Source organism: Pseudoflavonifractor sp. BSD2780061688st1 E11 (genome assembly GCF_005844125.1).
GTDB lineage: Bacteria > Bacillota > Clostridia > Lachnospirales > Lachnospiraceae > Sellimonas > Sellimonas catena.
This window is the reverse complement of record NZ_SPHM01000003.1, coordinates 57,672-165,345: the sequence shown is the minus strand read 5'-3', so window position 1 is coordinate 165,345 and position 107,674 is coordinate 57,672. Positions and strand designations below refer to the sequence as shown.

Sequence of the window (107,674 nt, the reverse complement as noted above, 5' to 3'; positions counted from 1 at the left end):
GTTTTTTTTGATTATACATCAGAACAGCTGTGATTACCAGAATATTTAGTTAAATATCATCAAGTCAGCACACTAGTAAAGTATAGTAAAGATATAATCAAGTTTCAGCATCAATTGCTATTCAGAGGAAAGAATTTCTACATTTATTTCTTATGTATCATTTGAATAATAGCATCTTGTATAATTACATTAACGGTTAACCGGAAAATAAGCAGGAGGTAAGAGGAATATGGAAAACAGAGAATTTGTGACACAATGGGTAATTGATGCGGTAAAGAATGAATATCCGGAAGATATAGCACTGGTTGTTTCTCATACGACACTAAGAATAGATGATCAGGTAAAGGCAGTCAGCTATTTTGTCCCGATTACAGAAAGAGGATATCGTTTTGGGCGTACCTTTATTCTGGAAGGGGTAGGGTTTGATATCTGGGGAATTGACTGGGCGAGATTGGAAAAATTTGCTGAGTTGGAAGAATATAATATAACTTGTCTTGCAGATGGAGAAATTCTGTATGCCAGAACAGAAGAAGATGCTGAACGTTTTAGACAATTAAAAAGACGTCAGGCAGAAAATCTTTCAAATCCGGAGAAAATGAGGCAGTGTGCTTTGAGTTCTTATGAAAAAGCAAAGAATATTTTTGCGGAAATGATGTTTGCTGCGATAAGCGATGCGAAAATGTGCGCAGGTTATGTATTGGATTATCTGGCTCAGGCGATAGCTTTTTCTAATCATCAATATTTTAGAAAATCTCAGACCGATCAGATCGAAGAACTTACCGATATGAAAAAAGTCCCAAAGAGATTTCTTGAGTTATATCGTAATGTAATTGATGAGTCTGATGTGGAAGTTCAAAGAAAGTTGTGCCATGAGGCAGTGTGCGTTGTACGGGAGTTTCTGGAAAAGGAAAGTACTGTCGATAAAGATAGTTTAAATTACAATACGGACTTTCAGATGCTGGCTGACTGGTATGCGGAATTATCCTATACATGGCTGCGTATTCGATATTATTCCAGAAGGAATGATCCGGTTAAGACCTATATGTGGGGAATTTTGCTTCAGCAAGAGTTGAACATTGTATGTGATGATTTTGGAATAAAGAGAATGGGGCTTATGGAACATTATAATGTGAATCGATTAAATGAATTTGCTGACTATGCAGATCATCTGGAAGAGAAAATGCGAACTATTATTACAGAAGGGGGAGGAAAAATACACGAGTATAAGAGCATGGAGGAATTTCTTCATGAGATATAGAAATGCTCGGGATATTATTCCGGATCATTTACTTGAAGAACTGCAAAAATATGTGTCGGGAGAAACAGTGTATATTCCCCGTTCGCAGGAAAAGAAAAGATGGGGAGCGGTATCAGGGGCCCGTACCTATTATCAGGAACGGAATGAAAGAATCCGGGATAAATTTCATAATGGAGATAGTATAGATTCGCTTGCGGATGAATTTAAATTATCTACCGATTCCATCAGAAAAATCGTATACAAAAGATGTGATGATCATTCCGGGGTATAAAGGGGAAAAGAGACATTAAATCAGTGGATTATAAAACAGACGTAGGAGATACAGTAGTATGGCCACGTCTGTTTTTTTACATTGATTTTACGTTGGATTTACGCAAGAGAAGCACAGTTTTACATGAATTTAATGTAGATTTGACACGGATTACAGGGGCAATATGTTATTCTTTTTTTGTTGTAAAGTTTATATACTCAAACAGAAACTATAAATTGATTTTTCAGGAAAAGGGGTATATGATGAAAAGAGAAAAGCGCAGTAGAAAACAGATAAAAAACGATATGGTGGTTCGTTATTATTGCATGGAGACAAAAGTGGATGGGAATGCGAAGAAGGTATTTCACAGCGTTCCATACAGGAACTGCCGATAAGGAAAAGTGTACTGCAGAAAAGGAATGAAGGAGCGTATAGAATATATGGGAAGCGAATATATGAATCGAGAGCTTTCGTGGCTGAAATTTAATGAAAGGGTACTGGAAGAGGCGGAGGATAAGTCCGTACCGCTCTGTGAGCGTTTCACTTTCGTATCGATTTATCAGACGAATCTGGACGAGTTTTTTATGGTCCGGGTTGGTTCCCTGTACGACCAGACGCTGCTGCCTCAGGATATCAGGGACAATAAGACACAGATGTCTTCACAGGAGCAGATTGACGCGATACTTGAAGAGGTCAGAAAGCTGAATAAAAGGAAAGAAAAGGTATATCAGAAGCTGATTGAAAAAGTTGCAAAGGAAGGCGTTCGTCTGTACCGCATGGATCAGATTGAAGATGAGAAGAAGATGGAAAGATTCTTCCAGTCGGAGATTCTTCCGCTGATTTCCCCGACCGTGGTCGGCAGGAGACAGCCGTTCCCGTTTTTGAAAAATAATGAAATTTATGCGGTTGTTTCTCTGACGACAAAGAGCAGCAAGAAGGTCCGTCTTGGAATTGTACCGTGTGCAAGCAATATTTTCCAGAGGATGATTGAGATTCCGGGAGAAAAGGGATCTTATGTTCTTGGTGAAGATCTGATTCTTCACTTTGTATCCAAGGTATTTCCGGGATACAAGATTCAGGGTAAAGCGCTGATCCGTGTGACGAGAAATGCCGATATTGATGCGGATGCACTTTATGATGAGGATCTGGACTACCGGGAATTTATGGCGGATCTGATGAAGCAGAGAAGAAAGCTTGCTCCGATCCGGCTTGAGATGTCCGGAGATCTGGATATCGGAAGCATGCTGATGCTGGATAATTATCTGGGACTGGAGGAGAAGTATGTGTTCCATTCCGAAGTCCCGCTGGATTTCTCTTTTGTATTCCAGATTCAGGATATGCTGAGAAAAAATGAAAGTCTGTTTTACGAAAAACGTACTCCGCAGAAGTCGCTGATGTTTCAGGATGGAAGAAGCATTATTGAGCAGATTAAAGAGGGAGATAAGCTCCTTTCTTATCCATATGAGTCAATCAGGCCGTTTTTGCGTCTCCTGACCGAGGCTGCGGAGGATGAGAACGTGGTTTCCATCAAGATGACACTGTACCGTCTTGCAAAGCAGAGTAAGGTGATTGAGGCGCTCATTGAGGCTGCGGAGAATGGAAAGGAAGTCGTCGTGCTTGTGGAACTCCGCGCCCGCTTTGATGAGGAAAATAATATCGAGTGGTCCCGCCGTCTGGAGAATGCTGGATGCCAGGTTATTTACGGCCTGGACGGCTATAAGGTACATTCCAAGCTTTGCCTGATCACAAGAAAGACAGATAAGCAGTTTGAGTGCATTACACAGATCGGAACCGGAAACTATAATGAAAAGACGTCCAGACTGTATACAGACCTTTCCCTGATGACGGCAAATACCGATATCGGTATTGAGGCGGCAAAGGTATTCCGCGCCCTTGCAAAAGGGGAAGTGGTGGAAGACATGCAGCATCTGCTTGTGGCGCCGCACTGTCTGCAGAACCGGGTACTGGATATGATGGACGAGGAGATCGAACACGCAAAGAAGGGGGAACCGGCATACATCGGCATCAAGATGAACTCCCTGACAGACAAGAAGATCATCGACAAGCTGATTGAGGCTTCCTGCGCGGGCGTGAAGATCGAGATGATTATCCGTGGAATCTGCTGTCTGGTGGCAGGAGTGAAAGGAAAGACCGAGAACATTCGTATTATCAGCATTGTAGGACGTTTCCTGGAACATTCCCGGATTTATATGTTCGGTACGAAGGAACGGAGAAAATATTACATAGCATCTGCGGACTTTATGACAAGAAATACAGTCAAACGTGTGGAAGTCGCATCTCCGGTTTATGATCCGGCCATTCAGGAAAAGCTGGAATACATTTTTGACACGATGAATCGTGACAATCAGAAAGCGCGTGAGATGCATGAGGACGGTATGTACTATAGAGTGCATAATGACGAAGAGCCTTTGAATTCTCAGGAACGTCTGTACGAAGATGCATACAATAGATAGCAGTGTATGGAAGCTGTACGGACAGAGTCCGGAAAAGCCGGTGAAGCGTTTCTTTCTTCTTGACATGGACGGAAAAATTATGGATAATTTTATCGAAATGACAGGATGAGAAAGGAAGGGAGAGGCGTGATGCTGACAGAAGAGCTTCTGAAGGATGCCCTGCAATATGGGAAAGCATTTACCAAACTGGGCATGACAGCGCAGTATATTCCGCAGCTGCGGGATGTGAATAAATATTATCTTGGGGTCTGTACAATGGATCTGGACGGCAATGTGCTGGAAGCGGGAGATACGAGAATTCCGTTTACGATCCAGAGTATTTCCAAGCTGGTATCGCTGATTCTTGCGATCCGGGACTGTGGAGCGGATCATCTTTTCCATGAGAAGGTTGGTGTGGAGCCGACCGGAGACCCGTTCAATTCCATTGTAAAGCTGGAGACAAAGACCCGCCCGTTTAATCCGTTTATTAATGCGGGAGCCATTACTGTGGCAAGCTGTATCAAGGGAAAGGATGCAGATGAGAAATTTGAGCGTTTTCTGGAGTTTACGAGGAAACTCTGCAACAACGAGGAAATCAGCCTGAATCAGGCCGTTTACGAATCTGAGAGGGAGACTGGAGACCGGAACCGGGCTCTGGCGTATTATCTGAAGGCATCCGGGATTCTGGAAGGTGATGTGGAGGAGTGTCTGGACTTTTATTTCCGGATGTGCTCGGTCAATGTGACCGCTCACGATATTGCGTACATGAGTCTGGTGCTTGCCAATCATGGTGTGGATCCGCTGGATCAGGAAGAGCTGATCGAGCCGCAGTATGCGAAGGCGATCCGCGCGCTGATGCTGACATGCGGGATGTATGACGGATCCGGTGAGTTTGCCATGACAGTCGGATTTCCGGCAAAGAGTGGTGTCGGTGGAGGAATTGCAGTTCCTCTTGTAGACCGGATGGGAATCGGCGTATTCGGCCCTGCCCTGGATGAAAAGGGAAACAGTGCCGGGGGCATTAAGATCCTGGAATACTTGTCCAACAAGATGGGGATCTCGCTGTTTTAGACAATCGAAGAAGTGAAAGAAAGAATGAGAGCGTGATGTGTGAAAAGCATGACGCTCTTTTTGTGTAAAACGCACAAAGATTCGCAAAACATGTAATAAGTAATAGAAAAAATGAAAATATGATATAATTAAAACAATAGAAAGACTATTTTCTTTTGAAGGGAGGGAAAAGTATGAGGAGCAAAAGGAAATGGAGACTGATCTGGGCTCTCATGTTAATGATGGCAGTTCTTCTGGCTGGATGTCAGTCTGAGGATAAGACGACGAAAGAGAAAGAGCCGGATCCAAAGAAGACCGAAGTAAAGGAAGAGGAAGTCAGCGCGGAAGCAAAAGCAGTGATTGAGGCCATGATGACAGGCCCAAATGCAGATCTTCTGTTCATGCCGTCCGCAGTGGGAGAAGGAGTAGACACTACACAGGCGCAGGAGAATGCGGGAGAAACAGCAGGAGAGAATGCCTCCGTCATGGAGAACTGGGAAGATAAGATCGGAGACTATTTTACAGAAAACGGCATGCAGGATTTTCTTACTTCAGGCCCGGCTATGAAATTCCTTCTGATGGCAGAAGAAGAGGGAACGGAGCTTCAAGTAAAGGAGATAACGCTGGAAGACAGAAGTGAATATACAGAGACTGTCCATGTCCGGTATATGCAAGGCGGCAGAGAGGAAGAAGCGGGATTTACATTTACCCGCGATTCAGACGGGAAAATCACTCAGGTGACGGAAGATGAAAAGTTGGCGGCAACGCAGATGCGGATTTATGAACCAAGAGAAATCAGCCGGGAAGACTTTCTTTCTGCCTATGCAAAGCAGGAGAGTGTTCCTGTGGAAGAAGCACCGGCTGAGGTAGAAAACCAGCGTAAGTTTTTACTGGCATACTACGGAATAAAGGCAGAAGACTGTAATATTGTATACGAAGAACGGACGAAAGATAAGAATGTCGGGGACGACCTGATTCTGACAGCTACGATTTACACAGAAATGCTGGTGGATAAAGAGAGCGGAGAGTATGTATCGTATGGTGTGCCGGCATCCACAGAAACACAGCTTCGAGGTGATATTGAAATATTAAGAGGAGAAGATAATTTGACATCATCGGCATGGATGATACAAAATGGGGCAGTTGAAGTTAATGTCAATGATACTGTATATTTCCAGACAGATGCAGCAAGAGAATTTACGAAGAAGGATATAGAAAAGACAGCAGAGAACAGTTATCGGTACACCATTAACGATACAATTGTATTCACCTATCCTTTATAATTAAGAAATAAAAAACGGGGATGCATGAAGCATCCCCGAAAATTTTTGTAATTAGATGGTATCACCACGTTTGATATAACCAGGGTTCTCAGGTGTTCCAATCAGATTGGAAACGTGGCGGATACTGGAATTTTTGTCTACGACATAATTTTCTACCGTAATATCCTTACCGATGGATGCGCCAGGAAGGATCACGCTGTTTCTTACAACGGCGCCTTTCTTCACTACGCAGCCACGTCCGATTACGGAATTCTCAACGGTTCCTTCGATCAGACAGCCGTTTGAAACAACAGAATTTTTCACAGAAGCTGTCTCGAAGTACTGTGTCGGGCAGGAATCGTTTGTTCTTGTATAAATCGGCCAGTTCTTTTCAAAGAGATTCTGTGCCGCTTTGAAATCGATCAGATTGATATTTGCATTGTAGTAACTCTTGAAGTCTGTAATAGAAGCAAAAAATCCATGATGGGAAACTCCGCGTACATCCAGTTCGCCGCACTCAAAATTAACGATCTGAGACAAGGTGTAAATGGAGGAGAGCCTTTTCGCTTTTGCAATCAGTTCAAGGAAAAGCTCTTTCTTCATAACATAGGTATCCATGAAGATGTTGCGGTTTTTTGCGTTTCCGTTGTTCGGCTCGATAGAGAGCACACCTTTTTGTTTGTTCAGATTCAGAATATCGCATTTTAAAAACTCGTCTTTTGCGGTATCTACTGTGTGATAGAGCAATGTAATATCGGCTCCGGAATCAATGTGATTCTGAAGCAGAGTGTCGAAATTCTGGGAATAAACCATGTAGCTTGGCGCAAGGATCACATATGGATACGGAGCGTTTTCGATACATTCCAGATTTTCACGATATGCTGCGATATCTGTGTTGTAAACATCATTTTCACCGTTGTATTCAGAGAACAGTGTGAGAAGTTTTCCTCTCTTGGAGTTCAGGTTGTAGTGACGGCCTGTTCCAAGATGTTCTACCAGTGAACGAGGTTTTCTTCTGATATATACATGAATGTGGTCAATTCCGCTGTTTGTCATGTTTGAAATCGGAAAATCAATGACGCGGTATCTTCCAAGGAAGGAGAATGCTCCGATCGGACGGTATACAGTCATTCCGTCAACCCCGATATGATTTCCGGCAAAATTTACAATTCCAAATGCTCTGCTCATATTATTCAGCCCCCTTTACGTTTTTCGCCACTAATTCGATGTGTTCGCTGTCAGCACTTCCGACAACAGCATCTTTTCCGATTTTAACACCGTCTGCTACAAGAGAGCGGACAACAGTCGCACCTTCTGCGACTTCTGCATCCGGCATGAGAACACTGTCGATCACTTTGGCACCGGCACCGATACGTGCACCTGTAAACAGAACAGAGTTTTTAACTGTTCCGTCGATTATACAACCCTGTGTAATGAATGCACGCTGAATATCTGCATCAGGACCTACATAATGAGGGAGAGTGGTTGCGTCTTCGGTATAGATCTTCCAGGAAGAATCGTTCAGATCAAGTTCATTGTGAGCGTCAAGAAGATCCATATTTGCTTCCCAAAGAGAATCGATAGTTCCGACATCTTTCCAGTAGCCCTTGAATTTATAAGCGTACAGACGCTTCTCGTCAGCAAGAAGCTGAGGAATAATATCCTTTCCGAAATCGTGGTTGGAATCCGGATCTTTCGCATCGGCGATCAGCATTTTGCGTAGAAGCTTCCAGTTAAAGATATAGATTCCCATGGAAGCAAGCGTGCTCTTCGGATGCTCCGGTTTCTCTTCAAATTCGTAGATACGTCCGGTCTCGTCTGTATTCATGATACCGAAACGGCTGGCTTCTTTTAATGGAACTTCGATTACGGCGATGGTCGCGTCGGCATTGCATTCTTTGTGGTAAGCCAGCATCTTTGCATAGTTCATCTTGTAGATGTGGTCTCCGGAAAGGATCAGGAGATACTCCGGAGAAAAAGAGTCGATAAAATCGATGTTCTGTGAAATCGCATCAGCGGTTCCCCTGTAAACATCCAGGTTCGCATCAGCTTTTTCACGAGGCGGCAGTACATAAACACCGCTGTTTTTTGCATCAAGTCCCCAGCGACGACCTGCTGCAACGTAGCTGTTCAGAAGAATGGATTCGTACTGAGTTAAAACTCCTACAGTATCAATGCCGCTGTTTGCACAGTTGCTTAAAGGGAAATCGATGATACGGTATTTTCCACCGTATGAAACGGCAGGTTTTGCTACTTTTGTGGTAAGCTCATGCAGACGGGTACCTCTCCCACCAGCTAAAATCATTGCTAACATACTGTTTTGCTTCATTGTGAGTCCTCCCTTTTCTTTTGCTCTGCAACTATTATACAATTTTATTGGAATTCTTTCCATAATTTTGTGCAAATAAATGGAAAAAATATAAAAGAGTTATGAAAAAATACTGTCCAAAAGGCTGTCCACTCCGATTGTTTGTGCAGGTTTCCTTGTGGAAGGAAAATAGAGGAGATATAATGACTATGAATGGACTTCGAGAGTTTTACTGGAAAGCAGAAAATGAGGAGGCAGAAAACCGTGAGAAAAAGAAAATTATGGGCAAGGAGAGCGGGGGCTCTTCTGACGGCGGCAGCAATTACCGCATCGTTGTGCGTTCCAAATGTTCTGGCAGAAGAACCGCAGCAGACTGCACAGGAACAGACCACACAGAGCACAGAGACGCAGACGGCGGAAGTGCAGAGCACGGAGACACAGCCGGAAGCTGAGACAGGCACAGAGACAAAACCGGAAGCAGACCCGGTTGCGGAGACAAAACCGGAGGCCGAGCCAGGCACTAAGGCACAGCCGGAAGAAATGCAGAACACGGAGACGCAGACGGACAGTGAAAAAGCACAGCAGACAAAGGAAAGTGCGGAAGTACAGAAAGAAGAAGCTGAGGCAGAGCCGGAGACTGCGGAAAAAGAAACAGAAGCGGATGCGGCAAAAGCGGCAGCAGCTGCTGATGAGACAACAGAGACGACAGAGGAAGCAAGAGACGGACAGTACGACACGACAAAACCGGTGATTGAGAAAGTTGAGTTTCCGCAGCAGGGACAGACACTGACGACGAAAGATACGTTGAAGTTTTATGTATATGCGTATGATGCGGACAGCGAAATCGAAGAAGTAGAAATTCGTCTTGGAATGTCTTATAGTTGGTATTACATGACGGTTACCTATGATGAATCCAAAGGATGTTATGTAGGAGAATACCCATTGTCCGATGTTTATACGGATAAGATCACAATAGAAGAAATTACTGTAACAGATACAAGTAATAACTATGTAAAGGGAGAATTGAAGAAGGACGGAACAGGGGAATATCTTTACTGGGTCAACTTTGATAAAGAAGAAAATCTGGATTATACCGTTACGGACTTCCGGTTTGAACAGCAGGGAAAGACGTTGAAAAACGGGGATAGCCGGGAGATTTCTTTCAAAACGGATCCGGCCGCGGCGGAAGATTTCAGCGAAATTGATGTTTATTTCAGCAATGAAGAGACACAAATGGGAGATGCTGTCTATGCAACTTACGAAGGCAATGGTGTATGGACTGGAAATACAACTGCGTGGACATATGGAGACGGCGGAAAATGGATTTTGAGCCAGATTCAGGGAGTCAAGACCGGAGGAGTAGTTGATCTCCAGATGGATGGCAAGGAGAATTTCTGGTATGAGACAGAAGGAGATCAGGATGTTTCCGAAGATACACAGAGCCCTGAGATTACATCGATTGACATTGATGTAAATGGGAAAAATTTATCTGTAGGAGATACAGTGACTGTGACTGTCAAGGTAAGGGATAATGGAGAACTCAATAAAGATTACGGAGAAGCATACTTTCGGGCTGCAGCTGATATTGCAGAACCGTCAAGGACAGAGTTCTTCGAGTATGACGAAGAGCAGGATGCCTTTGTGACAACTTTTGAAATCTGGGACAGTATGTATCCATGTGAATGGTATCTGCAAAATCTGGAATTTCGGGATATGGCCGGAAATTCAACAAATATTTACAGCTCATTTCCGGAGTTCTCATCAGAGTACCCATATTACTTTAATGTGGTAAATGAAAATACATTTGTCAACGAAACGTATGATACTAAAATTGAGTTAAATGTACTGGATGAAGATGGCGAGTGGGTTGTCTACGATAACATCGAAGTACAGGATGTAGAGCGCCGGGCAACATATAAAGAAGCCGGAATCAATCTCCCGACAGAGATTACGGAGAAGTACCCGGGACTGACATTTACAGGCTGGGCGATGCCTTCCGGAAGACAGATTGATGAAAATACAATGGTCATGCCGGAGGTAGAATATACGTATTTATATGCAACCTATGACAAACTGCCGGTACATGCATATTTTAATTATATCAATACCGATCAGGAACTTGTGACACTGGAGGATATCATTCTGCTTGAACCAGGTGCTACATACGATGATCTTAGGGCTTACATTGAAAAGATTCCGGAGCCGGAAGATGGATATCAGGGAATCGATTTTCAGTCCTGGACATTGTATGGGGACATTGAAGGAAATATTGGTCCATCCGCAAATCACTCCATATATGCAGAATATGATAAAAATGCAATGAGGCTGGACTATTCCTATCTCAGCAGTGAAAACGAATGGAAGCATGCTTCTCAGTTTTTCTACTATGATGACGGCGCAACCTATCAGGATATGATAAATTATGCGGAAGATTATCGGCCGGAAGATATGTCTGAGGAAGTAGAGTTTGTTAAATGGAACATTGAGTTGTATGATGAAAACCCGGAAGATGAGATCAAAGATAACGGTTCAGGTGTTCCAAGTACGTCAGTATCTCCGGAATATAAGGATCAGTATGTTGTTCTGGTAAGAAATATTCATTATGGACCAGACGGACGTCAGCTGGCAGATTCAGAACCGATTGTTGTTGACAAGGGAACAAAGGTCGGAGAAGTTTATGATATCATAGATAAGATGGATAAAGAACATTATAAAGGCCTGAAGTTTAAAGAATGGCAGTATGAAAATGGCTGGAATAATGAAGATGAAGTCACATATAACGGAATGATGTTTATCAGGAGAGCAGAATATTCCAACAGCCTGGTTCGTTTCATGATCCATAGTGATGTGGATGAAATCACAGGCTTTGGACCATATATGACAGAACCAGAATGTGATTACATTTATTGCATCGTTGCAGAAGCTGGAGAGACTGTCACGTTGCCAACTGAGTTTGAAGGGTATGACGAGATTGAATGGAGTTACTGGCCGGAAGATGGAAAAGTAACGGTTGCAGCCAATGATGTGTATACATACTACGGCGAGGGTATCAGAAACACCACTGATCCAGAAGAACCAACAGATCCATCCGACCCGGAAAAACCAGTGGATCCGGAAGAGCCGACTGATCCGGAAAAACCAGTAGATCCGGAAGAGCCATCTAATCCGGAAGAGCCTTCCAAACCGGAGAAACCGTCGAATCCGGGTACAGAAATTCCGGCAGATACCGTGGATTCTGTTGTGCAGGAAATTGAAGGAACTTCCGCTGGTTCAACAGTACAGGTAGATATGAAAGACGCAACTGTTCTTTCCAAGGAAATTCTGGAAGCGGCAAAAGGCAAAAATGTGAATATTCAGCTCAACATGGGATCCTACACATGGACCATCAACGGAAAAGACATTAAAGCTTCTGATCTGAAAGACATTGACATGAAGGTAACCATGAATACCAACGCAATTCCAAGCAGTGTCGTAAAGAAACTTGCAGGGGACAATCCGACCATGCAGCTTTCGCTGGCGCATGAGGGAGACTTCGGATTCCAGGCAAAACTGACACTCAATGTAGGAAGCCAGTATGCAGGAAAATTCGGAAATCTTTATTACTATGACAGTGATGGAAAACTGGTATACATCAACAGTGGAAAAGTAGCAGAAAGCGGAAATGTATCTCTGACATTCAGTCATGCATCCGACTATGTGGTTGTGCTGGCTGATCAGCAGTACATCGGCAATGGTGACGGACAGACCGGAGCATCCAATACCTCCGGAAATGAAGGAACCACTCAGAAACAGTCAGGAGCAGACGTTGTCAAAACAGGAGACAGCGCTCCGACTGTAACACTTCTGATTGTGATGGGAGCAGCTGTTGTAGTTATTGCAGGTGCGGTGATCGTGAAAAAAAGAGGATCTGCAAAATAATATAGGGTAAATTGAAAAAACCGCCGCAAGGAGAAGGACCCCCAATCCTGCGGCGGTCTTTTACGGTTTGAAATAACAAATCGAGCAGGACAACGCATAAAATAAAAGAAAAACCGATAAAGTGTCATATAGCCATGTGAACAGGGAGAAAGAAAAATGGAATTACACTTGCTTGAGCTTTTGTCGGAATACGGATATTTCGGAATGTTCCTGCTGATTATGATCGAAAATATTTTTCCACCGATTCCGTCCGAAGCAGTGCTGTCGTTTGGCGGATTTCTGACGGAACATACAGAACTGAATCTACAGGGGATGCTCATCGCAGCGACGGCAGGATCACTGACAGGGGCGGTGATTCTGTACTGGGCAGGGAGAATTATACCACTGAACCGGCTGGATCATGTTCTGTCAAACAGATGGATCAGGAAAGCAGGCTTCAAAGAAGGAGACATCAAAAAGACACTAAAATGGTTTGACAGGCATGAAAACAAAGCAGTCCTCCTTGGAAGATGCGTACCTGTCATACGAAGCCTCATCTCCATACCGGCAGGCATGACCAGAATGCCCTTTGCTCAATTTCTGTGCTACACAGCCATCGGAAGCGGAATCTGGAATCTGCTTCTTCTCGGTCTCGGGAAAAAGGCCGGAAGCTCCTGGTACAAAATCACACAGATCTTTGATCAATATCAGGCAGCTATCATCACACTGATTGCGGCTGCAGCCATCTACTTTATTGCATCCAAATTAAGCACAACAAAGAAAAAAGACTGATTTTTTTCATTGGGGACAGGTTCCGGTGCATCGGAACACGTCCCCAATGTTACGTTCCCGATATTGACATTGGTGAATGATGAGCATACAATAGTTGTATATACAAGTATTTGGAGGTGTGGGATGTGCTGAGGAGAATTTTTTCTTATATGGGGAAGTATAAGAAGTATGCTCTGCTGGCGATTTTGTGCGTGACGGCGGAATCGTTGTTTGAACTCATTGTGCCGCTGATTATGGCGGACCTGATTGATGTCGGTGTGGTGAACGGGGACAGGCATTATATTTATATGAAGGGGGGTCAGATGGTTATCTGCGCGTTGCTTGCATTGTTTCTGGGGATCGGAAGTTCGCGGTTTTCGGCTCTTGCCGGCCAGGGGCTTGGAGCGGAGCTGAGGAAAGCGGAATATGAGAGTCTTCAGGGATTTTCGTTTGCGAATATTGATCATTTCAGGGTGTCGTCGATCGTGACGAGGCTGACAAGTGATGTGACCAATATCCAGAATTCGGTATCTACGGGACTTCGGCCTTTCTGCCGTGGGCCTGTAATGCTTGTAGCTGCAACGGCGGTCGCATTTTCCATCAATGGGAAGCTTGCACTTGTGTTTCTTGTAGCGCTTCCGATTCTGGCGGTGCTTCTGTTTTCTATTGTGAGTCATGTTCAGCCGTTGTATACGAAGATGCAGACGGCTATTGATCTGGTAAACCGGATTATTCAGGAGAACCTGACGGCGATTCGGGTGGTGAAAGCGTACGTCAAAGGGGAATACGAGACGGAGAAGTTTGATGAGGTAAACAGGAATCTGAAAACCCAGTCGGAAAAAGCGTTCCGTCTGGCGGCGCTGAATATGCCGGCCATGCAGATTGTGATGTACGGCACGATTCTGAGCCTCATCTGGTTTGGTGGCAGGATGATTCAGGTCGGCGGAATGCAGGTCGGGGAGCTGACAGGTTTTCTAAGCTATGTTATGCAGATTTTGAATTCTCTGATGATGATTTCCAATGTGTTTCTGATGATGACCCGTTCCATGGCATCGGGAAGCCGTATTCTGGAGATCATTGATGAAAAAGTGGATATTACCGACCGGGAAGCGGAAGACCACGAGGTAGAGCGCGGCGAGGTTGAGTTTGACCATGTTTACTTTCAATATAGAAAGGACGCACCGGAATATATTCTGTCGGATGTGTCTTTGAAAATCCCGGCAGGCAGTACGTTTGGAATTATCGGTCAGACCGGTTCAGCGAAATCAACGCTGATTCAGCTGATTCCTCGTCTTTATGATGCGACAAAAGGGGAGGTCCGGATCGATGGAATTCCGGTGAAAAAATACAAGGTGGAGCATCTGCGTGACGCAATTGCCGTGGTGCTTCAGAAGAATACGCTTTTTTCCGGCACCTTGATAGAAAACCTGCGGTGGGGCAAGGAAGATGCCACGATGGAAGAGATTGAACAGGCCTGCCGTATTGCCTGTGCGGATGAGTTTATCGACCGGCTTGCAGACGGTTATGAGACGGAAATGGGGCAGGGCGGTGTCAATGTGTCAGGCGGACAGAAGCAGCGGCTTTGTATCGCACGGGCGATTCTGAAGCGGCCGAAAGTACTGATACTGGATGATTCAACGAGTGCTGTGGACACGGCAACCGAGGCGAAAATCCGGACGATGTTAAAAGAGGAACTTCCGGAGATGACGAAGATCATCATCGCCCAGAGGATTTCCTCTGTGCGTCATGCAGACCAGATCCTGATTCTGGATGACGGGAAGGTGTCGGATATCGGTACCCACGAAGAACTTCTGGAAAGAAATGAAATCTATCAGGAAATTTATGAATCTCAAAAGGAAGGAGCGGAGCTTTAATGGCAAGATATCTGGGATATAAAAGACCAAAAGATCTGAAGCGGACAATGGGGCATCTGATGCACTATCTTGGCGGACACAAGTGGATGTTCCTTCTGGTGGCGGTGCTTGTGCTGATCAGTACCGGAGCCAATATTCTGGGGACGTATCTGCTGAAACCGGTTATCAATGAATTTATTCTTCCGGGGGATGTGAAAGGACTTCTGGCGGCGGTAGCGGGTATGGCCGTCCTTTACCTGTGCGGTGTGACGGCAACATTTGGCTACAACCAGCTGATGGTCATCACGGCACAGAAGGTCATCAAGGAAATCCGGCAGGATCTTTTTGCCCACGTGCAGAAGCTTCCACTGAAATATTATGATGCCCATACTCACGGAGAGCTGATGAGCCGGTTCACCAATGACGTAGACACAGTGCAGGAGGCGATGAACAGCAGCTTCGCCATGCTGATTCAGAGTTTCCTTATGCTGGCGGGAACGATTACCATGATGCTGGTATTAAGTGTACGGCTGACGCTGATTGTCGTGGTTTTTCTGCTTTTGATGGCTGCCTTTATCAAGTTTAACGGCAGCAGAAGCCGGAAATACTTTACAAGGCAGCAGGAGGAGATCGGAAAGATCAATGGATTTGTAGAAGAGATGGCGGCGGGCCAGAAAGTGGAGAAAGTGTTCAACCACGAGAAGGCTGATTTCAAGAAGTTCTGTGAGATGAATGAAAATCTCCGGAGGGAATCGACGAATGCCCTGACTTTTGCCGGAATGATGGTGCCGACAATTGTAAGCCTTTCCTTCGTGAATTATGCGGTTTCGGCCTGTGTGGGCGGGCTCTTTGCCCTGTCCGGACTATTGGATATCGGCAGCCTTTCTTCCTATCTCGTCTATGTGCGCCAGAGCGCCATGCCGATGAACCAGTTTACACAGCAGGTGAATTTCCTGCTGGCGGCCCTTTCCGGTGCGGAGCGGATTTTCCAGATGATGGAGGAAGAACCGGAGATTGATGAAGGAACCATCACCCTCTGCAATGTAAGAAGAGAAGGGGATGTTCTGGTGGAATGTGAAGAGAAGACGGGAGAATACGCATGGCGGGAAGAGAAGGAAGATCAGGTGGTGCTCACACCGCTGAAAGGCGATGTGCGTTTTGACAATGTCGTATTTTCCTATGTGCCGAATAAACGGATTCTGAATGGAATTTCGCTCTATGCAAAACCGGGACAGAAGATTGCCTTTGTGGGATCGACCGGAGCGGGAAAGACGACGATTGTCAATCTGATCAACCGGTTTTATGAGATCGAGAGCGGAATGATCACGTATGACGGGATTGACATCCGCAAGATCCGGAAAGATGACCTGCGAAGATCTCTTGCAATGGTCATTCAGGATACCCACCTGTTTACTGGAACGATCGCAGACAATATCAGGTATGGAGATCAGGAAATCACGGATGAGGAAGTCCGGGACGCGGCAAGGATCGCCAATGCGGATTCTTTTATCCGGAAGCTCCCGAAAGGATATGACACGATGCTTTACGGGGACGGCAGCAACCTTTCCCAGGGCCAGAGGCAGCTCCTTTCCATTGCGCGTGCAGCGGCCGTCAAGCCGCCGGTTCTTGTACTGGATGAGGCAACCAGTTCCATCGATACGAGAACCGAGCGTCTGATTGAAAAGGGAATGGATGCCATCATGGAAGGGCGGACCGTGTTCGTCATCGCCCACCGCCTTTCTACGGTACGCAATTCCAAGGCGATTATGGTACTGGAAAAAGGAGAGATCATTGAGCGGGGAAATCACGAGGAACTTCTGGAACAGAAAGGCCGTTATTATCAGCTTTATACAGGACAGTTTGAACTGGAGTAGATGGAAAATGGAAAAAAGTAAGATCAGAGAACTATGGTTTCAGATAAATGCTGCCAGGAGGGCAGCGCTTCGGCCGTATTTTCAGGAAATCGGCCTGAAAGTAGGGCAGGGACAGCCAAGAATTTTGAATTCTCTCAGAAAATATGGTACTATGACACAAAGAGAACTTGCAGACCGGTGTTTTGTGGATGTCACGACGATTTCCAGAACGGTGGACCGGCTTGTAAAAGCGGGGCTTCTGAGAAAGGAGATCGATCCGTCCTGCCGCAGATCCTGTCTGATCAGTCTGACCGAAGAGGGCAGGGAAAAGGCGGAGCAGGTGAAGGAGATTTTTGAAAAAGGGGATGAGATCTGGTGGGAAGCGTTTGACGAGGAAGAGCTGGAAACTTTTTACCGTCAGCTTCAGAAGATGGAAGAAAGTCTGAAAGGAGAACAGACAAAATGAAAACGCTTTATACAAGATGGGGAAAAGACCTGGATACGGAGCATGTCCTTTCAGAGTATCCAAGACCTCTGATGCGCCGAAAAAGCTATATTAACCTGAACGGATACTGGGATTACCGGATCTGCCGGGAATCCGGGAAGCGTCCGCCTGCCTCCTTCGAAGGAAAGATTCTTGTCCCGTTTTCGCCGGAGAGTGTTCTGTCCGGTGTGAAGCGGAGACTCCGCCCGGAGGAAACACTCTGGTATCACCGGACGTTTGAAAATCCGGCGCAGTCGGGAGAACGGATTCTGCTGCATTTTGGCGCAGTCGATCAGATGTGTGTCGTGTATATAAATGGAAGGCGCGCCGGCTGTCATAAAGGAGGATATCTTCCCTTTACCATTGATGTTACGCGGTATCTGAAAGAAGGGGAGAATGACCTCTGCGTCCGGGTACGCGATATATCGGACCAGAGCTGGCATGCGAAGGGCAAGCAGAAAATTCAAAAAGGCGGTATGTTCTATACGGCTCAGAGCGGAATCTGGCAGACAGTATGGATGGAGGCAGTGCCGCATAATTATATTGAAGAGATCAAGTGCCGGCCGTTTTATGACACCGGGGAAGTGGAGATTACCGTATTTGCCAATGTGGCAAAGAAGGCAAGGATTATTCTGGAGGGAAGAGTCTGTGAGGCCGGAACGAATGAACCTGTCCGGATCCGGTTAAGGGAAAAGCGGAGCTGGACACCGTGGGATCCATATCTGTATGAGTTTGAAGTACGGATGGGAAAAGACAAGGTGAAAAGCTACTTTGCGATGCGTTGCATCACGGTGGAAAAGGATCCGAAAGGCATTCCAAGGATCTGCCTGAACCACGAGATTCTGTTCCAGAGAGGACTTCTGGATCAGGGGTACTGGCCGGACGGGCTTTATACAGCGCCGTCCGATGAGGCGATGATTTTTGATATCAGTCAGGCGAAAAATCTCGGCTATAACATGCTCAGGAAGCACTGCAAAATCGAGCCACAGCGCTGGTACTATCACTGCGACCGTCTGGGAATGCTGGTGTGGCAGGATATGGTTAACGGAGGAGAAGCGTACCATCACTGGTATGTGACTTACGGGGCGACTGCCATGAGTATCTGGCACATTACGGTCACGGACAAGGTAAGACGGCTTCTGTCCAGAAAGAGTGAAAAAGGCCGGGCAGAGTTTGAACATGAGATGAGACAGACAGTACGCACACTCTATGGGCATCCGTCCATCGTCCTTTGGACGCTGTTTAACGAAGGATGGGGACAGTTTGATACAAAAAGGCTTACAAAGGAATTGAAACGTCTGGATCCGACCCGTCTGGTAGATGCGGCCAGCGGCTGGTTCGACCAGAGATGCGGGGATGTGCGGAGTACCCACAACTATTTCTTCCGGCTGAAAGTGAAGACGGAGAAAGAGCGGGCTTCCATTCTGTCGGAATTTGGAGGATTTTCCATGAGAGAAAAAGGGCACAGTGCGTGCCCGGCAATATACGGATACCGGATTTTCCCGGGGAAGAAGAGCCTGTGCCATGCCTATGAAAAAATCTGGAAAGAAGTCAGAAATCTGGAGCGAAAAGGGCTGTGCGCGGCTGTCTACACGCAGCTGTCGGATATTGAAGAAGAAGTAAACGGGCTGTGGACCTATGACAGGGAAGTATTAAAAATCAAGGATTAGAAGGAGGAACGGACCGATGAGAATCATCAACTTTGGATCGCTGAATCTGGATTATACCTACACGGTGGACCATATTGTGGAGCCGGGGGAGACACTGGATACAGCGGAGCGAAAGATTTTCTGCGGCGGTAAAGGGCTGAATCAGTCGATTGCCCTTGCAAGGGCAGGACTGGAAGTCCACCATGCCGGAATGATCGGAGAAGACGGAGAGATGCTGGTGGATCTTTGCAGGAAGGAAAATATTCATACGCATTATATATGGAAAGTTCCGGGACCATCGGGACATACGATCATTCAGGTGGATGAGAGCGGACAGAACTGCATTCTTCTGTATGGAGGAGCAAACCGGAAATTTACCAAAAATTATATCGATGAAGTGCTGGCGGATTTCAGCGAGGAGGATATCGTACTTGTGCAGAACGAGATCAATCTCGTAGATTATGTCATCGAAGCGGCCAGCAGAAAGAAGATGCGGATCATCCTGAATCCGTCCCCGTATAATGAGCAGCTTAAATTCTGTGATCTTGGCAAAGTAAACCTCTTCCTTGTCAATGAGATTGAAGGCGCGCAGATGACAGGAAAAGAAGAGCTGGGGGAAATTCTGGATACTTTGTCCGAACTGTATCCGAAGGCCGGGATTGTGATGACGCTTGGCGGAGACGGATGTGTGTATCAGGATGCATCGAGACGGTTTTTCCAGGACAGCTTCCATGTACCGGTGACCGATACGACCGGAGCAGGAGATACGTTTACCGGATATTTTATCGCCGGACTGGTATCCGGGATGGATGTAAGAGAATGCCTGATCGTGGCCTCCAGAGCGGCGGCCATTGCGGTCACAAGACCTGGAGCGGCTGCGTCGATCCCGACAAAACAGGAGGTCAGGGAAATTGATCTGGATTTTGAAAGACCACAGAAACATGAGACAGAAGAGTAGAAGAAAAGAGCTTTGCAACGCCCGGAGAAAGGGCCGCGCAAAGCTCTTTTTGTGCAATAGAAACAGTTTCTGAAGATCAGTCCTTGTCAGGTTTGGAAAGCACATCCGGGATCGGTACATCGATTTTCCGGTCACGGTAATAGTATTCCCGGTCGTGTTCTCCTACTTCACGCAGTACCCGGCATGGATTTCCTACAGCTACTACTCCGGCCGGGATGTCCTTTGTGACAATGCTGCCGGCTCCGATAACTGTATTGTCCCCGATGGTCACACCCGGAAGGATGACACATCCTGCGCCGATCCATACATTCTTTCCGATATGTACGTCCATGTTGTACTGCATCTCCAGATACCGGAGATTCGGTTCCACCGGATGACCTGCGGTCGCGATGGTGACATTCGGTCCGATCATGGTCTTGCTGCCGATATAAATATGTCCGTCGTCAACAAGAGTCAGATTGAAGTTGGCGTAGACATGATCTCCAAAATGGGTATGATATCCACCCCAGTTGGAACGAAGCGGAGGTTCGATATAGCATCCCTCGCCCAATTCGGCAAACATATCTTTGAGCATTCTGGCTCTCAGTTCCTGGTCGTGCGGTCTTGTCTGATTATAATCATACAGCTTTTCCAGACAGTCAAACTGTTTTTTCATAATTTCAGGGTCGGACGGAAGGTAAAGACGTCCTTCCTCCATTCTTTTTGCGGACTCCTGAGAGTCCATCTGTAAATCCTCTGCATATTCCATGCTGTGTTTCCTCCTCCTTTTTTCCGCTGCTATCCTCTACTATAGTATATTCCGGTGCCGGTGGCAAGGACGGTGTTTCTTTTTTTCATCACAGTTTTGGCACAGAATAGACACAATTTCCTGATAAGGTATTGCATAGACTAAAACAGAGGAGGGAAGCACATTGATCGAAGTCAACGGATTAGTGAAAAAATACGGCAGCCATACTGCTGTGGATCATCTGAACTTTCGAATAGAGAAGGGACATATCTATGGGCTGCTTGGGCCAAACGGAGCCGGAAAGTCCACAACCATGAATATCATGACCGGATATCTCGGAGCAACCGAAGGGGAAGTTCTGATCAACGGCCATGATATTTTAAAAGAGCCGGAACTGGCGAAAAAATCTGTCGGATATCTCCCGGAGATGCCGCCGCTTTATATGGACATGAAAGTGCAGGAGTATCTGATGTTCGCGGCGGAGCTGAAAAAGGTAAAAAAGGCGGACAGAAAGGCTGAAGTCAAAAAAATAATGAAGATGGTCAGGATTTATGATGTGAGAGAAAGGCTGATTAAGAATTTGTCCAAAGGATACCGCCAGAGAGTGGGTCTGGCGCAGGCAGTGCTTGGATTCCCTGAGACAATTATTCTGGATGAGCCGACAGTCGGTCTGGATCCGAAACAGATCATCGAAATCAGAGAGTTAATCAGGGAGCTTGCAAAAGATCATACGGTCATTTTAAGCTCCCATATTCTTGCGGAGATCCGGGAAGTGTGCGATTACATCATCATTATTTCCCAGGGGAAACTGGTGGCAAGTGATACGCCGGAAAACCTGGAAAAGAAATTTTCAGGGAATGCGCCGACCGAGATCGAGACAAGACTGCTTCCGGAAAAAACCGAAGAGATTCTCTCACGGATTCCGGGAATTCAGAAAGTCAGCTATCTGACGTCCGATCCTGGAATCACCAGGGCGGTCATTGAGACAAAAGAGGATGTTGACATCCGGGAGGAGATTTTCCGTGCCTTTGCAAGAGAAGACAGCGCGTTGATCTCCATGTACAGAAAACAGAACACACTGGAGGACATCTTCCTTCAGCTGACCCAGGAAGGAGGGCGTCCACATGCTGGCAATCTATAAGCGTGAGTTTAAATCGTATTTTTACTCCATGACGGGGAGTATTTTCATCGCCTTTCTGACCTTTATGACAGGCATCTACTTCATGGCATACAATTTAAACAGCGGATATCCGTATTTTTCCTATTCGCTGGAAGGGGTCATGTTTATTTTTCTTGTGGCGGTTCCGATTCTTACGATGCGAAGCTTTTCCGGGGAAAGGAGAAGCCGGACCGACCAGCTGCTGTTGACCTCCCCGGTAAGCGTGGGCAAGATGGTAATGGGAAAATATTTTGCCATGGTGACGGTATTTCTGATTCCTTGCGTACTGTTCTGTGCGTATCCGCTGATTATCAGTACACAGGGGACGGCATATTTTAAGAATGATTATACATCGATTCTTGTATTCTTCCTTCTTGGATGTGTATATATTGCCATCGGAAGTTTTATCTCAGCCATGACGGAGAGCCAGATTATTGCGGCCATCGGAACATTTGGTGTCCTGATGGTGATTTATCTGTGGGATGGACTGTTAAGCTTCCTTCCGTCTTCCGCATTTGGAGGGATGGCAGGAATCTGGATGATGCTGACCCTCTGCGTTTTGTTTGTTTACAATATGACCAAAAACGGTCTGCTGAGTGTCGGAATTGAAGGAATCGGTACGATTGTTCTTATTGTGATCTATGTTGTAGACTCTTCTTTATATGAAGGAATTCTTTCCACAATCTTTGAAAAGTTTGCGCTTGTTTCAACGTTTACGAGTGTCGCGGAAAATAATCTTCTGGACATCGGCGGGGTTGTGATGTATCTGACTCTGATCGGGGTGTTTTTATTCCTGACCGTTCAGTCAATACAGAAAAGAAGATTCAGTTAGGAGGGTAAGACATGAAGAAATTGCTGAAAAAATTCCGAAGTCTTCAGACCCGCTATGGATTTTACAGTGTGGGTATGATTGCGGTTGTCATCGTGATCGCAGTTGTCATCAATCTGATTGTCGGGCAGCTCCCTGAGAAATTCAGACAGGTTGATGTCAGCAATAAAAACATTTACGGAATTTCCAAGACATCCAGAAATCTTTTGAAAGATCTGGAATACGATATCAAGTTTACGGTATATGCAGACAAATCATCTACAGACGAGAGAATCAAAACATTCCTGGAACGATATACCGCACTGACTGACAAGATCAGTGTAGAATGGATCAATCCGGTGGATAATCCGCAGGCTCTTCAGGAGAATGAAGATGCACAGTCCAATTCCATTGTCGTTTCCTGCGAGGAGACCGGAAAATCCGCTACAGTTCTGTTTACGGATATTATTGTGCAGGACTACAGCTCCTACTATACGACAGGGTCTGCGTCTGATTCGGAGTTTGATGCGGACGGTCAGCTGACAAGTGCGATCAATCAGATTACAACGGATGTGTCGAAGAAAATCTACTATACAACCGGACACGGCGAGACGACATTATCCACTTCTCTGAGCGATGAACTGGAGAAATCCAGTGTGACAACGGAAGAACTGAATCTTCTGATGGTAGAAGAGATCCCTTCAGACTGCGACCTGATCCTGATCGATGCGCCGACGAGCGATATTTCCGAGCAGGAGGAAACGATGCTTCTGAATTATATGTCAGAAGGAGGAAAGGTCATCTATGTGATGGGTGATGCTTCCACGGAGACGCCGAATCTGAACGCGTTTATGGAACAGTACGGAATGACAAAAACGGACGGCTACATTGCGGATATGCAGCGGTGCTACCAGGGTAATTACTATTATATCTTCCCGGAAATCTCAGCATCGGGAGATCTGGGAGACGGTCTGGAAAGCGATATGGTACTGCTTGTAAATTCAGCCGGATTTACCGTACAGGAAGATTTAAGAGATACGCTTTCTGTGACACAGGTGATGACGACATCCTCAGAAGGATACGCAGTGACGGAAGAGGCACAGACACAGGGAGAATATACTCTCGCAGCTGTCGCGGAGGAAGATGACGCGAAGCTGACCGTGATTGCTTCGGAAAGCATGATCAATTCCCAGATTACGGAGTATTTTTCCAATCTGGATAATTCGAGACTCTTCCTCAATCTCGTTATGAACAATTTTGACGATGTTGAAAATCTTTCCATCAAGGCGAAGAGCCTGTCTGTAGAGTTGAACACCGTGCAGCATGCAGGTTCTATCAGTACAGCGCTGATCTTTGGTGTGCCGGCGGTTGTTCTGATCGGAGGATTTGTGATCTGGATGAAACGTAGAAAAGCATAGGGAGTGGACAGATGAAACAGAAAAAAGGACTTATCATACTTCTGGCAGTACTTCTTGTACTTTGTATTGTTTACTTTGCACTTAGAAGCTACAATCAGAGTCAGAAGGAAGCAGAACAGGCCAAAGCCGAAGCGGAGAAGATCCATGTGGTGGACATTGAAAATCCGGTGGAGATCACTTACTCTTCCGAAGACGGAAGCAGCGTATCTCTTGTAAAAGAAGACGATACCTGGCATCTGAAAGATGATACGGAGACGGCTCTTGTGCAGGATACCATTGAGAATATCGCGGATACAGTATCCGATGTACAGGCTGAGCGGCAGATTGAGGATCCGGATTCTCTGGAAAGCTATGGACTGGATTCCCCTGCTTATACCATTACCGTGACAGGAGAAGATGGCACAACAGAAACCATTTATATCGGAGACGGAGCAGACTCCGATTATTACATGACAACAGGGGACAAGGAAAATGTGTATACGGTATCCTCTTCCCTTCCGAATGTACTGGAGATGAACACGGATAATCTGAAAGAAGAAGAGGAGACAGAATCTACAGAGGATGATGCTTCTGCAGACGACAGTTCTTCGGATGACAGTACATCCGGAGAGGAAAGCACAGATACAGAGAGCGGTTCGGCCGCCGAATAGAAGACCGACCTTTGTCTAAGGTGAACAGCGGGCAGCAGCAGACTGCCCGCTATTAATTTTCATCCAGTACTTGACATAATCAAGTAGTGGGTATAGTATAATAACAGGAGGAGTGATGGAATGAATCCACAGTTTAAAAAAGGAGTTCTGGAGCTGATTGTTTTGGAATCAGTCCGGAACCGTGACATGTACGGATACGAACTGGTGACAGAAGTATCCAAGGTCATTGACGTAAATGAAGGGACCATTTACCCGCTCCTGAAACGATTGACAAACGAACATTATTTTGAAACCTATCTGCGTGAGTCCACAGAAGGACCGCCCAGAAAGTATTATCATTTGACTGCGGCAGGGATTCTCCACCGTGATCAGCTTGAGGCAGAATGGAATGAGTTTCAGGAACGGGTGTGCCGTTTCCTAAAGGAGGGAAAGCATGAATAAAGAAGGGTTTTTAAAAGAATTAAGAGATCATTTAAGAGTGCTGGATGAAAGGGAACAGGAAGATATTATTGATGAGTATGCGCAGCACATTGATCTGAAGATGAAAAGCGGGCTCAGCGAAGAAGAGGCGATCAGCGATTTTGGTAATATCGCAGAGCTGGCAGCCGAAATTCTGGAGGCATATCACGTGGATCCGAAATTTGAAAAAAAGACAAAGGGGATCGTGATCCGTACTCCGGACATGGAAAAAGTTTCTGAGGGGAGCAGAAAACTGGCGGGAAAGGCGGCTGCGTTTTTCGGGAAAATTCTGGAAAAGATCCGGAAAATGAAAGATACAATAGCCGGAAAATGGAGAGCTTTTTCCGGAAAATCCAAACAGAGGACGGAAGGCAGCGAAGAGAAAGAAGGCAGACAGGAGAAAAAGAGCCTGTGGAGGAAAAGTACAGAGATTCCGGTCTGGAGTACGTCCAGGCGTCTGTTTCACAATTGCTGCGTTCTGATCTGGAATCTGAGCTGGATACTTGTTACCTGCTTTCTGATGGGAATGGCGGCTGTCAGTCTGTTTGCTTTTGGAGCCCTGCTGACTCTGGTGTTTTCCGGATATCCGCTTCTTGGGGCGGAGATTTTCTGCTTTGGAGCAGCAGCTTCAGGGGCATCCCTCGGACTTCTGACATTCGGACTTCGAAAAAAGTACAGAAAAAAACCGGAGGGTGAGAGGAAGGCAGAACAGACAGGGGAGGTGTTATAGATGAAGCAGTATCGGAAATTACTTGCCGGAATATTTGCGGGCGGGGTACTGATCAGCGGAATCGGTGCAGGAATCGGATGCGTGGAATTCTTTTCTCTGGACTATGCAGGGGAGAGAACTGTCGGGGAGACGGAGATGACAGTGATGGAAGGAGAGATGAGCTTTACGCCGCCATCTGACGGAGGTACAGTGGATGTATATATGGATTACGGACAGCCGTATCTGAATCTTGTCTGGGATGACTCCGTACCGGAAAACACACTGCACTACAGTATTGAGTACAACAAAAAGCGGGTTGCGCCGGAAGCGTGGCAGGAGGATGCCGAAACACTCGGATTTTATTTCCCGTATATCAATTATGATGAAGTGCGGGATGTGATGGAGTTCAGGGACATCATTCTGGATGATCTGAAAGAACATAAGATTGGAAGCTACAGGCAGAAGGATATTGAGTCCATCGATCTGTACCTGAACCCGAAAGACCGGGAGGAAATTGAAATATGGTAAAACAAGGCCGGAAAGAGTTTTTCCGGTCTTTACTTTTTGAATTTTTTCTCTGGAAGCAGGTTCATGGGAAAGAAAATGTAAAATTCAGGTAAAATCTACGTAAAATCATGTTAATTTTTCGTATAACCTATTGCGTATTTTCGCGGTTTCTAGTAAATATATAAATGGAATGTTAAAAATAAGTTAGCATTTTGTAAAATTGAGAGGAAAATTCAACTTTTATGGAGGAAAAGAGAAATGAAGTTGACAGACTTTTTTGGCCTGCTTGGAGGACTCGCTTTGTTCCTTTACGGAATGCAGATGATGAGTTCCGGGCTTGAGGCAGCCGCCGGAAACAAGATGAAACGAATCCTGGAAAGGCTGACAGCCAACCGCTTTCTGGGCGTCCTGGTAGGAGCGGGAGTGACAGCCGTGATCCAGTCGTCATCGGCAACCACGGTTATGGTAGTAGGATTTGTAAATTCGGGCATGATGACACTGAGACAGGCTGTATGGATCATCATGGGTGCAAATATCGGTACGACAATTACAGGACAGCTGATTGCGCTTGATATTGGGGCGATTGCTCCGCTGATCGCTTTTCTTGGAGTGGCTTTGATTCTTTTCATTAAAAGTCCGAAGGTACATAATTACGGTCTGATTGTAGCAGGACTTGGTGTACTCTTCCTTGGTATGGAGATGATGAGCTCATCCATGATGCCGCTTCGTGATTCGGAGGCTTTTGTAAGCCTTATGACAAAATTCTCAAATCCGGTGCTTGGTATTCTGGCCGGAGCGGTGTTTACGGCGATTATTCAGTCTTCTTCCGCGTCTGTTGGTATTCTGCAGGCATTGGCATCAAACGGTCTGATCGGACTTCCGAGCGCGGTGTTTGTTCTTTTTGGACAGAATATCGGTACCTGTATTACGGCGGTGCTTGCATCCATAGGGACAAGCCGGAACGCAAAGCGTACGACGATCATCCATCTGACATTTAACATCATCGGAACGATCATTTTTACAACTGTCTGTATTCTGACGCCGCTTACGTCTCTGGTGGAAAGCTGGACGCCGACCAATGTGGCGGGGCAGATTGCCAACATGCATACGTTGTTTAATATTGTCACCACCATTCTTCTGATTCCGTTTGGAAACTATCTGGCATCCTTTGCCGAGAAGGTTCTTCCGGATAAGAAAGAAGAGAAAGTGGAAGGGATGCATCTGGAATACATCCGCCCGGTTGATACGAAGAGGGAAAACCATATCGGTACTTCCGCAATCGCTTTGACAGGAGTTCAGAAAGAAGTAGAACGGATGCTTCAGATGACAAAGGAAAACGTGCACTTGAGTTTTGATGCGGTGCTGGATGGTTCCACCGCCCTCCTTGCGCAGGTAGATGAAAAAGAAGAGTACATCGACTTCCTCAATAAAGAGATCTGCAAATATATTTCCAAGACGATTGTCAATGAGACAAACCAGAAAGATGCCAGATACATGAGTGCTCTGTTCAAAGTATGCGGTAATCTGGAGAGAATTGGAGACCATGCGACAAATCTGTGTGAGTACACACAGATGATGGAAGAAAAGGGCATTGTATTTTCCAGTACCGAGATGGAGGAGATCCGCCAGATGAAGAAAGCAAGTCTTGATGCGCTTGAGATTTTAAGCGATGTCAAGAAGGGAGACACAGAGATCGTGAAGAGGATCGAAGAGGCGGAACAGAGGATAGACGACATGACAGAAAGCTTCCGCCAGGGACAGATCGACCGGATGCAGCAGGGAAAACAGGATGAAGAGGTCAGTATTCTGTATTCCGAGATGCTTACGGATTTTGAACGGATCGGAGATCATATTCTGAATATCGGACAGGAAATGGGACTTGGAAAAGTCGGAGCGTAAAAAGGTGCATAAAACTTTTATTCATAATTGATAAAAACAAGGTTGGATGCTATACTGGCCTTGTATAAAAGGATTGTTACTGGTAAAGCAGGCTATACCGATTGTACACATTTGAGTTAAAATGTGGGAGCGGTATAGCCTATTTTTTGTGCATTTTATGTAGGAGGGCGGATCGTAAGAATGCAGGTTGATAAAGTGATTAACAACAATCTGATCAGATCCCATGATGAAAAAGGACAGGAAGTCCTTGTAATGGGGTGCGGAATCGGCTTTAAGAAAAAGCCGGGAGAGTATATTGATGACGGAAAAGTGGAAAAAGTTTATGTGCTTCAGAAGGAGGAAAGACAGCACATGGAGGAACTGTTTTCTTCCATGCCCCTTGAATGTATCCAGGCAACCAACGAGATCGTGGAGTATGCGACGATTTCCCTTGGAAAGCAGCTCAGCAATTATCTGTATCTGAATCTCTGTGACCACATCCATTTCGCGATTCAGCGGTCGAAAGGCGGGATTCCGATTCAGAATGCCCTGCTTACGGAGATTAAACGGTTTTACAATCACGAATATCAGATCGGGATGGAATCGTTGAACATCATTGAGCGGAAAACAGGAGTACTTCTTCCGGAGGATGAGGCGGGATTTATCGCCATGCATCTGGTCAATGCGTCGATGGACTTTCACGATATGGGCCACACGCAGGAGATGATGAAGATTACCCGGCTCTGGAAGGAATTGATTTCTACCATCATTATAAAGAAGATATCGCCATGTTCGCGGAAATGGGATTTAAGACATTCCGTATGAGCATCGGATGGTCCAGAATTTTCCCAAAGGGAGATGAAGCGGAGGCGAACGAGGCGGGCCTTGCCTTTTACGAGGACGTATTCCGGGAATGTAAGAAATACGGAATTGAGCCTCTTGTGACGATCACCCATTTTGACTGTCCGATGCATCTGATCCGGGAGTACGGCGGATGGAAGAACAGACGGCTGATCGAGCTTTACAAAAAGCTTGTGACCGTGCTCTTTACCCGGTACAAGGGTCTCGTTAAATACTGGATCACCTTCAATGAAATCAATATGATTCTCCATCTTCCTTTTATGGGAGCGGGACTTCAGTTTGAGGAAGGGGAAGATCAGGAACAAGCGAAATATATCAGCGCCCATCATGAACTGGTGGCTAGTGCCTGGGCGACAAAGATTGCACATGAGATTGATCCGGAAAACAAGGTGGGCTGTATGATGGCGGCAGGAAACTATTACCCGTACAGCTGCAGGCCGGAAGATGTCTGGGCGGCTCTCGGAAAAGACCGGGAAAACATGCTCTTTATCGATGTGCAGGCCAGAGGATATTATCCGAACTACGCAAAGAAGCTCTTTGAGAAGAAGAACATCGACCTTGGCATGACAGCGGAAGATGAAGAGATTCTGCGGGAACATACCGTGGACTTCATCAGTTTCAGCTATTATTCTTCCAGGTGCATTACAACACAGGAAAACGTAGGCGAGACCATCGGAAATGCCTTCAAAGGGACAAAGAATCCGTATCTTCCATCCTCTCAGTGGGGCTGGCAGATCGACCCTCTTGGACTGCGTACGACGATGAATACACTTTACGACCGCTACCAGAAACCACTTTTTATCGTAGAAAACGGACTCGGCGCGAAGGATGAGCTGATTCCGGACGGCAAAGGGTCCTGGACGGTGGATGACGACTATCGGATCGAGTATCTGAAGGCCCACATCGAGGCATTCAAGGCGGCCGTGGAAGAAGACGGCGTGGAACTGCTTGGCTATACGACCTGGGGCTGTATCGATCTGGTCAGCGCATCAACCGGGGAGATGAGCAAGCGCTACGGCTTCATCTATGTAGACCGGAAAGATGATGGAAGCGGCACTCTTGCACGTTACCGGAAAAAGAGCTTTTACTGGTATAAACAGGTGATCGAGTCCAATGGAGAAAATCTGGAGCCGCTGAAAGCGTAAAAGAAAGTAAACAACATAGAACGAAACAACACCGGCCCGGAGACGGCAGTGCGGATATGCCCTGCGTCTTCGGGTCTTTTTTCCTGGAACGGGCGATGAGGGGAGAAGCGACCTGATTCCGCTGAGGGATTCTAATTTTATACGAATTCAGAAGCAGGCGAATAATTGAGTGTACCTTTCGACATAATTATGCTATAATCATGTTAAAGGAAGAAAGGAGCTGATATTATGCCAGTTATTATGCCAATTAAAGATCTCCGCAATACAAGTGAGATATCGGATATTGCTCATAAGATACAGGAACCGATTTTTATTACCAAAAACGGATACAGTGATCTGGTCGTAATGAGCAGTGAATTATATGATAAATTTGCAAAAAGCAACCGGATCGATCAGGCAATCTATGAATCCGAAAAAGAAATGGAAGAAGGCGGCGCTTCTATTGATCTCGATGAAGCATTTGAGAAACTGAATAGAAAATATTATGGATAAATATAAAGTCAGATTAAACCAACAGGCATTTCGAGAAATTGATGATATTTTTTCCTACATTGCTTTGGAAAAGTTATCACCGGAAAATGCGAAAGGACAGACAGACCGAATTTGGGCGGCATTAAAGAAATTAGAAACTTTCCCGCAGTCGCATCAAGAACGGAGCGAAGGAAGATACGCCGGAAAAGGATACCGGCAATTACTGATAGATAATTATATTGCCATCTTCAAAATTGATGAATCAAGTAAAACCGTCTATGTTGTGACCGTACAGTATCAGGGACGGAATGTATAAGGAAGAGCCAGAGTAATGAAAAGACTTTGGCTCTACTTCTGTATATAAACTTTTGTAAAGAATATAAAAAAGAGATAGCTGACAACCAACTATCTCTTCTTTGTTATCAATGCGGATAGCAGGACTTGAACCTGTACCCCCTCGCGAGGACTAGAACCTGAATCTAGCGCGTCTGCCTATTCCGCCATATCCGCCTGACAAAAGATACTATATCATATAATTGTTCTTTTTGCAAATACTTTTTGAAAAAATTTAAAAATTTTTTTGGTAGGCGGTTTTCTACTGCATTTTGGGCATCCTGGATGCCGCTGCCGGTTATTTTTTCCTGTTCCGCACAAGAAAGAGATGCTGCCAGAACAGATGCAGAAGAAACGCGCCGAAAACAATAACGGCAAGATAGCAGAGGATCCGGACCGGATTTGGAAATCCGCGGGTCAGATCCGAAATGATGACCTGGGACATCTGATAGTACGGACTAATATAGAACATATCGATGTCGTGCGTCCGTCCGATTGTAAGATTGATGACCGTGGCAGCACTACAGAGAACCGCAAACAGGATGACAGAGGAGGAAAAGCCATGCCAGGTATGATCGCTGATGGCGGAAAGACCGCAGAAGATCCCCACGGCAATCAGGAGCAGATGCCACAGATAGGAATGGCACGTGAGCGCAGGAAGCGGGTAGTGCATTCCGCTCGTATCGAGAAAGGCTCCGATTCCGCTAAGAAGAGAAAAGTCCATTAAAAAGGTAAGAAAGATCCGGCGGAGGCGGGAAGCATGGACAACAGGAAGAAGCAAAAGCAGATACATCGGAACGGAGCAGAGCTGAAATGGAAAGTACCACCAGTTGTAGCTTCCGCCGCCGAGAACGAAAGTCAGAGTCCACTGTTTCCAGATCTCGCTTGCCGCCATCACAAGCCCTGTATAAAAAAGAAAGCGTTCCGAACGGTCCAAAGACCGGAGACCTCTCATACAACATTCCTCCTCCCGTTTTCGTATGAATTCATACTGAAATAGTATAAGAATATTTTACCACAATATACAAAAAGAAGAGCAGGTGAAAAAATGGTTGACAGAAAAGATATAAGTATTATAATGAGGGTGCCTGATCAAAGAAGGATACGATAAAATAAAACAGGATCATCTGAGGATACGCGGCCGCAGCTGCGGGATCAGAGAAGATGTCGGGTGCGCCCGGTTATTTGTAAGAGATAACCGGGCGCACTTTTTTTATTTAACAGGAATCTTCGTTCCCTGTTAAATAAAAACGCTCCGCGGGATGCGCACTCGCGCAAAGCAGAAATTTGTTGCTAAAGCGACCGCGCTCGGCGCGAGAGTTCCGCAGGCGGAACTCTTTATTCTAACAGGAAAGTGAGGACGAAATCATATGGAACAGTTACATAAAATCAAATTGCTGGAAGACCGTCTTAACCGGCTGGAATCAAACGACAGGGACAATTTTTACATCTGCCGCAAGATCAAACGCAGAATTGCAAGACTTCGAGAGGAAATAAAAGGGGAAGGCGCTTAAAAGCAGCGGTTCTTTGATCAGGCACAGTCAGAAAAAAGCGGGCTGTCCGCAAAGGGAAAACAGAGGGCAGACAGGGGAGTAATGTAAAAACAGGGTTGACAACCGGGCATTCGTGTAATATAGTTTGATTATCAAAGTATTTTAAGTTCAAAATAAAAGTTTGGAGAAAACATATGATAGGAAAAATATGCGGGACGGGATCTTATATCCCGCCTAAAATTTTGAGCAATAATGACCTGTCTGAGATGGTTGAGACGAATGACGAGTGGATCCGTGAACGGACCGGCGTGAGAAACCGCCACATCGCAGAGCATGAGACCGCCTCTTTCATGGCGGCGGAGGCGGCAAAGAGGGCACTGGAAAACGCCGGGGTCTCTCCGGAGGAGATCGATCTGATTCTTGTCGCATCTTCTTCGCCAGACGTAATCTTCCCGAGCGTAGCCTGTGAGGTGCAAAAAGAGATCCAGGCGGTGAATGCGGCGGGATATGACATGCAGGCAGCCTGCACGGGATTTGTCTTCGCATACCAGAGCGCGCAGGCCTACATTGCGGCAGGATTTTACAAGACGATTCTGGCTATTGGAACTGAGACGCTGTCTTCTATGGTGGACTGGACTGACCGGGGCACCTGCATCCTGTTCGGTGACGGCGCAGGCGCGGCAGTGATCCGGGCAGCGGAAGGAACAGCATATCTTCCGGCAGCACATTCCGATGGATGCAGGGGAGACGCACTTGTCTGCAGGAGCAGATTTTCATCGGAGTTTGTGGAAGCGTTTAAGAAGACCGGAGAGACACCGAAGGATACTTACATCAGTATGGACGGAAGAGGCGTATTCCAGTTTGCAGTCAAGAGTGTTCCGCAGATTGTGACGGAGGTGCTTGACAAGGCAGGGCTTGGAACGGAGGATATCGACTGGTTCATCCTTCATCAGGCCAACAAAAGGATTGTGGAATCTGTTGCAAAACGCCTGAAGACAGACATCGGGAAATTTCCGATGAATCTGCAGGAGTACGGCAACACCTCATCCGCGAGCATTCCGATTCTCCTCGATGAGATGAACCGGGACGGACGGCTTGAAAAAGGGCAGAAAATCGTGATTGCAGGATTTGGAGCAGGACTATCCTGGGGAGCATCCATTCTGGAATGGTAATACAGGTAATTACCGGCAAAGGCCGGATTACAATAGAAAACATGAAAAAAGAAAATGAAAAGTAAAAGGAGACTACCACTATGTTAGAAAAAGTAAAAGAAATCGTAGCAGAAAATCTTGGAGCAGACATCAATACACTGACAGAGGAGACATCTTTCAAAGATGATCTTGGAGCAGATTCTCTGGACCTGTTTGAAATGGTAATGGCACTGGAAGAAGAATACGGAAAAGAGATTCCTACAGAAGATCTGGAGCAGCTTACAACGATCGGTGAAGTAGTAGATTACTTAAGCAAATAATAACGCATCTTTACTGCCATCCGGTCAGGTGCCTTTTTGGCGAAGGCCGGGTGGCAGAAACATATTGCTGGAAAACAGATAAGGAAGGGATATTGGGATGAAGACAGAAATTACAGAGATCCTGGGTATTGAATATCCGATCATTCAGGGCGGAATGGCCTGGGTGGCAGAACATAAACTTGCAGCGGCTGTATCCAATGCAGGCGGACTTGGACTGATCGGTGCGGCAAGCGCTCCGGCAGACTGGGTAAGAGATCAGGTTAGAAAAGCAAAAGAGCTGACTGACAAACCGTTTGGAGTGAACATCATGCTGATGAGCCCGTATGCCGACGACGTGGCAAAAGTCATCGTGGAAGAGGGCGTCAAAGTCGTGACAACCGGTGCCGGAAGCCCGGAAAAATACATGAAAATGTGGAAGGAAGCAGGCGTAAAGGTCATCCCGGTTGTAGCAAGCGTGGCTCTGGCAAAGAGAATGGAGCGCTGCGGAGCAGATGCCATCGTGGCAGAGGGAACAGAAGCAGGCGGACACATCGGTGAAAATACAACGATGGTTCTCGTGCCGCAGGTGGTTGACGCAGTCAACATTCCGGTCATCGCAGCAGGAGGAATTGCAGACGGACGCGGCATGGCAGCGACATTTATGCTTGGCGCAAGAGGAATGCAGCTTGGAACCGGATTTGTTGTTACAAAAGAATCCCAGGTTCATGAAAATTATAAAAACAGCATTATCAAGGCAAAAGACATTGATTCCCGTGTAACCGGACGTTCCACAGGACACCCGGTACGTGTACTCAGAAACCAGATGGCAAAAGAGTACATCAAAAAAGAACAGGAAGGCGCGACATTTGAGGAACTGGAACAGATGACGCTGGGCGGCTTGAGAAGAGCAGTCGTAGACGGAGACGTCGTAACAGGAAGCGTGATGGCAGGACAGAGCGCGGCGATGTTCAAAGAAGTGCTGACCTGTAAAGAGTTTATCGAGAAGCTGGTAAGCGAGACAGATGCACTTATCAAAGGAGCGGGATTCTATGAGTAAGATAGCATTTATCTACCCTGGACAGGGAGCCCAGAAAGCAGGAATGGGCAAGGATTTTTATGAAAACAGCGAAAGCGCAAGAGCCGTATTTGACAGAGCATCCGAAATTCTGGATCTCGACATGAAGGAACTGTGCTTCGAGGAGAACGACAGACTGGATCTGACAGAGTACACGCAGGCGGCGCTTGTGACAACCTGTCTTGCCATGACAAAAGTGGTAAGCGAACACGGCATCCGGCCGGACGTCACAGCAGGATTAAGCCTTGGCGAATACTGTGCCATTGCCGTTGCAGGCGGTATGTCCGAGGAAGACGCAATCCGCACAGTGCGTAAAAGAGGAATTTTGATGCAGAATACAGTGCCGGCAGGTGAGGGAGCCATGGCGGCAGTTCTTGGAATGGAAGCATCAGCCATCGAAGAAGTGATTGAGGACATCGAAGGCGTAACGATCGCAAACTACAACTGTCCGGGACAGATTGTAATTACCGGAGTGACTGCCGGTGTGGAAGACGCATCGGAAAAGCTGAAAGCGGCAGGGGCAAAACGTGTTGTAATGCTCAATGTCAGCGGACCGTTCCACTCACCGCTTCTGAAAAGTGCAGGAGAAGAGCTGTTAAAAGAACTGGAAAACGTAGAAATCCACAAGCTTGAGATTCCGTATGTGACCAATGTGACAGCGGAATATATACAAAACGAAGAAGAGATCAAAGGCCTTCTGGGACAGCAGGTATCCTCATCTGTAAGATGGGAGCAGAGCATCCGGAAGATGATCGAGGAAGGTGTAGACACTTTCGTGGAAATCGGACCGGGAAAAACACTGGCCGGATTTATGAGAAAGATCAGCCGTGACGTTGCCATGTACAATATCGGAACATGGGAAGACGTGGAAAAAGTAGCAGAAGCGCTGAAATAAGATCAGATCCGAAGCGGTCTGAAATTTGATATACGTAAGGAGTATAGAGTATGACAGAGCAGAAAGTAGCAGTAGTGACAGGAGCATCAAGAGGCATTGGAAAGGCGATCGCGATGGAGCTTGCAAGAAGAGGGGCACTTGTGATTGTCAACTACAACGGCTCCAGAGAAAAAGCGGAAGAGGTGAAGGCACAGATCGAGGTGGAGGGAAATAAAGCCGAGATCAGACAGTGCAACGTAGCCGATTTTAAAGCCTGCGAGGAAATGTTCCAGGAGATTATCAGCGCCTACGGGCGGGTAGACATTCTGGTAAACAATGCAGGAATCACAAGAGACGGACTTCTGATGAAGATGAGCGAAGAGGATTTTGATGCTGTTGTAGACACGAACTTAAAGGGAGCGTTTAACTGTATCCGGTTTGCTTCCAGACAGATGCTCAAGCAGAGAAGCGGACGCATCATCAGCCTTTCCTCTGTCGTAGGGGTGTATGGAAATGCGGGACAGGCAAACTATGCTGCATCCAAGGCGGGAATCATCGGACTTACGAAAGCATGCGCAAAAGAGCTTGCTTCCCGCCACATCACGGTCAATGCCATCGCGCCGGGATTTATTGAGACAGAAATGACGGAAGTATTGTCGGAGAAAGTGAAAGAAACAGCGAAAGCGCAGATTCCGTTCGGTACATTCGGACAGCCGGAAGACATCGCAAAGACAGCGGCGTTTCTGGCATCGGATGACGCACGGTATATCACCGGACAGGTCATCTGTGTAGACGGCGGAATGTAAAAAGCGAAGAAGGAGACGAAATATGAAGAGAAGAGTAGTTGTAACAGGACTGGGAGCGATCACTCCGATCGGAAACAGCGTACCGGAATTCTGGGAAGGAGTCAAAGCGGGAAAAGTCGGAATCGGAGAGATTACGAAGTTTGACACTTCTGATTATAAAGTGAAGATTGCGGCCGAGGTTAAGGATTTCGAGCCGAAAAACTATATGGATTTTAAAGCGGCAAAGAGAATGGAAACATTTTCGCAGTATGCGGTGGCCGCTGCGCTGGAAGCATGTAAAGATGCGACCATCGATATGGAACAGGAAGATCCGTTCCGTGTCGGAGTCATTGTAGGGTCCGGAATCGGAAGCCTGCAGACTGTAGAAAGAGAATATACAAAGATTGTGGAAAAAGGACCAAACAGGGTACACCCGCTGATGGTGCCTCTGATGATCTCCAACATGGCGGCAGGGAATGTCTCCATTCAGCTTGGTGCAAGAGGAAAATGTACAAACGTTGTGACAGCATGTGCATCCGGAACCCATTGTATCGGAGATGCATTCCGTGCCATTCAGTACGGGGATGCGGAAGTGATGTTTGCAGGCGGTACGGAAAGCGCCATCTGTCCGACAGGTGTGGCAGGATTTACTGCTCTGACCGCACTGACCACATCCAATGATCCGATGCGGGCATCCATTCCGTTTGACAAGGACAGAAGCGGATTCGTTCTCGGTGAGGGAGCCGGTATTGTTGTTCTGGAAGAGCTGGAGCACGCAAAAGCAAGGGGGGCAAAGATTTACGCAGAAGTGGTAGGATACGGTGCGACAGGCGATGCTTACCACATCACTTCCCCGATTGAAGACGGAAGCGGTGCGGCACGTGCCATGACAGATGCCATGAAAGAGGCAGGCGTAAAACCGGAGGATATAACTTATATCAACGCACACGGAACAAGTACACACCACAACGATCTGTTTGAGACAATCGCCATCAAATCCGCGCTCGGAGATGCGGCAAAAGATGTGGTTGTCAACTCTACCAAGTCCATGATCGGACATCTGCTCGGAGCAGCAGGCGGAGTGGAGTTCGTAACGATCGTAAAATCCGTGGAAGAAGGATTTATCCACCAGACAGTGGGAACAGAAAATGTCGATGAAGAATGTGACTTAAACTATGCAGTCGGTGCGCCGGTTGAGAAGGAAATCCGCTATGCCATGAGTAATTCTCTTGGATTTGGCGGACACAATGCGACCCTTCTGATCAAAAAATACGAAGAATAGGAGAGTGTAGACATGGAGCTGGAACAGCTTTTAAAACTGATTAACACGGTTTCGGATTCAAAGCTTACAGAGTTCAAATATGAGACAGAGAGTGTCTGTATCAAAATGGGAAAAGAAAGCAGTGTCAAGGTTGTTGCGGCTGACGCGCAGACGACAGCCCCGGCTGCGGTACAGGGAGCAGTGATTACCGCACAGGAAACGAAAGCGGCGATCGAAGCTTCTGAAGAACCGGATGTGCAGAAAGGCAAGATTGTAACATCCCCGCTTGTCGGAACTTTCTATGCGGCACCGTCCGAGGATGCAGATCCGTATGTGAAGGTGGGCGACACGGTGAAGAAGGGGCAGGTCCTTGCCATCGTGGAAGCTATGAAACTGATGAATGAAATCGAAAGTGAATATGACGGAACAGTGGAGGAAATTCTTGTGGAAAACGCACAGGGCGTAGAATATGGACAGCCTCTGTTCCGGATCAGATAATTGAGGTGAAACAGGATGAAACATCTGGGAATTAAAGAGATCGAAGCAATTCTGCCGCACCGCCACCCGTTTCTTCTGGTAGATTATATCGAAGATTACGAACCGGGCGAATTCGCGACAGGTTATAAATGTGTGACATTCCGGGAGGATTTCTTCCGGGGACATTTTCCGCAGGAACCGGTAATGCCGGGTGTTCTGACTGTAGAGGCGCTGGCGCAGGTCGGAGCGGTTGCGATCCTGAGCAAAGAAGAAAACAAAGGAAAGATCGCATACTTTGGCGGAATCAACAAATGTAAATTTAAAGGAAAAATTGTTCCGGGAGACAAAGTCAAACTGGAAACAAGGATCATCAAACAGAAAGGACCGGTTGGTGTCGGGGAAGCGATCGCAAGTGTGGACGGTAAAGTTGTTGTGAGCGCAGAACTGACCTTCATGGTCGGCTAGATGAGAAAAAGATAAAAACGAGGTCGGAGGCAGATATGATTAAGAAGGTTTTGATTGCAAACAGGGGTGAAATTGCGGTACGGATTATCCGTGCGTGCCGTGAGATGGGAATCGAAACGGTTGCGGTATATTCGGAAGCAGACAGGGAAGCACTGCACACACAGCTTGCGGACGAGGCGGTCTGCATCGGGCCGGCTCCTTCTTCGGAGAGTTATCTGAGCATGGACAAGATCTTAAGCGCGACGATGATTACCGGAGCGGATGCAATTCATCCGGGATTCGGATTTTTGTCCGAGAACAGCAGGTTTGCAGAGCTTTGTGAAAAATGCAATATTACATTTATCGGACCGAAAGCGGAAGTAATAGAGAAACTCGGAAACAAGGCCGAGGCAAGAAATACGATGATATCTGCCGGAGTTCCGGTCATTCCGGGAAGTACGGAGCCGGTCTTCGATGAAGGAAAAGGCGCCGAAGAGGCAGACCGGATCGGGTATCCGGTTATCGTGAAAGCGGCGCTTGGCGGAGGCGGAAAAGGCATGCGTGTAGCGAAGACTCCGGAGGAGTTTTCCAAGGCATTTACGACAGCCCAGAAAGAAGCAAAGGCAGCCTTCGGCGATGACATGATGTATATCGAGCATTTTGTGGAACATCCGCGTCATATTGAGTTCCAGATTCTGGCGGACCACTATGGCAATGTCATCCATCTGGGAGAGAGGGACTGCTCCATTCAGAGAAATCATCAGAAGATGATCGAAGAGTCTCCGTCTCTTGCATTGAGCGAGGAGCTTCGTCAGAAGATGGGAGAAGCAGCTGTAAAGGCAGCGAAAGCGGCCAATTATGAAAATGCCGGAACTATCGAGTTCTTACTTGAAAAGAACGGTAGCTTCTATTTTATGGAGATGAATACAAGAATTCAGGTAGAACATCCGGTAACCGAGTGGGTAACCGGAATTGACCTGGTAAAAGAGCAGATCCGCATTGCTTCCGGGGATCATTTAAAGATCAGCCAGGAGGACGTCAAACTGACCGGACATGCGATTGAGTGCCGTATCAATGCGGAAAACCCGGCAAAGAACTTCCGCCCGTCACCGGGAACCATCACGGATATCTACCTTCCAGGAGGAAAGGGAGTGCGGATCGATTCCGCAATCTACAGCGGCTATACAGTGCCGCCGTACTATGACTCCATGCTGGCAAAACTGATTGTCCATGCAAAGTCAAGACCGGAAGCAATCAGCAAAATGAGAAGTGCCCTCGGGGAGGTTATCATCGAAGGAATCGATACAAATATTGACTATCTGTACGAACTGATCAACCATCCGGATTATCAGAGCGGAAATATTGATATTGAGTTTATCGAGCGTTTGTAGGAGTGAAAAGACATGAAATTATCCAATATGTTTAAAAAAACAGAACGAAAAAACTACATAACGATTCATACTTCAGATAAAAAGGGAAAACCGGAGGTGCCGGAAGGTCTGCTGAAAAAGTGTAATGCGTGCAAGGCGGCGATTGTGACAGAGGATGTCAAGAACAATTATTATATCTGCCCGAAGTGCCACAATTACTTCCGGGTACATGCCAGAAGAAGAGTGGAGATGATCGCGGACGAAGGGACGTTTGAAGAGTGGGATCACGGCCTGAATGCGGGCAATCCGTTAAGCTTTCCGGGATATGAGGAGAAGGTGAAGGCTCTCCAGGAGAAGACAAATCTTGATGAGGCCGTCATGACCGGGAAAGCGCAGATCAATGGAAATGAAGTGGTGCTTGGCATCTGTGACGGACGCTTCATGATGGCAAGTATGGGATGGGCAGTCGGAGAGAAGATCGCCCGTGCTGTAGAGCGGGCTACCGAAGAAAAACTTCCGGTGATCATTTTTGCCTGCTCAGGCGGAGCAAGAATGCAGGAAGGCATTGTCTCCCTGATGCAGATGGCAAAGACATCTGCGGCTCTGAAAAAGCACAGTGATGCCGGGCTTCTCTATATTTCGGTCCTGACTAATCCGACAACCGGCGGAGTAACGGCAAGTTTTGCCATGCTTGGCGATGTCATTCTGGCAGAGCCGAACGCATTGATCGGTTTTGCCGGACCGCGTGTCATTGAGCAGACGATCGGACAGAAGCTGCCGGAAGGATTCCAGAAATCGGAATTTCTGCTGGAGCACGGTTTCATCGACCAGATTGTAGAGCGGGAAGAGATGAAGGAAGTGCTTGCATCTATTCTTAGCATGCATAAAATCGAAGAGAACGGGGAAGAATGGCGGCAGGAATGCTGTCAGAACGAAGGAGAGGAACAACGTGCTCCATATAAAGGGCTGACCTCCTGGGAGCGGGTTCAGATCTCCAGAAGAAAAGACCGCCCGGTAGGAAGTGACTATATTCACACCTTGTTTACCGACTTTATTGAATTGCACGGTGACAGGTATTTCAAAGATGACAAGGCGATTATCGGAGGAATCGCAAGATTCCACGGAATGCCGGTCACAGTCATTGCGCAGGAACGGGGCACAACGACAAAAGAAAATATTCTCCGGAATTTCGGAATGCCTTCCCCGGACGGATACCGAAAGGCGCTGCGTCTGATGAAGCAGGCGGAGAAATTCCACCGCCCGGTCATCTGTTTTGTTGATACACCGGGAGCGTTCTGCGGAATTGAAGCAGAAGAAAGAGGACAGGGAGAGGCAATTGCGAGAAATATCTATGAGATGTCCGGCTTGAAAACACCGGTTGTATCCATCGTGATCGGAGAGGGAGAAAGCGGAGGAGCGCTTGCCATCGCGACCGCGGATGAAGTGTGGATGCTGGAAAATTCGATCTACTCGATCCTCTCTCCGGAAGGCTTTGCATCCATTCTCTGGAAAGACAGCAAACGGGCAAAAGAGGCGGCGGGGGTCATGAAGCTGACGGCAAACCATTTAAAGAGCATGGAGATTGTCGAGCAGGTGATTCCGGAGCCGGATAATTTCACTTCCGCAAATCTGGAGGAAGTGGCAGACAGACTGGACAGAAGTCTGAAGAAATTTATTTGTGAGTACATGGAGATGGATGCAGATGCTCTGGTTGAAAAACGTTACCGGAGATTCCGTCGGATGTAGGAAAGGAACGAAAAGTGAACACAAAATGGCCGCCGATTTCGCTCGGCGATAAACAAATCAAAATTCCTCTCATTCAGGGGGGAATGGGAGTCGGTATCAGCATGGGAGGACTTGCAGGTGCTGTTGCAAAAGAGGGCGCGGCGGGGATCATTTCCAATGCGCAGATAGGATTCCAGGAAGCGGATTTTGAAAAAAATCCGTTTCAGGCCAACCTGCGGGCCATGGAAAGTGAATACCAAAAGGCCAGAAAGACCGCGCCGGACGGAGTGATCGGATTTAACATCATGGTAGCGCTGAAGCATTACGAGGAGTATGTAAGGCATGCGGCTGCCATCGGATGTGATCTGATTATTTCGGGAGCCGGGCTGCCTACAGAGCTCCCGCGCTATGTGGAGGGAACCGATACGAAGATCGCACCGATTGTTTCAACTGAAAAATCGGCGAGAGTCATTTTGAAATACTGGGACAGAAAGTACAACCGGGTGCCGGATCTGCTTGTGATTGAGGGACCGAAGGCAGGGGGACATCTTGGATTTACGAAAGAACAGCTTGAGATATTTGACGATAAGGCATACAATGAAGAAGTAAAGTCCATCTTAAAGGCCGTGCGGGAGTACGAAGAGAAGTATGAAAGAAAGATTCCGGTTGTCCTGGCCGGCGGCATTGACACAAAAGAGAAGGTGGAAGCGGCCATGGCGCTTGGCGTGGACGGTGTGCAGACGGCGAGTCTTTTTGTGACGACAGAAGAATGTGATGCGGATATCCGTTATAAGGAAGCATACATAAACGCCGGAGAAGAGGACATCTGCATTGTGACAAGTCCGGTAGGAATGCCGGGGCGTGCAATCTTAAATCCATTTATGAAAAGAGTGATGGACGGGGAGAAATTTACTCCGAAGAAATGCTTTGGATGTCTTCATAAATGCAATCCGTCCGAAATTCCGTACTGCATTACAGAACGCCTCGTGGCAGCGGCCAAAGGGGATGTGGAGGAAGCACTTCTTTTCTGCGGAAAAGAGGCGTACAGACAGCAGAAGATCACGACTGTCAGGGAAGTGATAGGTTCACTGATGGGAGAAGAATAGGGACAAGACGAAAGATAGACAGGTAAAGGAGCAAAAAAAAACGTGGACGCATACAGGGCAATCAACGAAATCCTGGTTCATTTGTTCAATGAAATCTGGGAGCTGGAAGGAAAAGCAGTGATCACAGAAGAATATAAGGACATTACGAACAACGATATGCATATTATTGAAGCGGTGGGCCTCGGAGAAGGAAACAATATGTCGGCAATCGCAAAAAAACTGAAAATCACTGTCGGATCTCTTACCACCTCCATGAACAGTCTTGTCAATAAAAAGTATGTGGTCCGGGAGAGGAGTTCCCAGGACCGAAGAGTGGTCAATATCCGCCTGACAAAAAAGGGGGAAAAGGCGTACCACCATCATGCAGATTTTCACAGGAAGATGACGGAAGCAGTCGTATCCGCCCTCTCAGAGGATGAGATTCCGGTTCTCGTCAAAACGCTGGACAGTCTGTCCGACTTTTTCAAATCCTATCGGGAACAGTATTGACATGTTTTTGTACCGGATGGTACACTGAATAAAACAGCCGCAGGGCAGCTTTTAAGAGCTGTTTTGCGGCTGCTTCCGTAACTGGAAGAAAATACGGACAGGATTTTGGAAAGGCCGGAAGGCCTGAAATCAGAAAGGGAGGGAAGAAATGGTGAAACGACGGACAGAAAACAAGATGGGAAAAAGGATTCTTGCAGGAATCTGCTGCATCGGTCTTCTGACGGCAGCAGGATGCAGTCAGAATCAGGAAGAACCGGATCCACAGGAACTTTACCAGGCTGCGGTGGAGAAAAACGGGGAACTGACAGATCTGGACATGACAATAGGAACGAAGATGACGCTGGAGCAGGCCGGAGAGACGGTGGATATCGATATGAATGTCGATATGCTGATGTCCGGATACAATACATCGGATCTACAGTATCAGATGGAGACGACGACCTCACTCCTCGGGCAGAATATCGAGATGACTGCATTTTACACAGACGGCTACTATTATATGGAGACATCAGGCCAGAAGCTCAAATATCCGTACGATCTGGAAGCGATTACGGAGCAGGTGGAAAACAGCATGGGCGGCACAGTATCCTCGGAAGCCATGACGGAGCTGACGGCGAAAAAAGAAGGTGAAAATACAAGGCTTACCTTTACCGGAGATCCGGAGAAGATGACCAACTATACAAAGGAGATTCTTTCCAATATGCAGACCGGAACAGAAACGGCGGATTTTACAATCGAGAAGGCAGGAGGATCCTATCTGATCAATCCGGACGGCTATTATATCGAAAGTAATGTTGATATGGATCTGCTGATGAATATCAGCGGAAGCGAAGTCAGCGTGAATACAAAGATGACAAGTACCCTGAAAGATCCGGGTAAAAAGGTGGAAATCACACTGCCGGAAGATCTGTCCTCCTACACAGAAGTATCGCAGGATCTTCTGGGATAAAAAAAGCGAAAGAAGGGTATGGAAGACAGCCAAATTGCAAAGGAACTGGAACTTTCTGAAGAAAGCCTCCATAAACTGATGAAAGAGTAATATAAAAATCCGGAAAGTCTCATTCAAAGCGACTTCCGGATTTTGTATATTTGAGAATAGTTCAGAAAATTATTATTTTCCGGATACGGCGGCAGTCTTTTTGTTCCGGTAAATTTTACCGCTGGAGAAGCCGTGTCCTTTGACTTCGTTGACACGGGAGATAATCATGAAGGCTTCCGGATCAATTTTATTGACTTCCTGATTGAGCTTTGTCAGCTCGCGGTTGGAGATGACAGTCATAATTACCGGCTGATCGGTGTGAAGATATCCGGTTTCCCCGTACAGGATAGTGGAGCCCCGGTCCAGCTTCTGGACGATCATCTGATTGATCTCTTTGTGCTTTTTGCTTACGATCTTGACCTGAGTCTGAACGTGTCCGGTGAGGAGTACTTTGTCCAGGACGACGGTGTAGATCAGGACAAGGAGGATTCCGTAGATGATCTGCTCTTTGTCGGAGAAGAGCATCTGGAGAATCAGGATCGTAAAGTCAAAGAGATAGAGCATGACAGACACCGGAAACCCGAACTTTTTATTCAGGACAAGAGGTGGAATATCCATTCCTCCCGTGGAGGCTCCTGCCCGGATCACGATTCCGATGGCAAATCCGATCATCAGTCCGCCGCAGACGGTTGCGAGCATCCGGTCGCTGGTGACATTAGCAAGCTGCGGAATTCTTTCAAATACACCGAGAATGATCGGGTAAAAGAAACTGCTGATCAGTGTTGTCAGTGCAAACATTTTTCCAAGGACAACTGCTCCAAGCACGAACATAACGGCGTTGAAACAGAAGACAAACATGGAAATGGGGATATTAAAATAATGCTCAAACGCAATTCCAAGACCAGTCGTTCCCCCGGTGATCAGGTCATTTGGAAGAATAAAGACGACAACACCGAGCGCATAGATGGCGTTGCCGATTAAGATTGTAATAATATTCAATACTTTTTTGGAAATGCTCTCATTCATACCTGTCAGTCCTTTCTATTTCAGATACGAATCAGTATACAGGAAGAAAAGAAGGGGAACAAGAGATTTCCGGAAAATCAGGAAATCTTATCAGTATGATGAAACTGTGCTATACTAAAGGAAAAACGAGGAAAAGCAGAGAAAGAAACGAAAGGAGAAGAAGGACATGGAAGAGATCAGGAAATTTCAGCAGATGATAGATGAGAGCAGGAATATCGTATTCTTCGGAGGAGCAGGAGTCTCCACCGAGAGCAACATTCCGGACTTCCGCAGTGAAGACGGTTTATACAATATGAAGTATAAATATCCACCGGAGACAATCATAAGCCACACCTTTTTTCTGAGAAATCCGGAGGAATTTTACCGGTTTTATAAGGACCGGATGCTCTGTCTGGACGCGGAGCCGAATCCGGCCCACAGGAAACTGGCCGAACTGGAGCAGGCAGGAAAGCTCTCCGCCGTTGTCACTCAGAATATTGACGGACTCCACCAGAAGGCGGGAAGCCGGACGGTCTATGAACTGCATGGAAGTATTCACAGAAATTACTGCATGGAGTGCGGTAAATTTTATGATGCAGAGTATGTGAAAAACAGTGAGGGCATTCCAAGATGCAGCTGCGGCGGGATGATCAAGCCGGATGTGGTGCTCTATGAAGAAGGGCTGGATACAAAGACAATCCAGAATTCCGTGGAGGCGATCGCTCATGCGGATATGCTGATTATCGGCGGGACTTCCCTTGTCGTTTACCCGGCGGCCGGTTTTATCGACTACTTCCGCGGAAAGTATCTTGTGCTGATCAACAAGGCGGAAACAGGGCGGTCTGTCCGGGCGGATCTTGTGATCCGGGAACCGATCGGAAAAGTGATGGAACAAATCTCTTGCAATCCACAGTGAAATTCGCTAAAATAATGAAGTTAGTATATTGATATCAGGAGACATTTATATAAAGGAGAAAAAGTATGTGTGGATTTGCAGGTTATGCAGGAATGAAAGAGTACGATGCTTCCGTGATCCGGAAGATGACAGATAAGATTCGCCACAGAGGGCCGGATTCACAGGATGCCTTCGTGGAAGGCGGAGTCGGACTGGGCTTTGTCAGACTTAGTATTATCGACCTGGAAGGCGGGTCTCAGCCGATGTTCAATGAAGACAAAAATCTGGTGCTGATCTTTAACGGCGAGCTTTACAACTATCAGGGGATCAGAGAAGAGCTGATTCAGGCCGGACATGTATTTACAACACATACCGATTCCGAGATCCTTCTCCACGGATACGAAGAGTGGGGTAAGGAAGGACTGCTTAAAAAACTGAGAGGAATGTTTGCGTTTGTCATCTTTGACAGAAAGAAGAAGACACTGTTCGGAGCAAGAGACCATTTCGGCATCAAGCCGTTTTATTATTACCATAAGGACGGTACGTTCCTGTTTGGCTCCGAGATCAAGTCTTTCCTGGCTCACCCGGATTTCAAGAAAGAGCTGTTCGAGGAGAAACTTCCGGACTTCATGACATTCGGATGTATTCCTGGAGAAGAGACATTCTTCAGGAATGTATACAAACTGCTGCCGGGACATTACTTTACCTATGAAAACGGCAGGGTAAACGTGAAGATGTACTGGGAGCCGACCTTTGACATCAATGAAAATCAGACGATCGAGAGTGTAGCAGATAAGCTGGACGGTGTTCTGGAAGATTCAGTAAACAAACATATCATCGCAGACGTGCCGGTATGTTCCTTCCTTTCCAGCGGCGTGGATTCCAGCTACGTGGCATATGAACTGAAGGACAAGGTGGATCTGACGACATTTACGATCGACTTTGTAGAGCAGAAATACAGCGAAGCGCCTCACGCAAAGGAACTGGCAGACGAGCTTGGCATCCGCAATATCGGACGGAAGGTATCTGCTGAAGAATATTTCCACGATGCGGAGAAGATTCAGTATTACATGGACGAGCCGCTGGCCAACCCGAGCGCGAACCTTCTGTACTACATCTCCAACCGCTGTTCTCAGGACTTCAAGGTAGCACTTTCCGGAGAAGGTGCGGACGAGATGTTCGGCGGATACAATATCTACCATGAGAATATCTCTCTTGGCGGATATCAGAAGCTTCCGAAGTGGTTCAGAAAGGCAGTGGCAAAGGTTGTCACACCGCTTCCGAAATTCAAGGGAAAAGGATTCCTGATCCGCGGAAGCAAGGATGTGGAAGAGCGCTATATCGGAAACAGCAACGTCTTCAAATACGAAGAGAGGGATGCATTCCTCAAGAAAAAATACAAGAGCAGAAATCCATTGGATATTGCCAAGGAATTTTATGACAAGGTGCCGGATCTGGACGATGTGTCCAAGATGCAGTATCTGGACTTCAATATGTGGCTGCGTCAGGAGATCCTTCTGAAAGCGGACAAGATGTCCATGGCAAACTCACTGGAGCTTCGTGTTCCGTTTATGGATATCGAAGTATTCAAGACTGCCCGGACGATTCCGGCAAAATGCAAGGTCAACGATTCCAACACGAAGCTTGCGTTCCGTGCCCTTGCGGACCGTAAATTCAGCAAGAAGAGCGCGGAGAGAAAGAAACTCATGTTCCCGAGCCCGCTCCCGAACTGGATGAGAGAAGATCAGTATTACAAAATGATCAAAAAAGAATTCAAGAGCGAGACAGCAGGAAAATTCTTTAACCGTAAGAAAATTCTGCAGCTTCTGGAAGAACACAAAGAAGGAAAGGTAACCCATTCCATTCAGATCTGGGTAGTCTATACGTTCCTGATGTGGTATAAAGCATACTTTATCAACAACGGAGATCTGGATAAGATCGAGGCAGACTGCGCACACTAAAACACAGTGAAATAAAAAATGACCGCTTCACGGCTGCAAAGGAAGATGCAGCAGGTGAAGCGGTTTTCTTTGTGATAAAACTTTTTCTTTTTCCCGTACTGGTATTATGGCCTTGGAATTGTTACCCCGAATCCGGCATTTGGATGCATCAGCGAAAAGATGACATCGATGATGAAAATGCCAAGAAAACAGATACAAAGAACCGTCCGGAATGTATCCGGAAGTTTCCGGTACCGAACGTTTAATTTCGGCGCCGCGAAATAGAGGATCACAAGCCCTCCGGTTCCAAAGAGAAGCAGCCCTTCCAGACAGACAAACCCTTTGAGATTGATGAGGGAATCCCGGTAGTCCCACCAGCGCATCTGATAGACCTTCCACAGCACGGTTCCCGTGACGAATTCCATCGTCCCGGCTGTCAGCATGGTCATCAGGAAGACCTGAAGCGGTCTTTCGGCAAAGCGGCGGAGCAGGAGGAGAATCAAAACCCCTCCGAATCCGTAAATTGGAAGCCACGGACCGTAGAGGACACCACGATTTACAACAGTATGATCGATAAATACATGCAGAAGGACTTCCCAGAGCCATCCCGCAAATGAAAAGGTAAAGAAAAACAGGATGTAGGAAGAGATGGAGTACCGATGCATACTCTGCTGAATGAGCCCCGCCTTTTCTGTTGTATAAAATTCTTTTGCCATCATATATTTCTGTAACATAACTTTTCCGCCTCTCTTTCCTTTCCTGTTTATGGTTCCATTGTAAAACATAAAACCGAAGAACAACAAAAGCCACTCTTAGGATATTCGAAAGATTTTCAGGGGAAAATTAAGAAATTATGAAGATCCGTGCGATCATTTTCACGATCTTCTATGCAGATTTTGTGAAATCCCTTTTGAGGAATCCGGAAATATGTTATATTAAGGAAAGCAAAGAAAGTAACCGGAGGATATGGGTATGAAGTTTTTGAGTATTTTTGATGTGATCGGTCCGAATATGATCGGGCCTTCCAGCTCGCATACAGCAGGGGCATGTTCCATGGCGCTTCTGGCGCGCAAAATGTGTCCGGAACCGATCAAAAAGGTCGTCTTTACACTTTATGGTTCGTTTTCCAAGACTTATCATGGGCACGGGACGGACCGGGCGCTTTTAGGCGGAGTTCTTGGATTTGACACTGATGATGCCAGAATCCGCGATGCCTTTGAATGGGCCAAAAAGATGGGGGTAGAATACGAGTTTGTCATTGATGAAGAGACAAGGACAGATCATCCGAACACAGCGGATATGGATATTACCGGAGTAAACGGGCACCGTCTGTTTGTCAGAGGAGAGTCCATCGGAGGCGGCAAGATTAAGATTGTCCAGATCAACGGCATTGATGTGGAATTTACAGGCGAGTACAGTACGCTGATTGTCCGACAGATTGACAAGCCGGGCGTAGTGGCACATATTACCCAGTGTCTGAGCAGGCATGAAGTGAATATCGCGTTTATGAGACTGTTCCGCGAGGATAAAGGAGCGACCGCCTTTACAATCGTGGAGTCGGACGAGCAGATTCCGGAAGAGATTCTGGATGAAATTCACAAAAACGAGAACGTACAGGATCTGATGCTTGTACAGATGTAGGAGGAGCCAGGATGGATTTTATTTCAGGACAGACACTTCTTGAAGTGTGTGAAAAGGAACAGCTTCCGATCTCGGAAGTGATGAAACAAAGAGAGATTACCTGCGGTGGAATGCAGGAAGAAACGATCAGGGAAAAGCTTTATGAAGCACTCGGAATTATGAAGAATGCGGTGGAAGAGCCGATCAAAAATCCGAAAAAGTCAATAGGTGGTCTGATCGGAGGGGAGGCAAAGCTTGTGGCGGACCACGAGGGAGCCGCTTCTTCCGTGTGCGGCACGCCGCTGTCAAGAGCGATTGCCTACAGTATGGCGGTACTGGAAGTCAACGCCTCCATGGGACTGATCGTGGCAGCGCCTACAGCAGGATCGGCCGGTGTTCTTCCGGGTGTTCTGCTTGCCATCCGTGATACAAAGGAGGCAGATGATGAGATGCTCTTAAAAGGACTTCTCAATGCATCAGCAGTCGGCTATATTCTGATGCGCAATGCATCCGTGTCCGGAGCAGAGGCGGGCTGTCAGGCTGAGGTCGGAGCAGCATCTGCCATGGCCGCGAGCGCAGTAGTGGAGATGATGGGAGGTACACCGCAGATGTGTCTGGATGCTGCATCCATTGCGATGGCAAATCTTCTCGGCATGGTGTGCGACCCGATTGCGGGACTTGTAGAGGCACCTTGCCAGAGCAGAAACGCCATCGGAGTGGCGAACGCGCTGACCTGCGCGGAACTTGCGCTCAGTGGAGTGAAAAGTGTGATTCCGTTTGATGAGATGGCGGAGGCCATGTATCATGTAGGAAAAAGTCTTCCATTTGAACTCAGGGAGACAGCCATGGGCGGCTGTGCGGGAACACCGACCGGATGTGCGCTTGGCTGTGAGATCTGCGGCAGATAAGGAAGAGCAGGGGGGATTTTGCAGGAGAAAAGAGCGGGGGAGCATCCTCCCCCGTTTTGATTTTGGAAAGAAGGGGTAACAATGAACAGACAAACGAAACCACTAAAACCTTACCATGGACTGATTGTCCTGATCCTGACTGCGGTCTGCATCTTTCTGATCGGTCCGGTGCTCAGTAATTATATGGGACTTTACGGGACTTTGATCAGTGAGCTTTTGATGCTTGCCGGTGCGGTAGGATGCACCTTTTTGTTCCGCGGTAATCCGAAATACGTATTCCCGATTCATAAACCGACTCCGCACGGCCTGTTTGGTACTTTTCTCTTCTGGATGGGAACAATCGGGATCGCTATGGTCTTTACCGTAGTGCTTGCATGTTTCTTCCCGGATGAAATCATGGGAACAAGTGCAGGACTTTCTTATACATTCTTAAGTGTTCCGGTGCTGGTTGCCGTACTGATCGTATCCATCACGCCGGCATTCTGCGAAGAGGCCGTGTTCCGTGGGATAGTCTTTAACAGCTTCTGGCCGATTGGAAACAAGTGGATAGTCATTGTGCTGACAGGATGCATTTTCGGAGCATTTCACGGTAGTATCTGGCGCTTCTTTCCGACAGCCATTCTGGGGATGGCAATGGCTTATCTTCTGGCGGAAACCGGAAACATGGTTTACAATATCATGTTCCATGCCATCAACAATCTGCTTCCGCTGGTCCTGATGTTCGGAATGCAGTGGCTGATGGACGGCCTTTATCAGGTGGCCGGAAGCGCGGCATATTCACAGACGGGTTCCTACAGCTTTTCCTATAACCTCGCGTCGGCAGGGATCTATGTTGCGATGACCGGGATTGCCCTTGTCCTGATTTACGCGGGCAATTTCCTGATTCACATGGGAAGAAAAGGATATGAAGGAAAGATGTTTGGCGGACACAGAAAGAAACATCTCTACATTCTGATCGGTGCAGCCGTCGGATTTTTCGTGCTCGGATGTTTCCTTGTGATTGCGTCAGCGGCGGCCGGCGCATTTGGACGTATGATTTACTACTAAAAAGAGGTGACAGCAATGGGACTGAAACAGGATTTTGTACTGAGAAGGCTGGAAGACCAGGGAAGGTTTCTGGCCAGACTGATTCTCGGAAAAGAGGAAGCGAAATATGAGCTTCCGGAATATGAAGCGATAGATAATGAGGTGGACCGCCTTTACAGAAAGATCCTTTCTCTTGCGGACGCAGGGGAGATCAATGAAGCGGAAAATCTTCTTCTGGAAGAGCTGGAGACAGGGGATCTGCAGATGTTTGAGATGGCACTTTGCTTTTATCTTCATCTGGCACATATGGACGAGGAGTTTTTGGAGGAACACCAGTATACGAGAGAAGAAATCGGAGAGGGGATGGAATCTCTGGCAGAGGACTTTGGGGTGAGCGGACTTGAAATCAGCATGGGAAAATAAATGCGGCACCATTCGCGTCATCAGCTTTACATCCGAAGGACACCGGCGAAATAACCTCCTGAGAGAAACGCTCGAGAAGGCGGGACTTTCCTGTGCAGGGTACCGGAAAGGTACGGCGCCGGGAGGCAGTATGCTCTGTGAAGTGACGTCCATGTACGACTGGGTCGGGGAAGGATGGGGGAAAGACACCTATCTCTTTATCGGAGCGGCAGGAATCGCCGTCCGGAGCATTGCCCCGCTTGTAAAGGATAAGTTCACGGACTCTCCGGTGCTTGTAATGGATGAAAAAGGCGGATATATCATTCCGCTGCTTTCAAGTCATCTGGGAGGAGCAGGGGAGACTGCCCGGATTATTTCCGCTCTTACCGGGGCGGTTCCGGTAGTTACGACAGCCACCGATCTGAACAGGAAATTCGCGGTGGATCTGTTTGCGAAGGAAAACGGAATGCAGATTTCGGACAGGGCTCTTGCAAAAGAGATTTCGGCCCGGATTCTGCAGGGAAGAGCAGTTGGGTTTTATTCGGACTTCCCGGTGAAGGGGAACGTGCCGGAGGAGCTTCTGATAAAGCAGGAGTACAGGAAGCTAAAAGAAACGCTGCCGGGCATTGCCGTGCTTGAAAAAAAGCCGGAGAAGGCGATGGAAGGCATTCTGCATCTGTACCCGAAAATACTAAGTGTAGGAATCGGATGCAGAAGAGGTGTAGAAAAAGAAAAGATAGAACAAAAGATCCGAAGCGTTCTGGGGCGTGGAGGATGGAAGACAGACCAGATCGGTGTGCTTGCAAGCATTGACCGGAAAGCAGATGAGAAGGGAATCCTTGATTTTGCGTCAGAATACGGGATTCCGTTTCGGACGTACACGGCCGGGGAGCTTAATACGGTGAAGCAGGTAACATCCTCTTCTGATTTTGTAAAGAATATAACAGGGACGGACAATGTATGCGAGAGGGCGGCGCTTCTTGCAGGACAGTCCGGAGATCTGATTTATAAAAAAGAAACATTCCGGGATCTGACACTTGCGGTGGTACGTATGCGCTGCGAAGTAATATTTGGAGAGACAAAGCAGCCGACGCCCCGGATGGCGGACCAGGAACGAAAGGGGGAAAAAACATGAAGCATATCTTAATCTTTGCTGGCACAACAGAAGGAAAAGAACTGATGGAGAAGATCAAGCACTTTCCGGTAGAAGTTTTTGTCAGTGTGGCCACGGAATACGGAAAAGAATGTCTTTTAAAGGAAACGGAAGAAGAACGGGCGCCATATGCAAAGCACGGAGAGGTACAGGCCGGAAACTTAAATATCATCGCAGGACGCATGAAAGAGGTGGAAATGAAAAACTATATCCGCAGACAGGAGATTGATCTTGTTGTGGATGCCACCCATCCGTTTGCCCGTGAAGTGACGAAAAATATCAAAGAGGCATGCCGGGAGACGGGAGTTCCTTATATCAGGCTTCTGAGAAAGCCGGTGCAGAAAGAGGAAGGCCTCATCTATGTCTCTTCGATCGAAGAAGGTGTAGAATTTCTGGAGAAGACGGAGGGGAATATCCTGATTACCACAGGAAGCAAGGAGCTTTCTGTTTATACAAGGCTTACAGACTACCGGAACCGTTGTTATGCACGAGTGCTGTCTACGCAAGAATCCGTGGAGGAAAGCGTACGTCTCGGACTGGAAGGGGATCATCTGATTGCCATGCAGGGGCCATATTCCGAGGAGATGAATATCGCAACGATTCATCATGTCAAGGCATCCTGGCTGATTACGAAAGAGTCCGGAAGCGCAGGCGGTTTTGATGATAAGGCAAGAGCTGCCGCAAAGACCGGAACGGTGCTTGTAGTGGTGGAACGGCCGAAGGAAGAAGGAAGTACATTTGAGGAAGCAGTAGAGAGGATCCGCGCATGTTCGTTACAGTAACAGGGGGGAGCGGAAGCGGAAAGTCCGCCATGGCAGAAGACATCTCTCAGAGCCTGTGCAGCGGCCCGAAGATCTATGCGGCGACGATGATGGTGTATGATGAGGAGAGCAGAAGACGGATCGAACGACACCGGAAACAGCGGGCGGGCAGACAGTTTACTACGCTGGAATGTCCGTCCGGGCTGGAAGAGGTCGTCTTTGAAGAGAAGGTGCCGCTCATTTTGCTGGAATGCGTTTCCAATCTCACGGCCAATGAACTCTACAGCGGGGAGAATTTTGCCATGCAGGATCCGGAAGAGACGGCAGAGCGGATTATCCGCGGGATTGCACATTTCGCTGACAGTGCGGACCATCTTGTCGTTGTGACAAACGAAATGTTTCAAAACGGAACGAAAGACGATGAAATGAAACAGTACCTTTCTGTGGCAGGCCGGGTAAACCGCTATCTGATGGCAAAATCCGATGTGTTTATTGAAGCGGTGTACGGCCTGCCGTATTTCTGGAAAGGAAGCGGACATCTTCATATGGAGAAAGGAACATGGGTATGGGACAAAACGGATTGATTCATATATACTGCGGGGATGGAAAAGGAAAGACCAGCGCTGCCATCGGGATGATGATCCGGGCCGCCGGAAGAGGGAAAAAGATTCTCCTTGTCCGGTTTCTAAAGAATGAAGATTCCGGAGAGCTTTTCGTTCTGGATCAGATCCCGCAGATCGAGCGGATCCGGATGCCGGAAGGATACGGATTTTACTGGACTTTGACTGACGAAGAAAAAGAGCGGATGAAAGAGGAGTATGAACGGATCTGGGAAGACATCGAGAGCCGGGCGGCAGGCTATGACATCCTTGTGATGGATGAGTTTATGGCGGCGTTCGGGCACGGCCTGATTCCTCATAAGCGTGTACTTTCCTTTCTCAAGGAGAAGCCGGAGCATCTGGAAGTTGTCCTGACGGGACGAAATCCGGATGAAGGGATTCTGGAAATGGCAGATTATATTTCCGAGATCCGGGCGGTGCGCCATCCGTTTGAGCGTGGCGTCCCTGCACGGGAAGGAATTGAATATTAGGAGGAAAATTATGAGATTGCTGCATATATCGGATCTGCATCTTGGAAAACGGGTCAATGAGTATTCCATGCTGGAGGATCAGGCCCACATTCTCGATCAGATTCTGAAGACTGCCGATCAGGAGCAGGTACAAGGGGTTCTGGTTGCAGGCGATGTCTATGACAAGCCTGTTCCGCCTGCGGAAGCAGTGCGGCTTCTTGATTATCTGCTGAGCAGCTTTGCGGACCGGAAGATTCCGGTCTTTTTCATAAGTGGAAATCACGACTCCAGGGACAGGCTTTCCTTTGGAGCGGAGCTGTTTAAGAAAAGCGGCGTGTATATGGCATCAGAAGGATTTCTGGAAAAAGTGGACCGGGAGGATGAATACGGTGAACTTTCCATCTGGCTGATGCCGTTTTTAAAACCGGCACAGGTGCGGAGTGTCTATCCGGAAAAAGACATCCAGACATACACGGACGCAGTGCGCGCAGTGCTGGAAGAGGCAGATCTGGATCCTGCAACGCGGAATATTCTGGTGGCCCATCAGTTTGTGGCGGGAGCCGTACAATGTGAGTCGGAGGAGGTTTCCATCGGAGGTCTGGATCAGGTAGACGTGTCGGTGTTTGACGGATTTGACTATGTTGCCCTTGGGCATCTGCACAGACCGCAGTCTGTTACAAGGGAGACGGTCCGCTACTGTGGTACGCCTTTGAAATATTCATTTTCCGAGGTACACGATCAGAAATCCGTGACCATTGTGGAGCTGAAAGAAAAAGGAGGGACCGCAATCAAAACAGTCCCTCTTACCCCTTTGCGGGATATGAAGGAACTGAAGGGGACCTATTTACAGCTGACGAGCCGGCCGTTTTACGAGACGCAGGAACGGGATTCCTACTTTCACATTACACTTACCGATGAGGAAGATGTGATGGATGCGGTCGGGAAGCTTCGGATGATTTATCCGAATCTGATGAAGCTTGACTATGACAATGTGCGGGTACGCACGCAGATGCAGTATGAAGAAATGGAAGCGGTAGAGCAAAAACGGCCGGATGAAGTCGTATCGGATTTTTATCAGATGGTTAACGGGACACCGCTTTCGGACGCGCAGAGCAAACTGGTCGAAGAGATGATGGAAGAAGTATGGGAGGAAGAAAGATGAGACCGGAAAAACTGATTTTATCCGCATTCGGCCCTTATGCGTCCAGACAGGAGATTCCATTTGACAAGCTGGGAAAGCATGGACTTTATGTGATCTCCGGGGATACCGGCGCGGGGAAGACGACAATTTTTGATGCCATCACCTTTGCCCTTTACGGTGAGCCTTCCGGAAACCGAAGAAAAGCGGATATGCTGCAAAGCAAATATGCAGCAAACGGGGAGGAAACTTATGTGGAGCTGACATTTTCGGTCGGCAGTGCGAGATATCAGATTCACCGGAATCCGGAATACCAGCGCCCGAAAAAGCGGGGAGAAGGCTGGATTACCCAGAAGGCGGATGCCGTTCTGACGATGCCGGATGGAAGTGTGGTGATGGGTGCCAGAACTGTTACAGAAAAGTGCGAGGAAATCCTCGGTCTGAAAAGAGAGCAGTTTACCCAGATTGCCATGCTGGCTCAGGGAGAGTTCCAGAAGATGCTCTTTTCTTCCACTGAGGAAAAGAGCCGGATTTTCCGGATGCTGTTCCACACGGCGCCATATCAGGTATTTCAGGAGAAAATCAAGGAGAAAGCGGCAGGCCTGAAAAGAGCATACGAGGCGGTGGAGCAGAGTATCCGCCAGTATGCCGACGGCGTCCTGATACCGGAAAAAGAGGAAGCGCTTCGGGCAAAGTGGGAGGAAAGCCTGCAAAGTCCGGATAAGGAAGAATGGCTTTTGACGATTGAGGACATCCTTGAAACCATGCAGAAGGAAGAAGAATGTCTGGAACAGGAGATCAGCCGGACGGAAGAGGAAGCACAGCAGTATGGCGAAAGGCTGAATGAGGCTGTTCAGGAGCTGAAAGCAAAGCGGGGAGAAAAACAGCAGAAAGAAGAACTGGAACAGCTGATCCGGAAAAAGGAGGTCTGCCAGGAAGCACTTCGGAAGGCGCAGGAGAATGCAAAAGGTAATGAACTGGTGCAGGAGCGGATTTTGAAAGAATCCATGCAGTTGGAGACTTACCGGGAACTGGAGGAAAAGCAGAAATCCTGGGAGAAGAGACGCAAGGAGGCCAGGAATCTTTCTGACCGCCTGGCAGCTGTAATGGAAAAGCAGAGAAAGGCAAAAGAAGAAATCGAGCGGTGCCGTGCCTTGCTGTCGGAGATTCCTGATCCGGAGGAGGCATGGAAAGAACTTCTGCGGCAGAAACAGCAGACGGAAGAAAGACATCAGAATCTGAAAGAATTTCTGCTGATCTGCGGGCAGTACCAGGAGGCAAGAAAGGAGCAGGAGACTGCGCAGGAGGCCTACCTTTGCGTCCGGGAGAAGGTAGAGAAGGCACAAAAAGAGTATCAGGAGCTGGAACGGGCCTTTCTGGACGGGCAGGCAGGGATCCTGGCAGCCGGATTGACAGACGGGGAACCCTGTCCGGTGTGCGGTGCCCTGCACCATCCGGATCCGGCGAAAAAGCCGGAAGAAATCCCTGATGAACAGACGTTGAAACAGAAAAAAACAGTACTTGATATGCTCATGGAAGAGGATAAGCAAAAGAGCCGGAAGGCAGGCGAGGCCAAAGGCCGCACTGAGACGGCGGCAGGCCAGCTCAGGCAGAAGGCCGCACTGCTCTGGCCGGATGAGGAACCGGCGGGTCTGAAGGAAGCGTACCAGAGAATGAAAGAGGAAGGCTGCACTTTGGAAAACCGGAGACGGGAACTGCAGCAAAAAGAAGAAAGTCTGAACAAACAGCAAAAGCAGAAGCAGGATGCGCAGAAGCGGGAAAAAGAGCTGGAACAACAGACAGAAGAACAGACAGGCATCATTCTTCATCTGGAACGGGAGACGGCCTCCATGCGGACAGAACAGGAAACAGAAGGAAAACGGATTCAGGAAATCGGGGAGAGCCTTCCGTATGATTCCTATGAAGAGGCACGCAATGTGATCCGGAAGATGGAGCTGGAAAAACAGGAAAAAGAAGAGGCTTTGGAAGCGGCAAAAGCGGCATACCAGAGCACGGAAAATGAGATCTCTGCCTGCGAAGCATCCATCCGTGTCTGGACGGAACAGCAGAAAGACCGGGAGACGCCGGAAGAGGAGAAACACCGGGAAAAAGAGGAGCTGGAACAGAAAAAACAGGAGACACTCCTGAAAAAGCAGCGTCTGCTTGCCGAAAAGGAACAGCTCCTTCCGGTGCTCAGTGCAGACAGGTCCGCCCTTGAGAAGATGAGGGCGGCCGTGAGGCAGCAGGAAGAGACAGAGAAGGAATACCGGATTGCCGGCGCTCTTTCCGATACGGTCAACGGCACACTTGGAGGAAAGGAAAAAATCATGCTGGAAACCTATGTGCAGATGGCCTATTTCGACCGGATTCTTATTCGTGCAAACCGCAGGCTTCTTGTCATGACAGACGGTCAGTATGAGCTGGTCCGCAAAAAGACAGCGGACAACCGGAGAAGCCAGAGCGGCCTTGATATGGATGTGATCGATCATTACAACGGTACACAGCGCAGCATTCATACACTGTCAGGCGGGGAGTCCTTCCAGGCATCTCTTTCCCTGGCACTTGGGCTTTCCGATGAGATTCAGTCCATGGCCGGAGGCATCCGGATGGAAGCGATGTTTGTGGACGAGGGGTTCGGGACACTGGATGAGGAAGCGCTGGATAAGGCGGTCCGCGCCCTTGCCTCTTTAAGTGAAGGGAATAAGCTGGTGGGAATTATTTCCCATGTGGCTGAACTGAAAGACCGGATCGACAAAAAGATTCTCGTAAAGAAAGAAAAAGGCGGAGAAAGCCGGGCGCAGGTGGTGATCGGATAAAGAGCAGGTTCATTTCGGAGAAAATGTGGCGGCTTCAATGAAAAAACGATAAATGTTAAGAGGCAGGCATGACTCATGCGAGTCATGCCTGCCTTTGTTTGGGACGAAGAAACTATCTTTTTCATAGTATATTCCCCAAGAAATTACTAAAAAATAAGGCAGAAATCATAAAAAGCTGAACCTTTTTTCAAGTTCAAACCATCTTTATTTATATAAGGAGAAAAAGGGTAAGGTGTAAGGAGGAATCAGTATGAAAGAAAAAGAAGTATTGAGGATACAAGGTACAGAAATCGTTGAGTTTGAGAAGTATCTGTATGAAAGAGAAAATGCCGGGGCAACGATCCGGAAATATCTTACGGATTTGAAATGTTTTTTCAAATTTCTCGGGGAGAAAACGGAAATAGACAAAGGCCGGCTTCTTGCCTACAAAGAATGGCTGATAGAACATTATACGGTCAACAGTGTGAATTCCATGCTGGCCGCTCTCAATCAGTTTTTAACATTCTGTGGATACTGCGAACTGAAAATCAGGCGGGTAAAGACACAGAAAAATCTTTTTCTGCAGGAGGAGAAAGAACTGACCTGTCAGGAATATAAGCGTCTTGTGAAGGCAGCAAGGGCAGAAGGAAAGTCCCAACTGGCCCTGTGTATCGAAACGATTGCCGTTACCGGAATCCGCGTCAGCGAGTTGAAGTATTTCACGGTGGAACAGGTAAAAAAGGGGAGGATCGAAGTACACAACAAAGGAAAATACCGGAGAATCTTCCTGACAGCCAGCATCCGAAAAAAACTTTTGATGTTTGCGTCAGCCAGAAAAATTCGGTCGGGCTGTATTTTCGTAACGAAAAGCGGGCAGCCGAAAGACAGGAGTAATCTCTGGAGCGAGATGAAAGCGTTGAAAAAGAAAGCAGGTGTCAGCGGGGAGAAAATATTTCCGCACAATCTCCGGCACCTGTTTGCAAGAGTTTATTATCAAACGACGCAGGACCTGACAGGCCTTGCTGATGTTCTGGGGCACAGCAGCCTGAATGTAACCCGAATCTATACCTCCAATACAGGAGAGATCTATCAAAGACAGCTTAACCGCATGACAATATTGCAAATGTGAAAATGAAAAAGGGGAAAATAAAAACACCACATAATATCAATTATGTGGTAGTACAAAGCCGGTCTTTCTCATCTAGTCATCATTTTTTCTTTTCCTCATTTATTCTATAGCAAAAGATCCGTGCCGTCAATGTCGCTGGAGAAAAAATTTTTAAAATTTTGGGTACCAAAATAAGCCCCGTCTCTTACATATGGCTCGAAAATCGACGGGACGCCGAAAAACAGGACTTCATTTTTTTATGGGGAAAGGCCATGTACCACATAATTGATATTATGTGGTAGTTTGCCTTACGAAAAAAGGTGGAGATGAAACTGCATGGGGAGAGAAATATCCGGACTGAAACAGAGAAATATTACGATTGTTCCGGACAATATTACATTTATAGATCATGGAATGCTGTTTTCATCCAGAGAAGGCCCTTTAGGATGTCTGGATGAGGACAGGATTTTATTGGTCTGTCTGGAACAGGATTCGGAAGACAAAAATGCCTGTGTCAGACTTCCAGTGGAGAAAATATCACCAGATACAGATGGGCGTCTATTTCTCGGAACTGTCTACGGCACTCGGTGTGAAATTCAGACAGACCGGATCTGGAAGACGGCAGGAGAACTTTTAATGGAAATGGTTTGCCATTATCCCTGGTTATGGGTTGGTGATCATGCCTGTCTGGATTCTAAGGACAAAAGAAAATGGCAGGAATTGCGAAACATGGTAGAGCAAATGCGTGCCTGCTGCATTTTGTATGATTGAGAAAAAACTAATTCGATCAGGAAAGAGAGGGGATGACTCCTTTTTAAAGAGAAAGCAATAGCATTTCTTTCAGAAGATTTAATATACACAAGTAGGAGGTAAGTATGAAACAGCAAACAAAAATAAAATGCAGACGGTGGTTCGCCCTCTTTATCTGTCTATGTGTATTCTTTTTAAGCAATACATCTTACGTATTTGCGGCATCCACAACGGGAACGACCGGCCATACAGCAGATGATGACACACGGGTGACATATACGAATTATTTGAACGATGAAACCAGCGGCAATTTGACCACTGAATTTTCCGGGCGCGTGTGGGCGGATAAGACGGTCACTACCACTGACCAGAAATTCAGCGGTGATGCCGGCAATTCCATTACTGTGGCAAATGATTCGGATTTTCTGGTGACGTATTCCGCCTTGGCGACCACACAAAGTATTACCGGAGAGGCTCAGAGTCCGCTTGATGTTGTGTTTGTAGTGGACTTTTCGGGATCGATGATTAACTATGCAATGGATAACGGGTATAGTCGGCTGGCAAATCTGCTTGATGCGCTGAACAGTTCGATTAAGACTCTGATGGAGGCTAATGAGTATAACCGGGTGGCGGTGGTATGTTATTCTGGAAAGCCGGATGAAAGTGTATCTGCATCGAAAGTTTTGCTGCCTTTAAACCATTATTCTTCGAGCCAGACATATTTTTCTATTAATGATCGCACGGCAACCACATCAGAAAGGACGGTTAGCTGGAATATAGATGGGGTGTCAGGAAATCATACTGTTCAGCAGCCACATGCTACGAATACTCAGATGGGCTTATATACAGGTATGAATTTATTGACCGGTTCAGATACGACAGTGGAGATCAATGGTCAAACAGTTCAGCGAGTACCTGCGGTGATTCATTTATCTGACGGTAATCCCACAGTTTCGTCAGACAGTCAAAATTGGTGGGAACCATCAAATAATTCGGGAAATGGCAATGGTGTTGTCCGCATCAGTTCCGTAGGAAACGGCTTGAAAGCAATGATGACGGCAACCTACATGAAGCGGGAAATTGATCGTCATTATAGTGCTGATTTAAACTCCGATTATGCGGTGCGTGTATATAACATTGGTATGGGGCTGGATGGCATTTTTAATGAAGTAAAAGCATCTTCTAATTGGAATACGGATATAGATGCCAACAAATCGCAAAATCTTGCGTATGTATCACTGAATCCAGGTAGCCACTGGAATGACAATAATAATATTGCTCAAAATTTTCGGGATACATGGAATCAATATAAGAACGGCACTAACGTAACCATACCGGTTTCAGAGCCAGCGGCAAGTGCTGGACCAGGAGATTGGACATCTTGGTGGGAGAGTACCTTTCCATCAGAGAATTATACAGTTACTCATCCTTCTCAGAATGATATTACTGAAGTCAATGATTTGAACTATGTGGATCAATATTTTTCTGCTGATAGTGCAGATCAAGTTACAGAAGTTTTTGAAAATATTGTCAGCGACATCACAATGTCCACCCCTCAGGTGCCGACAAATGTCAACCCTGATGCCATCGACCAGAGCGGCTACATTACATATACTGATGAGATCGGCGATTATATGGAGGTCAAGGATGTAAAAAACCTGATCTTCTCCGGTACGAATTTTACAAATCATACTGAAAGTACAAACGGAAATACCACTACCTATACCTTCAGCGGTCAGATTGACAGTCCGGTTTACGGTCAGCAGAATGCGGGTGATATTGTTATTACGGTTACATCGAATACGGATAACACCGGAAAAATGACCCAGACACTTACAGTAAAGATACCTGCTTCAGCAATTCCGCTGAGGGTGAACACGGTGGAGCTGGAGTCATCCGGGAATGTGAAAAGTCACACAACCAATAATGCCTATCCTGTGCGTCTCTGCTATACGGTAGGAGTGCAGGAGGGCGTAAAGAACTCTGACGGAACAGTGGATCTTTCAAAGATTGACGATGCGTACAAGCAGGCAAATACCGGAACGGACGGTCTGTATTTTTACAGCAACAAATATACGGGTGATATAAAGTGCGAGGATCAGGAGACAGCGGGCAACGCATACGTTGAGTTTACACCTGCGAAGAACAACCCGTATTTCTATGTTCAGGAGAGTATTCCGCTGTACAAAGACAAATCTTGTACGGATCCGGTAGTGGAACAGCCGACTCCTGATGACGGCAAGACTTACTATTATCAGGTACAGTATTACAGCGGCGATGAAAGTGTAACCGAAACCCGTTCGGTTACCGGAATCAAGGGGACGACCGAACAAATAAATGGTCAGTATTGCGTGAAAGCAGGCGTAATGAATGCGCCTCATGCTGATTCCAAACATGCAGAAAAGACAACCAATAATACTTCTACTGCGCAGCTTTACTATTATGCGCATATGAACAGTGAAAACGCACAAATCCATCTGGGCAATAACGGACGTCTTGCGGTAAAAACGGCTTCACTTGCAGTAGAAAAGGATATTAAAGTTCCAGAAGGAATTGACGCTGGACAATTTGCAGATCAGGAATTCTCTTTTACTGTGACACTGAAAGATACTAAGAATAACCCGGTTTCGGGTACATTTACCACAAGGCATGTAGTTGATGCTGGAAATGGATCTGAAACATCTGTAGAAAGTGGAATATCTTCATTAAATTTCGCTAATGGCACTGCCACTTTTAAACTCAAGCCCGATGAGAAACTCTATATCGACGGACTCGTCAATGGATGGAGTTATACAGTAAGTGAGACAGATGTTCCGGATGACGGCTTTGATCAGACCACGCCGGCAGACGGAGACGCATCAGGTACACTCGGAGGCACAACGACAACAGTTTCGTTTGTCAATACATATTATCCCGGTTCCATTGCTGTGACCAAGCGGGACGGTGCGGGAGATCCGCTGAAAGGCGCGGCGTTCCAGCTCTATAAGGATGATGGAACAGGCGGCAAAACGAAAGTCGGAAGTCCGGTTCCCACAGTGCCGAGAATACGGCAGACGATAGCGGAAGGAGCTCAGGGATTTGACCTTGAGCATATGATTTTTACGGATACGGATGGCAAAATCTATCCGGTTCATACTGACAGCTCCGGCACGAAGAGTTACTTCTACTACCGCAGCCTGAGCACTGAAGAACAGGAGAAATATGAGCAGGGCACCCTTACGAATTATGAGGAAGTTGCAGAGTTCACAAATCTTCTTGTCAATGGGACGTACTACTTGGTGGAAGCTACAGTTCCAGACGGATATAGCGCACCTCAAACCGATGAGGACGGATATCTGATCGTGGGAGAGAATGAGCAGACGAAAATTACAGTACCGACCAAAGATGGCGGAAATTCAGTATATCATCTTTTGTTTACGGTGACTAACCATAAAAAGATGATCCTGCCGACTACCGGTCTTTCCGGTATCGGATGGTATCTGGCAGCAGGAGTGGTACTCCTGACGGCTGCAGTTGTTTTGTGGAAACTGAAAGGAATCAAAGGAAAGTCCGTAAGCACACGGGCCCGGCGCCGCAGACGCAGAAGGCGGTAAATCAATGATATAAAAGCGTATTTATGCTTTTATATAAATAAGTTCTTATGAAAGACAAGAAAAGGAAGGAGAAAACCTTATGAGAAAAAGTAACAGATTCTTATCTCGGCTCACAGGAACGTTGGCTGCACTGACGCTTGTGGTCGGACTGGTGCCTGCAACAGCGCTTGCTGCGGATGGAAGTGCGAGTATCACGATTACAGAACCGACATGGTCGGATAGCAGTAAAGACTGGGCGGGTACACAGGCAAATGCGTATCTGGTGCTGGACCAGGTAAATGACACAGAGACAGATCCTGCTAAGAAACTTTATTCCGTAACTACCGGCTTCGATGCATTTTTCAACATCGACACAACTGACGGAAACAGTTCAATCGATGAAATATTTGGAACTGGCGGCACCGTGTACCTGCAGTTTGACGGCACTGATCTTTCTGCCGGTACGACCCAGCCTGCTTCCGGTGAGTACATCACCTTCTCCGGTGATGACGCCAAGGCGCTTGATAAGACATACGGTGAGGCTGACCTGGTGAGCCGTATCGCTGGAGATAGCGGTGCAGGCGGAAGTAATGCAGGTGTGTTCTATTCCTGGATTGAGAAGTATATTGAAAAGAATAACATAACTACTTCTCTTACAGCTACAGCTGGCGCAAGCGTTGGAACACGGGGAACTATGACTATCAGTGATCTTGACGAAGGCTACTACGCCATCGACTTTAAGAGCGTTCCGAGTGGCTTAAGCCTCAAGCAGGGTGTGATGATCGCCACGACAGGTGATATCCCGGCTCAAATGAACCTTAAGGCGGAGGATCTGCCTTTTGAAAAGAAGATAAGCGAGAAGGATGCAGACCAATGGCTTGATGAGCTTACTGCAGAGACAGGGGATGTGCTTGACTATCGGCTGACAGCAAAGGTTCCTACGCTGACCGACTACGACAATCTCACCGAGTTTACTATGAGTGATACGCTGGAAAAGCAGGAGTTTGATTCTGCCAGCGTTGAAATTGCTATCAATGGTGCCACTATTACACGGGGAACGGATGATGACAGTAATAAGTTTTATATTGGACAGACTCTCCTTGCGACACTGAATTCGGACGGCTATGCCAATAACGAGAGTTCCTTCACCCTCACTTTTGAACCGTCTACTCTCGAGGCATATGAGGGCGAGACAGTCACTGTTACCTACAGTGCAAGGCTTACCACTGACGCAGTGAAGATTAATGTCAATGACGCCAAACTGGAATGGAATAACAATGGTTCTGAGAGTGTTCTGACCGATTCCACCAAGGTGTACACCTACGGCATCGAGCTGACAAAGACCTTCAGTGACGCTACTGTTTCAGCTGGTGAGATTGGTGCTGTGACATTCCAGCTGTACCGGGTAAATGGGCAGGATGAGGAACTTCTCTATTTTACCGGCTCTGCCGGAAATTACATCCTTGTGTCCGATTCCAATGGAACTGGCAATGTGACAGACCTCAAACTTGACACGACCAACAGGAAACTGACGGTTGTGGGTCTGGATGATGACGAGACCTACATCCTGAAGGAGACTAATACTGCAGACGGCTATAACCTGATTGACGAGGACGTCACCATCGATCTTGAAGCACAGGCTGACCCGAACGCAATGCTGCTCGACAAGGATAAGACAAGTGTCAAACTGGGAAGTAATAAACTTACGGTGTCCTTTGTAAACAATACGAACACTACAGAGACGGCAATAGCAAGCGTTGCTTTCGAGCTTTACAACCAGAAAGGCTTCACCCTTCCGAAAACCGGAGGCACAGGTACGTGGGCGTTGACAATGGGCGGTATTCTTCTGATTGCGGCGGCAGGAGGAATGCTTGTGGTTTCCAGAAGAAAGAACTCTTCTCGCTAAAAAAAGAACACAGTGATTTGTATGGGATTGGGCGGAGATTTCCGCCCATCCTTCGTTTTGGTGTTTTTCCACATACTTCACCGGAGTCAGGGGAAAAGCATCTGAATGTTAATTGGGAAATGGAGGAAAAGGATGTGAAGCAGAAATTACTGGCTATTTTGACGGTATTGGTTTTTCTGGCGGGGCTCTCTCTGCTGGCATACCCGGTTGTCAGCAACCTGCTCTATGAAAAGGAACAGGAAGAAATCATGAAGCACTATAATAGTATTATTTCAGAAGAAATGACTTCGGATGACCAGACTGCAGAACTGCAGGAGTGTCAGGATTACAATCGGGGACTTTTGCAGGGAGGCGTTCTGCTTACAGATCCTTTTGACAAGAATCAGCTGGATCCTTCCGCCATGCCCTATGCAGGGCTTCTGAACATAGATGACGAAGGAGGAATGGCCTATCTGAGGATTCCGGCTATCGATGTGGAGTTGATGATTTATCACGGCACCGGACAGGAAGTGCTGAAAAAGGGGGTGGGACATCTGCAGGGAAGTTCTCTTCCGGTGGGAGGAACAGGAACGCATTGCGTTCTTTCCGCGCATACGGGACTTAATAATAAGAAGCTGTTTACAGATCTGGACCAGCTGGAAAATGGCGATGTCTTCTATATTCATGTACTGGGGGAGGTGCTGGCCTATCAGGTGGATCAGATCCGGGTAGTGCTCCCGGAGGAGACGGAGGATCTGCAGATTAATGCGCAGGAAGATCATGTTACGCTGGTGACCTGTACACCATACGGGATCAATACACACCGCCTGCTGGTACGGGGAACCCGTATCCCTTATGTGGAAGAAACGGAACAGACGGGGGCGGTGCCGGTAAGACAGGGCAGCTGGATGGAACAATACCTGAAAGCGGCTGCCGCGGGGATGATACTGGTGGCTGTTGTGGCAGTGGGATCCATTTTGCGCAGGAGGACAGGGGCGAAGAAGCCCGGACGAAGGAGAAGGAAAAGATAGGGGGGCGGGAGCGTGAGAAAGACCGGCTTTAGATTGCTGATTCTGGTGATATTTTTTTCCGGTGCAGCACTGCTTCTGACTCCGCATTTCCAGAGTCTGCGATCGAAATTTAGCAGCAGGAAAGAGGTAGAAGAGATTAAGAGTAAGAAACAAAACAACCGGGAACCGGAAGAAAGTACAGAGAGAGAATACATTCAGCTTTATGAGGACATGAAAGCATACAATGAAAAAATTTTCCGGGACGGGCAGAGCGGACTGACGGATGCATGGAACTTTCAGCAGCCGGTTTTCCGGCTGTCGGATTATGATACGTCCGGGGATGCGGTCGGCTATTTATCCATTGAAGCCATGGATCTGGAACTGCCGCTGTATCTGGGAGCGTCAGATGAGAATCTTGACAAGGGAGCTGCAGTTTTGGGACAGACCAGTATGCCTATAGGAGGAACAAACAGCAACTGTGTAATAGCTGCCCACCGGGGATGGAAAGGCATTCCGATGTTTCGGGATATCGAATTGTTGCAGCCCGGAGACAAAGTGATACTGACTAATTTGTGGGAAACACTGGAATATCAGGTGGTGAAGTGTATTGTCATTACTCCGGATGACATTGACGCAGTGAAAATCAAGGAAGGTGAGGACATGCTGACTCTGATTACCTGTCATCCGTACACATACAATTTTCAGAGATATGTAGTTTACTGTAGCCGTAACGGTCAAATCTCTGCGGAGGAACTCCCCCGTGAGGGGGTAACCTATGTTTCGTCTCAAAAAGAGATTGAGAGGGAGCAAAAGTGGAATTTTGCGGGACTTACCGTACTGGGAGGAGGCTGTATGCTGGGAATCCGCAGGTTCATCCTTGGAAAAAGAAAGAAAAAGAATTCGTAACTATTTTTTTATGTATTATACACAAATGTTCGTACAATAGAAATGCATTTTGGCTAATCCAGAAAAACCGCATCGGTTGACAGCCGTCTTGGCCAATGGTATCATAAACAGGAATCAAACAGAGAAATCATTTAAAAGTACCTTATGTTAGAAGGAGTAAAAGGGAATCCGGTGAGAATCCGGAACAATGCCCGTTGCTGTATGAGGGGAGCTTTCTTAAGAAAAGGCCACTGTGCGGATGCATGGGAAGGGAGAGAAAAGCGCGGATCCTTAAGTCAGAATACCTGCTTTTAGATGCTTCGGAAAGGTTACGGGATTATGACAAGTACGAGAATCAAAGAGGACGTCAAAGGGAAATAGAAACGGATATGGGAAAAGAGGCAGAGGAAAGAACTGTCTGTTTTTCCATATCCTTTTTTGGTGTCAGTCGTCGATGTCAGGCCCATATGGGAGGACAAATATGAAAAAAGCAGTTTTGACGGTGAGCTTTGGAACGAGCCACCTGGATACAATGGAAAAGACGATCGGAGCAGTAGAGAAGGCGCTTGCGGAGGCATTCCCGGACCGGACGCTGTACCGGGCGTTTACAAGCGGAATGATCTTGAAGAAACTGAAATCGGAGTTTCAGATGGAAATCTGCAACGTGGAGGAAGCCATGGAGCAGATGGCGCGGGACGGAATTGAGGATCTTCTCATACAGCCGACCCATATCATCCACGGATTTGAATACGAAAAGATGACAGAGCAGATCGAGCCGTACCGGGAACGGTTTGAAACGATCCGTATCGGAGCACCGCTTCTTGCCACGATGGAAGATTATGAGGAGGCGGTACACCTGATTATGGAGGATGCCGGACTCAAAGAGGAAGAAACATTAGTGCTCATGGGCCACGGGACAGAGCACCATACCAATGCGGCCTATCCGGCCCTCGATTATACCTTCTGGGCGAAAGGATACCGAAACGTGGTAGTCGGCACGGTAGAAGGCTTCCCGGAGATGGAGGAAGTACTGAAAAAGCTGAAAGAGCAGCAGGCCGAAAAGATTCTTCTGATGCCGTTTATGATTGTGGCGGGAGACCATGCCAAAAACGATATGGCAGGGGAGGATGCGGATTCCTGGAAATCGATTCTGACAAGAGAAGGATATGAAGTGCGCACCGTCTTAAAAGGTCTCGGAGAGATTCCGGGCATCCGGCAGATGTTTGTGCGTCATGCCAGGGAAGCAAAGGAGTGTCCGAAAGGATAAAGATGGAAAAGCAGACAGTCATCAAGGGACAAAAAGAACTGAAAAGAGGATATACGACGGGAACCTGCGCGGCGGCAGCGGCAAAGGCGGCGGCAATCATGCTGTTTTCCGGAGAGGAAATCCGGGAAGTCCGCATCACTGTCCCGGCAGGAGAGACCTTGCTTCTGGAAGTGGAGGAGATCGTGCGTCATTCCGATGTGGTGTCATGCGCGATCCGGAAAGATGCAGGAGATGATCCGGATATTACCCACGGAATGCTCGTCTTTGCCGAAGTAAAGAAAGAGTCCGATAAACGGCAGGAACCAGATTCGGAGCCGGTGCGGATTGTGCTGGAAGGCGGGGAGGGTATCGGCCGGGTGACAAAGTCGGGGCTGGAGCAGCCGGTAGGAGCACCCGCCATCAACAAGGTGCCAAGGAGTATGATTACGGAAGCAGTCCGGCAGGCAGCCGGGGAAGCCGGTTTTTGCGGGACGCTGAAAGTGACCATTTCTGCGCCGGAGGGGGAAGCACTTGCCAAAAAGACATTCAATCCAAGACTTGGGATTGTGGGCGGTCTTTCCATCCTTGGAACAACGGGGATTGTAGAACCCATGAGTGAGCAGGCTCTGACGGAAACCATCCTTCTGGAAATGAAAGTACAAAAACAGGAAGGAATTCAGACGCTCTGTCTTGTGCCGGGAAATTACGGAAGTGATTTTCTGAAAGATGAGCTTTCCTTTTCCCCGGACCGGGCGGTCAAATGCAGCAACTATGTGGGCGAGGCGCTGGATATGGCAGTGGTGCTTGGATTTCCGAGAGTTCTTCTTGTGGGGCACATCGGAAAGTTTGCCAAGCTTGCGGCAGGTGTCATGAATACCCACTCGAGGATAGCGGACGCGCGTGCGGAGGTGTTTCTTGCGGCGCTTTCCCATCTTGCGGCCGGGGCTTTAAAGGAAGACCCGGGGCGCGCCGAAAAGCTGATCGGGCTGGTGCCTGAGATTGAGGAGAGCGTCACGACAGATGAGATGCTTGCCGTTCTGACGAGGGCCGGCATCCAGAAAGCCGTGATGTCCCGGATCATGGAGCGTATCTCCTGGCATATCAATCAGAGGACGAGAGGAGAAGTCCAGGTGGAACTTCTGACCTTTTCCAAAGAATGGGGAATTCTTGGGAAGACGGAGGGTGCCATGGATCTTCTCGAACAGATCAAAGAGGAACGGAAAGGACAAAAAGAATGAGTGGAATCTTATATGGAACAGGGACAGGACCGGGAGAGGCAGAGCTTCTGACGCTGAAGGCGGTCCGATTGATCCGGTCCTGTGATATGATCGCGGTTCCGGTGTCTGACAGTACACTGAAGGAGCCGTGTATCTGGGAGGAAGGGATGCCGTATCTCGATCGATGTGCGGCATATCAGATTGTGCTGCCGGAAGTGCCGGAGATTCGTAAAAAGCCGGTGCTCTGCCTTCCGATGCCGATGATGAAAGAAAAAGAAGAACTGAAACGCATCCACGATGCGGGAGCAAAGAAGGTGGAGGAATATCTGGACGAAGGAATGAACATTGCGTTTCTGACCCTTGGAGATCCGTCCATTTATTCGACCTACCTGTATATTCATAAACGGGTGCAAAAAGACGGGTACCAGGCGGTGATCATACCGGGAATTCCGTCGTTTTGCGCGGCGGCAGCGGCCCTGAACCTGGGGCTTGCGGAAAATAAAGAGGAGATTCATATCCTGCCGGCCTCCTATGGAATTGAAGAGGGGCTGAAGCTTTCCGGAACGAAAATTCTGATGAAAACAGGGAAAAAGATGCCTTATGTCAAAGAGACGGTCAAGGCGTCAAACGACCGGTTCTGGATGGTGGAAAACTGCGGGATGGAAAATGAAAAGATTTATGAAAATCCGGACGATGTGCCGGAGAAATCCAGCTATTATTCGCTGATTGTGATAAAGGAGGGATCCTGATGGTACATTTTGTCGGAGCAGGGCCGGGAGCATGCGACCTGATTACCGTGCGTGGCGAACGCCTGCTGAAAGAGGCGGACGTGATTATCTATGCCGGATCACTGGTCAATCCGGAACTGTTACAGGTCAGAAAGGAAACTTGTGAGGTATATGACAGTGCCTATATGACATTGGAAGAGGTGCTGGAAGTGCTTGAAGCAGCAGAAAAGGACAAAAAGATGACGGTACGGCTTCACACCGGAGATCCAAGTCTCTACGGAGCTATCAAAGAGCAGATGGATGAGCTGGACAGACGGGGAATTGCCTATGAAATCTGTCCGGGAGTCAGCTCCTTTTCCGGAGCGGCGGCAGCTCTTAAACTGGAGTACACCCTCCCTGAGATTTCCCAGTCCGTCATTATCACACGGATGGAAGGCCGGACCAAGGTGCCGGAGAAAGAATCGATCCGCAGCTTTGCGGCACATCAGGCGACTATGGTGCTTTTCCTAAGCGCCGGACTTCTGGAACCGCTTTCCAGGGAACTGATGGCGGGCGGCTATCCGGGCGATACACCTGCGGCCATCGTCTATAAGGCAAGCTGGCCGGAAGAAGCGGTCTACCGGTGTACTGTGGAAACGCTGGCTGAAACCGCCAAAGCGAACCATGTGACGAAGACTGCGCTGATTGTAGTGGGAGAAGTACTGGAAGGCGGAAAGAAAACCGGATATGAGCGGTCGAAACTGTATGATCCGGAATTTACCACCATGTTCCGGGATGGAACGAAGAAAGACGGGGAGACGGAAGAATGAAAAAGAAAGTATATGTCATAGGAATCGGGCCGGGCGCTTATGAGGAAATGACGATCCGGGCTGTGCGGGCGATGGAATCCTGTGAGGTGATCATCGGATACACCGTCTATGTGGATCTGGTAAAAGAGCAGTTTCCGGGGAAGACATTTCTGACTACGCCGATGACAAAGGAAGTGGAGCGCTGTGAGATGGCACTCCGGGAAGCCCGGGAGGGGCGGACAACAGCCATGATCTGCAGCGGGGACGCCGGAGTGTACGGTATGGCAGGCCTGATGCATGAGATCCGGAAAGAACGCGGATATTCGGAAGTGGAGATCGAGGTGGTTCCGGGAATTACCGCCGCCACTGCGGGAGCGGCCGTTCTGGGAGCTCCGCTCATCCATGATTTTGCGGTCATTTCCCTGAGCGATCTTCTGACGCCGTGGGAGAAGATTGAAGAGCGTCTGCGGTCTGCGGCAAAAGGGGATTTTGCCATCTGCCTTTACAATCCGTCCAGCCGGAAACGAAAAGATTATCTCCGGAGGGCCTGCGAGATTCTTCTGGAATATCAGAGCCCGGATACGGTCTGCGGCTATGTGCGCCAGATCGCAAGAGACGGGGAGGAAAAGCATGTGACAACCCTTGGAAGACTGAAAGAAACCGGGACAGACATGTTTACCACGGTGTTCATCGGCAATTCCCAGACAAGAGTGATCGGGGAGGCGATGGTGACGCCGAGAGGATATCGATATGAAAAAGAAGATTAATCTGATTGGAATCGGAACAGACGGAAACAAAAGCCTGACACAGGAAGCCAGGGAGCAGATCCGGAAAAGCACTGTACTGATCGGTGCCGAAAGGATGCTGCAAAGCGTAGAATCAATCCGGAAGAAAGAGGCAGGATGCTATACATCTTACCGTCCGGAGGAGATCATGACGACTCTGGAGCAGGAAAAAGGAGAAGAAATCTCCGTTTTATATTCCGGCGATCCTGGATTTTACAGCGGCGCAAAACAGCTTATAAAGCGATTGGAAGGAAGTGGATGGGAGATCCGGGTGCTGCCGGGTATCTCATCAGTGATCTGCATGGCAGCACGCTGTCAGGTGCCGTGGGAGAAGGCGGCATTGGTCAGCCTTCACGGAACCGGACAGAATGCGGTTTATGAGATCTGTACCCACGAACACACCTTCCTGCTTCTTGGCGGCAAAGAGACAGCAGAGCAGTTTCTGGAAAAGATGTCCTGGTACGGGCTGGATCATCTGGAAGCCGCAGCAGGACGGGATCTTTCGTATGAAGAAGAAGTTTTCTTTCGCGGAACGATCCGGGAACTGACGTCGGAGCTGCTTTCCGGGCTTTCCGTACTCTGGGTACACAACCCGGACTACGACACGTTTGTTGGACGGCATCTGGAAGATGAAGAGCTGATCCGGGGAAAAGTGCCGATGACCAAGTCGGCAGTCCGGGCCATGGCGGTTGCCGCACTGAAGCTTCAGAAAGATGCGGTTCTCTATGACATCGGGGCAGGAACCGGAAGCGTGTCGGTAGAGGCTGCGCTTCAGGACGGCTCCATCCGGGTCTATGCTGTGGAGAGAAATCCGGAAGGAATTGCTCTTATTCAGGAAAATAAGCGGAAATGGCGGACCGATCAGGTGGAGATTGTAGAGGGAAACGCACCGGAGGCGCTTTCGGATCTTCCTGCGCCGACCCATGTGTTTATCGGTGGAAGCGGAAGCAGGCTGAAAGAGATTGTGGAAACCTGTCTGTCGAAAAATTCATCGGTCCGGATTGTGCTGACTGCGGTCAGCATGGAAACGATCCGGGAGATGACGGAACTTTTGCAGGACAGCCGGTGGGAGACAGCCGAGGTGATGCAGATTCAGGCATCAGGCAGCCGGAAGATGGGAGCCTACCATCTGATGACAGCCCAGAATCCGGTGTGGATGGCTGTGTTTCAGGGAAGAAAGGAAGCGGACCATGAGTGATACAAAGAAGACAGGACGGCTTCTGATTGCCGGAACCGGAAGCGGATGCGGGAAGACGAGCATTGTCTGCGGGCTGCTGCGGGCATATCAGAAGCGGGGCCTTGCCCTGGCGGCATGCAAGTGCGGCCCGGACTATATTGACCCGCTTTTCCATGAGAAGGTTCTCGGCATTCCTTCTGAAAATCTGGATCTTTTCTTCCATGAGCCCGGGATGCAAAAGCAGCTTCTGGCACGGCACAGCAGGGGTGCGGATCTGGTAGTGGCGGAAGGAGTCATGGGATATTATGACGGAATGAGTCTGGAAAGCCCGAAGGGGAGTACGAGCGAGATTGCGGCAGTTCTTCAGATGCCGGTAGCTCTGGTCGTTCCCTGCCGGGGAATGGGACACTCGGTGCTGGCACTTCTGAAAGGCTATCTGGAATACGAAACGGCGGGGCAGATCCGGGCGGTCATTTTGAACGGGATCACCGGACGTACCTATGAAAAGCTTGCGCCGGTACTGGAGCAGTGGCTGCGGGAAAACGGCCATGCGGTCAGGCTGGCAGGATATCTCCCGAAGATGGCGGATGCGGAATTAAAAAGCAGACATCTGGGGCTGATTCTTCCGGAGGAAGTGGAGGCACTGCAGGAAAAACTGGACCTGCTTGCGGAACAGGCAGAGGAGACGCTGGATCTGGAGCTGCTGTTACAGATTGCAGAAGAAGCGCCGGATCTGGAAACGGGAGAACAAGAAGCAGGGGAAGAAGAAGGGACGGAAAAGTCGAAACTCCGGATTGCCGCGGCAAAGGATGAGGCGTTCTGCTTTTACTATAAAGATAATCTGGAACTGCTGCGGCAACTGGGCTGCGAGATTGTACCGTTTTCTCCGCTTCATGATGCGGTTCTGCCGGATGGCATCGACGGCCTGATTCTGGCAGGGGGATACCCGGAACTCTACGCAAAGGAGCTGTCTGAAAATGTGTCCATGCGGGAATCGGTGCTTCAGAGCCTGAAAGGAGGACTTCCATGCCTTGCAGAATGCGGCGGGTTTCTCTATCTGAAAGAGGAGCTGGAAGGCGAAGACGGAATGATTTACCCGATGACCGGATTTTTAAAAGGAAGAGGGTACCGGACGCATACATTAGGACGATTTGGATATCTGACTCTGGAGCCAAAAGAGGAGCTTTTGTTTTTGAAACGGGGTGAGACGATCCGTGGCCATGAGTTTCATTACTGGGACTGTACCGAAAACGGAGACCGCTGTCTGGCTGTGAAGCCGGATGGGCAGCGGTCATGGGAGTGTATGGAAGAAAAGCAGCAGGTCTTTGCGGGATTTGCACATATCAGCTATGACTCCAATCCGGCATTTGCCAAACGCTTTGTCGGATGCTGTCTGGAAAGGAGAGAGAAAGGAAATGCCGGAGACAATATGGGAAAATGAGATCAAACAGATCAGACTGCCGGATGAGGAGGTAAGAAAAGCGTCTCTTACCCGGTGGAACCATCTTGCAAAGCCTCTTCATGGAATGGGGGCGCTGGAGACGATGATTGCAAGGATCGCGGGAATTCAGGGGAGGCTTCATCCATCTTTACAGAAAAAGGGGATTGTGGTGCTCTGTGCGGACAATGGGATTGTAAAGGAAGGCGTCTCCCAGACCGGAGCTGAGGTGACCGCTGTGGTAGCGGGAAATTTTCTGACAGGGCAGACCAGTGTCTGTAAAATGGCAAAGGTGGCAGGTGCAGACATTCTGCCTTACGATATTGGAATTCTGACGGACGTGGAGGGACTTACGAAAGCAGAATACAAGATATCCTGCGGGACGAAGGATTTTCTGGAAGAGCCGGCCATGACAAGGGAGGAGGTCGTCCGTGCCATTCTGACCGGAATGAAGATCGTAAAAGAGCGGAAAGCGCAGGGGTATGAGATCCTTGCTACCGGGGAGATGGGAATCGGCAATACGACGACCAGCAGCGCCGTGGCCTGTGCCCTTACCGGGGAGGCGGCTGAGGTAATGACAGGACGGGGAGCCGGGCTTTCCGATGAAGGCCTGATCCGGAAAAAGGAAGTTATCACAGAAGGACTGGCAAAGAGAAATCCGGACCCGTCGGATCCGGTGGACATTCTGGCAAAGGTTGGAGGGCTGGATATTGCGGGACTGACCGGAGTTTTCTTAGGATGTGCCAGATACCAGGTTCCGGCGGTGCTGGATGGATTTATCTCCTCGGTGGCTGCCCTTGCTGCGGTGCGGATAGAACCGAAGGTAAAAGAATATCTGTTTGCTTCCCACAGGTCGAAAGAACCGGCCCACAACCGGATTCTGGAGGAGCTTGGAATGGAAGCCGTACTGGATCTTGGCATGGCTCTTGGAGAAGGAACCGGAGCCTGCGCCCTCTTCCCGCTTCTGGATATGGCCATGATGGTTTACGAGGAGATGAGTTCCTTCGATGACATTCAGGTAGAACAGTATAAGGAGTACACATCATGAAATGGATTCGATCCTTTATCATTGCCTTTTCCATGTATTCCAAAATCCCCATGCCAAAAGTCCAGTGGACGAAACCGTCCATGCAGTATGCCTTCTGCTTCTTCCCTCTGGTAGGAGCCGTGGCCGGAGCACTGACGTGGGGAACCGGACTTGTGCTGTTTGGCCTTCGGGATGCGGGGAAACTTCCGGCCTTGTTTCCGGCTGTGTTTCTGACGATCCTTCCGCTTCTGGTGACGGGCGGAATTCATATGGACGGTTTTATGGATACTTCGGATGCAAGGCATTCCTACGGGGAACGGGAGAAAAAGCTTGCGATTCTCAAAGACCCGCACACCGGAGCTTTTGCGGTGATGAGTGCGGCCATATATCTACTCTGGAGTCTGGCCCTCTGGTCGGCGGCAGATGAGAAAGTCCTTCCGGGGATGGCCTGCGCCATGGTTCTGTCCAGAACATTGAGCGGTCTTTCCGTGACGGTAGGAAAGGGAGCAAAATCAGACGGACTTGCGGCTGCGTTCCGGGAATCTGCCAGACAAAAGGCAGTATGGATTTCCACGGGAATCTATCTTGCAGCAGGTGTGATTTTTTTGGTGGCAGTATCCGGCGTCATCCCGGCAGTGCTTCTGCTTTTTACGGCGGGAGCAGTATTTGCCCGGTATCTCAGGATGGCAGTGCGGGAGTTCGGCGGCATTACAGGGGATCTGGCAGGCTGGTTTCTCCAGGTCTTTGAACTTACTGTACTGACGGTGCTGACAGCCTGGTCCTGGATGATCCGGTTTTGATGGAGAAAAACGGTCCGTAAAGAGACGAAACAGAAACGGAGAAGAACGATGGAACTGACCTTGATCCGGCATTTTGCAACGGCCGGAAATCTGGAAAAACGATATATCGGAACGACAGACGAACCGATTCTTCCGGTGGCGGAAATAAAGAAGATGCCGCGTGCGGAAATTGTCCTGACCAGTCCCATGATACGGTGCCGTCAGACGGCAAAGTTACTTTATCCGGAGGTGGAACAGACCGTATGGGACGGATTCCGGGAATGTGATTTCGGCGCTTTTGAAGGGAAGAATTATCTGGAACTGACGGGAGATCCTTCCTATCAGGCGTGGATCGATTCCGGAGGAGAACTACCGTTTCCGGGAGGCGAGTCAAAGGCATCTTTCTGCGAACGGACGCGGGCGACCTTTGAACGGGCCGTGGACAGGCTGATGGAACAGAAGATCGAACGGGCGGCCATCGTCGCCCACGGAGGCACGCTGATGGCAGTGCTTTCGGCATACGCGGTTCCAAAACAGGGATACTATGAGTGGAGCTGTGGAAACGGATGTGGATATCAGGTCCGTATTTTTGAGGACCGGTGGAAAACCGGGGAGAAACAATGTAAGGTGGAAAGAAAACTATGATTATTTTGGCAGCATGCGCGGCAGGATTTATACTGGACCTGTTCTTTGGAGATCCGGCCTGGATCTATCATCCGATACGGATCATCGGACATCTGATCAGCGGACTGGAAAAGAAGCTGTATAAAGAGGGAACTTCTCCAGAGAGTCTCAGAAGAAGGGGAACGCTTCTCTGGATCGGAACAGCGGGAATTGCAACACTCGTTCCATGCCTCCTTTTGTGGGCGGCCTTTCAGATTCATCCGGTGCTTTATTTCCTGCTCCAGAGTTTCTGGTGCTGGCAGCTGCTTGCCACAAAGTCTCTGAAGACAGAAAGCATGAAAGTAAAACAGGCATTGGATACAGGGACGATTGAGGACGGACGAAAGGCCGTGTCCATGATTGTGGGGAGAGATACGAAAAGCCTGACAGAGGAAGGCGTGGTGAAGGCTGCGGTGGAGACGGTGGCGGAGAACACGTCCGACGGAATTATTGCCCCGCTGTTTTATATGATGATCGGAGGAGCAGGGCTTGGCTTTTTTTATAAAGCGGTCAACACGATGGACTCCATGGTGGGCTACAAAAACGACCGGTATCTGGATTTTGGCCGGACGGCAGCCAGAATGGATGATCTGTTTAACCTGATTCCGGCAAGGCTTTCGGCGCTTCTGATGATCGGAGCGGCCGGAATTCTGGGACTATTTGACAGCGGACATTACAGCATGGCAAATGCATGGAAGATCTACAGAAGAGACCGTCACAACCACAAAAGCCCGAATGCGGCTCAGCCCGAATCGGTCTGTGCGGGAGCTCTTTCGGTCCGCCTGGCAGGAAATGCGTGGTATTTTGGAAAATTGTACGAGAAACCTTATATCGGGGATGACATCCGCCCGATTGAACGGGAGGATATCAGACGGGCAAACCGGCTGCTTTATGGAACGGCCGTACTGGGGCTGCTGGTTTTCGGGCTGGCAAGGCTGATTGTGATTATATAAAAGAAAAGCGAGGTGAAGAACATGCAGGAGCATGGAGGCGATATTTATACAAACGAAGGACTGGTTGATTTTTCTGCAAATATCAATCCTCTGGGACCGGGGGAGAAGGTCATGGAGGCACTGAAAAAGAGCCTGGAGAACGTGACTGCCTACCCGGATCCGAAATGCAGGGCGCTTCGGGAGGCGGCGGCCAAAAAAGAGGCGACCGTTTCGGAGCACATTATCTGCGGGAATGGGGCGGCCGATCTGATCTATACGATGGTACTTGCAGAAAAACCAAAGCGGGCCCTTTTGTGTACGCCGTCCTTTTCCGAATATGAAAAGGCACTTCGCACGGTGGACTGCCGGATCCGGTTTCACGAAAGAAAAGAGGAAGAAGGATTTGCCCTGACAAGACGGTACCTGGACGAACTGACAGAGGATCTGGATATGGTATTTTTATGTTCGCCGGACAATCCGACCGGCCGGTGCGTGGAAGAATCCCTGCTTCTGGAGATTGTGGAAACGTGTGAAAAGAAGCAGATCCGGCTTGTACTGGACGAGTGCTTTCTTGATTTTACCGAGGACGGACCGTGGATTCACCATGAGCTTTTGATCCGGGAAAACCGGATGCTGTTCCTGCTTCGGGCATTTACCAAGATGTTTTCCATACCGGGTGTACGAAGCGGATACGGAGTCTGCTCGGATACAGAACTGCTGGAACGGATGCAGAAGTCCAGACAGCCGTGGGCTGTATCTGTCCTGGCGCAGGCGGCCGGAAGGGCGGCGCTTGCGGACGATCTGCTTCCGGCGGTCACAAGACAGCTGATTGCAGAGGAGCGGCGCCATATCATGGGAGAATTTACCCGGATGGGAATCCGGTACTACCCGGCAAGTGCCAATTACATTTTGTTTTACAGCGAAATAGATTTTTACGAAGAGATGAAACAAGAAGGATTTCTGATCCGGGACTGCCGGAATTACCGGGGACTTGGAAAAGGTTACTACCGGATCGCAGTGAAAGGGCGGGAGGACAATGACAAGCTTCTCCGTGCTTTCGGGCGGATTATCGAACGAAGAAAGGAAGAAACATCATGGCAAAGCCAATCATGATTCAGGGAACCATGTCCAATGCCGGAAAAAGTATCCTGGCAGGAGGACTTTGCAGAGTGTTCCGCCAGGACGGATACCGGACGGCGCCCTTTAAATCTCAGAATATGGCCTTGAATTCCTTTATCACGGAAGACGGCCTGGAGATGGGAAGAGCACAGGTGATGCAGGCCGAGGCGGCGGGGATTGCTCCGCGGGTGGAGATGAATCCGGTGCTTCTGAAACCGACAAGTGATACCGGATCGCAGGTCATTGTAAATGGAAAAGTCCGGGGCGTCATGCCGGCGAAAGAATACTATGCATACAAAAAACAGCTGATCCCGGAGATTCTGCATGCCTACGAGATTCTTGCCGGTGAGCATGACATTATCGTGATCGAAGGGGCGGGAAGTCCGGCCGAGATCAACTTAAAACAGGACGATATTGTGAATATGGGACTGGCAAAGATGCTGAAGGCTCCGGTACTTCTTGTAGGAGACATCGACCGGGGCGGCGTGTTTGCCCAGCTTGCCGGAACCCTTCTTCTTCTGGAAGAGGAAGAACGGAAGATGGTAAAAGGTCTTGTGATCAACAAGTTCCGCGGGGATGTGGATATTTTAAAACCGGGGCTTCGGATGCTGGAAGAACGTACCGGGTGTCCGGTCCGGGGAGTGATCCCGTATATGTATCTGGATATCGACGATGAGGACAGCCTGAGCGAACGCCTTCAGAGCCGGATGCAGAAAGGGAAAATCGACATTGCGGCAGTCCGGTTCCCGAAGATTTCCAATTTTACGGATCTGAATGTGCTGTCGTGCTATGAGGGTGTATCGGTCCGGTATGTAGACCGGCCGGGACAGTTTAAAGATCCGGATCTGGTGATTCTTCCGGGAACCAAAAATACGATGGCGGATCTGAAATGGCTGAAGGAAAGCGGGCTTGCCGGGAAAATCCAGCAGGCAGCTTCGCGGGATGTTCCGGTCATCGGAATCTGCGGAGGCTATCAGATGCTTGGGAAAAAACTTTCAGATCCGCAGGGAATGGAAGCCGGGGACGGGGTTCCGATTTCGATGGAAGGACTGGACCTACTTCCGGTGGAAACCATCTTTACCGGACAGAAAAAAAGAACGAGAGCCGAAGGATTCGTGGCTGCTTCGGATGATTTCTGGGGCGGACTTGGCGGATGCCGGCTGGAAGGATATGAGATCCACATGGGAGAAACCATTTCTGCCGGAGGTGCTTCGTTTACCGGAATCCGCACGATGCAGGAAGAAGGTGCACGTATGGAGGGCTGTGTTCAGGGCAGCGTCTGCGGAACCTATCTGCATGGTTTTTTTGATTCGGCGGAGATTTCCGGAAAACTGGTGGAACTTCTGATGAGACGGAAAGGGCTTCAGGTGGAGGATTTGAAAGTGCTGGATTTCAAAGCATACAAAGAGGAACAGTATGACCAGCTTGCAAAGATGATCCGGGAACATTTGGATATGGATGCGGTATACCGGATTCTGGAAGAAGGAGTATAAAGGATATGAAAATGGAACTGGAACAGATTCTGCCGGGAGAGATCGAGCGCAGAAGTTTTGAGATTATTACAGAAGAACTCGGTGGAAGAATCTTCCCTGAGGGGCAGGAGGATATCATCAAACGGGTGATCCACACGACGGCGGATTTTGAATACGCGGATACGATGACATTTTCGCCGGATGCGGTGTCTTCTGCCCTTGGGGCATTGACAGACCGGGGGAATACGGTCATCGTGACTGACACCAATATGACCCGTTCCGGAATTCACAAAGCGTCTTTGGAGAAACTGGGAATAGAAGCCGTCTGCTATATGGCAGATCCGGACGTAGCCGAAGAAGCAAAAAGAGAAGGGACAACCAGAGCGGCTGCCAGTATGAAAAAGGCGGCAGACATGGCGCAGAAGACCGGAAAGCAGATCATCTTTTCGGTAGGAAACGCGCCGACGGCGCTGATCGCCATCGAAGAACTGATCCGGGAAGGGTGTGTGCATCCGGCTCTTGTGATCGGAGTTCCGGTAGGATTTGTCAACGTGGTGCAGGCAAAAGAACGGATCATGACCGTGGACGTGCCGTATATTGTGGCAAAAGGGAGAAAAGGAGGCAGCACGGTTGCGGCGGCCATCCTCAATGCCTTATTATATAAGATTGATAAAGAGCGATAGAAGAAGGAAAAAAGCATGAGAACACACTTGAAAATAGGGAGCAGGGAGAGCGCCCTGGCGGTCAGGCAGGCCGAGATCGTAAAGGAGGCTCTGGAAAAGGCAAGCCCGGGGCTTACGATCGAGATTGTGACGATGAAAACGACCGGCGACAAGATCCTCCATAAAAGTCTGGAAAAGATCGGGGGGAAGGGCCTGTTTGTCAAAGAACTGGACCGGGCGCTTTTAAACGGTGACATCGATCTTTCGGTCCACAGTCTGAAGGATATGCCGATGGAGATTCCAAAAGAGCTTCCGGTCATTGCGTATACAAACAGGGAGGATCCAAGGGATGCCCTGATTTTAAAGCCGGGAATTCAGGACCTGAAAGAGGGAGGAATCATCGGTTCTTCCAGCAGAAGACGGTCTCTGCAGGCAGGGAAGCTGTATCCAAAGTGCAGCTTTAAAAATATCCGTGGGAATGTCCAGACAAGGCTGTTTAAACTGGAGCATGAGGAGTATGAGGCGACGATTCTGGCTCTTGCAGGACTGAAACGGCTGGGAATGGAGGGCCTTGTCTCCCGTATCTTTTCCGTGGATGAAATGATTCCCTCCGCAGGACAGGGGATTCTGGCAGTGCAGGGGAGAAAAGGAGAAAAGATACCGGGAATTGAGGCAGTGGACTGTTCCGACAGCCGGTTTGCGGCAAAGGCGGAGCGCGGATTTGTCCGGTATCTGAACGGAGGATGCACGTCTCCGGTTGCGGCCTATGCCGAGACTTCAGGAAATGAAATCCGGATCCGGGGGCTTTACTATCACGAAGAAACCGGGCAGTTCGAGGCGGGCATGATCTCCGGAGAAAAGCACAAGGGCGAAATACTGGCGGAAAGACTTGCCAGAAGTCTGAAAGGGAGATTTTAGAAGATGGAAGAGAAAAAATGCGGAAAAGTCTGGATAGCCGGGGCAGGTCCCGGGGATGCGGGGCTTCTGACGGTGAAAACGGCATCTTTGATCGAGCAGGCTGATGTGGTCGTTTATGATGCCCTCATCAGTGCGGAAATCCTGAGCCTGATTCCGGAGAAGACGGAGAAAATCAATGTGGGAAAACGATCGGACCACCATCTGGTTCCGCAAAAGGAGATCAATCAGATTCTGGTAACCCTTGCAAAAGAAGGAAAGCAGGTACTTCGCTTAAAGGGCGGAGATCCGTTTGTGTTCGGCAGGGGCGGAGAAGAGGTAGAGCTTCTGGCACAAGAAGGTGTCTCCTTTGAGATTGTGCCGGGCATCACTTCCAGTGTGTCGGTTCCTGCCTATGCGGGAATTCCGGTTACCCACCGGGACTACACGTCGTCCTTCCATGTGATTACAGGTCATGCAAGAAAAGGCGGAGAATCCAGAATTGATTACGAGGCGCTGGCGCGTCTGGATGCCACCCTCGTCTTTCTGATGGGAGTCACGGCGCTTCCGGAGATCTGCGAAAAGCTTAGAATGGCGGGCATGCCGGATGATACTCCGGCGGCTGTGATCCAGGAAGGAACGCTGGCCTGCCAGAAAAAGGTCGTTTCGGATCTTCGGAATCTTCCAAAGAGCGTGCAGGAAGAGAAGATTCAGGCGCCGGCTGTGATTGTAGTGGGCAAAGTATGTGCCCTGTCAGAAAACTTTTCGTGGGCGGAGCAAAGACCTCTTGGAGGAAGACAGATTCTTATCACCCGGCCAAGGAGCCAGGGACAGACATTTGCGAGGACACTTCGCGGACTGGGAGCTCAGGTCATTGAATTTCCATCGATCCAGGTAGAGCCGCTGCAGGGAAAGAGAGAAAAAGAGATGATCCTTGCGGCGCTGGAACAGATCCGAAACCGGAAAACAGGAACCTCCTGGATCGTGTTCACCAGCGCGGCAGGAGTAAGGATCTTTTTTGACTTTCTGGAGGAAGCGCATCTGGACATTCGGACACTCTGGGGCAGCAGATTTGCCGTGATCGGAAGCGGCACAGGAAGAGAACTCAGGAAGCGGGGAATCCGTCCGGATATGATGCCTGACGTCTACGAGGCAGGAAAACTTGGGGAGGCACTTGCCGGACAAACAAAACCGGGAGATCTTGTAACAGCGTTTCGTGCAAGGGAAGCTTCGGAAGAGCTGTTCCCGCCGGTATTGAAAACAGGAGCAGAGTGTGTGGATATTCCGGTCTATGAAACAAGGATCGGGGCAGACGATGCATGGACCGATAAGATTTCGGCTCAGTTTCAGGAAGGAAAGATCGATCTGGTGACATTTACAAGCGCTTCCACGGTCCGGGGATTTGAAAGCACAATGCAGGGAAAAGTAGACCCTGGTAAAATCCTGGCCCTTTGTATCGGGAGAAAAACCGAAGAAGAGGCAAAGCGATGGGGGATGCACACGGCTGTGGCAGAAGAGGCAACCGTGGAGAGCATGACAGAAAAAATACTGGAGATACTTTAAGGATTCCGGGAAAAGAAGGATAGATTTACAGTAAGTGAAAGAGACACTTCTGCAGAATTCGGGCTTTTTAAGCCTGGATTCTGCGGGAGTGTCTCTTTTTTGCAGCTCTTTACATCTGCAAAAGCTCTGCAAGGCAGATGTTCAAACCTTTCAAAACCTTTGATTCGATCAAATCGATAAAGGCGTATTGTACAGAGTCTCCCTGATCGCCGAAGTAATAGACCTGCACGGTTTCCTGCATTGGATTTACGATCCAGTATTCGCGTACTCCGGCAGTACGGTATTTGAACAGTTTGGTCAGATAGTCCATCTTCTGGCTGCCGGGTGATGCTACTTCTATGATCCAGTCCGGTGCACCTGCGCATCCGCGGTCTGTTAGTTTGCCGGCATCACAAATGACGCTGATATCCGGTTCCACATAAGTTTTGTCATCTTCGTTTAAAAGCACGGCAAACGGAGCGATAAATGATCTGCAGTCTCCGCCGTTTGCCTTGATGTGGCTGTGAATCGCGGCAAAGAGTTCACCTACGATCTCCTGATGTATCCGGCTGGGCGGAGCCATCATATACAGGGTGCCATCGATCAGTTCGGCGCGTTCTCCTTCCGGGAGGGAATAGATATCATTGATTGTATAATTGTGCTCTTCTGGTAATGGCATAAGATCATCCTTTCTATGTTAAAAATCGGAAAAAATATGCTGATATTACTATTATACCCGGACGGGAACGAGAAGTAAACGGAGACCGGGAAATTTCCCGGGAGTCGTATATGATATGGAGATACGGTATTTACATAGTAAAATAGAAATGTATTTACTATATAAAAATGTAAATTGTTAATATAAAAACGATATAAAATTGTTGAAAATGCACAAAAGAAAAATGCAAAAAATAGTTAATATGGAGAAAATATGCGGGGGGGGGTAAAATATTGTTTACTTTTACTAAGTAAAATGATATATTATGTTTACCTAATAAAGCGAAAGGGAGGAAAACAAAATGAAAAGAAAATTGGCGGTAGTTTGTATCATGGCGTTATCCACGACAGCAATTCTTGCTGGATGCGGCGGAAGCGGCGATGGCGGATCGGACAGCGGAAAGACTCAGATCCGTTTTGCTACATGGGACGTAGCGGAGGACGTTGACAAACAGCAGGAACTTGTGGACAAGTTCAACGAGGAGCACGATGATATCGAAGTGACACTGGAAGCGTACGGAAGTGATTTTGATACCAAGATCAGTGCCGGAATGGGATCCGGAGATACACCGGATGTTATGTACATGTGGAATTACCCGGCTTACTACGATGGACTGGAGCCGCTTGACGACTACATCGCAGAAGAGGGAGACGAGTACAAATCCAACTTCTATAACACACTCTGGGATTACAACATGATGGACGGAAGCACTTACGGTATCCCGGTAGGATTCACAACACATTGTCTCTTCTACAACAAAGACATCTTTGATGAAGCAGGTGTGGAATATCCGACAGCAGACTGGACATGGGATGACCTGCAGGCAGCTGCAAAGACAATCTCCGAGAAGACAGACGCAAAAGGATTCTCTTTCCAGATGAAACCGGACCCGTATGACTTTGAAATGTATCTGTGGAGCAATGGCACATCTTACTGTGATGAAAACGGAGAAATGGACGGATACATCAACTCCGAAGAATCACAGGAAGTATTCCAGATGTTCCAGGATATGGAAAAAGATGAATATGCAACTTCAACAGAAGGTGACGGTACAGACGAATTCCGTGCCGGCAGCACAGCAATGTATGTATATGGTTCCTGGGCAATCAATACACTTAATGAAGACGGTGTAAACTACGGCGTGACAACAATTCCGGCATTCGCAGATGCAGGACAGGATTCTGTCAGCATCCTGAGTTCTTCCGGTCTGTCCATGTCCAAAGACAGCGAACACAAAGACGCCGCATGGGAATTCATTAAATACTGGACAAACGAAGAATGCAACAAAGCACGTATCGGTACAGAGCTTCCGGTTCTGAATACGGTCGTAGAATCCGAAGGAATCATGGAACAGGAAGAATATGCTCCATTCTACACCATGCTGGAACAGAGCCAGGGACACACACCTGCAAGCTTCCTGATTGATAGCTGGTCTGAAGTGGCTGAGAATCTTCAGCTTTCTTTTGAACAGATCTTCAATCCAAGCTCTCTTCAGCCTGTAGATAAGGCACTGGAGAGCGCAGTTCAATAGGAAACCAGTGGGAGGAGGACAGCCTCCTCCCATATTTAGGAGAGATCGATATGAAGAAAAAGAAATTTTTAAAAACAGCGACTCCTTATTTCTTTATCCTGCCATGGATCATCGGATTCCTCGTATTTACGTTTGGACCGCTTTTGCTGTCATTGATCATGAGCTTCTTTGACTGGCCGCTGACAGGAGAGAAAGTATTTGTCGGCCTTGGAAATTACATTGAAATGTTTACCCAGGATGACCAGGTGCTCAAATCACTTGGAATCAGTTTACGTTACGCGGCAATCTTCGTTCCGCTCAACCTGATTCTTGCCCTGTTCCTGGCGATGCTGATTACGCAGCCTCTTCGCGGCGTGAAGGTTTACCGTGCGATCTTTTATATCCCGGCGGCAATCTCAAGCGTTGCGATCTCCATTATCTGGAGCTGGATTCTGAACAGTGACTACGGTGTTTTAAACTATCTTTTGTCACTGATCGGAATCGAGGGACCGGACTGGCTGGTTGACCCGGCCTGGGCGATTTTTGCCGTTATTCTGGCAAGTGCGTTTGGTGTCGGAACCATGATGCTGATTTTCTATACGGATATGAAAAATATCTCCACAGAGATTTATGAAGCTGCTTCCATCGACGGAGCAGGACCGGCGAGAAAATTCTTCAGCATCACACTGCCGATCATCACGCCGACATTGTTGTTTAACCTGATTACGTCCATTATCAGTTCTTTCCAGCAGGTAACGCTCGTTATGCTGCTGACAGGAGGCGGACCGCTTCAGTCCACCTACTTCTACGGACTGATGACATACAACAATGCCTTCAAACACCACAAGATGGGATATGCCAGTGCCAATGCATGGGTAATGTTCATCATTATCCTTCTGCTTACCGCTCTGGTATTCAAATCATCTTCCGCGTGGGTATTCTATGAATCTGAAGTCAAAGCAGATAACAAGAAGAAAAAAAGGGGAGGTAAATAAGTATGAAGATGTCAAAAAAATCGAAGGTTGTTCTCTACATCCTTCTGACTATCGTTGCCGTTTACTTCCTGGCACCATTTTTATACATGCTGCTCACAACCTTTAAGACAGAAGGAGAGGCGATCGCGTATCCGCCGAGCCTTTTCCCGAAAGAGTGGCATTTTGAAAACTACAGCGAAGCATGGGCTTCACAGCCGTTCGGAACTTACTTTCTGAATTCTGTAATTGTCACTGTTATGACGACACTTGGAACCGTGCTGTCCAGTTCACTGGTGGCCTACGGATTTGCGAGATTCAAATTTAAAGGGAAAAATATTCTCTTTATGATTCTTCTTGCAACCATGATGATTCCGTGGGATGTTACCATGATCCCGCAGTACATGGAATTCAATCTGTTCGGATGGATCAACACACTGCTTCCGCTGATTGTGCCGACCTGGTTCGGGTCTGCCTACAATATCTTCCTGATGAGGCAGTTCCTCATGGGAATTCCAAAGGACTATGAAGAAGCGGCACGCCTTGACGGCGCGAATTCATTCCAGATTTACTGGAAGATTTTCATGCCGATCCTGAGACCGTGTCTGATCATGGTAGGAGTTCTGAACATGCTCACCGTATGGAACGACTACCTTGGACCATTGATTTTCCTGCAGGACAGAACGAAGTACACACTTGCGCTCGGTCTTGCATCCTTCAAGGGCGTACATACAACGGCCATTATTCCAATGCTGTGCATTACGGTAGTCATGATTATCCCTCCGATTCTCGTGTTTATCTTTGCACAGAAATACATCGTAGAAGGAACAAGCGGTTCCATCAAATAGCATTTTTATAAGAAAAGGGCAGCCTGATAGAAGGCTTCGGCCGACAGCCGGATATTCTATCCGACTGCCCTGACTGGTATTTCATAACGAGTAACTGACAAAAGGAGTATGACATATGACACAGAGAAGAAAAAAGAGATGGGAGAATCAGGAACTGATATCCATGGGGAGAAGAGAGGCAAGAACCGCTTTTTATGATGATTCTCTTACAAAGATCAGCCTGAATGGGGAATGGCGTTTTCTGTATCTGGACGCACCGGAACTTTCACCGGAAGGATTCCAGATGCCGGGTGCGGCAGAAGGCTGGGACACGATCGATGTCCCTTCCGTATGGCAGCTTCGGGGATACGACCATATGCACTATACGGATGTTTTATATTTGTTCCCTGTGAATCCGCCATTTGTTCCGACGGAAAATCCGACAGGAATCTACAAAAAAAGCATCTGTCTGGATGCTGCATGGCTGAAAAATGATACAATTCTGAAATTTCACGGAGTAGACAGTGCGTTTGATGTCTGGGTGAACGGAGAGCATGTCGGATACAGCAAAGTAAGCCGGCTACCTTCCGAGTTTGATATCACTTCCTGCGTGAAAGAAGGAGAAAATGATATCACAGTCAGAGTATACAAGTGGTCAGACGGAACTTATCTGGAAGATCAGGATATGTGGTGGCTTTCCGGAATCTATCGCGACGTGGAACTGATCAACGAGCCGAAACAGGTGATTCTGGACTGCCGTGTGGACGCAGGACTGGATGATGCCATGGAGACAGGAATCTTTACCATGGATATTACCTTAAAACAGCCGTCCGGTAAGGGATCCTGGGTGCTTTCCTACCATGAGGAGGAAGTGCTCAAAGGAACTTACGAAACAGAAGACGGAAAGGCTCATATTGAAGCGCAGATTCCGAACGTGCACAAGTGGACAGCGGAGACGCCGGAACTTTATGATCTTACGGTGACCGCAGGAGAAGATGCCGTTTCAATCCGCCCGGGCTTCCGACGTGTAGAGATCAAGGATAACCAGTTCCTTGTAAATGGACAGGTGATTCTTCTCAATGGAGCGAACCACCACGACTATGATCCGGAAGAAGGACGGACAGTCAGCTATGAAAGAATGAAAGAAGATATTCTTCTGATGAAGCAGTACAACATCAATGCCGTACGCTGTTCCCACTATCCGTCTAACGAATATTTTTATGATCTGTGCGATGAGTACGGACTGTATGTGATCGATGAGGCGGATCTGGAATGCCACGGATTTGAGTGGACAGGAAACTACAAATGGATTTCCGATGATCCGGCCTGGAGAGAAGCATACGTGGACCGGAGTGTCCGCATGGTGAAAAGAGACCGGAACCATCCTTGTATCATCATGTGGTCCATGGGCAACGAATCCAGTTTCGGATGTAATTTCCGCAGTGCGGCAGAAGAAATCAGAAAACTGGACAGCACAAGACTGATCCATTATGAAGGAGATTTTGAGGCGGAAGTGACAGATGTTTACTCCACCATGTATACAAGACTCAAGGGACTCAAAGAAATTGCGGAAACCGAGATGAAAGGGAACAAACCGCATGTAATGTGCGAGTACGGCCATGCAATGGGAAATGGACCGGGAGGACTGAAAGCCTACCAGGATATGTTCCGAAAATACAAAAGGCTGCAGGGCGGCTTTATCTGGGAGTGGTATGACCACGGAATCCGTGTGGAAGAGAATGAAACTTCCTATTATAAATACGGCGGATGCTTTGGAGATTTTCCGACCAACAGCAACTTCTGCATCGATGGCGTATTGATGCCGGACCGGACACCGTCACCTGCCCTTCTGGAGTACAAGCAGGTCATTGCTCCGGTTGAGATTCACAAGGTGCCGGACAGCCGGACACAGATCCTTCTGAAAAACTACTACGACTTCTTATCACTGGATCATGTAGTACTTTGCTGGGCACTGGAGGAGAATGGAAAGGCAGTACAGGAAGGAGAAATCCGTACGTTATCTGCGCTTCCTCATGAATCCGAAAAAGTGGACATTCCGGTCAAACCGTTCGAGATCCGGAAGAATAAAGACTACTACCTTCATATCAAGGTATGCCAGAAATACGATACAAACTATGCACCGGCAGGCCATGAAATCGCGGCAAAACAGTTTGACCTTGAGATCCGTCAGGATGAATTTGTGGCAAGAGCTGCCGGAAAGGAACTTGCGGTGACTGAAGAAAACGGCATTCTTACCGTAGCAAACGACCGGATCACAGCAAAATTCCATACGGTATTCGGAACTCTGGCCGCATTGGAAAAAGACGGAAAGACATACCTGACAAAAGGACCGGTTATGAACCTGTACCGGGCAACGATCGACAATGATATGTACAAGAAAGACGACTGGATGAATAAGTACTTTATCCAGAAGGGAAGCGAACAGACAGAAGACTTCTCATGGGAAAAGAAAGAAAATGCAGTTGTTGTGACGATCGACAAGTATTTCGGATGCCTGAATCAGTCCTGGGGATTTGAGTGCTCTTATGTGTACACCGTATATTCCAGCGGACAGGTGAAGGTGCAGCTGACAGGAAAGACTGTTCAGAATGGAAAAGAAGAGCCGGCATTCCTTCCTCGGATCGGCGTGATCATGGAGGCGGACGGAAGTCTTCAGAACACAGCATGGTACGGCCTTGGACCACAGGAAAATTATCCGGACAGCCATGCGGCAGCATCCATGGGAATTTACGAAAGCACCGTAGACGGAATGCAGACCAGTTATGTGTACCCGCAGGAAAACGGACACAGAGAACAGGTGAAATGGTTTGCGCTGTCTGATGAAACAAAGACACTGCTCTGCCGGACAGAAGGCGGACTTGGAATGAACCTTTCCAACTGTACGGATGAAAGTCTGGAAAAAGCGCGCTATCCGCACGAAATCGAAAGAAGCAGCGATGTGGTGATTCATCTGGACTACCGTCACTCTGGACTTGGAAGCAACAGCTGCGGCGAAGAACAGCTGGAAGAATATAAGGTAAAAAGACAGGATTTTGCCATGACATTTACACTGGAAATTGTCGGACGGGATGAAATCCTGGAAGAAACCGGAAAACAATATCTGGACTAGAAAAGGGGAAAAGAAACAATGATCAGAGACCGATTTTCAGAGAACTTGAGAAATGACATGAGCACGGATGAGTGGCTGATCTGCCAGGACGAGTATGATCCGCAGGAAAATCTGAAAAACGAAAGCCTGTTTGCCCTCTCCAACGGGTATCTGGGCATTCGGGGAAGTTTTGAAGAAGGAACAAAGACCACACTTCCGTATCTGTATGTCAATGGAGTGTTTGATAAATCAGAGACCTTTATGAGAGAGCTGGCAGCACTGCCGAACTGGCTTGGAATCCGCCTTTATGTGGAAAAAGAGCTGATCGGCATCGAAAACTGCGAGATCATGGAATTCTCCAGAGTACTGGACATGAAGCATGCCGTTCTTTCCAAGCAGTATGTGCTCAAAGACAGAAAAGGACGCATCACAAAGATCGAAGGACGCAGATTTGTGAGCCGGAACAATGTACATAGAATGGCGATCGAGCTTTTTGTGACACCGGTGAACTACGAGGGAATCATCGAAGTGGAAAACATCATAGATGGAACGATCATCAACTTCTATGATGCACCTCGGTTTAAAGTAAAACACATGTATCTGACAGCGAATGAAAAGCTGGGTGAGCACGGCGTTTACATGGAGTCCGCAACAAGAGACCGCCATCTTCATGTAGGAACGGGATGTGTGCTGGAAGCATACCGCGGAGAAGAGAAGATCATGAGAAACCGGATGTTCAATGCGTTCGGTGAGCAGGCTGTGGAATTTGGCGACTTTACAGCAGCAGAAGGCGAGACGATCCGCCTTGTAAAATATGTTTCCATGTATACAGAAAGAGAGTGCCCGGCCTATGCGCTTCATACGACCATCAAAGAGGAAGTAGACCGTTTCTGTGAAGACGGATTTGAAACAGAACTGAAAAAACACAGCAAAGTGTACGACAACATGTGGGAAGAAGCAGATGTATGCTTTGAAGGCGATCCGGAACTGAACCGTGCAGTACGGTTTAATATTTTCCACCTGATGAGTACAGGAAATGAGACAGATGACAGAGTCAGCGTCGGAGCAAAACTGCTGACAGGAGAAGAGTACGGCGGACATGCCTTCTGGGATATCGAGCTTTTCATGCTCCCGTTCTTCTCCTACGTATTCCCGCAGATGGCGCAGAATATGGAAAACTACCGCTATCACCTTCTGGACGCGGCAAGAGACAACGCAAAGAAAAATGGCTATAAAGGCGCGCAGTATCCGTGGGAATCCGCAGACGACGGAACTGAGCAGTGCCCGGACTGGACGATCGAGCCGGACGGAACCTGCTACCGCTGCTATGTGGCTGTCTATGAGCACCATGTGACAGCGGATGTGGCTTACGGAATCTATGATTATGTACGGATCACAAAAGATATGGACTTCCTCTATGGAAGAGGAGCGGAAATCCTCACAGAGACCGCAAGATTCTGGGCAAGCCGCTGCGAATATATTGCAGAAAAAGACCGGTACGAGATCAATCAGGTAACCGGACCGGATGAATGGCATGAACCGGTAAACAACAACCTGTATACCAACTATTTCGCAAGATGGAACCTCCGCTATGTAATGGCACTGATCCAGAAGATGAAAGAAGAAAAACCGGAAGCGTACGCTGCACTCGTAGAAAAGACCGGACTCAAAGACGAAGAGCTTACATTCTGGGAAGAAGTACAGAGCAAGATCTATCTTCCGAGAAAAGAAGGCACCAACCTTCTGGAACAGTTTGAAGGATACTTCCAGTTGAAAGACGTTGTCATTGACCAGTACGATGAAAATGACTGGCCGATCCGTCCGGCAATTCTTAATACCTGCAAAAAACAGGAGACACAGATTCTGAAACAGCCGGATGTCGTACTGCTTCTGCATCTGCTTGGTGAAGAGTTTGAACCGGAACTGATGAAGGAAAACTACGATTACTATGAGAAACGTACTCTGCACGGATCTTCCTTAAGCCCGAGTATCTATTCGGTAATGGGACTGAAAGTGGGAGATGATTCCAGGGCATACCGGTATCTGAAACGTGCGGCATTCATCGATCTTCTGAACCTGCAGAAGAATACGAGAGAAGGAATTCATGCGGCAAATGCCGGCGGCGTATGGCAGACAATCGTCTTCGGATTTGCAGGAGTATCCATCGATAAGGACGGCATTTTAAGCGTGAAACCGAACATGCCGAAAGAGTGGAGTTCCCTTTCCTTCCGGCTTCATTATGACAATGCATGGCTGGAAATCCATACGGATGGAGAAAACAATGCAGCAGTGAAGAGGCTGGAAGGAAATCCGGTACAGGTGAAAATCAACGGAACTACAGAAGAAGTATAGTGGAGGAAATATTAATGAAATATCAGGCGGTAATTTTCGACCTGGATGGTGTGATCTGTTCTACAGATACATACCATTACCAGGCATGGAAAGCAATTGCGGATGAACTGAAAATCCCATTTAACGAGACGATCAACCACAGACTGCGCGGCGTCAGCCGGATGGAAAGCTTCGAGATCATTCTGGAAAAATACGACAAAGAAATGAGCCGGGAAGAAAAGGTATCCTGGACAGAAAAGAAAAACGAGATCTACAAAGAGCTCTTAAAGAACATGAGTCCGGCGGATCTTTCCGAAGAAGTAAAATCCACACTGGATGCGCTCCGCGAAAAAGGGCTGCTGCTTGCGATCGGTTCTTCCAGCAAAAATGCAGGATTCATCCTGGGACAGCTGGGACTTGGCGAATATTTTGATGCCGTTTCTGACGGAAACAACATCACAAAATCCAAGCCGGATCCGGAAGTGTTTGTAAAAGCAGCACAGTTTATCGGAAAAGAGCCGGAAGTCTGCCTTGTTGTAGAAGATGCGAAGGCGGGAGTGGAAGCAGCCAAAGCCGGCGGAATGGATTGTGCGGCGATCGGAGATGCGGTAAAATGTGGAATGGCAGAGCACAATCTGAGCACATTTGCGGATCTGCTTCAGGTGGTGCAGGAATCCTAAAAGACAGAAAGAGTGAAAGAAAATGAATGAGGAATTTTTAAACAGGCTTCTAAAAAGCATTTCTGTATCCGGGTATGAAGAACCGGTGCAGGAGGCAGTCAAAATGGAAATGAAGGAGTACACGGATGAAATCCGGGAGGATGAGATGCACAATCTTGTCTGTGTGATAAATCCGGAACATCCTGTACGGATCATGCTGTCCGCCCATGCGGATGAGATCGGTCTGATGATCTCCAATATCACGGAAGAGGGGACACTTCAGGTGATTGACAGAGGCGGAATCGTGACTCATACATATCCGGGACAGCAGGTGATTGTACATTCCCAAAAGAGCGATGTTTACGGTGTGGTAGAGGCGTACCGGGATCTTTTGAAAAAAAGCGATCTGAGCACAAAAGACTTCGTGATTGATATCGGCGCTAAAGACCGGGAAGATGCATTGAAGTATGTAGACCTGGGAGATCCGATCGTTCTGGATACCCATATCCGGAAACTGGCAAACGGAAGAATATCAGCAAGGGCTCTGGATGACAGAATCGGTGTCTACATTATTATGGAAGCATTGAAGCGTGCCAGGGAAAGAGGCTGCAAGGCCGGTGTTTATGCGGCTTCCACGACAGGGGAAGAGACGACAAAGACCGGAGCTTACTGGTGCAGCACAAGAATCCGTCCGACACTTGCTATTGTCGTAGATGTGACTTACACAAGCGACTGTATCGGCATGAATCCGGCTGAGATGGGAACTGTGGAACTTGGAAAGGGACCGGTTCTCTGCAACAGCCCGATTGTTGTAAAAGAATGGAACCAAAAGCTGGAAGACTGTGCCAAAGAAGCAGGAATTCCTGTTCAGAGAGAAGCGGCGAGCAGACTCAGTTATACAGATGCGGACAAGATTCATTTTTCAAATGAAGGGGTTCCGGTTGTTCTTGTATCCATCCCGCTTCGGTATATGCATATGCCGTGCGAAGTGGCGGATGAGAACGATGTGGAGAACTGCATTGAGCTGATTGCCCGGTTTTTAACCGCATATCAGGCGGAATAAAAAATACAAATGCGAGAGGACATGCGAAAACACGGCGGTTGCGGCCGAAAAACAGATGTGTTAGAATAGACTAGAGTTTATACAGGGGGATTGGAGTATCATGGCTACGATCAAAGAAATTGCTGAAATTGCAGGGGTTTCAGTCACAACCGTCTCGCGTGTCCTGAATTTTGATGATACCTTGAATGTGCAGGACGAAACAAAGCGGAGAGTGTTTGAAGCAGCGGACAGGCTGGAATATCAGATCAAGGATAAAAAGAGGAAAAAGAGAAAACTGAAACTGGGGCTTCTTTGTACTTATTCACCGGAAGAAGAACTGGAGGATACCTATTATCTTTCCATACGGATCGCGGTGGAGAAGAAACTTGACAAAGAAGGATTTAAGAAAGTGACGATTACATCAGAGGATGCAGTGGAGGATGTGGCAAAGCTGGACGGAATTATCTGTATTGGCACATTCAGCAAAAGCATGGTGGAGAAAATCCGGATGTTTGGCAGACCGGCTGTATTTATTGATGCGGTGGGAGATGCAGAGCTGTTTGATTCCATCGTAGTCAATCTGAAATATTCTGTCACAAAAGTCATGGACTATCTTGTGGATGCCGGACATGAGAAGATTGCGTTTATCGGCGGCAGAGATATCGATTCTGACGGAAAAGAGATTATGGATATGCGGATGCCGATCTTTGCTTCCTATTTAAAGGAGAAAAATCTGTTACGCGAAGAATATGTCAAAATCGGAGGATTTACGCCAAAACAGGGCTATCGGATGGGGAAGGAAGTATTGTCGGTAAAGGACCGTCCGACGGCGATTTTCTGTGCAAACGATTCTCTGGCGATCGGATGCTACAAAGCGGTTCAGGAAGCCGGTTTGAAAGTGCCGGATGATATCAGCGTAGTCGGATTCAACGACATTTCCATGACCAAATATCTCGTTCCGCCTCTGACCACTGTTCATGTACCGGTGGATTTCATGGCGGAAACGGCGGTAGGTCTCCTTTCCGAACGGATCAATACAAACAGAGAGATCAGCATGCATGTTTCCGTTCCTGCAAAACTGATTATCAGAGAAAGCGTAAGTAGGAGAAAGGACTAAAAACAGTATATGAAAACACATAAAGTAAGAAATTCGCTGCTGCTGCTTTTGACAGCATTTATCTGGGGGACGGCATTTGTGGCGCAGAGTGTGGGGATGGACTATGTCGGCCCGTTCACTTATACCTGTGTCCGGTCCCTGATCGCGGGGATAATGCTGATCCCTTGCATTGCGTTTTTAAATAAAGTAAATCCGAATCTGGAAGAAAAGAAGATCTGCCAGGATGAGACAAAGAAAAAGGCATATCAGAAAACACTGCTGATCGGCGGTATCTGCTGCGGAGCAGCCCTCGGGGTAGCCAGCAGCCTTCAACAGATCGGAATTTTGCATACAACAGTAGGAAAGGCAGGATTTATCACTACCTTTTACATTATCATCGTACCGATTATCGGACTCTTCTTTAAGAAACGGTGCGGACTGAATGTCTGGATCGGAGTTGTATTTGCTCTGGCAGGGCTTTATTTCCTCTGCATCACGGAAGGATTCTCCATAGGATACGGAGATACGATGGTATTTTTATGTGCGCTGGCATTTTCCATCCATATTCTTGTGATTGACCATTTTACCGGGCTGGTGGATGGTGTGAAAATGTCATGCATCCAGTTTTTTGTGGCGGCAATTGTCAGCGGAATCGGAATGGTCCTGTTTGAAAATCCGGATTTCGGCAATATCCTGGCAGCATGGCTTCCGATCCTCTACGCAGGAGCACTTTCAAGCGGAGTTGGATATACGCTCCAGATCATCGGACAGAAGGGCATGAACCCGACGATCGCGTCCCTGATCCTGAGCCTGGAATCCGTCATCTCCGTTCTGGCAGGAATGGTTGTTCTGGGAGAAAGTCTGACATCCAGAGAAATTCTCGGATGTGTTCTCATGTTTATCGCCATCATACTGGCACAGCTGCCGGAGAAGAAAAAGGCTGCTTAACATGAATTTTACAAAGATTTAACATAAAACTCAAAAACTATTGACACTCCTGATTTCTTTCCGATACAATAAAAATCAGTGCAGCTTAACAGAACGCACAAGGAGAAAGAATATCAGGAGGAACATCACAAATGAAACCGGAATATGTGTTTATGCTGCTCGGAGGGCTTGGGCTCTTTCTGTGCGGAATGCAGATGATGAGCAGCAATCTGGAGGCAGTGGCAGGTGACCGATTGAAAGGAATCCTGGAAAAGCTGACTTCCAACCGGATACTTGGAGTACTTGTCGGAGCTGTCATCACGGCGGTGATCCAGTCTTCATCAGCAACGACCGTCATGGTGGTCGGGTTTGTAAATTCAGGGCTGATGACTCTCAGACAGGCTGTATGGATTATCATGGGAGCCAATATCGGCACCACGATCACCGGACAGCTTGTCGCGCTGGACATCGGGACGATTGCTCCGCTGTTTGCTTTTGCCGGAATCGCAATCGGCATGTTTTCAAAGAAGAGAAACGTGCAGAATGTCGGAAGCATCATCGCGGGGCTCGGCGTACTGTTCATCGGACTTGGCATGATGAGTGATGCCATGGTTCCGATGAGAGATTCGGAAATGTTTGTCAATGCGCTGACAAGTTTTTCCAACCCGCTGATCGGAATCCTCGCGGGTGCTGTTTTCACGGCGGTGATCCAGTCCTCGTCCGCATCGGTCGGAATTCTTCAGGCACTTGCTTTAAGCGGCCTGATCGACATTCACAGTGCGGTTTTCGTTCTGTTCGGACAGAATATCGGGACCTGTATCACATCCCTTATTGCTTCGGTCGGAATGAACCGGAACGCAAAGAGGACAACCGTGATCCATTTTATGTTCAATGTCATCGGAACCATCATCTTTGTCACACTTTGTCTGGTAACACCGCTTACGGATGTGGTGGCGGGATGGACACCGGGGCATCCGGCTTCCCAGATCGCAAACATGCATACGTTGTTTAATGTCGTAACAACTATCATTCTGATGCCGTTTGGAAATGGACTTGCATCTCTGGCGGAGAAAATTCTTCCGGACCAGAAGGAAGAGGCCCGCATTCAGCCGGATGACGAGCAGTGGCTGAACGAAATCATGAGTTCCCAGCACGTACTGGGATCCTCCGCAATCGCGGTCAACAGCCTGATGGAAAATGTCGGCAGTATGTATACTCTTGCCAGAGAAAACGTGGTGAAAGGATTTGACATGATCCTTACCGGTGATGACAGCCGGTTTGCCGAGGTGGAAGAGACAGAAAACACGATCGACCTCTATAACATAAATATCTCCAGACGTCTCTCCAGAGTTCTCGCAATCGAACACAGTCCGGCGGAGACAAAGAAGCTCAACAGCATTTTCCAGATTGTCGGAAATGTAGAACGGGTGGGGGACCATGCCATGAATTTTGCAGAGCACGCTGCTTCCATCAAGAAAAAAGGGCTGAAGCTTTCAGAAGAGACGATTGGAGAATTAAAAGAAATGAGGGAGCAGTGCCGGAAAGCATTTGAACGTATGGAACTTTCCGGGCAGACCGACCCGACACAGCTTTTGGTGGATGCGGTCAGTTTCGAACGCGCGGTGGATGATATCACGGAGCGGTGCCGGAATCGGCAGGTGGAACGGATTCACAGCCATGCATGCGAGATCGAAAGCGCAGTACTGTATTCGGAGATTCTGATCGATTATGAAAGAATCGGGGATCATATGAGAAATATTGCGGAAGCATACGCCCAGCAGAATGCGTAGAAGCGGATAGAAGAAAGCAAAAGAACAGAAGAAAAGAAAGGACAGACATACTGTCCGGAACAGGGAAGCGCCTGCACAAAATTGTTTTGTGCAGGCGCTTTTCTATGATAATGCAAAAATATTGTGAAAAAAATTAATCAATTCTTCATATTGTTTTTATGGCATTTACAGTTTCAGGGCGTATAATGGAGACATGAAAAACTGACAGAATGACAAAAGATGAGACGAAAGGAAGAGACAGCATGCTAGAACGACTTGCCGGAATACTGAGAAGAAGGCGGGAGGAAGAAGAGGAATACGAACCGGAGAGACTTCCGATCCGCAGATGTATGCCGGATTATCATATGGGACTCTATGAGGAGGAGATTATCGAACGTGAGGAAGCGGGATGGACGAACGATCCGGTGGATCCGCCCTCTAAGACAACGCGGGATATTATTCATGATAATGTATTTACTTATTTCAACCTGATTTTTGCGATTCTCGGGCTGCTTCTGATTATGGTGGGAGCCTTCCGGGATCTGACATTTCTTCCGGTAATTATTTTGAATACCATGATTGGTATCATTCAGGAGATCCGGGCGAAGAATGTGCTGGATAAGATGACGATGCTTCATGCGCCGAAAGCCACGGTAGTACGCAACGGGCGGAAACGGGTGATTGCGGTGGAGGATCTTGTTATTGATGATATCGTGATTTTCAAGGCGGGTAATCAGATCTGTGCGGATGCGATTGTAGAGCACGGGGAAGTGCAGGTCAATGAGTCGCTTCTGACAGGTGAGGCGGATGAGATCACGAAAAAGAAAGGCGATATTCTGATGTCGGGAAGCTTCATCGTTTCAGGAGAATGCCATGCCCGGCTTGAAAAGGTGGGGGCGGATTCCTATATTTCCAGACTGACGCTGGAAGCAAAGGCCATGAAGGACGGTGAACAGTCGGAGATGATCCGCTCTCTGGACAAACTGGTCAAGTGCGTTGGTATTGCCATCATTCCGATCGGGCTGATACTGTTCATTCAGAGCTTCTTTTTAAATGAGGAAAGTTTCCGTTCAAGTGTCACTGCCATGGTAGCGGCTGTCATCGGAATGGTCCCGGAAGGTCTTTATCTGCTTGCAAGTGTGGCTCTTGCGGTAAGCGCAGTGCGTCTTGCCAAGCGGAAAGTACTTCTGCATGACATGAAGAGTATCGAGACTCTGGCCAGAGTCAATGTGCTCTGTGTGGACAAGACAGGTACCATTACGGAGAATACAATGAAAGTTCAGGGGTTTCGGGCCACGAGACATTATGACAAGGAGACAATGCCTCCGCTCAAAGGGATCATCGGTGATTTTGCACAGTCCATGAGCAAGGACAATATTACGATGGAAGCAGTGCAGACCTATTTTCAGAAACGTACCGGAAGACGGGCACAGAAGATCACATCCTTTTCTTCGGAATTTAAATACAGCAGTGCAACGTTTGAGGACGGATCCTATGTGCTTGGGGCTCCGGAGTTTGTCCTCCGGGAGGATTATCCGGAGTATGAGGAAGAGATCCGGGAAGAGGCCGCAAAGGGATACCGTGTGCTTGTATTCGGGAGCTGTGACGAAACTCCGGACGGCAGAGAGCTGAAGGGAAAGGTGACGCCGCTTGCCTATATCATGCTTGCGAACCCGATCCGGAAAGAGGCGCCAAAGACATTTGCCTACTTTGAAGAACAGGGAGTGGAGGTCAAGGTGATTTCAGGAGATAATCCGCTGACGGTATCCGAGGTGGCGAAAAAGGCGGGCATTACGGGAGCGGAGAACTACGTGGATGCTGCGACCCTGACTACAGAAGAGGAGATCAGGCAGGCGGTTCTGAAATATACAGTTTTCGGGCGTGTGACACCTGCTCAGAAGAGACAGTTCGTGAAGGCTCTTAAAGGGGCGGGACGTACGGTAGCGATGACCGGAGACGGTGTCAATGATGTACTGGCGCTGAAAGATGCAGACTGCAGCATTGCCATGGCATCCGGAAGCGATGCGGCGGCGCAGGCTTCCCAGCTTGTGCTTCTGGAATCGGATTTTTCCTGTATGCCAAGCGTCGTGCTGGAAGGACGGCGGGTCGTCAACAATATTCAGAGATCCGCAAGTCTTTTCCTTGTGAAGAATATTTTCTCTTTCCTGCTTTCCATCTTCTCGGCGGTTTTTATGATTACCTATCCGCTGGAGCCGTCGCAGGTATCTCTGATCAGTATGTTTACAATCGGTGTTCCGGCCTTCTTCCTGGCGCTGGAGCCGAATAAGAATATTATCAAGGGACACTTCCTGACAAACGTATTTCTGAAGGCTCTTCCGGCGGCATTGACAGATGTGCTGGCGGTCGGGGCGCTTGTAGTTTTTGGAGCTACGTTCAGTGTAAGTCCTACGGACATTTCGACGGCTGCGACGATGCTGCTTGCGATCGTTGGATTTATGATCCTTTACCGGATCAGCCAGCCGATGAACAGGATCCGTGTGGCTGTGCTGGCCGGATGTATCTGCGCCCTGCTGTTCTGCAGTACGGTGCTGAATCAGCTGTTTGCCATTACCGATATGTCTGCGGAATGTGTTATGCTTTTTGTAGTATTTTCCATTGCGACAGAACCGGTGCTGCGGTATCTGACTGTTTTTGTCGGCAGTGCAAAGTCATTTTATGATAAAGTGAAAGGGAAAATTTTTATCGGGAAAAAAGCGGGGGAAGAAGCATAGAGAAATCAAAAAGAAGCTGAGAAAGGGAGGGGATACCTGTGAGAATTCAAGGTTTACAGAAGCTGACGCTTCTTGACTATCCCGGCAGAACCGCGTGTACGATCTTTCTGGGCGGATGCAATTTCCGGTGCCCGTTCTGCCACAATGCGGCTCTCGTGACCGGAGTAGACGAGCAGGAAGATATTCCTGAGGAGACGATTTTCAGTTTCCTGAAAAAGAGAAGGGGCATTCTGGACGGAGTATGTATCAGCGGAGGAGAGCCCCTGATACAGCCGGGGCTGGATGAGTTTCTGAAAAAAGTACGGGATATGGGATATCTGATTAAGCTTGATACAAATGGAAGCTTTCCGGAACGGCTGGAACGGTTTGCGGAAGAAGGGCTGATTGACCAGGTGGCGATGGATCTGAAGAATTCCAAAGAAAAGTATGCCATGACTGTCGGAGTTCCTTCGCTGGATCTCCGCCCGATTGAAGAAAGTGTGGAGTTTCTGATGGAAGGGCACGTACCTTATGCGTTCCGGACAACGGTCGTAAGAGAGTTTCATCAGAAATCGGATTTTGAACAGATGGGGCTTTGGATCCGCGGGGCAGACAAGTACTATTTGCAGCAGTTTGAAAATTCGGGCGGACTGATTCAGGACGGACTGCACGCGTATGATCCTCCTGTGCTGGAACAGGCTCTTGAAATTATGAAAAGATATGTAAATGACGCGGAAATCCGCGGGATATAGCAAAACACATGAAGAACAACATCTAGTGTTTGTTTAGCATTAAACTACTAAAAACAACTAGATGTTGTTTCTGTATATTGACGTCAAAAAGAGAAGGGTGATATAATGAGGACATCGACACGAACAGGAAAGGAAGTATGACAGATGTATCAGGTAGTAAAGAGGGATGGACAGATTGCCGAATTTGACATCCATAAAATAGGATCCGCGATTCAGAAAGCGTTTGAAGCAGCGGGAAAGAATTTTCATCCGAGCATCATTGATATGCTTGCGTTAAAAGTGACGGCAAATTTTGAGCCTAAGATTGCGGACGGAAAGATCAAAGTGGAAGAAATTCAGGACAGCGTCGAAGAGGTGCTCAGCCAGGCCGGATATGCCGATGTGGCAAAGGGATATATTCTTTACAGAAAGCAGAGGGAGAAGATTCGCAACCTGAAATCCGCGACATTAAATTATAAAGAACTGGTGAACAATTATTTGCAGGTCAATGACTGGAGAGTCAAGGAGAATTCTACCGTGACCTATTCCGTAGGCGGACTGATCCTCAGCAATTCCGGTGCCATCACGGCAAACTACTGGCTGTCCGAGGTGTACGACCAGGAGATTGCCCAGGCACACAGAAATACGGATATCCATCTGCATGACCTTTCCATGCTGACCGGGTACTGTGCAGGATGGTCGCTGCGCCAGCTGATCCAGGAGGGACTTGGCGGAATCACCGGGAAGATTACATCCGCGCCGGCCAAACATCTGAGTGTACTGTGCAACCAGATGGTTAATTTCCTTGGCATCATGCAGAATGAATGGGCGGGGGCACAGGCTTTTTCCTCTTTTGATACGTATCTGTCACCTTTTGTACGGACAGATCATTTGACCTATACTGAAGTGAAAAAGTGCATTGAGTCCTTCGTATACGGGGTCAATACACCGTCCCGCTGGGGTACGCAGGCGCCGTTTACGAATATTACACTGGACTGGACCGTGCCGGATGACCTGAAAGACAAGCCGGCGATTGTAGGTGGAAAAGAGATGGATTTCACCTACGGTGATTGTAAAAAAGAGATGGATATGGTAAATAAGGCATTCATTGAAGTTATGATTGAAGGAGATGCCCAGGGCAGAGGATTCCAGTATCCGATTCCGACCTATTCCATTACAAAGGATTTCGACTGGTCTGATACAGAGAACAACCGTCTGCTTTTTGAGATGACATCAAAATATGGAACACCGTACTTTTCCAATTACATTAACAGCGACATGGAGCCGAGCGATGTCCGCAGCATGTGCTGCCGGCTGAGACTGGATTTGAGAGAGCTTCGGAAGAAGGCGGGAGGATTTTTCGGAAGCGGCGAAAGTACAGGATCCATCGGCGTTGTGACGATCAATCTTCCGAGGATGGCTTATCTGTCAAAGGATGAGGATGATTTCTTCCAGAGGCTGGCCCATATGATGGATATTGCGGCAAGATCCCTTCATATTAAGAGACAGGTTATTTCCAAACTGCTGGATGAAGGACTCTATCCGTATACGAAACGGTATCTCGGAGGCTTCGGAAATCATTTTTCCACTATCGGATTGATCGGAATGAATGAGGCAGGACTGAACGCAAACTGGCTTAGAAAGGATATTACTCACAAAGAGACACAGGAGTTTGCGGTCAAGGTACTCAATTTTATGAGAAACCGTCTCTCCGATTATCAGGAAGAATACGAGGAACTTTTCAATCTGGAGGCAACTCCGGCAGAGTCCACCACCTACCGGTTTGCAAAACATGATAAGGAGCAGTTCCCGGATATTATCACAGCAGCGGAAGGGAACGGTACTCCATACTATACGAACAGTTCCCATCTTCCGGTTGGATTTTCCGATGATATTTTTGACGCGCTGGATATTCAGGACGAGCTTCAGACGCTCTATACATCGGGAACCGTATTCCACGCATTCCTGGGAGAGAAGCTTCCGGGCTGGAAGGAATCGGCGCTTCTTGTACGGAAGATTGCCGAGAATTATAAGCTTCCATACTATACGATTTCTCCGACCTACTCCATCTGCCAGGATCACGGCTATATTGACGGCGAACAGTATACCTGCCCGCACTGCGGAAAAAAGACGGAGGTTTACAGCCGGATCACCGGATATTACCGTCCGGTACAGAACTGGAACGATGGAAAGATTCAGGAGTTTAAAGACCGGAAAGAATATGATATCGAACATTCTGTAATGAAGAAAAAGAAGACAGAACCGATTACGAAATAAAAATCAGACAGAAAGGCTGGCATGCTTACTTACAAGGTGTGTCAGCTTTTTTCTGTGTCATTTCTTGCAAAACTGTAAGACTGGAGGGGAAAGTGTAAGATGATTCGATGGAAGGGAAGACCTGAACTTTATATAATAGAGGCAGAAGAAGGAGGAAGAACAAATGGCAGCCATGAAAAAAGGAATGGCAGCGGCACTTGTAACGGCAGAAGTACTGTTCCTTCTGCTGCTCTCTGTGCTGGCTGCCATTTTGAATCTGTTTATTTTTTTAAAGCACTGCTTTTTCCGATCAAAAAATGATCGTTTCGCAGAATCTCGTAGGCCTTTTCGTAATTGTTGGAACGCATGTAGCGGATCATCCTTTTAAGATTTTCATTTGCCTTGTTGATGTGGAGTCCGTTCCGTACGGAATAAAGGCCCATCCGGATGACTTCATTCAGATAGTTTTCATAGATCCTGTTGATCCGTTCATTTTCAAATACACTGACAATCTCCATGTGCATCTGTGTATCGGCAAGCTCCCACTGATAGATGTCGCCGGCGCAAGCGCACATACGGACAACGCGCTCTTCAATCCGGTAGGAAAACTCTTCAGCTTTACCGGACTGGAAGATTTCTTTAAACGCGGCACCTTCCAGAAGTTCCCGAAGCTGATAGATTTCCCGGATATCCCTGTCGGTAATTTCTTTTACAGTAATGGATTTATAATAGTCCCGGACAATCAGTCCCTCGGAATGCAGGGATTTGAGTGCGGTACGGATAGGGTTACGGCTCATATGAAGATCATCTGCGAGCATGGTCTCCGTAAGCTGCATGCCCGGAGGGTAGGTAAGATTCAGAATCCGCTCTTTGATCGTATGATATGCCTGATCGGCCAGAGAAATTTTGTCAGCCATGCGGACCACTCCTTTAATGTATACTAATAATATTATTGTATACAATTCATAACGAAAATTCAAGGGAAAATGATATAAAAAATAGTAGATTATTTTTCGAAGAATGATTGACAAGTACGTGGAAGAGTGATATTTTATAGATAGAAATTGTATACAACTGATTTAGATGTATACAAAACTGATTATAGCGGAAAAGGAGTGTAATACACATGAAGTTAGGATTTATCGGATGTGGAAATATGGCGGGCGCCATCATGGGAGGTATTATTAAAAAGGAAGTATTCAAACCGGAAGAGATTATCGGTTCTGACGTATTTGTACCGACCAGAGAAAAAGCAAGAGATACTTACGGGATTCAGATTACAGACAGTAATCTGGAAGTAGTTGAAAAGTCCGAAGTGATTGTTCTCGCTGTAAAACCGCAGTTCTATGAGTCTGTAATTACAGAGATCAAAGACAAAGTAACAGAAGATAAGATTATCATCACTATTGCACCGGGTAAAACTCTTGCATGGCTGGAAGAGAAATTCGGAAAGAAAGTCAAGATCGTAAGAACCATGCCTAACACACCTGCTATGGTCATGGAGGGGATGACAGCAGCATCACCGAACTCCTACCTGTCAGAAGAAGAAGTGAAGTATGCATGCCACATTCTGGAAAGTTTCGGAAAAGTAGAAGTGATTCCGGAAAGACTGATGGACGCAGTTGTAGGAGTAAGCGGAAGCTCACCGGCATATGTTTTCATTCTGATCGAAGCAATGGCAGACGCAGCTGTTTCAGACGGAATGCCAAGAGCTCAGGCTTATAAATTCGCAGCCCAGGCAGTTATGGGAAGCGCCAAGATGGTACTTGAGACAGGAAAACATCCGGGAGAATTAAAAGACATGGTATGTTCTCCGGCAGGTACAACTATCGAGGCTGTCAGAGTTCTGGAAGGCACAGGATTCAGAAGCTCCGTGATCGAAGCAATGAAAGCCTGCACAGATATTGCAAAGGGAATGTAAAACAGG

The 107,674-nt window shown here is 47.9% G+C and carries 96 protein-coding genes, 1 tRNA gene, 1 pseudogene and 1 riboswitch; of the genes and pseudogenes, 89 read left to right on the top strand and 9 right to left on the bottom strand.

Annotated elements, in window-relative coordinates; genetic code table 11:
• Window positions 1-229 precede the first annotated feature (229 nt).
• The 7 genes from FGQ85_RS02590 to FGQ85_RS02570 all read left to right on the top strand — a co-directional run bounded on the left by FGQ85_RS02590 (window position 230) and on the right by FGQ85_RS02570 (window position 6,294).
• Complete coding sequence (locus tag FGQ85_RS02590) at window positions 230-1,258, top strand: hypothetical protein (protein ID WP_138372579.1); 1,029 nt, start codon at window positions 230-232, stop codon at window positions 1,256-1,258.
• A complete protein-coding gene (locus tag FGQ85_RS02585) occupies window positions 1,248-1,529 on the top strand; it encodes a CD3324 family protein (protein WP_087167141.1) in 282 nt (93 codons plus the stop codon). Before FGQ85_RS02590 ends, FGQ85_RS02585 begins: the two co-directional genes overlap by 11 nt.
• 239 nt (window positions 1,530-1,768) lie before the next feature.
• Window positions 1,769-1,903 (top strand): hypothetical protein, encoded by a 135-nt coding sequence (locus tag FGQ85_RS18985; RefSeq protein ID WP_279233645.1) that lies wholly within the window; start codon window positions 1,769-1,771, stop codon window positions 1,901-1,903.
• A gap of 45 nt (window positions 1,904-1,948) precedes the next feature.
• A complete protein-coding gene (gene ppk1, locus FGQ85_RS02580) occupies window positions 1,949-3,982 on the top strand; it encodes a polyphosphate kinase 1 (RefSeq protein ID WP_138372578.1) in 2,034 nt (677 codons plus the stop codon).
• Window positions 3,966-4,091 (top strand): hypothetical protein, encoded by a 126-nt coding sequence (locus tag FGQ85_RS18980; RefSeq protein WP_255396462.1) that lies wholly within the window; start codon window positions 3,966-3,968, stop codon window positions 4,089-4,091. Before ppk1 ends, FGQ85_RS18980 begins: the two co-directional genes overlap by 17 nt.
• Before the next feature lie 20 nt (window positions 4,092-4,111).
• Complete coding sequence (glsA, locus tag FGQ85_RS02575; protein WP_087167144.1) at window positions 4,112-5,032, top strand: glutaminase A; 921 nt, start codon at window positions 4,112-4,114, stop codon at window positions 5,030-5,032.
• Window positions 5,033-5,205: 173 nt separating this feature from the next.
• Window positions 5,206-6,294, top strand: coding sequence for a hypothetical protein (locus tag FGQ85_RS02570; protein ID WP_138372577.1), 1,089 nt, complete (start codon window positions 5,206-5,208; stop codon window positions 6,292-6,294).
• A 51-nt stretch (window positions 6,295-6,345) separates the two neighbouring features.
• Here FGQ85_RS02570 and glgD read toward each other — a convergent pair whose 3' ends face one another.
• Window positions 6,346-7,461, bottom strand: coding sequence for a glucose-1-phosphate adenylyltransferase subunit GlgD (gene glgD / locus FGQ85_RS02565; protein WP_138372576.1), 1,116 nt, complete (start codon window positions 7,459-7,461; stop codon window positions 6,346-6,348).
• 1 nt (window position 7,462) lies between these two features.
• Window positions 7,463-8,602 carry a glucose-1-phosphate adenylyltransferase gene (locus tag FGQ85_RS02560; protein WP_087255339.1) on the bottom strand — a complete coding sequence of 380 codons (1,140 nt, stop codon included), beginning with the start codon at window positions 8,600-8,602 and terminating at the stop codon, window positions 7,463-7,465.
• A 243-nt stretch (window positions 8,603-8,845) separates the two neighbouring features.
• Between FGQ85_RS02560 and FGQ85_RS18680 the strand changes: the two genes are divergently transcribed.
• From FGQ85_RS18680 to FGQ85_RS02525, 7 genes are all read left to right on the top strand, one after another.
• The gene (locus FGQ85_RS18680; protein WP_243128467.1) at window positions 8,846-12,499 is read left to right on the top strand and encodes a hypothetical protein; all 3,654 of its coding nucleotides are present in this window, start codon (window positions 8,846-8,848) and stop codon (window positions 12,497-12,499) included.
• Window positions 12,500-12,655: 156 nt separating this feature from the next.
• Window positions 12,656-13,270, top strand: a complete 615-nt coding sequence (locus tag FGQ85_RS02550; protein WP_138372575.1) for a DedA family protein — start codon at window positions 12,656-12,658, stop codon at window positions 13,268-13,270.
• Between the two features lie 128 nt (window positions 13,271-13,398).
• Entirely contained in the window at window positions 13,399-15,123 is a 1,725-nt protein-coding gene (locus FGQ85_RS02545) for an ABC transporter ATP-binding protein (protein ID WP_347563036.1), read from the top strand.
• Window positions 15,123-16,976 (top strand): ABC transporter ATP-binding protein, encoded by a 1,854-nt coding sequence (locus FGQ85_RS02540; RefSeq protein ID WP_138372573.1) that lies wholly within the window; start codon window positions 15,123-15,125, stop codon window positions 16,974-16,976. Before FGQ85_RS02545 ends, FGQ85_RS02540 begins: the two co-directional genes overlap by 1 nt.
• Window positions 16,977-16,983: 7 nt before the next feature.
• The gene (locus FGQ85_RS02535; RefSeq protein WP_242960073.1) at window positions 16,984-17,421 is read left to right on the top strand and encodes a MarR family transcriptional regulator; all 438 of its coding nucleotides are present in this window, start codon (window positions 16,984-16,986) and stop codon (window positions 17,419-17,421) included.
• Entirely contained in the window at window positions 17,418-19,109 is a 1,692-nt protein-coding gene (locus FGQ85_RS02530; RefSeq protein WP_138372572.1) for a sugar-binding domain-containing protein, read from the top strand. Before FGQ85_RS02535 ends, FGQ85_RS02530 begins: the two co-directional genes overlap by 4 nt.
• 16 nt (window positions 19,110-19,125) lie before the next feature.
• The gene (locus FGQ85_RS02525; RefSeq protein WP_138372571.1) at window positions 19,126-20,046 is read left to right on the top strand and encodes a ribokinase; all 921 of its coding nucleotides are present in this window, start codon (window positions 19,126-19,128) and stop codon (window positions 20,044-20,046) included.
• A 76-nt stretch (window positions 20,047-20,122) separates the two neighbouring features.
• Here the strand turns inward: FGQ85_RS02525 and FGQ85_RS02520 are convergent, their stop codons facing one another.
• Complete coding sequence (locus FGQ85_RS02520; RefSeq protein ID WP_138372585.1) at window positions 20,123-20,770, bottom strand: sugar O-acetyltransferase; 648 nt, start codon at window positions 20,768-20,770, stop codon at window positions 20,123-20,125.
• A gap of 187 nt (window positions 20,771-20,957) precedes the next feature.
• Between FGQ85_RS02520 and FGQ85_RS02515 the strand changes: the two genes are divergently transcribed.
• The 12 genes and pseudogenes from FGQ85_RS02515 to FGQ85_RS02460 all read left to right on the top strand — a co-directional run bounded on the left by FGQ85_RS02515 (window position 20,958) and on the right by FGQ85_RS02460 (window position 31,154).
• Window positions 20,958-21,914 carry an ABC transporter ATP-binding protein gene (locus FGQ85_RS02515; protein WP_138372570.1) on the top strand — a complete coding sequence of 319 codons (957 nt, stop codon included), beginning with the start codon at window positions 20,958-20,960 and terminating at the stop codon, window positions 21,912-21,914.
• Window positions 21,898-22,764 (top strand): ABC transporter permease subunit, encoded by an 867-nt coding sequence (locus FGQ85_RS02510; protein ID WP_138372569.1) that lies wholly within the window; start codon window positions 21,898-21,900, stop codon window positions 22,762-22,764. Before FGQ85_RS02515 ends, FGQ85_RS02510 begins: the two co-directional genes overlap by 17 nt.
• Before the next feature lie 11 nt (window positions 22,765-22,775).
• Window positions 22,776-24,158, top strand: a complete 1,383-nt coding sequence (locus FGQ85_RS02505) for a GldG family protein (protein WP_138372568.1) — start codon at window positions 22,776-22,778, stop codon at window positions 24,156-24,158.
• Window positions 24,159-24,169: 11 nt separating this feature from the next.
• A complete protein-coding gene (locus tag FGQ85_RS02500; RefSeq protein WP_138372567.1) occupies window positions 24,170-24,808 on the top strand; it encodes a DUF4340 domain-containing protein in 639 nt (212 codons plus the stop codon).
• Window positions 24,809-24,928: 120 nt separating this feature from the next.
• Window positions 24,929-25,249: a PadR family transcriptional regulator gene (locus tag FGQ85_RS02495; RefSeq protein ID WP_087167159.1), complete on the top strand. Its 321-nt coding sequence runs from the start codon at window positions 24,929-24,931 to the stop codon at window positions 25,247-25,249.
• Window positions 25,242-25,997, top strand: a complete 756-nt coding sequence (locus FGQ85_RS02490) for a DUF1700 domain-containing protein (protein WP_138372566.1) — start codon at window positions 25,242-25,244, stop codon at window positions 25,995-25,997. Before FGQ85_RS02495 ends, FGQ85_RS02490 begins: the two co-directional genes overlap by 8 nt.
• Window positions 25,998-26,504: a hypothetical protein gene (locus FGQ85_RS02485; protein ID WP_087167161.1), complete on the top strand. Its 507-nt coding sequence runs from the start codon at window positions 25,998-26,000 to the stop codon at window positions 26,502-26,504. It begins immediately after the preceding gene.
• Between the two features lie 237 nt (window positions 26,505-26,741).
• Window positions 26,742-28,382 carry a Na/Pi cotransporter family protein gene (locus FGQ85_RS02480; protein ID WP_087167162.1) on the top strand — a complete coding sequence of 547 codons (1,641 nt, stop codon included), beginning with the start codon at window positions 26,742-26,744 and terminating at the stop codon, window positions 28,380-28,382.
• A 180-nt stretch (window positions 28,383-28,562) separates the two neighbouring features.
• Complete coding sequence (locus FGQ85_RS02475; protein WP_138372565.1) at window positions 28,563-29,186, top strand: PRD domain-containing protein; 624 nt, start codon at window positions 28,563-28,565, stop codon at window positions 29,184-29,186.
• A pseudogene (locus FGQ85_RS02470) lies at window positions 29,084-30,367 on the top strand (6-phospho-beta-glucosidase); the annotation flags it as partial. The gene FGQ85_RS02475 and the pseudogene FGQ85_RS02470, both read left to right, overlap by 103 nt.
• A 228-nt stretch (window positions 30,368-30,595) precedes the next feature.
• Complete coding sequence (locus tag FGQ85_RS02465) at window positions 30,596-30,859, top strand: type II toxin-antitoxin system prevent-host-death family antitoxin (protein WP_087167165.1); 264 nt, start codon at window positions 30,596-30,598, stop codon at window positions 30,857-30,859.
• Window positions 30,852-31,154, top strand: coding sequence for a type II toxin-antitoxin system RelE/ParE family toxin (locus tag FGQ85_RS02460; RefSeq protein WP_087167166.1), 303 nt, complete (start codon window positions 30,852-30,854; stop codon window positions 31,152-31,154). Before FGQ85_RS02465 ends, FGQ85_RS02460 begins: the two co-directional genes overlap by 8 nt.
• 110 nt (window positions 31,155-31,264) lie before the next feature.
• On the opposite strand, the gene FGQ85_RS02455 is transcribed toward FGQ85_RS02460, so the two are convergent.
• Both FGQ85_RS02455 and FGQ85_RS02450 read right to left on the bottom strand, forming a co-directional pair.
• A tRNA-Leu gene (locus tag FGQ85_RS02455) sits at window positions 31,265-31,348 on the bottom strand.
• Between the two features lie 121 nt (window positions 31,349-31,469).
• Window positions 31,470-32,126: a YwaF family protein gene (locus FGQ85_RS02450; RefSeq protein WP_087167167.1), complete on the bottom strand. Its 657-nt coding sequence runs from the start codon at window positions 32,124-32,126 to the stop codon at window positions 31,470-31,472.
• A gap of 415 nt (window positions 32,127-32,541) precedes the next feature.
• Here FGQ85_RS02450 and FGQ85_RS18260 point away from each other — a divergent pair, with 415 nt between their 5' ends.
• The 14 genes from FGQ85_RS18260 (at window position 32,542) to FGQ85_RS02385 (ending at window position 44,669) form a co-directional block, all read left to right on the top strand.
• A complete protein-coding gene (locus FGQ85_RS18260; protein ID WP_171027862.1) occupies window positions 32,542-32,685 on the top strand; it encodes a hypothetical protein in 144 nt (47 codons plus the stop codon).
• A gap of 173 nt (window positions 32,686-32,858) precedes the next feature.
• Entirely contained in the window at window positions 32,859-33,836 is a 978-nt protein-coding gene (locus FGQ85_RS02445; RefSeq protein WP_138372564.1) for a beta-ketoacyl-ACP synthase III, read from the top strand.
• 80 nt (window positions 33,837-33,916) lie between these two features.
• A complete protein-coding gene (gene acpP / locus FGQ85_RS02440) occupies window positions 33,917-34,135 on the top strand; it encodes an acyl carrier protein (protein ID WP_087167169.1) in 219 nt (72 codons plus the stop codon).
• Window positions 34,136-34,232: 97 nt separating this feature from the next.
• Window positions 34,233-35,171 carry an enoyl-[acyl-carrier-protein] reductase FabK gene (fabK, locus tag FGQ85_RS02435; protein WP_138372563.1) on the top strand — a complete coding sequence of 313 codons (939 nt, stop codon included), beginning with the start codon at window positions 34,233-34,235 and terminating at the stop codon, window positions 35,169-35,171.
• Window positions 35,164-36,084: an ACP S-malonyltransferase gene (gene fabD / locus FGQ85_RS02430; protein ID WP_138372562.1), complete on the top strand. Its 921-nt coding sequence runs from the start codon at window positions 35,164-35,166 to the stop codon at window positions 36,082-36,084. Before fabK ends, fabD begins: the two co-directional genes overlap by 8 nt.
• 50 nt (window positions 36,085-36,134) lie before the next feature.
• Window positions 36,135-36,869 (top strand): 3-oxoacyl-[acyl-carrier-protein] reductase, encoded by a 735-nt coding sequence (gene fabG, locus FGQ85_RS02425; RefSeq protein WP_138372561.1) that lies wholly within the window; start codon window positions 36,135-36,137, stop codon window positions 36,867-36,869.
• A gap of 22 nt (window positions 36,870-36,891) precedes the next feature.
• Window positions 36,892-38,130 (top strand): beta-ketoacyl-ACP synthase II, encoded by a 1,239-nt coding sequence (fabF, locus tag FGQ85_RS02420; RefSeq protein WP_138372560.1) that lies wholly within the window; start codon window positions 36,892-36,894, stop codon window positions 38,128-38,130.
• Window positions 38,131-38,142: 12 nt separating this feature from the next.
• Window positions 38,143-38,607: an acetyl-CoA carboxylase biotin carboxyl carrier protein gene (gene accB / locus FGQ85_RS02415; protein WP_138372559.1), complete on the top strand. Its 465-nt coding sequence runs from the start codon at window positions 38,143-38,145 to the stop codon at window positions 38,605-38,607.
• Window positions 38,608-38,622: 15 nt separating this feature from the next.
• Window positions 38,623-39,051 carry a 3-hydroxyacyl-ACP dehydratase FabZ gene (gene fabZ, locus FGQ85_RS02410; protein WP_087167175.1) on the top strand — a complete coding sequence of 143 codons (429 nt, stop codon included), beginning with the start codon at window positions 38,623-38,625 and terminating at the stop codon, window positions 39,049-39,051.
• Window positions 39,052-39,086: 35 nt separating this feature from the next.
• Window positions 39,087-40,421, top strand: a complete 1,335-nt coding sequence (locus tag FGQ85_RS02405; protein ID WP_138372558.1) for an acetyl-CoA carboxylase biotin carboxylase subunit — start codon at window positions 39,087-39,089, stop codon at window positions 40,419-40,421.
• A gap of 27 nt (window positions 40,422-40,448) precedes the next feature.
• Complete coding sequence (locus FGQ85_RS02400) at window positions 40,449-42,146, top strand: acetyl-CoA carboxylase carboxyltransferase subunit alpha (RefSeq protein WP_347563035.1); 1,698 nt, start codon at window positions 40,449-40,451, stop codon at window positions 42,144-42,146.
• Between the two features lie 14 nt (window positions 42,147-42,160).
• The gene (locus FGQ85_RS02395; RefSeq protein WP_279233642.1) at window positions 42,161-43,231 is read left to right on the top strand and encodes a nitronate monooxygenase family protein; all 1,071 of its coding nucleotides are present in this window, start codon (window positions 42,161-42,163) and stop codon (window positions 43,229-43,231) included.
• 42 nt (window positions 43,232-43,273) lie between these two features.
• Window positions 43,274-43,720 carry a MarR family winged helix-turn-helix transcriptional regulator gene (locus tag FGQ85_RS02390; RefSeq protein WP_087167178.1) on the top strand — a complete coding sequence of 149 codons (447 nt, stop codon included), beginning with the start codon at window positions 43,274-43,276 and terminating at the stop codon, window positions 43,718-43,720.
• 148 nt (window positions 43,721-43,868) lie between these two features.
• Window positions 43,869-44,669 (top strand): DUF6612 family protein, encoded by an 801-nt coding sequence (locus FGQ85_RS02385; protein WP_138372556.1) that lies wholly within the window; start codon window positions 43,869-43,871, stop codon window positions 44,667-44,669.
• A gap of 162 nt (window positions 44,670-44,831) precedes the next feature.
• Here FGQ85_RS02385 and FGQ85_RS02380 read toward each other — a convergent pair whose 3' ends face one another.
• The gene (locus FGQ85_RS02380) at window positions 44,832-45,725 is read right to left on the bottom strand and encodes a YitT family protein (protein WP_087167180.1); all 894 of its coding nucleotides are present in this window, start codon (window positions 45,723-45,725) and stop codon (window positions 44,832-44,834) included.
• A 166-nt stretch (window positions 45,726-45,891) separates the two neighbouring features.
• Between FGQ85_RS02380 and FGQ85_RS02375 the strand changes: the two genes are divergently transcribed.
• Both FGQ85_RS02375 and asnB read left to right on the top strand, forming a co-directional pair.
• A complete protein-coding gene (locus FGQ85_RS02375; protein ID WP_087167181.1) occupies window positions 45,892-46,620 on the top strand; it encodes an NAD-dependent protein deacylase in 729 nt (242 codons plus the stop codon).
• Between the two features lie 65 nt (window positions 46,621-46,685).
• The gene (gene asnB / locus FGQ85_RS02370) at window positions 46,686-48,560 is read left to right on the top strand and encodes an asparagine synthase (glutamine-hydrolyzing) (protein ID WP_087255002.1); all 1,875 of its coding nucleotides are present in this window, start codon (window positions 46,686-46,688) and stop codon (window positions 48,558-48,560) included.
• A 104-nt stretch (window positions 48,561-48,664) separates the two neighbouring features.
• On the opposite strand, the gene FGQ85_RS02365 is transcribed toward asnB, so the two are convergent.
• Entirely contained in the window at window positions 48,665-49,273 is a 609-nt protein-coding gene (locus FGQ85_RS02365) for a putative ABC transporter permease (protein ID WP_158099301.1), read from the bottom strand.
• Window positions 49,274-49,511: 238 nt separating this feature from the next.
• On the opposite strand from FGQ85_RS02365, the gene sdaAB reads away from it, so the two are divergent.
• From sdaAB to cobA, 32 genes are all read left to right on the top strand, one after another.
• A complete protein-coding gene (gene sdaAB / locus FGQ85_RS02360) occupies window positions 49,512-50,180 on the top strand; it encodes an L-serine ammonia-lyase, iron-sulfur-dependent subunit beta (RefSeq protein WP_087254996.1) in 669 nt (222 codons plus the stop codon).
• An 11-nt stretch (window positions 50,181-50,191) separates the two neighbouring features.
• The gene (sdaAA, locus tag FGQ85_RS02355; RefSeq protein WP_118635497.1) at window positions 50,192-51,067 is read left to right on the top strand and encodes an L-serine ammonia-lyase, iron-sulfur-dependent, subunit alpha; all 876 of its coding nucleotides are present in this window, start codon (window positions 50,192-50,194) and stop codon (window positions 51,065-51,067) included.
• A gap of 81 nt (window positions 51,068-51,148) precedes the next feature.
• Window positions 51,149-52,114 (top strand): type II CAAX endopeptidase family protein, encoded by a 966-nt coding sequence (locus FGQ85_RS02350; protein ID WP_138372554.1) that lies wholly within the window; start codon window positions 51,149-51,151, stop codon window positions 52,112-52,114.
• Window positions 52,115-52,129: 15 nt separating this feature from the next.
• On the top strand, window positions 52,130-52,516 hold the full coding sequence (locus tag FGQ85_RS02345) for a DUF6483 family protein (protein WP_138372553.1): 387 nt from the start codon (window positions 52,130-52,132) through the stop codon (window positions 52,514-52,516).
• A complete protein-coding gene (locus tag FGQ85_RS02340) occupies window positions 52,494-53,630 on the top strand; it encodes a cobalamin biosynthesis protein (RefSeq protein WP_138372552.1) in 1,137 nt (378 codons plus the stop codon). The genes FGQ85_RS02345 and FGQ85_RS02340 overlap by 23 nt, the downstream gene beginning before the upstream one ends.
• A complete protein-coding gene (gene cobK, locus FGQ85_RS02335) occupies window positions 53,627-54,430 on the top strand; it encodes a precorrin-6A reductase (RefSeq protein WP_138372551.1) in 804 nt (267 codons plus the stop codon). The genes FGQ85_RS02340 and cobK overlap by 4 nt, the downstream gene beginning before the upstream one ends.
• Window positions 54,415-54,993: a bifunctional adenosylcobinamide kinase/adenosylcobinamide-phosphate guanylyltransferase gene (locus FGQ85_RS02330; protein WP_138372550.1), complete on the top strand. Its 579-nt coding sequence runs from the start codon at window positions 54,415-54,417 to the stop codon at window positions 54,991-54,993. Before cobK ends, FGQ85_RS02330 begins: the two co-directional genes overlap by 16 nt.
• The gene (locus tag FGQ85_RS02325; RefSeq protein WP_243128466.1) at window positions 54,969-55,499 is read left to right on the top strand and encodes a cob(I)yrinic acid a,c-diamide adenosyltransferase; all 531 of its coding nucleotides are present in this window, start codon (window positions 54,969-54,971) and stop codon (window positions 55,497-55,499) included. The genes FGQ85_RS02330 and FGQ85_RS02325 overlap by 25 nt, the downstream gene beginning before the upstream one ends.
• A gap of 10 nt (window positions 55,500-55,509) precedes the next feature.
• Window positions 55,510-56,640: an exonuclease SbcCD subunit D gene (locus tag FGQ85_RS02320; protein WP_138372549.1), complete on the top strand. Its 1,131-nt coding sequence runs from the start codon at window positions 55,510-55,512 to the stop codon at window positions 56,638-56,640.
• Complete coding sequence (locus FGQ85_RS02315) at window positions 56,637-59,432, top strand: SMC family ATPase (protein WP_171027861.1); 2,796 nt, start codon at window positions 56,637-56,639, stop codon at window positions 59,430-59,432. The genes FGQ85_RS02320 and FGQ85_RS02315 overlap by 4 nt, the downstream gene beginning before the upstream one ends.
• Window positions 59,433-59,682: 250 nt before the next feature.
• Window positions 59,683-60,540 (top strand): tyrosine-type recombinase/integrase, encoded by an 858-nt coding sequence (locus tag FGQ85_RS02310; RefSeq protein ID WP_138372547.1) that lies wholly within the window; start codon window positions 59,683-59,685, stop codon window positions 60,538-60,540.
• A 315-nt stretch (window positions 60,541-60,855) separates the two neighbouring features.
• Entirely contained in the window at window positions 60,856-61,290 is a 435-nt protein-coding gene (locus tag FGQ85_RS02305) for a hypothetical protein (protein WP_138372546.1), read from the top strand.
• 104 nt (window positions 61,291-61,394) lie between these two features.
• Window positions 61,395-64,862 (top strand): SpaA isopeptide-forming pilin-related protein, encoded by a 3,468-nt coding sequence (locus tag FGQ85_RS02300; protein ID WP_138372545.1) that lies wholly within the window; start codon window positions 61,395-61,397, stop codon window positions 64,860-64,862.
• A gap of 79 nt (window positions 64,863-64,941) precedes the next feature.
• Entirely contained in the window at window positions 64,942-66,747 is a 1,806-nt protein-coding gene (locus FGQ85_RS02295; RefSeq protein ID WP_138372582.1) for an isopeptide-forming domain-containing fimbrial protein, read from the top strand.
• 134 nt (window positions 66,748-66,881) lie between these two features.
• Entirely contained in the window at window positions 66,882-67,757 is an 876-nt protein-coding gene (locus FGQ85_RS02290; RefSeq protein WP_171027860.1) for a class C sortase, read from the top strand.
• 12 nt (window positions 67,758-67,769) lie between these two features.
• Window positions 67,770-68,642 carry a class C sortase gene (locus FGQ85_RS02285; protein WP_138372543.1) on the top strand — a complete coding sequence of 291 codons (873 nt, stop codon included), beginning with the start codon at window positions 67,770-67,772 and terminating at the stop codon, window positions 68,640-68,642.
• Between the two features lie 118 nt (window positions 68,643-68,760).
• A riboswitch (cobalamin riboswitch) is annotated at window positions 68,761-68,949 on the top strand.
• A gap of 153 nt (window positions 68,950-69,102) precedes the next feature.
• A complete protein-coding gene (locus FGQ85_RS02280; RefSeq protein ID WP_087167193.1) occupies window positions 69,103-69,888 on the top strand; it encodes a sirohydrochlorin cobaltochelatase in 786 nt (261 codons plus the stop codon).
• Between the two features lie 2 nt (window positions 69,889-69,890).
• Window positions 69,891-71,105: a cobalt-precorrin-5B (C(1))-methyltransferase CbiD gene (cbiD, locus tag FGQ85_RS02275; protein ID WP_138372542.1), complete on the top strand. Its 1,215-nt coding sequence runs from the start codon at window positions 69,891-69,893 to the stop codon at window positions 71,103-71,105.
• Window positions 71,102-71,833: a precorrin-2 C(20)-methyltransferase gene (gene cobI / locus FGQ85_RS02270; protein WP_138372541.1), complete on the top strand. Its 732-nt coding sequence runs from the start codon at window positions 71,102-71,104 to the stop codon at window positions 71,831-71,833. Before cbiD ends, cobI begins: the two co-directional genes overlap by 4 nt.
• Window positions 71,833-72,621 carry a precorrin-4 C(11)-methyltransferase gene (cobM, locus tag FGQ85_RS02265; protein ID WP_138372540.1) on the top strand — a complete coding sequence of 263 codons (789 nt, stop codon included), beginning with the start codon at window positions 71,833-71,835 and terminating at the stop codon, window positions 72,619-72,621. Before cobI ends, cobM begins: the two co-directional genes overlap by 1 nt.
• Window positions 72,618-73,367: a precorrin-3B C(17)-methyltransferase gene (gene cobJ / locus FGQ85_RS02260; protein WP_087167197.1), complete on the top strand. Its 750-nt coding sequence runs from the start codon at window positions 72,618-72,620 to the stop codon at window positions 73,365-73,367. The genes cobM and cobJ overlap by 4 nt, the downstream gene beginning before the upstream one ends.
• Entirely contained in the window at window positions 73,351-74,583 is a 1,233-nt protein-coding gene (gene cbiE, locus FGQ85_RS02255; RefSeq protein ID WP_138372539.1) for a precorrin-6y C5,15-methyltransferase (decarboxylating) subunit CbiE, read from the top strand. The genes cobJ and cbiE overlap by 17 nt, the downstream gene beginning before the upstream one ends.
• Window positions 74,576-76,003, top strand: coding sequence for a cobyrinate a,c-diamide synthase (locus tag FGQ85_RS18675; protein ID WP_243128465.1), 1,428 nt, complete (start codon window positions 74,576-74,578; stop codon window positions 76,001-76,003). Before cbiE ends, FGQ85_RS18675 begins: the two co-directional genes overlap by 8 nt.
• A complete protein-coding gene (cobT, locus tag FGQ85_RS18670) occupies window positions 75,978-77,048 on the top strand; it encodes a nicotinate-nucleotide--dimethylbenzimidazole phosphoribosyltransferase (protein ID WP_243128464.1) in 1,071 nt (356 codons plus the stop codon). Before FGQ85_RS18675 ends, cobT begins: the two co-directional genes overlap by 26 nt.
• Entirely contained in the window at window positions 77,045-77,827 is a 783-nt protein-coding gene (locus FGQ85_RS02245; protein WP_138372538.1) for an adenosylcobinamide-GDP ribazoletransferase, read from the top strand. The genes cobT and FGQ85_RS02245 overlap by 4 nt, the downstream gene beginning before the upstream one ends.
• 48 nt (window positions 77,828-77,875) lie before the next feature.
• Window positions 77,876-78,451 carry a histidine phosphatase family protein gene (locus tag FGQ85_RS02240; protein WP_138372537.1) on the top strand — a complete coding sequence of 192 codons (576 nt, stop codon included), beginning with the start codon at window positions 77,876-77,878 and terminating at the stop codon, window positions 78,449-78,451.
• Window positions 78,448-79,422 carry an adenosylcobinamide-phosphate synthase CbiB gene (gene cbiB, locus FGQ85_RS02235; RefSeq protein ID WP_138372536.1) on the top strand — a complete coding sequence of 325 codons (975 nt, stop codon included), beginning with the start codon at window positions 78,448-78,450 and terminating at the stop codon, window positions 79,420-79,422. The genes FGQ85_RS02240 and cbiB overlap by 4 nt, the downstream gene beginning before the upstream one ends.
• 21 nt (window positions 79,423-79,443) lie before the next feature.
• A complete protein-coding gene (locus tag FGQ85_RS02230; protein ID WP_138372535.1) occupies window positions 79,444-80,514 on the top strand; it encodes a histidinol-phosphate transaminase in 1,071 nt (356 codons plus the stop codon).
• Window positions 80,496-82,013: a cobyric acid synthase gene (locus tag FGQ85_RS02225; RefSeq protein WP_087252654.1), complete on the top strand. Its 1,518-nt coding sequence runs from the start codon at window positions 80,496-80,498 to the stop codon at window positions 82,011-82,013. Before FGQ85_RS02230 ends, FGQ85_RS02225 begins: the two co-directional genes overlap by 19 nt.
• Before the next feature lie 5 nt (window positions 82,014-82,018).
• Window positions 82,019-82,675, top strand: coding sequence for a precorrin-8X methylmutase (locus FGQ85_RS02220; RefSeq protein WP_171027859.1), 657 nt, complete (start codon window positions 82,019-82,021; stop codon window positions 82,673-82,675).
• Window positions 82,676-82,690: 15 nt separating this feature from the next.
• Window positions 82,691-83,572 carry a hydroxymethylbilane synthase gene (hemC, locus tag FGQ85_RS02215; RefSeq protein WP_138372534.1) on the top strand — a complete coding sequence of 294 codons (882 nt, stop codon included), beginning with the start codon at window positions 82,691-82,693 and terminating at the stop codon, window positions 83,570-83,572.
• A gap of 3 nt (window positions 83,573-83,575) precedes the next feature.
• A complete protein-coding gene (cobA, locus tag FGQ85_RS02210; protein WP_138372533.1) occupies window positions 83,576-85,111 on the top strand; it encodes a uroporphyrinogen-III C-methyltransferase in 1,536 nt (511 codons plus the stop codon).
• A gap of 109 nt (window positions 85,112-85,220) precedes the next feature.
• Here the strand turns inward: cobA and FGQ85_RS02205 are convergent, their stop codons facing one another.
• Window positions 85,221-85,769, bottom strand: a complete 549-nt coding sequence (locus FGQ85_RS02205) for a Uma2 family endonuclease (protein ID WP_138372532.1) — start codon at window positions 85,767-85,769, stop codon at window positions 85,221-85,223.
• Window positions 85,770-86,109: 340 nt separating this feature from the next.
• Between FGQ85_RS02205 and FGQ85_RS02200 the strand changes: the two genes are divergently transcribed.
• The 14 genes from FGQ85_RS02200 (at window position 86,110) to FGQ85_RS02135 (ending at window position 106,068) form a co-directional block, all read left to right on the top strand.
• Window positions 86,110-87,339 carry a sugar ABC transporter substrate-binding protein gene (locus FGQ85_RS02200; protein ID WP_138372531.1) on the top strand — a complete coding sequence of 410 codons (1,230 nt, stop codon included), beginning with the start codon at window positions 86,110-86,112 and terminating at the stop codon, window positions 87,337-87,339.
• 50 nt (window positions 87,340-87,389) lie between these two features.
• Window positions 87,390-88,313: a sugar ABC transporter permease gene (locus FGQ85_RS02195; RefSeq protein ID WP_138372530.1), complete on the top strand. Its 924-nt coding sequence runs from the start codon at window positions 87,390-87,392 to the stop codon at window positions 88,311-88,313.
• Between the two features lie 2 nt (window positions 88,314-88,315).
• Window positions 88,316-89,137, top strand: coding sequence for a carbohydrate ABC transporter permease (locus tag FGQ85_RS02190; protein WP_138372529.1), 822 nt, complete (start codon window positions 88,316-88,318; stop codon window positions 89,135-89,137).
• A 115-nt stretch (window positions 89,138-89,252) separates the two neighbouring features.
• Entirely contained in the window at window positions 89,253-92,246 is a 2,994-nt protein-coding gene (locus FGQ85_RS02185; RefSeq protein WP_138372528.1) for a glycoside hydrolase family 2 TIM barrel-domain containing protein, read from the top strand.
• An 18-nt stretch (window positions 92,247-92,264) separates the two neighbouring features.
• Window positions 92,265-94,577: a glycosyl hydrolase family 65 protein gene (locus FGQ85_RS02180; RefSeq protein WP_138372527.1), complete on the top strand. Its 2,313-nt coding sequence runs from the start codon at window positions 92,265-92,267 to the stop codon at window positions 94,575-94,577.
• A 14-nt stretch (window positions 94,578-94,591) separates the two neighbouring features.
• On the top strand, window positions 94,592-95,236 hold the full coding sequence (gene pgmB, locus FGQ85_RS02175; protein WP_087252664.1) for a beta-phosphoglucomutase: 645 nt from the start codon (window positions 94,592-94,594) through the stop codon (window positions 95,234-95,236).
• 22 nt (window positions 95,237-95,258) lie between these two features.
• Complete coding sequence (locus FGQ85_RS02170) at window positions 95,259-96,278, top strand: M20/M25/M40 family metallo-hydrolase (RefSeq protein WP_138372526.1); 1,020 nt, start codon at window positions 95,259-95,261, stop codon at window positions 96,276-96,278.
• Window positions 96,279-96,378: 100 nt separating this feature from the next.
• A complete protein-coding gene (locus FGQ85_RS02165) occupies window positions 96,379-97,374 on the top strand; it encodes a LacI family DNA-binding transcriptional regulator (protein ID WP_087167208.1) in 996 nt (331 codons plus the stop codon).
• A gap of 9 nt (window positions 97,375-97,383) precedes the next feature.
• Window positions 97,384-98,301 carry a DMT family transporter gene (locus FGQ85_RS02160; RefSeq protein ID WP_138372525.1) on the top strand — a complete coding sequence of 306 codons (918 nt, stop codon included), beginning with the start codon at window positions 97,384-97,386 and terminating at the stop codon, window positions 98,299-98,301.
• 131 nt (window positions 98,302-98,432) lie between these two features.
• Complete coding sequence (locus FGQ85_RS02155; RefSeq protein WP_087167210.1) at window positions 98,433-100,070, top strand: Na/Pi cotransporter family protein; 1,638 nt, start codon at window positions 98,433-98,435, stop codon at window positions 100,068-100,070.
• Window positions 100,071-100,312: 242 nt separating this feature from the next.
• Entirely contained in the window at window positions 100,313-102,781 is a 2,469-nt protein-coding gene (locus tag FGQ85_RS02150; protein WP_138372524.1) for a cation-translocating P-type ATPase, read from the top strand.
• Between the two features lie 38 nt (window positions 102,782-102,819).
• On the top strand, window positions 102,820-103,512 hold the full coding sequence (locus FGQ85_RS02145; protein ID WP_087167211.1) for an anaerobic ribonucleoside-triphosphate reductase activating protein: 693 nt from the start codon (window positions 102,820-102,822) through the stop codon (window positions 103,510-103,512).
• A 144-nt stretch (window positions 103,513-103,656) separates the two neighbouring features.
• Entirely contained in the window at window positions 103,657-105,768 is a 2,112-nt protein-coding gene (locus FGQ85_RS02140) for a ribonucleoside triphosphate reductase (RefSeq protein WP_243128463.1), read from the top strand.
• Between the two features lie 99 nt (window positions 105,769-105,867).
• Window positions 105,868-106,068, top strand: a complete 201-nt coding sequence (locus tag FGQ85_RS02135) for a hypothetical protein (RefSeq protein ID WP_087167212.1) — start codon at window positions 105,868-105,870, stop codon at window positions 106,066-106,068.
• Here FGQ85_RS02135 and FGQ85_RS02130 read toward each other — a convergent pair.
• Window positions 106,029-106,664 (bottom strand): GntR family transcriptional regulator, encoded by a 636-nt coding sequence (locus FGQ85_RS02130; RefSeq protein WP_087167213.1) that lies wholly within the window; start codon window positions 106,662-106,664, stop codon window positions 106,029-106,031. The genes FGQ85_RS02135 and FGQ85_RS02130 overlap by 40 nt on opposite strands.
• Before the next feature lie 203 nt (window positions 106,665-106,867).
• Here FGQ85_RS02130 and proC point away from each other — a divergent pair, with 203 nt between their 5' ends.
• Window positions 106,868-107,668, top strand: coding sequence for a pyrroline-5-carboxylate reductase (gene proC, locus FGQ85_RS02125; RefSeq protein ID WP_343215484.1), 801 nt, complete (start codon window positions 106,868-106,870; stop codon window positions 107,666-107,668).
• Window positions 107,669-107,674: the final 6 nt, after the last annotated feature.

Bases quoted from the DNA above. Each gene is read 5' to 3' on its own strand.
- FGQ85_RS02590 (WP_138372579.1), top strand. From the start codon at position 230: ATGGAAAACAGAGAATTTGTGACACAATGGGTAATTGATGCGGTAAAG.
- FGQ85_RS02585 (WP_087167141.1), top strand. From the start codon at position 1,248: ATGAGATATAGAAATGCTCGGGATATTATTCCGGATCATTTACTTGAA.
- FGQ85_RS18985 (WP_279233645.1), top strand. From the start codon at position 1,769: ATGATGAAAAGAGAAAAGCGCAGTAGAAAACAGATAAAAAACGATATG.
- ppk1 (WP_138372578.1), top strand. From the start codon at position 1,949: ATGGGAAGCGAATATATGAATCGAGAGCTTTCGTGGCTGAAATTTAAT.
- FGQ85_RS18980 (WP_255396462.1), top strand. From the start codon at position 3,966: ATGCATACAATAGATAGCAGTGTATGGAAGCTGTACGGACAGAGTCCG.
- glsA (WP_087167144.1), top strand. From the start codon at position 4,112: ATGCTGACAGAAGAGCTTCTGAAGGATGCCCTGCAATATGGGAAAGCA.
- FGQ85_RS02570 (WP_138372577.1), top strand. From the start codon at position 5,206: ATGAGGAGCAAAAGGAAATGGAGACTGATCTGGGCTCTCATGTTAATG.
- glgD (WP_138372576.1), bottom strand. From the start codon at position 7,461: ATGAGCAGAGCATTTGGAATTGTAAATTTTGCCGGAAATCATATCGGG.
- FGQ85_RS02560 (WP_087255339.1), bottom strand. From the start codon at position 8,602: ATGAAGCAAAACAGTATGTTAGCAATGATTTTAGCTGGTGGGAGAGGT.
- FGQ85_RS02550 (WP_138372575.1), top strand. From the start codon at position 12,656: ATGGAATTACACTTGCTTGAGCTTTTGTCGGAATACGGATATTTCGGA.
- FGQ85_RS02540 (WP_138372573.1), top strand. From the start codon at position 15,123: ATGGCAAGATATCTGGGATATAAAAGACCAAAAGATCTGAAGCGGACA.
- FGQ85_RS02535 (WP_242960073.1), top strand. From the start codon at position 16,984: ATGGAAAAAAGTAAGATCAGAGAACTATGGTTTCAGATAAATGCTGCC.
- FGQ85_RS02530 (WP_138372572.1), top strand. From the start codon at position 17,418: ATGAAAACGCTTTATACAAGATGGGGAAAAGACCTGGATACGGAGCAT.
- FGQ85_RS02525 (WP_138372571.1), top strand. From the start codon at position 19,126: ATGAGAATCATCAACTTTGGATCGCTGAATCTGGATTATACCTACACG.
- FGQ85_RS02520 (WP_138372585.1), bottom strand. From the start codon at position 20,770: ATGGACTCTCAGGAGTCCGCAAAAAGAATGGAGGAAGGACGTCTTTAC.
- FGQ85_RS02510 (WP_138372569.1), top strand. From the start codon at position 21,898: ATGCTGGCAATCTATAAGCGTGAGTTTAAATCGTATTTTTACTCCATG.
- FGQ85_RS02505 (WP_138372568.1), top strand. From the start codon at position 22,776: ATGAAGAAATTGCTGAAAAAATTCCGAAGTCTTCAGACCCGCTATGGA.
- FGQ85_RS02500 (WP_138372567.1), top strand. From the start codon at position 24,170: ATGAAACAGAAAAAAGGACTTATCATACTTCTGGCAGTACTTCTTGTA.
- FGQ85_RS02495 (WP_087167159.1), top strand. From the start codon at position 24,929: ATGAATCCACAGTTTAAAAAAGGAGTTCTGGAGCTGATTGTTTTGGAA.
- FGQ85_RS02490 (WP_138372566.1), top strand. From the start codon at position 25,242: ATGAATAAAGAAGGGTTTTTAAAAGAATTAAGAGATCATTTAAGAGTG.
- FGQ85_RS02485 (WP_087167161.1), top strand. From the start codon at position 25,998: ATGAAGCAGTATCGGAAATTACTTGCCGGAATATTTGCGGGCGGGGTA.
- FGQ85_RS02480 (WP_087167162.1), top strand. From the start codon at position 26,742: ATGAAGTTGACAGACTTTTTTGGCCTGCTTGGAGGACTCGCTTTGTTC.
- FGQ85_RS02475 (WP_138372565.1), top strand. From the start codon at position 28,563: ATGCAGGTTGATAAAGTGATTAACAACAATCTGATCAGATCCCATGAT.
- FGQ85_RS02465 (WP_087167165.1), top strand. From the start codon at position 30,596: ATGCCAGTTATTATGCCAATTAAAGATCTCCGCAATACAAGTGAGATA.
- FGQ85_RS02460 (WP_087167166.1), top strand. From the start codon at position 30,852: ATGGATAAATATAAAGTCAGATTAAACCAACAGGCATTTCGAGAAATT.
- FGQ85_RS02450 (WP_087167167.1), bottom strand. From the start codon at position 32,126: ATGAGAGGTCTCCGGTCTTTGGACCGTTCGGAACGCTTTCTTTTTTAT.
- FGQ85_RS18260 (WP_171027862.1), top strand. From the start codon at position 32,542: ATGGAACAGTTACATAAAATCAAATTGCTGGAAGACCGTCTTAACCGG.
- FGQ85_RS02445 (WP_138372564.1), top strand. From the start codon at position 32,859: ATGATAGGAAAAATATGCGGGACGGGATCTTATATCCCGCCTAAAATT.
- acpP (WP_087167169.1), top strand. From the start codon at position 33,917: ATGTTAGAAAAAGTAAAAGAAATCGTAGCAGAAAATCTTGGAGCAGAC.
- fabK (WP_138372563.1), top strand. From the start codon at position 34,233: ATGAAGACAGAAATTACAGAGATCCTGGGTATTGAATATCCGATCATT.
- fabD (WP_138372562.1), top strand. From the start codon at position 35,164: ATGAGTAAGATAGCATTTATCTACCCTGGACAGGGAGCCCAGAAAGCA.
- fabG (WP_138372561.1), top strand. From the start codon at position 36,135: ATGACAGAGCAGAAAGTAGCAGTAGTGACAGGAGCATCAAGAGGCATT.
- fabF (WP_138372560.1), top strand. From the start codon at position 36,892: ATGAAGAGAAGAGTAGTTGTAACAGGACTGGGAGCGATCACTCCGATC.
- accB (WP_138372559.1), top strand. From the start codon at position 38,143: ATGGAGCTGGAACAGCTTTTAAAACTGATTAACACGGTTTCGGATTCA.
- fabZ (WP_087167175.1), top strand. From the start codon at position 38,623: ATGAAACATCTGGGAATTAAAGAGATCGAAGCAATTCTGCCGCACCGC.
- FGQ85_RS02405 (WP_138372558.1), top strand. From the start codon at position 39,087: ATGATTAAGAAGGTTTTGATTGCAAACAGGGGTGAAATTGCGGTACGG.
- FGQ85_RS02400 (WP_347563035.1), top strand. From the start codon at position 40,449: ATGTTTAAAAAAACAGAACGAAAAAACTACATAACGATTCATACTTCA.
- FGQ85_RS02385 (WP_138372556.1), top strand. From the start codon at position 43,869: ATGGTGAAACGACGGACAGAAAACAAGATGGGAAAAAGGATTCTTGCA.
- FGQ85_RS02380 (WP_087167180.1), bottom strand. From the start codon at position 45,725: ATGAATGAGAGCATTTCCAAAAAAGTATTGAATATTATTACAATCTTA.
- FGQ85_RS02375 (WP_087167181.1), top strand. From the start codon at position 45,892: ATGGAAGAGATCAGGAAATTTCAGCAGATGATAGATGAGAGCAGGAAT.
- asnB (WP_087255002.1), top strand. From the start codon at position 46,686: ATGTGTGGATTTGCAGGTTATGCAGGAATGAAAGAGTACGATGCTTCC.
- FGQ85_RS02365 (WP_158099301.1), bottom strand. From the start codon at position 49,273: ATGTTACAGAAATATATGATGGCAAAAGAATTTTATACAACAGAAAAG.
- sdaAB (WP_087254996.1), top strand. From the start codon at position 49,512: ATGAAGTTTTTGAGTATTTTTGATGTGATCGGTCCGAATATGATCGGG.
- sdaAA (WP_118635497.1), top strand. From the start codon at position 50,192: ATGGATTTTATTTCAGGACAGACACTTCTTGAAGTGTGTGAAAAGGAA.
- FGQ85_RS02350 (WP_138372554.1), top strand. From the start codon at position 51,149: ATGAACAGACAAACGAAACCACTAAAACCTTACCATGGACTGATTGTC.
- FGQ85_RS02345 (WP_138372553.1), top strand. From the start codon at position 52,130: ATGGGACTGAAACAGGATTTTGTACTGAGAAGGCTGGAAGACCAGGGA.
- cobK (WP_138372551.1), top strand. From the start codon at position 53,627: ATGAAGCATATCTTAATCTTTGCTGGCACAACAGAAGGAAAAGAACTG.
- FGQ85_RS02330 (WP_138372550.1), top strand. From the start codon at position 54,415: ATGTTCGTTACAGTAACAGGGGGGAGCGGAAGCGGAAAGTCCGCCATG.
- FGQ85_RS02325 (WP_243128466.1), top strand. From the start codon at position 54,969: ATGGGTATGGGACAAAACGGATTGATTCATATATACTGCGGGGATGGA.
- FGQ85_RS02320 (WP_138372549.1), top strand. From the start codon at position 55,510: ATGAGATTGCTGCATATATCGGATCTGCATCTTGGAAAACGGGTCAAT.
- FGQ85_RS02315 (WP_171027861.1), top strand. From the start codon at position 56,637: ATGAGACCGGAAAAACTGATTTTATCCGCATTCGGCCCTTATGCGTCC.
- FGQ85_RS02310 (WP_138372547.1), top strand. From the start codon at position 59,683: ATGAAAGAAAAAGAAGTATTGAGGATACAAGGTACAGAAATCGTTGAG.
- FGQ85_RS02305 (WP_138372546.1), top strand. From the start codon at position 60,856: ATGGGGAGAGAAATATCCGGACTGAAACAGAGAAATATTACGATTGTT.
- FGQ85_RS02300 (WP_138372545.1), top strand. From the start codon at position 61,395: ATGAAACAGCAAACAAAAATAAAATGCAGACGGTGGTTCGCCCTCTTT.
- FGQ85_RS02295 (WP_138372582.1), top strand. From the start codon at position 64,942: ATGAGAAAAAGTAACAGATTCTTATCTCGGCTCACAGGAACGTTGGCT.
- FGQ85_RS02280 (WP_087167193.1), top strand. From the start codon at position 69,103: ATGAAAAAAGCAGTTTTGACGGTGAGCTTTGGAACGAGCCACCTGGAT.
- cbiD (WP_138372542.1), top strand. From the start codon at position 69,891: ATGGAAAAGCAGACAGTCATCAAGGGACAAAAAGAACTGAAAAGAGGA.
- cobI (WP_138372541.1), top strand. From the start codon at position 71,102: ATGAGTGGAATCTTATATGGAACAGGGACAGGACCGGGAGAGGCAGAG.
- cobM (WP_138372540.1), top strand. From the start codon at position 71,833: ATGGTACATTTTGTCGGAGCAGGGCCGGGAGCATGCGACCTGATTACC.
- cobJ (WP_087167197.1), top strand. From the start codon at position 72,618: ATGAAAAAGAAAGTATATGTCATAGGAATCGGGCCGGGCGCTTATGAG.
- cbiE (WP_138372539.1), top strand. From the start codon at position 73,351: ATGAAAAAGAAGATTAATCTGATTGGAATCGGAACAGACGGAAACAAA.
- FGQ85_RS18675 (WP_243128465.1), top strand. From the start codon at position 74,576: ATGAGTGATACAAAGAAGACAGGACGGCTTCTGATTGCCGGAACCGGA.
- cobT (WP_243128464.1), top strand. From the start codon at position 75,978: ATGCCGGAGACAATATGGGAAAATGAGATCAAACAGATCAGACTGCCG.
- FGQ85_RS02245 (WP_138372538.1), top strand. From the start codon at position 77,045: ATGAAATGGATTCGATCCTTTATCATTGCCTTTTCCATGTATTCCAAA.
- FGQ85_RS02240 (WP_138372537.1), top strand. From the start codon at position 77,876: ATGGAACTGACCTTGATCCGGCATTTTGCAACGGCCGGAAATCTGGAA.
- cbiB (WP_138372536.1), top strand. From the start codon at position 78,448: ATGATTATTTTGGCAGCATGCGCGGCAGGATTTATACTGGACCTGTTC.
- FGQ85_RS02230 (WP_138372535.1), top strand. From the start codon at position 79,444: ATGCAGGAGCATGGAGGCGATATTTATACAAACGAAGGACTGGTTGAT.
- FGQ85_RS02225 (WP_087252654.1), top strand. From the start codon at position 80,496: ATGGCAAAGCCAATCATGATTCAGGGAACCATGTCCAATGCCGGAAAA.
- FGQ85_RS02220 (WP_171027859.1), top strand. From the start codon at position 82,019: ATGAAAATGGAACTGGAACAGATTCTGCCGGGAGAGATCGAGCGCAGA.
- hemC (WP_138372534.1), top strand. From the start codon at position 82,691: ATGAGAACACACTTGAAAATAGGGAGCAGGGAGAGCGCCCTGGCGGTC.
- cobA (WP_138372533.1), top strand. From the start codon at position 83,576: ATGGAAGAGAAAAAATGCGGAAAAGTCTGGATAGCCGGGGCAGGTCCC.
- FGQ85_RS02205 (WP_138372532.1), bottom strand. From the start codon at position 85,769: ATGCCATTACCAGAAGAGCACAATTATACAATCAATGATATCTATTCC.
- FGQ85_RS02200 (WP_138372531.1), top strand. From the start codon at position 86,110: ATGAAAAGAAAATTGGCGGTAGTTTGTATCATGGCGTTATCCACGACA.
- FGQ85_RS02195 (WP_138372530.1), top strand. From the start codon at position 87,390: ATGAAGAAAAAGAAATTTTTAAAAACAGCGACTCCTTATTTCTTTATC.
- FGQ85_RS02190 (WP_138372529.1), top strand. From the start codon at position 88,316: ATGAAGATGTCAAAAAAATCGAAGGTTGTTCTCTACATCCTTCTGACT.
- FGQ85_RS02185 (WP_138372528.1), top strand. From the start codon at position 89,253: ATGACACAGAGAAGAAAAAAGAGATGGGAGAATCAGGAACTGATATCC.
- FGQ85_RS02180 (WP_138372527.1), top strand. From the start codon at position 92,265: ATGATCAGAGACCGATTTTCAGAGAACTTGAGAAATGACATGAGCACG.
- pgmB (WP_087252664.1), top strand. From the start codon at position 94,592: ATGAAATATCAGGCGGTAATTTTCGACCTGGATGGTGTGATCTGTTCT.
- FGQ85_RS02170 (WP_138372526.1), top strand. From the start codon at position 95,259: ATGAATGAGGAATTTTTAAACAGGCTTCTAAAAAGCATTTCTGTATCC.
- FGQ85_RS02165 (WP_087167208.1), top strand. From the start codon at position 96,379: ATGGCTACGATCAAAGAAATTGCTGAAATTGCAGGGGTTTCAGTCACA.
- FGQ85_RS02160 (WP_138372525.1), top strand. From the start codon at position 97,384: ATGAAAACACATAAAGTAAGAAATTCGCTGCTGCTGCTTTTGACAGCA.
- FGQ85_RS02155 (WP_087167210.1), top strand. From the start codon at position 98,433: ATGAAACCGGAATATGTGTTTATGCTGCTCGGAGGGCTTGGGCTCTTT.
- FGQ85_RS02150 (WP_138372524.1), top strand. From the start codon at position 100,313: ATGCTAGAACGACTTGCCGGAATACTGAGAAGAAGGCGGGAGGAAGAA.
- FGQ85_RS02140 (WP_243128463.1), top strand. From the start codon at position 103,657: ATGTATCAGGTAGTAAAGAGGGATGGACAGATTGCCGAATTTGACATC.
- FGQ85_RS02135 (WP_087167212.1), top strand. From the start codon at position 105,868: ATGATTCGATGGAAGGGAAGACCTGAACTTTATATAATAGAGGCAGAA.
- FGQ85_RS02130 (WP_087167213.1), bottom strand. From the start codon at position 106,664: ATGGCTGACAAAATTTCTCTGGCCGATCAGGCATATCATACGATCAAA.